A 91,565-nucleotide genomic window follows, 5' to 3' on the forward strand; every position below is an offset into this window, starting at 1 on the left:
TCCCGATCCGCAGCCGCTCCGCGAGCCGCAGCGCGCCCCAGAAGGCGACCGACACGATGAGCGACAGCCACAGCCGCTCCGCCAGCCACACCGGCAGCCGTACGGCGTCGGCCAGCCAGTAGAACGGCAGCATCGGCCACAGATAGCCGGTGTACTGGTCGGAGATCCCGCCGAAGGACCCCTGGTCCTGCCACAGCTGCCCGAGATCGTCGAAGAACCGCCCCGGGTCGACCGTCACACCCAGCTTGGTGTCGAAGGTCTGCCGCCCCGGATGCACCGCCAGCAGCAGCACGAACACCACGGCCCAGAACCCCACCAGCCACCGACGTGACCGCGGGCCCTCCGGCGGGCCCGACATGCGCGCGGTGGAGGGGACGGCGGCCGGAGGAGGGGCCTGGACCGTGGACGTCGTCATGGTGGACACCGCCGGAGGATGAGGAGGAGGTTCCAGGTGGCCACCTCGCGGATACCGGGCGCCTTCACCACGGTCTCGGCGAGGAACGGCCAGTAGCGGGAGCGCGCCGAGACGACCCGTACGTCGTCACGGGCGCGCACCTGCCGCAGGGTGGGGCCGATGTGCACGGCGAACAGGTTCTCGCCGAGGGTGTGCTTCGCGGCCCTGCCGGTACGGCGCCGATAACGGGCCCGCGCCCGCTCGGCGCCCAGATAGTGCCAGGGCGCCCACTCGTGGCCGCCCCACGGGGACAGCCAGTTGGTGAACGACAGATAGATCAGCCCACCGGGCCGCGTCACCCGCACCAGCTCACTGACGAAGGTCTGCGGATCGGCGACATGCTCAAGCACGTTGGAGGAGAAGGTGACGTCCGCGACCCCGTCGTACAACGGCAACAGATACCCGTCGGCGATCACGGCCCCGTCGGGCGGCTTGGCGCCGAGTTCCGTCACGTCGGGTTCGAAGAGGTAGGCGTGGGCACCGCGCCGCCGGAACTCCTCGGTGAAGCAACCGCTGCCACCACCGACGTCGACGACGGTACGACCGGCGACGGGCCCGTCGTAGGCCTCGACCTGATCGACGGAGTCGCGGGCGAGGAGCGAGTAGCAGGCGTCGGGATCGTCCTGCTCATGGAGGAAGGCGCGGAACAGGGCAAGGGATCTACGCAACGAAGGGTCTTTGAGAGCGGTGCCTGTCATGGCGCCCAGCTCCTCACCGCCTCGGAGGCCACCGCGCGGAACTGTCTGACGGTCCGGTCCCAGCGATAGCGCGCCGCGTGCTCCCGGGCAGCCTTGCCCATCAACTCCCGCCGTTCGCCGGACAACGCGAGCGTGCACCAGGCGGCAGCGAAGGAAGACTCCCCTCGTGCCAACACACCCGTCTCCCCGTCCACGACGGAATCCCGAAGTCCAGGCACGTCGAAGGCGATCGTCGGCGTCTCGCGGGTGGCGGCCTCGGTGACGACCAGCCCCCACCCTTCCACCGCCGACGGATGCATCAACATCCACGCCTCGCACAGCAGCCGGTGCTTCTCGGCCTCGGATACATGGCCCCTGAACTCCACTCCAGGACCTGCGAGTTGCTCCAGCCGCTCCCGTTCAGGACCGTCCCCGACGATGACAAGCCGCCCGCCGGTCACGGGACGCACCCGTTCCCACAGCCGCAACAGCAGATCGATCCGCTTGTACTCGACCAGCCGGCCGACGGCGACGAACAACGGCTCCGGCGACCGGTCGGCCCGCGGCCCCGGCTCCTCAACCCCGTTGTGGACGACACGAATACGATCACGCTCCACACCGATCCCGCGGAGCGCCTGCGCGGTGGACGGCGACACGGCCACCAGCAGACTCCGGTGCTGTGCACCGGTAAGCGCCCAGTGTTCGAGTCTTCGGCCGAGCCGCGCGGCCGGGGCCATAGGCCCGCCGAACCGCATCTTCCACAGGTCGGTGTGGACGTGGTTGACCAGGCACAGCGTGGGACCGCGGTGCCAGACGGGCGCGAAGTACGGCATCCCGTTGCAGACCTCGACCAGCAGATCGCAGTCGCCGACCTGACGGGAGAAGGCGGAGCGGGCGCGCAGAAAGTGTCCGAGCTCGCCGCCCGCGGAGACGACCCGGTAGTCGCGGTACGACGCGGGACCGCCGCACAGCAGGGTGACCTGGTGGCCGAGACGGGTGAGGCCGTCGGCGAGCCGGTCGACCAGGAGCTCGGAGCCCCCGGCGGCCGGGTTGCCCAGGTCACGATGGGCGAGGAAAACGATTCGGCGCGGAGGTGGGGGGAGCGCCGAGGGGTGCTGCGATGCCGGGGGGTGCGTGGCGCGCAGCGACGAAGGCACGTGCTGGGGCATGCGTGCTCCAACTCGTCTCAGGGTGCGGAACTTGAAGCGTGGGGCGGTGCTTTACGTTCCTGTGGGGGATTTGAGTGCTTCCTACGAGGGGATTGTGGGCGGACTGTGCTCGGGTGGGGGTGGACAGTTTTCGCCCACCCGTTCCTCATTGCTACTCACGGGGATGACAATTTCCGGGCTTATTAGAGCTGACGTCACGTCACATCGTGAGCGCGGGATCGGGTATATCGGAATTACCGGGATGCCGCCTCCCTCGTACCAACAAAACGGAACCGGCCACCACCAGGACGAACCCGCCCACAGCCGCCCCGATCGGCACCGTCACGCCGATCGCCTTCAGCTGCCCGCTGTCCCGCTTGGCCTGCTTCACGGCGTCCTTCTGCGTCGCCGTGGTGAACGCGATCTTCTCGCTGTCCAGCAGCACCACCGCGTCCTTCTTCGCACCCGGCGCCCGCAGTGTGCGCTTGGGGCCGACCTGGGCGTAGATCACCCGGCCGGTGCGCTGGTCGACGACCAGCTCGATGCCGTGGTTGGAGTACCACTCCTCGGCCAGCACCTGCGGCTGGTTCTTCAGGCCGACGATCGTGCCCGGCACCAGCCGGGTGCCGACCTTCGCCGGGGCGACCGTGCCGGTGAACCGGTAGCCCGTGTACCCCTGGATCTTCTTGGTGTCCCGGTAGGTCAACACGACGGTCGAACCGAGGGAGTTGTCCCACCACTGGTACGAGCGTTTCTGCACGTCGAAGGGGAACTTCAGGTACGCCTCGCCCTCGATGTACGGCTTCTCGCCGCAGCAGTGCACCGGCTTGGTCGTCTTGCGGTTCATCACCCAACGGTGCGGGATGAACTCCAGCGCGTCGTGCGGATCGGCGGCCGGCAGCGACTTGTCGGTGTCGACCGTGGTCGTCACGTCCCAGACGGCGTCGCCGCTGCGCTCGCTGTCCTCGACGTTGCCGCGCACCCGCTGGGTGACGGTGATCTCCTGGTCGGGCACGGTCTCGACCTTGTCGGTGTCGAAGACGCTGCCGGTGCCCTTGTAGACGGCGGTCTGGTCGATGTCGATCGGGTTCACGGCGGCCCGCGGGGTCACGTACCACGCCAGCAGGGGCGCCAGGACCAGCAGGAACGTGCCGAGTCCCAGCAGAATCAGTGAGATCGGTGAGGCTGTACGGCGCATCCGGGCACTCCAGGGGCGTGAGGGTACGGAGTTCGGGCCGCTCTATGGGCCGGGAACCGTAGAGCCGTCTTGACGAGGTGTCAATCTCATGTCGACACTGGGGCGGACCGACAGGGTGGGACGCCGGGGTGGGGACAACCGCCGGAAGAGAGCCACTGAGAGGCTGACCCTGCGATGTCCAGACTGCTCGCCGCCGCTTTGACCGTCGCGGCCGCCGCCGTGCTCGCCGTGGGTGCCGCGCTCGGCATCGTCGCCCTGCTCGACGCCACGCCCGACCAGCCCAACACCCCCTTGATCACGTACGAGCAAGCGGGCCAGGGGAGTTGAGACGTGACGGCCCGCCCGGCAACCGTCAACTCCCGCTCGGCCTGGCTCGACGTACCCCGCCTCCAGGTGCGCCGGTTCGCCGCGATCGCCATGGCCGAGGCGCCCGAACTCGCCGACGAGATCCTGCGCGAGATCCGCCGCGAGTACCCGCATCTGCCCGTCGTTCTCGACGAGTCCGGCGAGCCGATGGCCCTCGTCGGCATCCGCCGCGCCATCGAGGTCTTCGTCCAGCACCTGGAGACCGCCGAGGGCCGCCCCACCGTGCCGCCCGGCGTCTTCCAGGAGTTCGGCCGCGGCGAGGGCCTCGGCGGCCGCAGCCTGGACTCCCTCCAGGCGATCTACCGCATGGGCGTACGGCTCGCCTGGCGCCGCTTCGCCGAGATCGGCCAGCGCGTCGAGATCCCGCCACCCGCGATGTACGAACTCGTCGACGCGGGCTACGAGTATCTCGACGGCCTCGTCGACCAGTCGGTCCGCGGCTACGCGGAAGCGGCGGCCCGCCAGGCCGGCGAGCGCTTACGCCTCCAACGCGGTCTGATGGAACTCCTGTTGGCCGAACGCCCCCGCGGCGGCAACCCCGACGACCTGCTCACCGAACGCGCCGCCCGGATCGGCTGGACCCTCCCCGAGAAGGTCGCCGTCGGCGTCCTGCTGCGCCCGGCCCGCGAGGCCATGGCACCCGCGGTCGGCCAGGGCGTCCTGCTCGACATGGAGTACGAGCAGCCCCGCATGGTCGTCCCCGAACCCGACTGCGCCGGACGCCCCGAACTCCTGCACCGTGCCCTGACCGGCTGGGCCGGCGCCATCGGACCGCCCGTCCCGCTCGCCGACGCGGCGAAGTCGCTGCGCTGGGCGGAGGCGGCGGTGACCCTGATGGAACGCGGACTGCTGCCGGCCGGCGAGGTCCTCCACTGCACGGAACACACCGAGGCCCTGGTCCTCCTCCAACCGGAGGAACTCATCGACGACCTGGCCCTGCGCTGCCTGGCCCCCCTCGCCCACTGCGGCCCCACCCACGGCCGCCGCCTCGCCGAAACCCTGCTGGCCTGGCTGGAGACCCGTGGCGGCGCCCCGGAGGTGGCCGCCCGGCTCGGCGTCCACCCCCAGACGGTCCGCTACCGCCTGCGCCAGATCCGCGAACTCTGGGGCGCCGAGATCGACGACCCGGACCGCCGCTTCGAACTGGAACTGGTCCTGCGGGCCCAGAGGCTGAGAGGCTCGCTGGGTGTGGCGGGCCGTTCCTAGTCCCGTCCCTTGAACTCCACCGGCCCCGCGTTCATCTCGATCGTGCCGTCCGGATGCAGGACCGGGCGGCGCTCGGTCATGCGGCCGCTGTACGCCTCGATGTGGTGGATCGCCGCGCCGTCCGCCGAGGTGAAGTCGACGAGGGCGATGGCCACCCAGTAGCGGGTCTTGGTGTTCTCGAAGAGCGGGACCGTGACGTTCGAACCACGGCCGTCGTCCACGACCACCTGCGCGCCGAAGCTCTTGAAGGACCCGAAGCCGTTGCTGAGGGCGGAGTACGCGCACAGCAGGACGTACCCCTGCTGGTCCGGGCGGACGATCCGGACGGTCTCGCGGCCGGGGACCTTGGAGTCGCCGTCGAGCTGGATGTAGGGAGCCTGCTTCAGCGAGCCGAGGTTCTTGTAGTAGACGACGTCGGCCTTCGGGCCCTTGTCGCCCTTCTCCGGCATCTTCTTCGCGAGGCCGGTCTTCACGATCGTGCCGGGCGCCTCGGACCCGCCCCGCTGCGCCTTCGACGCGGGCACGAAGAGGGCGTACAGATCGAGGTCGGCACCCCGGCGCCGCCGCTGGTCACTGCCGCCGTCCCACTCCAGGGCCACGGTGACCACCAGCTCGCGGTCCTGCTTGTCCAGGCTGATCGCGACCTGGCCGCCCTTGTCGAGGCTGACCTTGCCGAGCGGGGGTTTGACGAGGCTGGTGGGAGCGGCGGCGGGTGCGGGAGCCGGGGGTGTTTTCACGGGCGCCGACGGAGTCTCCGCGGGTTCCTCGGACTCCGACACATCGATCCCGAAGTCCGTCGCCAGCCCCGCCAGCCCCTCCGCGTACCCCTGCCCGATGGCCCGCAGCTTCCAGCCGTCGCCCCGCCGGTACAGCTCCATCAGCAGGACGGCCCGCTCCCCGTCGACCAGGGGCGGCTGCCGGAAGACGACGGGATCGGCACCGTCCTGGACACCCCGCACCTCGACGTCCGCGACCGTGCGGAACGTACGCGACAGGTCGTCCGGGTCGCAGCTCGCGACCAGCACCACCCGGTCCACGTCGGCGGGCAGCGCACCCGGGTCGACGGCGATCCGCTCGGGTGCGCCGGCGTCCGCGGCGAGGTGGCGGACGGCGCCGGACTCGGCGGTGGGCTGGTTGTAGAAGACGAGGTCGGCGTCGGACCTGACCCTGCCGTCCGCGCCGACCAGCAGGGCGCTGAGGTCGACCGGATCGCCCGCGGAGCGCAGTTCGGCGGTCAGCGGCCCCGCCCCGACCGCGGTGTTCCCGCCCTTGAGAAGTTCAGGCACAGCGACTACCCCCACCCCATCGATGTGACGCCACCTTGTCACATCGGAGGTGGCAGGCAAGGGGGTGCGTCGGTGGACGGGCCCGTCCTGATGAACCACCGCGGTCTTGTAGAAGCGGTGCACGGCGTCGTCCGCACTGCGGATGAAGCCGGACTCGGGCGTCCATCAACCCACGTTGAGTAGCGTCTCTGATCAGTTCAGTGATCCCGTGCGCCACGTGGTGTCTGGCGTGCGAGTTTCCCACCGTGGAGGGGTGGCGTGGGCGTGCAGGTGGAAGCCCGCGCCCAGCGCTGCTCCTCGTGACCGATGTCGGCCGGTGGCGAGTGTGCTGATCGTCATCACGCTCTGGTGCCGGTGTGCTGCGCGGGGTAGCCGCGTCCGGCCCGTTGATGCGTGTCCCTCCGGACGCTTGCCCGCCGGGCCTTGCGGCCTGGTGGGGGAGGGTGCCCTGCGTCGCCTGGGCGCGGGGCGTGTGGCACGTGGCCGGGTGGGTCCGGTCTTGGACCGGTCCTTCCGGCTGGGTTCCGGGGAGGCCGGGGTGACCACCGCCCTGGCCTCAAACTTGTCCACGACGGAGCGGATGATCATGGCGCCACTGCCGCGGTCCACCACAGTTCTTGTCTGGTGTGTGAGGCCGCGTGCGGCGATTCGCTGCCATGCCCCGGCGTCGCGGTCGCCCTGGTAACCGCAGGAACTGCAGATGGCCCACTTCCAGCCCGCTGTGGTGGTGTCCGGGGCTTTGCGGTGTCGCAGAGGTACGAGGCACCGCGGGCAGTGCCTCGATGTGTTCTTCGCGGGCACGGCCACGACGGCGACACCGGCCTCGGCAGCAAGGTGACGCATCCGGTTCACGAGCTGCCCGCGCACCGTCTGGGACATGCGGGTGTTGTGGGCGCGGCCCATACCGAGCGCTTCCATGGAGCGGAGGTCTTCGACGTAGATCACCGTGGCTCCGGCGGCGATGGCCTGATCGACGGCCCAGCGTGCGGCGGCCCGGGCCAGAGCGTCGTTGAGGTTCGACCTTTTGTCGCAGACTCGGCGGATCTCGTCCCGCAGGACCTGGTACCGGGTCGTCAGACCGTGCTGTCTGTCGTCCTTGATGAGCCGCTGGTACTGGTCGGCCTTGGCCTGTAGGTGCTCGAAGTGGCGGCGCAGCCGGTGCTGCTTGGCGAGGACACCGGTGGCGCGGAACATCCCCCCGCTGCCGAGGGCAGTGATGGTTTTGTCGCCGTCCAGCTGGACGGCCCCGGCGGACAGAAGGGTGTTCAAGCCCCAGTCCACACCGAGCGCGATCGTGTGACCGGTGCGCTGGGTCTTGCGGACGGGGTGGGTGTATGCGAGATCAGCACGTACCCGCCCGCTGTGGATGCGCAGGGTGGGTAGGTGCAGCACCGCGCTGACAGGGATGGTTGGCGGTAGCACGATGGGGCAGGCCACCCATGTCCAGTCCTTGTACGACCGGGGGTCGGGGCGGGTGGGCAGTTGCAGCCTCAGCAGTGCTCGACCCGGATCGCTCTCGTGCCGTTCAATGGTGGCCTGCTGTCCGTCACACGCCGAGAGCAGCAGCATCCGGGCGGTGCTGGGCGGGCTTTCCAACTCGAAGATGTCTACCGGCAACCGGCCCTGCCTGCGCTCGAAGGCGCTGACCTGCCGGGTCCGGGACCGGATCACACCGGACGGCAGGAACCGGCCGCCGGGCACCGCATCCCGAACCTGATCCCACTCATCTGCGGTGCGCTTGGCCGGATCCGCGGGCCACGTCATGAGGACGCCTGCGGTCAGATCGGCACGCCACTTCACCGACCGCGCAGCCCGTCCGGCCTGCTCCTGTGCCATACGCACGATCCGGTCATTGACCTTGACGCCTTCCGGCGGCGCGACGCTCCAGCCCAGGCGGCGCAGGGCCATCCATGCCTGCGACGGCAGCTTCCTGCTGCCCGCGTCCTCGCCGGAGGCCAGTACGTCGATGTCGGCGGTGTTCCAGTGTCCGGTGGTCAGCTCATCAGCCATACCGGATATCAGGCAGGCGGCCCAGCCGACTCGCTTCGTCAGGGCAGAAGCGGACAGAGGCCCGTCGGTCTCCTCGTCAACTGCGGTGCGCAACAAGCCAGGGGCGCAGGCGGTACGCGAGATCTCGCCTTCGCCGAGCGGCAGCCTTCGGCTCACCCGCGCCCCCTTGTCCGCTCGCGATGCTGTCATCCGATCAACGACACTCCTGTGAAAAGGTCACGCATTCGAATCGCGTGCCCGCGTGCGATCTGAGCGGACCGCAGACCACTGTCGATCCCACAGGAAACCCGTTAGCCTGTGTTCGTTATTCCGATCGCCTGTTGAAATCTCGAACAACGTGAACGATGCTCGACAGGCGCCGAACTCCACAGACACCTCACAGGGAGGGGGCCGAACGTGGGACGTCTCGTACCTGCCGTGACCCGGGCTCTCGACATCCTCGAGCTCTTCCTCGACGGCGACGGCACGCTCTCCGCCCCGGACATAGTGCGCAAGCTCCAGCTGCCGCGCACCACCGTGCACGAGCTGGTCACCACGCTCGCCGCACGGTCGTACATCGTCCCGGTACCGGGTCAGCCGGGACGCTACCGGCTCGGCGTGCGTCCGTACCAGCTCGGCAGCCGCTACGCCGAGCAGCTCGACCTCGCCGCCGAGGGCCAGCAGGTCGCCCGCTCGGTCGCCGAGACCTGCGACGAGACCGTCCACGTGGCCATCCTCGAGGGCACCGACGTCATCTACATCGCGAAGGTCGACTCCACGCACGCGGTGCGCATGGTGTCCGCCGCGGGACGCCGGCTGCCCGCCCACTGCACCTCCGTCGGCAAGATGCTCCTGGCCTCGCTGCCCGAGCCGGAGCTGAGCTCCCGCATCCCGGACAACGCGGACCTGACCGCGATGACTCCGAACAGCATCACCGACCCGGCCGCTCTGCGCGAGGCCCTCGCCGAGATCCGTGAGCGGGGTCTCGCCGTGGAGCGCCGCGAGTCCAACCCGGACGTCTCCTGCGTGGCCGCCCCGGTCCGCGACCGCACCGGCCGGGTCGTGGCCGCGCTGTCGATCTCGGTGCCGATGATCCGCTGGAGCGAGGACCGCCGCGAGGAGCTGGAGCAGCTCGCCGCCAAGGGCGCCGTCGAGCTGTCCGAGCGCCTGGGCCACCGGAGCGTGGGATGACCTCGAAGACGTACGACTACGAGGTCGCCGTCCGCGCCGAGGCGACCCTCGGCGAGGGCCCGACCTGGGACGCGGCGACCGGCCGGCTGCTCTGGCTGGACATCCTGGGCGCCCGCCTGCACACCTACGACCCGGCGACCGGCCACCGCACGGTCCGCGTCACCGACCAGCACGTGGGCGCCGCGAAGCCACGCGCGAACGGCGGCCTGGTCCTCAACCTGCGCGACGGCGTCGCCCTCCTCGACCCCGACGACACCTTCCGCTGGCTCCACCACGAGCCGGTCCCGGGCCGCCGCGCCAACGACGCGGCGATCGCCCCCGACGGCTCCCTCTGGGCCGGCACCATGCGCTACGACGAGGCCCCCGGCGGCGGCACCCTGACCCGCTTCACACCCGACGGCACGGCGGAGACGGTCCTCGACGACGTGGCGGTCAGCAACGGCACGGGCTGGAGCCCGGACGGCCGCCTGATGTACTACATCGACTCCCCGACCCGCCGCGTCGACGTCTTCGACCACGACGCGGGGAAGGTTTCGAACCGCCGCCCCTTCGCCGAGATCGAGGACGGCGCGGGCTTCCCGGACGGCCTCACGGTCGACGCGGACGGCTGCGTGTGGGTGGCCCTGTGGGACGGTGGAGCGGTACGCCGCTATACGCCGGAGGGCAGCCTGGACCGCGTGATCACCCTGCCGACCCCGAGGGTGACGGCGTGCGTGTTCGGGGGGAAGGACTTGACGGACCTGTACATCACGACGGCGAGGGTGGGACTGGAGACTCCACACCCGGTGGCGGGCTCGCTGCTGGTGGTACTGGGCGCAGGGAAGGGATTGCAGCAACCTTCATTCGCCGGGTAACTGCATGTCCCTAAGGGGCGCGGGGAACTGCGCGACCAGCCCCCACCGCCCCGCACCCGACGAACTACCGAAGCCCCGCCGCCTTCAACTCCTCCGCAGTCAAAGGCGGCTCAGCCAAAGTCGCCTTCAACGGCCCCACCAACGCCGCCAACAACACAGACGGCGCCAACAACACCTCCGCCCGCCGCTCAAGGGACGTCACATCAGTGACCCGGCGAGCGATCCGCCCATTCCCCGTGGCCGTGTACATCAGCCGATCCACGTACGCGGCCACGAGCCGGTCCCGCCCCGTGGGCCCCTCCTCCGTCGCCCCGGGATAGAACACGTCCTGCCCGGTAGCGAGGTCCCACGCCGCCCCCACCGGCCGCGCCACCGCCTTCTGCACCCTCCGAGCCAGTGCGACGGCCCCCCACCCGTGCCGCCGTACGACATCCCGAAGGATCACCGCGCTCTGCGCCCCCACGGCCAGCCCATGGCCATAAACCGGGTTGTACGCGGCCAACGCGTCCCCGAGCACCGCGAAGTTGTCGGGCCACGCGGGCATCCGCTCGTAGAAGTACCGCCGGTTGACGGTCGTCCGCGTGAACGCCACGTCGGACAACGGCTCGGCACGGGCGAGGAGTTGGCCGATCAGCGGATGTCGCAACGACTCGCGGGCGAAGCGGACGAAGTCGTCGCCGGAGGCGTTCGCGGAGGTCGGTTCGCCGCCGCGCGTGCCGTTGAGGGTGACGATCCAGCGGCCGTTCTCGATGGGCAGCAGGAAGCCCGCGCGGCCGGGACCGTCACCGCGGGCGTCGGACTGGACGTTGACGACCGGGAAGCCGTCACGGGCCTGCTCGGGGGCGAGGTAGAGCCGGCTCGCGTAGGCCAGCCCGGAGTCGACCTCGCGCTGCTCAGGCGCGGGCAGGCGGAGTTCCGTGAGCCAGCGGGGCGCGCCCGAGCCCCGCCCGCTCGCGTCGACGACCAGCCCGGCGTCGATCGTCCGCTCCCGCCCGTCCCGCCCGCGCACCCGTACCCCGGTGACCGCCTCGGAGGTGCCGACGAGCCCCAACACCTCGGTGCCGTCGAGGAGTTCGACGCGCTCGTCGGTGAGGACCCGTGCCCGGACCGTCGCGTCGAACAGGTCGCGCCCGGCGAGGATGACGTGGTGGGACTCCGGCCAGCGGCGGAACCAGCCGTGCGCCGACAGCACGACCATGTCCGTGGTGACCGGCGCCCGGCGGGCCCCGGCGGCGCGGAGTTCCGCGGTGACGCCGGGGAGGAGCTCCTCCAGCGCGTGCACACCGCCCGACCACAGCATGTGGGCGTGCCGGGCCTGCGGCAGCCCCTTGCGGGGCGCGGGCGCCACGGGCAGTTCGTCGCGCTCCACGACGACGACCCGCTCGGCGAGCCCGGCCAGGGCGGCGGCCACGAGCATGCCGGTGTGCGACCCCCCGAGCACGACGGCGACTCTGGCGGGCGAGGGTCTTTCATTCATGCGCGGACATGCTCTCTGCCGGGACGGCCGCGCGGGCGCGTACCGCCTTGATCTCCTCGGGCTTGCGCAGGACCTGGGACACGGCGTGGATCTCCTGCAGCAGGTAGGTGGTGTCGGGGGCGCTGAGCGGGTCCGGCGAAGTCCGGTGCGGTTCGGCAGCGCCCTGAAGGGCCGTCGCCGCACTTCCGGCGGAGCGCTCGGTGCCGCCGCCGTCGGGGGAGCGCCGCTCGGCCTCCACCGCGTCCAGGATCGTCACGGCCGCCGCGAGGGCCTGGGCGCGGCCGGGCGGGAAGCCGAGGGCGAGGGCGGCGTCGTAGGACCGGGTGCGCAGGTGCTCGTCGAGGCGGCGGGCGAGTTGGAGGAGGGTGTCGCGGATGAACGTCTCGCGGCGGATGAGCCGCATCTCGGGGGTCGCCCGCAGGCCGAGCGGCTCGCGGCTGCCCGCGACGGTCCGCATGAGGCGGGCCAGCGGCGCGAGGCCGCGGTGGCGGCGGCGGACCAGCCAGCGCTCCTGGAGGTACTGGCCGGCGTGCGGCACGATGAAGCCGACCGCGACGAACGTGGCGGCGATGCAGGCGGCCGAGGGCGCCACGTTGGTGTTCAGCCAGTCCAGGTCGTGGCCGGTCCAACGGGCCACCACCGCCGTGAGCTTGGCCGCGCTGAACAGCAGGTTCGTCGCGAAGCCGATCCCGAGGAAGCGCAGCCCCCAGCGCAGCCAGGCGTCGAGGCCGTCGGTGCGGATCCAGTTCCACACCAGCCGGGACGTGATCAGGCTGGCCACGGTGTGCGCGGTCAGGTAGAGGAGGATCAGCTCCCGCATGAACGGCGTCGAGGCGTAGTACGTGTCCAGGTCCCGGATCTGCTCCACGGGCACGTCGGCGAGCGCGAACAGCACCCACAGCGCGGCGACGACGGCCGCGTAGACGGCGACCACCCAGCGGGTCGCGCGGCGCGTCTGGGCGTGGCGTTCGGTACGGCCGTTGCGCCAGTGCACGACCAGCAGCAGCCAGGACGCGCACAGCGCGGTCAGCAGCGAGTACACCCAGGGCGCGGCGATGTTGGGGACGCCGGTGACGCGGTTGGTCCAGGCGATGGTGGAGGGGGCCGCGAAGACGAACACCGCGCAGGCGAACAGCAGCAGGCCGCCGACGGCACGCAGCAGCGGGTCCCGCCACAGCTTGAGGATGCTGGGCAGTTTGATCGCCAGGGCGGCGGTCAGCACGGCCGTGGGCAGCCAGAAGGAGACGTACATCCCGCTGAGGAGGTTCCCCGCGGCCAGGGCGTCGTAAGGGGTGCTCACCGCTCGGTGTCCCGGCGTCCGCGGTAGCCCATGGACCGCTCCAGCGGTTCGAGGTGCTGCCGGCCGCCCTGGCCCGACAGATAGGGCCGGAAGACGGCCGCCAGGCGGTGTCCGAAGTCGTCGGCCTCGGCCTCGTCCGTCTGCCGGGAGCCGTTGCGGGCGGCGACGGTCAGGGCGTCCCTCCAGTCGGGCTCGCCCGCCAGCGCGCGGGCGGCGGCCGGGCCCACCCCGTGCCGGTGGCCGGCGTGCAGATGCCACAACTCATGGCCGAGGATGACCAGTTGCTGCACAGCCTCGGCGCGCTCCTCGACGATGACCAGGTCGAAGTCCTGGAACTCCACCCACAGGCCGGTCACTTCGATCTCGTCGGGAAACCGCTCGAACCGCAGCTCCACGGGCCGCCCGCCCCGGCGGACGCTCATCGCCTCGCACAGCGCCCGGCACACCTCGCGCACCCCGGCCGGCGGCCGCGGCCTGGCCCGCACGGCGGCACCGAGCTCCCCCGCCAGGTCACGCATCGCGGAGCCGGTCCTCGCCCGCCGCAGCGCCGCGGCGATCCGCCCCGCTCTGGTGCGCGCGCCCGCGATGTCCATCGATCCCCCTTCTCACCACCGCACGGCAGTTCGTCCGAGCGTACGCGGCGGGAAGTGTCCACGTCATCGGTTCCGAGGACCGTTCGTACAACTGAGAACCATCGTCCCCGTCCTGAAAATCCTGTCCGGACCATTGACTGGAAAGCGCTTCCTATCTACGGTCCCGTTCGAAGTTACGGGCGCCTTTCGAAATACCGAACAATTGACACGATTCTCCGAACTCTGAAAGTAAGGGCAGGCAATGGGACGACCTGACCTGAATCGCAGGCAACTGCTCACCGCGGCGGGCGGACTCGCCGTCGCGGGCAGCTTCGGCTTCGCGGCGCTCGGGACGGGGGCCGACGCACTGGCCTCCGGCGCGGACACCCGCGTACGGTACTGGAACCTCTTCAGCGGCGGCGACGGCGCCAACATGATCACGATGCTGGACGCCTTCCGCAAGGAACACCCCGACATCGCGGTGAAGGACTCCACTCTCCAGTGGGGCAACCCCTTCTACACCAAGCTCGCCATGGCCGCCGCGGGCAACCGCGCCCCCGAACTCGGCGTCATGCACATGGGCCGCGTCACCGGCTTCTCACCGGGCCGCCTCCTGGACCCCTGGGACGTCGACCTGCTCGCCAAGTACGGCGTACGCGAACAGGACTTCAACCCCGCGCTGTGGAAGCGCGGCGTCATCGACGGCAAGCTCTACGCCCTCCCGCTCGACATCCACGTCCAGCTCTGCTTCTACCGCAAGGACGTGCTGAAGAAGGCCGGCCTGCTCGGCGACGACGGCCGCATGATCCCGGTCGGCTCCACCGCCGAGTGGTTCGACGTGCTGAAGAAGGCCAAGGCGGTCCAGAAGAAGGGCCTTCAGACCATCGGCCTGTGGACCAACGACCAGAACTTCCAGTGGTGGTTCTTCGTCGCCTTCTACACCCAGCTCGGCGGCGAGTGGTTCAACGCCGAGAACACCGAGGTCCTCTTCGCCCCCGACAAGGCCACCCAGGTCCTGGAGTTCCTCCGGCAGCACGTCACCGACGGATACGTCATCCCCGGCGCCCCGACCGGCGAGCAGTTCATCAACGGCGCCCCCTTCACCTGGGAGGGCAACTGGTCCGTGCCGGTCTTCTCCGGCGCCAAGCTCGACTACGGCGCCACCCCGCTGCCGCCCGTCTTCGGCAAACAGGCCACCCACGCCGAGTCGCACGCCTTCGTCCTGCCCCACCAGGCCGGCCGCGGCGGCGCCACCAACGACGGCGCCCACCAACTCGCCGCCTACGTCGTCCAGCACGCCCAGCAGTGGGCGGCAGGCGGCCACATCCCCGCGTACACGCCGACCCTCTCCACGGCCGCCTACAAGAAGCTCACCCCGCAGAACGAGTACGTCAGCGCCATGGACCACCAGGCCACCGAGCCGAAGGTGTGGTTCGCGGGCTCCACCGGCGTCCTCGCCCAGGACCTCGGCCCGGTCGTCGTCTCCTCGACGATGGGCTCCGCCAAGCCCGACAAGGTCGCCCAGACCATGAAGAGCCATCTCACCAAGCTCCTCGCGTCCAAGAACCCGATGGACGGCAGGACCGCCGCGCAGGGAGGTGCGGTCGCATGACGACCAGTGCTCAGAGCGTCGCCGTACCGGCCCGCGCGAGGACCGCGACGGCCACCGCGACCGTCCGCCGCAAGCAGGGCTTCCAGCACGGCGGCTGGTTCATCGCCCCGTTCCTGGTGCTCTTCGCCCTCTTCGTGGTCTGGCCGCTGCTGCGCGGCGTCTGGCTCAGCTTCACGGACGCCAACATCTCCGGCGAGGGCGCGAGCTTCGTCGGCCTCGACAACTACCGCGAGGCCCTCAACGACCAGGCGATGTGGGACGCGCTCGGCCACAGCGCCTACTTCACGCTCCTCGTCGTCCCCTGCATCACGCTCCTGGCCTTCCTCCTCGCGATGCTGGCCCACCACATCGAGCGCGGCAAATGGCTGTGGCGCCTGTGCTTCTTCGCGCCCTTCCTGCTCCCGTCGACGGTCGCCGCGAACATGTGGCAGTGGCTGTTCACCCAGGGCATCGGCCTGTTCAACGAGACCTTCGGCCTCGACACCCCCTGGCTGACGGACAAGTCGTACGCGATGCTCGCCATCGTCATCACCACCCTGTGGTGGACGGTCGGCTTCAGCTTCCTGCTCTACCTCGCCGCCCTCCAGGGCATCCCCGACCACCTCTACGAGGCCGCCAAACTCGACGGCGCCAACGCCTGGCACCGCATGGTCCACATCACGCTGCCGATGCTGCGCAACATCACCGGCCTCGTCATCGCGCTCCAGATCCTGGCCTCGCTCCAACTCTTCGACCAGGCCGTGGTGATGATGGACTTCGGCCCCGGACCCGAGCTCTCCACCCGCTCGTTCGTCCAGTACACCCTCGAACAGGGCTTCACCAGCTACCGCGTGGGCTACGCCTCCGCGATGTCCATCATCTTCTTCGTGATCATCGCGGCCGTCGCCCTCGGCCGGATGGCACTGCTGCGCACCCGTGAGGAGGGCACCCGATGAGCGCCACCCAGGTACGCCTCAAGACCCGCAAGCCCTGGACGCCGAGCCAGATCGTCCTCACCCTGATCGGCGCGGCCGTCTCGATCGTCTTCGTGGCGCCGATCGCCGCCGCCCTGTTCACCTCCCTCAAGTCCGAGGCGGAGGCCGCCGAGATCCCGCCGCACTGGGTGCCGAAGGTGTGGACGACCCAGGCGTGGAAGGCCCTCTGGGAGACCGGCAACGTCAGCAACTGGTTCGTCAACTCGCTGGTTGTCTCGGTGTGCGTGACGACCATCGTGCTGGTGGTCAGCGCCCTCGCCGGATACGGCTTCGCCCGCACGGAGTTCAGGGGCAAGTCCCTGCTCATGGGCGTGGTGATGTCGGGCCTGATGATCTCCCCGGCGGTGCTGGGCGTGCCGCTCTTCACCACGGTCCAGCAGATGGGGATGGTCGACACCTACTGGGGCATGATCCTTCCCCAGTGCGCGCCGGCCGCGATGGTCTACATCCTCTACAAGTTCTTCCAGGGCATCCCGCGCGAACTGGAGGAGGCCGCGTTCATCGACGGCGCGGGCCGCTGGCGGGTCTTCTTCACGATCGTCGTCCCCTTGGCGAGGCCCTCGCTCGCGGCGGTCGGCATCTTCACCTTCATCGCCTCCTGGAACAACTTCCTGTGGCCGTACATGGTGACCAACAACCCCGACCTGATGACCATGCCGAACGGCATCGCGACCGTCATGAACTCCTACGGCATCCAGTGGGCCCAGCTCATGGCCGGCGGCCTGATGGCCGGCCTGCCCCTGATCGTCGTCTTCGTCTTCTTCCAGCGGCAGATCGTGGCGGGCGTCGCCCACACGGGATTGGCGGGCCAGTGACCCTGCGCAGAACGCTCACGGCGGTGGCCGCGGCCACCTTCCTCGCCCTGCTCCCCAACACGGCGCAGGCAGCGGTCAGTTACCCCGACCCCCGCCCCATCACCGGCCAGCAGATCATCCACGACCCGACCGTCATCAAGCTCAAGTCCGGCGGCTACGTGGCCTACTCGACCGGCGGCATCATCGGCGCCCGCCTGTCGAAGGACGGCAAGCAGTGGGACGACGCGGGCAACGCCTTCGCCGAGCCGCCGAGTTGGTGGTACGAGTACAACAACACCGGCGACCCGTGGGCCCCCGACATCTCCTACCGCGCGGGCAAGTACTGGCTGTACTACGCCGTCTCGTCCTGGGGCACCAACCACTCCGCGATAGGCGTTGCGACCTCCGACTCAGGCCTCCCGGGCACCTGGACGGACCACGGCAAGGTCTTCTCCTCCGAGACCACCGACTCCTGGAACGCCATCGACCCGGGCGTCATCAAGGCCGACGGCAGGCTGTGGATGGCGTTCGGCTCGTACTGGACGGGCATCCGCATGGTCGAACTGAACCCGGCGACCGGAAAGGCGATCGAAGGAGCCACGGTCGACCACCTGGCGACCCGCCCCGACCTCCCGTACGCCGTCGAGGGCCCGTACATCGTCAAGCACGGCCGCTACTACTACCTCTTCGCCTCGTACGACGCCTGCTGCGCCGGCGTGAACTCCACCTACAAGATCAAGGTGGGGCGAGCGACGGACGTGGAGGGCCCGTACATCGACAGCACAGGCAAGCCGATGCTGGAGGGAGGCGGCGACCTGCTCCTGGAGGGCCACGGCCGCTACATCGGCACGGGCGGCCAGTCGGTCTTCAAGGACAAGGGCCAGGACTGGCTGGCGTACCACTACTGCGACGCAGAAGATAGTGGCACCCCGAAGCTAGGGCTGAACAAGCTGAGCTGGACAAAGACCGGCTGGCCAAAGGTCTTTTAGGGGCGCGGGGAACTGCGCGACCAGCCCCCACGTACCCGCAGCCAACACACAACCTCGAAAGGCAAGCATGAGCACCGCCCGCTTCACCCTCGACCCCGCCTTCAAGGTCGGCCAGGTCAACCCCCGCCTATTCGGCTCCTTCGTAGAACACCTCGGCCGCTGCGTCTACACCGGCATCTTCGAACCCGGCCACCCCACCGCGGACGCGGCCGGCATCCGCCAGGACGTCCTCGACCTCGTCCGCGAACTCGGCGTCACCGCCATCCGCTACCCCGGCGGCAACTTCGTGTCGGGCTACAAGTGGGAGGACAGCGTCGGCCCGGTGGAGGACCGCCCGCGCCGCCTCGACCTCGCCTGGCGCTCCACGGAGACGAACCGCTTCGGCCTCTCCGAGTACATCGCCTTCCTGAAGAAGGTCGGCCCCCAGGCCGAGCCGATGATGGCCCTCAACCTCGGCACGCGCGGCGTCGCCGAGGCTCTGGAACTCCAGGAGTACGCCAACCACCCGGCCGGCACGGCCCTCGCCGACCTCCGCGCGGCACACGGCGACAAGGAGCCCTTCGGCATCAAGCTCTGGTGCCTCGGCAACGAGATGGACGGTCCCTGGCAGACCGGCCACAAGACGGCGACGGAGTACGGCCGCCTCGCCGCCGAGACGGCCCGCGCGATGCGGCAGATCGACCCGAACGTCGAACTCGTCGCCTGCGGCTCCTCCAGCCAGTCCATGCCGACGTTCGCCGAGTGGGAGGCGACCGTCCTCGCCGAGACGTACGAGCTCGTCGACTACATCTCCCTGCACGCCTACTACCAGCCCGAGAACGGCGACATCGACTCCTTCCTGGCCTCCGCCGTCGACATGGAGTCGTTCATCGAGAACGTGGTCGCCACCGCCGACCACATCGGTGCGAAGCTCAAGTCCAAGAAGAAGATCAACCTCTCCTTCGACGAGTGGAACGTCTGGTACATCTCGGACTGGCACGAGATCGAGAACTCCGACACACGGGACTGGGCCGAGGCCCCCCGGCTGCTGGAGGACAACTACAGCGTCACCGACGCCGTCGTCTTCGGCTCTCTGCTCATCGCCCTGCTCCGGCACGCCGACCGCGTCACCGTCGCCTGCCTCGCCCAGCTCGTCAACGTGATCGCGCCGATCATGACCGAGCCGGGCGGCCCGGCCTGGCGGCAGACGACGTTCTTCCCGTTCGCGCAGGCCGCGCGGTACGGCCGCGGCGAGGTCCTCGACGTACGGGTCGACTCCCCGACGTACACCACCGAGAAGTACGGCGAGACCGACCTGCTGCACGCCACCGCGGTGCGCGCGGAGGACGGCTCGGTCACCGTCTTCGCCGTGAACCGCAGCCGGACGGAGGCGCTGCCCCTCGAAGTCGCCCTGGGCGCGCTGAATGTGACGTCCGTCGTCGAGCACAGCGCCCTCGCCGACGCCGACCCGGACGCCCGCAACACCCTCGCCGAGCCGGAGCGGGTCGCCCCGCACACGGTCGAGGGCACCGCCCTCACGGACGGCACCCTGACCGCCGTACTCGAACCGCTTTCGTGGAACGTGATCCGGCTGGCCTAGAGGGCTATTGCTCGATGTACACCTGCGCGGGCGGGTACGGGGACGACGGTGTCATGCCGACGGCCCAGTACCCGCCCGCTCCGGGTACGGCCGCAAGTGCGTTCACCAGGACGGCACTTGAGGACGTGGGCCCGCGCTCGCTCACCCAACTCCCGCCCTCCCAGCGGAGGTGGTGCGAACGCGTCTGGTCCCAGAAGTCCCAGCCCGCGATGCGGTCGGGGCCGCCGAGCCCGTCGTCGACGATCGCGGAGAGCATGCCCACGGTGAACGGGGCGGTGACGGCCACCCATGAGGTGCCGTCCCAGTGCTTGAGCATGACGCCGGGGGGTTTGCCGGGCGGGCCGCCCACCCCGTAGTCGAAGCCGGTGAGCCAGATGTCGTCGTCGGCGACCGGGAGCAGCCCGGTGACGTACGGCCGCAGGCCTGCCGGCGCGGGCAGTTCGGTCCACTCCTCGTGGTCCCAGCGGGCGACGAGGGCGCTGTCGTACGCCCAGACGTTGCCGTCGCGCGTCACGCGCAGGCCCGCCGGGGCGGTCGTGCTGCCGCTCGGCGGCGGGGGCAGCCACAGCCAGCCGTCCGTGTCACCGCGCAGCAGCACACAGCCGTCGCTGTTGCGGCCGGACAGCCATACGCGGTCGTCGGCGTCCAGCGCCACACCGGTGAGGGCCGTCCCGTAGGCCAGGCGGCCGGCGAAGTCGGCCTCCTGCCAGGTCGTCCCGTCCCAGTGGACGAGCCGGGCGACGCCGCCGGTGTCGGTGCCCACGGCCCACGCGGCGCCGTACGAACCGGCGACGGCGTTCAAGTACCCGCCGGAGAAGCCGAGATGGGTGAGGTCCAGGCGGGTCCAGACGCCGCCGTCCCACACCAGGGCGAGCGGCCTGCCGCGCGTGGAGCCGTTGCGGCCCTCCTCGCCGACGGCCCAGGCGAGGTCGGGACCGGCGGCCGCGACTCCCAGGAGCTGGGCGGCCGTCGCGCAGGCGGGGGCGGGGACCGTCCGCCAGTCGTGCGGGCCGGCGGCGGCTCCGACCGGGGCCGCTCCGGCCGTCCCGCCGCTCGACGAGGTGAGCCCGACGCCGGCCCCCGCCCCGAGTAACCCGCTGATGAATCGCCGTCTTCGCACGAGGTTCTCCCCTCAGACGTTCTCCACCGTCACCCCGCCCGCCGACGCGCCCAGCAGGGTCAGCCGTACGTCCTTGGGGCCCGCCTCCGTCGTGCCGTCCGAAAGGACCGCCAGGGCGAGGGAGTTGCTGCCCCGGGTGCGCAGGATGCCGTTCGGCAGGACGAAGGGGTGCCGGGGGCCGGCGTCGTTGACGTACTGGCCCATGTTCCAGCCGTTGAGGAAGATTTGCACCCGGTAGGCACGCTTCGGATCGTCGTCGAGGGTGAGTCCGATCGAGGCGTCGACGCCGGTGGGGACGGCGAGCCGGAAGCCCGTCCGGTACCAGGTCACTCCCTGGCGGCGGTCGGCGCGCGGCAGCTTGACGCCCTCCCAGTCGTCGGCCTCGTCGAGGTCGGACAGGTGCCAGCCCTCCCGCTCGCCGTAGAGCCCGCCGTTGTTGAGCGGTCCGCGCACCGGATCGGTGGCGCCGGCGCCCTGGAGCCGCCAACTCACCTTCGGGGACGCCCCCTTGAAGCTCACCGACGTCAGTCCGCGGGCCGCCTTGTGGGTGTCGAGGGAGGTGTCGTCCACGTCATGGGCCATCCGCCGCACGAGCACGGACAGTACATGCTCGTCCCGCGTCCGCAGCTTCTCCGGGACGTCGAAGGTGGCCGTGGCGGTCCAGGTGCCCTTGCGGGCGGACCCGGCGTCCGGCACCGGCATCCGGTGCGTGCCGAGCGGCTTGCCGTCCAGCCAGGCCATCAACAGCCCCTGTGTGCCGGTGCTGTAGGCGAGGGAGACGGATGCGAGATCCTCGGCGTCGGTGACGCGGCCCCGGTACCAGACGTCGCCGTAGTGGAAGCCGTAGTCGTCGGCGAAGAGGACGGGCTGCCCGTCGGGGACGGGGGTGGTGCTGAAGGACGTCTTCTTGTCGGCCTTCACCCACGCCGAGTCGTCGAAGTCCGGCTCGGCTTCCGGGTTCTCGGCCCGTCGCCGCCAGTCGTCGAGGGCCGGCAGCGGCACCGGGCCCTGGCCCGGCAGGGGCTTCAGGGCGAGCAGACTGAACGTCGCGCTGATCCGGGAGGCCACCGGCCGCTTGTTCCACGTCACCTGCTCGATGCCGCGCGGCCCCCACACCTCCAGGCCGGTCACCTTGGTGGTGTCGCCGGTGAGATGGACCGTGTCGTCCTTCAGCCGGACGTCCCGCACCAGCGAGGGGCCGTACACCAGCACCGACCCGGACGGCGTCTCGTACGGCCACAGCCGCAGTGCGGTGGTGTCGTCGGCGAACAGCAGCAGCAACGGCCGGTCGGAGCCGCCGTTCTCGACCTTCACGCGGGCCAGCTCGCCGACACCGAGGGGGCAGGTCACCCGCAGCAGGCCACGGTCGTAGATCCACGCCGGTTCGGCGTCGAGCCGGGTCGCCGTCGGCTCCTCCGGGCACTCCACGACGACCTGTGCCATGTCGCCGTACCGCCCCGAGAACACGGCGATGTCCTGCCGCCCGGCGGAGACGAACAGCATGAGCTGGGCGGTGGCGTACTTCAACGTCCGCCCGCCCAGCTTGAGTTGACTGCTGAGCACCTTGGTGTCACCGGCCCGGACGTTGACCGGCACCTCGATCCCGGCGCGTGGCAGCGGGGTGGACACCGCCTTGGCGGAGTCGTTGCGCACGACGTACGTCTGGGAGTCGGTGTCGCGGTTGACCAGGTGCTCCACGCCGAGGCGACCGCCGGGAGAGGCCAAGTCCGTCTTGCGGTCCAGCTTGGCGAAGTCCGGTACGGTCCGCAGCAGTTGGCCGAGCCGGTGGACCGGCGCGAGCGCGGCGGTCGGCTGCCGCCCCTCGCCGAGGGCCGCGCCGCTGTCGTACGCCGTGGTGGAGAGCTGCGGCGCGGGCAGCCAGCCCCAGGACGTCCCGCCGTACGCCATGGCCGGGTGGTGGAGGCCGGTGAGGGGGGACCGCGGCACGGACAGGGGTACGTCGATGCCGTCGGCCCGCACCTTCTGGCGGAGGTGGGAGAGGTAGGCGGCGTCGGGCCCCTTCTCCAGCTCGTACAGCAGGACCGTGCCCTTGCCCTTGGTGTACAGATGCCGGGCGGCGATGGCGTTCACCCGCGTCAGCCACTCGTCCGCGTGCGCCAGATAGGTCGGGTCCGTGGTCCGGGCGCGTCCCTCGGTGGCCGTCAGCCAGCCGGGGAAGCCGCCCGCGTCGATGTCGGCGCCGAGGTGGGGGCCGGGGCGCAGGACGACGTACAGCCCGGTGGCGGCGGCCGTGCGCAGGAAGCGGTCGAGGTCGCGGACGCCCGTGAAGTCGTACGAACCCGGGGCGGGGGAGTGGTAGTTCCAGGCGACCGAGACGGTCACCGCGTTGTAGCCGTGCGCCCGCAGTTTCTCCAGCACGTCCCGCCACAGGGACGGGCTCGGCAGCCGGAACAGATGCATCTCGCCCGGCCACAGCGCGAGGCGCCGGCCGTCGACGAGCAGGGAGTAGCGGTCGTGGCCGACCGTGTGCACGGCACCGTCCGCGACCGGCGGGGCCGGCGGCGGCCCCGTGGGCACGACGCGGGGCCCCGTCCGCGACGGCAGCACACCGCCGCTGCCGGTCAGCGCGAAGCCGAGCGCGGCCGTACCGGCGAGGGTGCTGAAAGTTCGTCTGCTGAGCTCCACGCGAGCGTCGCCTCCTGTTGTGCCTGCGTTTCCCGGGACGCGAGTGAGGGACCATTCTCCATGCCCGGGGCGGCACACCTCACAATGGTCCTCATGAGGATCTCGGCACGGGCGGACTACGCGGTACGAGCGGTACTGGAACTCGCCGTACGACAGGGCGACGGGCCCGTGAAGACTCCCGTGAAGGCGGAGACCATCGCCCTCGCGCAGGACATTCCGCACAAGTTCCTCGAAGGCATCCTCGGTGACCTGCGACGCGGCGGGGTCGTCGACAGCAGGCGCGGCGGCAACGGCGGTTACACGCTGGCCCGGGACGCGGCGGAGATCACGGTGGCCGACGTGATCCGGACGGTCGACGGCCCGATCGTGTCGGTACGGGGCGAACGGCCCACGGGCCTGGCCTACACGGGCTCCGCCCAGCCGCTCCTGCCTCTGTGGATCGCCCTGCGGGCCAACGTGCGCCGCATCCTGGAGGGCGTGACGATCGCGGACATCGCGGCGGACGCGCTGCCGACGCCGGTGCAGCAGCTGGCGGCCGAGCCCGCGGCCTGGGAGAACCCGTAGAGATCGCCGGGCCTTTCCCTGTGAACGTCCTCATCCGGGTCTAAGCCTGTACTCAGTTTGACGCCCTACCGTCGCCTCCCGTTCATCCCTACCTCCCCGGTGGGAAAACCCGGAAACGCAGGAACGACGGACGGGACCTCCCCTATGCGCACGCTGATACTGCTCGCCCTCGCGGGCCTGGGCGCCCAGCTCGTGGACGGCAGCCTCGGCATGGCCTACGGCGTGACCTCGACCACCCTGTTGCTGGCGATGGGTACGAATCCGGCCGCGGCCTCGGCGACGGTCCACCTCGCCGAGATCGGTACGACGCTGATGTCCGGCGCCAGCCACTGGCGCTTCGGCAACGTCGACTGGAAGGTCGTGGCGAAGATCGGGGTCCCCGGCGCGATCGGCTCGTTCCTCGGCGCGACGGCGCTGTCGGCGCTGTCGACGGAGGTGGCGGAGCCGGTGATGTCGCTGATCCTGCTGGGCCTCGGCCTGTACGTCATGTCCCGCTTCACCTTCCGCGGCCTCCCGAAGGACCAGCTCGGCAAGCCGCTGCGGAAGCGGTTCCTGGCACCGCTGGGCCTGGTCGCCGGGTTCCTCGACGCGACGGGCGGAGGCGGCTGGGGCCCGGTGGGCACGCCCGCGTTGCTCGCGAGCGGCCGTATGGAACCCCGCAAGGTGATCGGCTCGATCGACACCAGCGAGTTCCTGGTGGCCCTGGCGGCGAGCCTCGGCTTCCTCTTCTCCCTCGGCTCCCAGGGCCTCGACTGGACCTGGGTCCTCGCCTTCCTCCTAGGCGGCCTGGTCGCCGCCCCGATCGCCGCCTGGCTGGTCCGCCTGGTCCCGCCGCGGGTCCTGGGCTCGGCGGTCGGCGGGGTCATCATCGTCACCAACGTCCGCACGCTGCTGAAGAGCGACTGGATCGGCGCGAGCGGTTCGCTGAGCACGGTGGTGTACGTCGTCCTGTACGCGGTGTGGGCCGCCGCCCTCGCGTACTCGATCCGCGCCTACCGTCAGGAGAGGGCGGCGGAGAGCGAGCACGCGGAGGAGCGGCAGCCTGTCAGCGCATGAGGGGCATGGTCAGTCGCTGTTGACGCCGACGGTGAGTGTGGCGGCGTAGCCGTCGGACACGCTGGAGCCCAGCGCGGTCAGGGTCAGCAGGCCGGAGGACGCGCCGCCGTCGTCGTAGATGGAGTCGTTCTCCAGCAGCGTCTCCTGGGTGGTGTTCTCGGTGTACGGCGAGGTCGCCTGCACCTCGGTGTTGATGTCCTGGTCGAAGAAGAGCTGCCCGGTGTGGATGATCTCGCCGCCGGTGTACGAGTCGTCGGTGAGCGTCACGTCCGTGTGCACCCGCATATGGACGTGGACGGCGCGCGAGACGTAGTGGCCCGGCCAGATGGACGTGATGCTGCACTGTCCGTTCTCGTCGGTCATCTGACCGCCGCGGAGGAAGGTGCCGTTGTCGTCCTCCGTGTGGCCGTTGCCGCCGACGAAGCCGGAGTACTCGCCGAGGTGGTCGCAGTGCCAGATCTCGACGAGGGCGTCGGCGAGAGGCGCGCAGTCGTTGCCGACGTCGACGACGGTGAAGGTGTACTGGACCTCGAAGCCCTCCTTGTCCTCCCGGATGTCCTCGCGGACGAGGGCGCCGTCGAGGGAGTACGGCCCCTCGGTGACCTCGGCGTTCAGGACGCAGACGGTGCTGGTGGCGGAGGCCTCGGTGGAGGCGGAGGCGGTGGTGCCGGTCCCCTTCCCGGGCTTCTTGCCCTTGTTCGACTTGCCGGGGTCGGCGGAGGCGATGCCGGCGACCGCGAGACCGCCGGCCACGGCGACACCGCCGCCGCCGATGAGGACGCGGCGCCGTCGGACGGAGGTGTCCAGGCGGTGCCTGCCGGATTCCTGCTGCTGCTCTTCGAGCTCGTGGGGCTCGGTGTGGTTTCCCGTCATGGCGAGTGAAGTTAGGGGTGTATCTGAAGAAACCCTTTATGTGCGGCTGTGAATGACCTGGGGATGGATTCCTCAACGGCCGTGTATGTCCGCAGAGTTCGGACACTGTGAAGATGCTGTGAAAACCGCATCTGTGAATGGCTTGAGTTCATCCTGTCGGCGGCGCCGGTCTGTCCCTACGGTCCGGGTGGCACGTCAGCCACCCCCCGACTGTTACGGAGAGATCATGACTCGTGGGCTCCTGCTGAGCGGTGCGGTAGCCGCTCTGCTCACCACAGCGACGGCACTACCGGCCCACTCGGCCACCCCGTCCGGCGGTTTCGAGGACCCGCCGCCGGACAAGATCGTCATCAAGGTGGCGACGGTGAACGGCTCGGGCTGCCCCGCCGGGACGACGGCGGTCGCCGTCTCCGAGGACAACACGGCCTTCACGGTGACGTACAGCGACTACCTCGCCCAGGCGGGCGGCGGCTCGGACCCGACGGCGTTCCGCAAGAACTGCCAACTCAACCTCATAGTCCACGTCCCCCAGGGCTTCACGTACGCCATCGCCAGCGCGGACTACCGGGGCTTCGCGGCCCTCCAGTCCGGCGCGACCGGCACCCAGAGAGCCTCGTACTACTTCCAGGGCTCCCCGAACACGGCCTCCCGCTCCCACCCCTTCACCGGCCCCTACAACGACAACTGGCAGGCCACCGACACCACCGACTGGGCCCAACTGGTCTGGGCCCCCTGCGGAGTCCAGCGCAACTTCAACATCAACACGGAACTGAGGGTGACGGCGGGCTCGACGTCCGCGGACAAGGTCAGCTTCATGACGATGGACTCGACGGACGGGGACATCAGCACGGTGTACCACTTGGCGTGGAAGGAGTGTCCGGAGTCCTGACGCCGGCGCAGGCCGTCAGCCGCGCGTGAGGGCCATGGCCAGCAGCATGCCGATGCCCACCACCGCCCAGCAGGCGGTCGCCCCCGCCAGCCGGAGACCGGTCATACCCGGCCGGTCTCCCGCGGCGCGGCGGGACCACAGCGGACGGGGTTCCGACCAGAGGTACGCCGGGAAGCCGAACCCGAAGACCAGCGAGGTGAGTAGCCAGTACCCCGCGCTCGGAGTGCGGAGGCCCTGCCTGAGCACCATGTCCGCGAGCGCGACGACACAGCAGACCGCGACCGGCCGGGCGAAGTGGGGCATGACGAACCAGTACATGACGGGGATGAGGAGGTCGAGAAAGCCCAGGGCGTCCAACGGTTCACCTTCCTCGAAGGCCACGTCGTCGGCCCGCTCGCCCAGCCGTGCCTTGATGTCCGCCGCGAACTGCTCGGTCGTCTGCCGGAGCGGGTCGACGTCGTAGCGGTAGGTGAACGCACGGTCCCCCAGATACCCGGTGGACCAGTAGACCCTCACCTCACCGATGTCCGGGCTGATCACCTGCACGACGGACACGTCCCCGCTCCGCAGGTCCCGCAACAACTCGGGCATGTCGGCTCGCGCCGGGAACAGGGTGGAGCACAGGCCCAGGAACCCGGCCGAGAGCACGACCAACGCCAGCACCCGGAAGAGCAGGTGAGCCAGTGCGCGGCGTCGCTGACAGACCCCTCCGCTCTTGGACGCCATCCCGCCCCCCTCCCGCCCCCGGTGACGTCTCCGCAGACGGTACAGGCCGGAAAGGGGCGAGGCGGCCGCCCCTGCGCGCGTGCAGGAAGCGGCCGCCGTATCGCTCACGTGCAGGCTCAGACCTCCACCCCCAGCGTCAGCGTCCCGGTGTACCCCGACGACGGTGAGCTGCCGATCGCCGTCAGGGTCAGCAGGCCGGACGCCGCGCCGCCGTCGTCATAGATCGAGTCCTGGGCCAGCGTCGTGCGGGTGACCGTGTTCGCCGAGTACGGGGAGAGCGCGCCCACTCTCGCCGTGATCGTCTCGTCGAAGAAGAGCTGGCCGGTGTGGACCTCTGTGCCGCCCGTGAAGGAGCCGTCGGACGTGAGGGTCACGCCCGTGTGGACCTTGACGTGGATGTGGACGCAGCGTCCCCGGTACCAACCCGGGTACACCGTGGTGATGTTGGCGACGCCGCTGGAGTTGGTGAGGACACCGCCCCGCAGGAACGTGCCGTTGTCGGCCTCGTTGTGGCCGTTGTTGCCGACGTAACCGGAGTACTCGCCGAGCGCGTCGGCGTGCCAGATCTCCACGAGGGCGTTGGGGATCGCCGCGCAGGTGTCGTCGTTGACGACGGTGAGCGCCAGCTTCAGCACGAAGCCGGTCTTCGTCTCGCGGATGTCGGAGCGGACGAGCGCGCCGTCCAGGTAGTAGGGGCCTTCGGTCATCTCCTTGGTGAGAGTGCAGACGGCCGCGGCGGCCACGGGGGTGGCGTCGGCCGCGTCGGCTGTGGGGGCTTCGGGCGCGGCGGCGCCCACGGCGACTGCCGCTGCGGTGGCGCCGGTGGCGATCAGAACGGTGCGGCGCCCGACCGGGGTGGGGGTTGCTTCCGAAGTGTCTGTCATGGACACGGCACCGTAGGAACGGATGCTGTCGGAGGGCTGTCAGTTAGGCAAAGTGACGGAGCGTCAAGAGGTGTGCAGGACACGGCCATCGGCGGTCACCGCGAGTCTCTGACCTGGACCTTCGCAGGCGGCTCGACAGGCCGGATGTCGACGATCCTGTCGGCGATCCCGTTTCCCGAGCCCGCGCGCCCGGCCGCCCGCTCCTGCCCGCTCCCGCCTTACGTCAGCCGCGCGCGACGCAATGTCCGAATGCCGCCCAACGAAACCCGCGCCGCGACCGTCTCAGGCCGCGAAGTCGTTGACCGGCCCCGCGATGTCGTCCCCGGTGAGGGGCTGTTGCATGGCGCTGAGCAGGGTCGCCAGGGCGGGCAGGGCGTACTGCTCGTTGACGACCGCCACGCTCACGTACGCCTCGTCCGGGATCAGGACCATCGCCGCCCGGTAGCCGGGCAGCCGCCCGTTCAGATACAGCTGGCCCGACGGGCCCACCGCCCACCCGAGGCCGTACGTCATGGGGTCGTCGGCGCGGGTGCGCGGGCGGCGGATCTCCTCCAGGAGGGCCCGGTCGGCCAGGAGACCCTCGCCCGCCGTCAGCAGCTCCGGCACCGACGACCACAGGCCGCCGCTGGGGCGCCGGGTGCGGGGGTAGGCGAGGGGCGCGGAGTTCGGTCGTACCGTCCCAGCCGGGGACGGCCGACGGAGGGGTGGTGAAGCCCGTCAGGCTCAGGTTCCAGGGGGTGAGGGCGGACTTCCGTAGCGCGTCCTCGTACGTCGTCCCGGTCACCCAGCGCCTTCACCGTCGCCGCGTCCACCGACTCGCGCAGGCCGGACACCTGGCCCAGGAGCTGCTCGACGGTGAGGCCGCGGTCGGCCCGCCAGCCGGGGGCGAGGGCGGGCAACAGGTCGATGGCGGGGGTGGTCGGCGGTACGCCCTTGTCGCGGAGGGGGCGGACCAGGGCCGCGGACGTGAAGACCTTCGTCAGGGAGGCGATACGGAAGCACCGGCCCCTCGTCCACAGGCTTCGCCCAGGAACGCTTCAGGTAGGCCCCCGATCCTCCTCCGTATGCACGGAAACGGACACGACCACAGCCACGGACACGACCACAGCCATGGGCACCGGCCCCGCACCCCCGAAGCCGAGCGCAGCCGCCGCTGGTTCATGAACAAGGCGCTGCTCGCCGGTGGTGTCGCCGCCGTGGCGACCATGACCGGCTGTTCCTCGGGCGGCGACGACACGGCCGCCGCCTCCAGCTCGGCCGCCCCGAACGGCGCCCCCAGCGGCATGCCCTCCGGCGGACCCGGTGGCGGTGGCGGGGGTGGCGGCATGGGTCCCGGCGCCTCCCAGGTGAAGTACGCGGACGTCGTGGGCGTCACCACCGACGGCAAGGTCGTCGACGACCTGTACACGATCCACTCCACCGACGTCTCCACGGACGCCCTGGTGAAGGCGGCCCAGGCGTTCCTGGACGGGCTGTCCGCCAAGGAGCGCAAGTCCTGCACGTTCGACATCGACGCCGATGAATGGACGGCGTGGAGCAATGTCGACGGCTACGACCGCAAGGGCGTCCGCATGGGCGACCTCACGGAAAAGCAGCGGAACCTCGGTTACGCGCTCCTCGGCGAGGCCCTGTCCGCCGACGGTCTCACCCAGACCCGCGGGATCATGAAGCTCAACGCGTTCCTCGGGGACTCCAACGGCGGAAACCAGAAGACCCTGACCGAGGGGCACTACTTCTTCACCTTCATGGGCACCCCGTCGACCACGAAGCCTTGGGGCTTCCAGTACGAGGGCCATCACGTCGCCATCAACTACTTCGTCCTCGGCGACCAGGTCGTGATGACGCCGACGTTCATGGGGTCCGAGCCCACGACGGGGACGTACAAGGGAGAGAAGATCACTCTCTTCCGGCCGGAGACCACCGCCGGTCTCGCCATGATCCGGTCCCTCACCTCCGCCCAGCGCGCCAAGGCCGTCTCCTCGCAGTCCAACGGCAACGAGGACATGAAGGCCGGCGCGGGCCAGGACAACCTCAAGCTCGGATACGAGGGACTCAAGGGCTCCGAACTCACCTCGGCACAGCGCAAGAAGCTGCTCGCGCTGGCGCGGGTGTACATCGGCTACGTCAACGAGGGCCACGCCGAGGTCAGGATGGCCGAGGTGGAGGACCACCTGGACGACACGTACTTCTTCTGGATGGGCGAGACGAAGGACGACTCCGCCTTCTACTACCGGATCCACAGCCCGGTCGTCCTCATCGAGTACGACGCCCAGGCCCCCCTCTTCTACAAGGGGGGCTCCAGCGGCGGAGGTCCGTCCCAGGAGCACATCCACACCATCGTCCGCACACCCAACGGCGGCGACTACGGCATCGATCTGCTCAAGCTCCATCTGGAGATCGACCACTGACGGCAAGTCGGCGGCCGGTACGTCAGTTGGCGGCGCAGGCCTCGTTCCAGCTGCCGTAGGAGCCGCTGACGTAGGAGCCGTCGTCGACGTGGCCGACGCGGAAGTAGAAGCAGGCGTCCTCGTCCATGTCGGTGTCGTAGACGTAGGCGTTGGACAGGTTGTAGCCGGTGTAGCCGCCGGTGTAGTCCACGTGGATCTTGGTGTCGCTGGTGGAGGGGTTGCTGTCCACCGGGTTCGTGTACTGAAGGCGCACGCCCTTGCCGTCCGTGCAGATGTCGATGATCTTGAAGGTGTCGCCGTAGTCGTAGAAGTACGCGGCTCCGCAGGCGTTGCTGGAGTCGGCTGTGTAGATCTGGTCGGCGAAGGACGAGCCCGCCGTTCCGATCACGAGGGCCGCGGCGGCGAGGGTGGGTACGGCGAAGTGTCTGAACCTGGGCATGTCTGAACTCCTTGCGAGGCAAGTGGGGTTGGCGTGGGGGGAGTTCACGTCGTCGACACCGCGTGAACGGACTATGCCCAAGATTCGATCTCTGTACAAGAACGGTTGGACTGTCAACTACCTGTGAGTGCCCGGGCTGTTGACGCGCAAGTGATTCGATTCTACGGTCCGTCCGAATTGACGATCGATGTTCGGTACACCGAACAGCGACTTCCCCCTACACGTCAAGGAGGCCCGTGTGAGCCGCACCTCGCGCGTCCGAACCACCCTCCTCGCCCTCCCCGCAGCCGCTCTCCTCGCGCTGATCCCCTCCACCGCCTCGGCCTACCCCAACCCCGGCACGGTCACCGGCGCCACGGTCATCCACGACCCCACGATGATCCGCACCTCCGCCGGCCGCTACCTCCTCTATGGCACCGGCGGCGGCCTCGGCTACCGGACCTCCACCGACCGGATCGCCTTCACCGCCGGCAGCGACGCCTTCACCACCAAGCCCAGCTGGTGGTCCTCGTACGCCACCGAGGCCTGGGCACCCGACATCTCGTACCACGGCGGCAAGTACCTGATGTACTACGCCGTCTCCACCTTCGGCTCCAACAAGTCAGCGATCGGGCTCGCCGGTTCGACGACCGGTCTTCCCGGCTCCTGGACCGACTACGGCGTCGTCTACACCTCCACCACCTCCAGCGACTACAACGCCATCGACCCGAACCTCTTCGTGGACGACGACGGCAAGTGGTGGCTGTCCTTCGGCAGTTGGTGGACCGGCCTGAAGATGATCCAGATCGACCCGTCGACCGGGAAGCAGCTCTCCTCCAACACCACCCGGTACTCGATCGCGTCCCGCCCCACCGGGACCAAGGCCGTCGAGGCGCCGTACATCGTCAAGCGCAACGGCTACTACTACCTCTTCGCCTCGTACGACACCTGCTGCGCCGGCACGAGTTCGACCTACAAGGTCAAGGTCGGCCGGGCCACCAGCGTCACCGGCCCGTACTACGACAAGAACGGCGTCGCGATGACGAACAACGGCGGCACAGCCGTCCTCGAGTCGCACGGCAGCGTCATCGGCCCCGGCGGACAGTCGATCATGAACGACTCGGACGGCGACCTGATCGTCTACCACTACTACGACGGCAACGACAACGGCACGCCCAAGCTGGGCATCAACCTTCTGAACTGGAGCAGCGGATGGCCCGTCGCCTACTGACCCTGCTGGCCGCGCTGGTCCTCCCTCTCTCCCTGGGGCAGTCGTCCGCCAGCGCGGCCTCGTTCGCCAACCCGATCAAGGCGCAGAAGGGCGCCGACCCCTGGATCTCGTACTACGACGGCAACTACTACATGGTGACGACGAGTTGGACCAACGTCATCACCATGCGCAAGTCGGCCACGCTCGCCGGGCTCGCCACCGCCCCCAACTACCAGGTGTGGACCGGCGACGCGGCCTCGCGCTGCTGCAACATCTGGGCGCCGGAGATCCACTTCCTCAACGGCAAGTGGTACCTGTACTACGTCGCCGGACAGAACATCAGCGACTACAACCCCACCCAGCGCACCCACGTCCTCGAAAGCGCCGGGACGGACCCCACCGGGCCCTACACCTACAAGAACCAGCTCAACTCCGCCTGGATGCTGGACCCGACGGTCGGCACGATCAACGGCCAGCTGTACCTCTTCGGCAGCGCGAGCGGCGGCACGCAGAACCTGGTGGCGGCCAGGATGTCCAACCCGTACACCCTCGCCACCGGCTTCTCGACCATCTCCACGCCGACCTACTCCTGGGAGACGAGCGGCGGCACGGTCAACGAGGGCCCGGAGATCCTCCAGCGGGGCGGCAAGACCTTCCTCGTCTACTCGGCGAGCGGCTGCTGGACCCCCGACTACAAACTCGGCCAGCTCACCCTGACGGGCTCCGACCCTCTCTCCGCCTCCTCCTGGACGAAGAAGTCGACCCCCGTCTTCCAGCGCAACGACTCCGCCGGCGTCTACGGCCCCGGCCACAACGGCTTCTTCACCTCGCCGGACGGCACCGAGAACTGGATCGTCTACCACGCCAACGACTCGTCGTCGGACGGCTGCGACAACGGCCGTACGACCCGGGCCCAGAAGTTCACGTGGAACTCCGACGGCACGCCGAACTTCGGTACGCCGGTCGCGCTGGGGTCCAGCATGACCGGGCCGTCGGGCGAGCCCTCGTCCACCTCGACGACGTACACGATCACGAACCGCAACAGCGGCAAGTGCCTTGACGTCGCCGGGAGTTCGACCGCCGACGGCGCCAACGTCCAGCAGTACACCTGCAACGGCGGCAACAACCAGAAGTGGCGCGTCGAGGACCAGGGCGACGACACGAGCCGGCTGGTGAACGTGGCGACGGGCAAGGTCCTGGACACGGCGGACTGCTCCAGCGCGGACGGCGCCGACCTGCGCCAGTGGTCCTGGCTGAACAACACGTGCCAGCGCTTCCGCTTCGTCGTCACGGACAGCAGCTACGTCCGCATCGTCAACCAGGCCACGGGCAAGGTGGCGGACGTGGCGAACTGCTCCACGGCGGACGCGGCGGACGTCAGGCAGTGGACCTGGCTGAACAACGCGTGCCAGCAGTGGAAGCTGAATCCGGCCTAGGGAGGTTTCCTACGCGCCTGCCGCATTGGGCCAAGCGCCGCCGTTCGGCCACCCCTGAGCCGGCGCCGGCGTCAACCCGTTGGTCCCCCGGACCTGCGCCGCCGTGAGCCCACCCCGAGCGGGTACTCCTGGCGGCGTGGGCCCGGCGGCCGGCACCCCGTACGGCGACTGGGCGGCAGCCGCGGGAGCAACCGGCATCGGCATGGGCTGCGGCTGAGGAGCGACCGGCATGGGCATAGGAGCAGGCATGGGCGCCGCCGGCTGAGGGGGAGCCGCCGCCATGGCCTGCGCGGCCAGCGGCATGCCGGCCCCGTTGCTCATCAGCCGGTCCACGGCCGCCGTACCCGAGCTGTAACTGGTCCCGGTGGCCAGCTCGGGCACGGCGGCTCCCCTCCTGGTCCCGTAGAGCACCTGTTCCAGCGCGGACACCAGGCGACGCACGTCCGTCTGGGGGCGCACCACGAGACGCAGGAAGCGGCTGGACGAGCCGATCTTGTTGCCGCACTCGCGGACCAGGATGCGGTGCTCGGAGAGCAGCCGGTCCCGGACCACGGTGCCTTCGGCGCCCACGGGGAGGCGCACGAAGAGGAAGTTGCCCTGGGAGGGGTAGACGGTGAGGCCGGGGAGCGCGGAGAGCTGGCTCGACATGTCGAGGCGGTCCCGGTAGACCTGTTGGAGGCTCTGCGCGTACTCGGCGCCGTGCTCCTTGAGCATGAACACCACGTACTCGGCGAAGGCGTTGAGGTTCCACTTCGGCAGCATCGAGCGGACCCGGCCGGCGAGCGCCGGGTTGGCGACCATGTAGCCGAAGCGGATGCCGTGCAGCCCGAAGTTCTTGCCGAGCGACCGCAGCACGATCACGTTGGGCCGCAGCATCGCCTCCTGCACCACCGAAGGCTCCGCCTCCGCGTCGGCGAACTCCAGGAAGCTCTCGTCGATGACGACGAGGTCGAGGTCGGCCATCGCGTCCATGAACTGCACGACGGCGTGCTTGTGGAGGAAGCCGCCGTCGGGGTTGTTGGGGTTGCAGATGACGGCGGCGCGGGTGCCGCGGGCCCGTATGAACTCGGCGTACTGCGCGAGGTCGAGGGCGAAGCCGCTGGACTCCTGGAGCGGGAACATGTCGACCCGCTTGCCGGTCTCCATGGGCTGGTCGGTCCAGCGGCCGAAGGTGGGGACGGGGATGGCGAGGGACTCACGGACCAGCAAGTGGTCGATCCACGTGATCAGTTCGGTGGAGCCGTTGCCCATCGCCACGGCCTGCGGCGGGAGTTGGAGGAGGTTGCACAGCTCGGCGGTGATGGTGTCGGCGCTGGACGGGTAGTACGTGATGATGTCGCGGAGGCGGCCGGACATCTCGTCCCACATCCCCGGGGTGGGGAAGTAGGGGTTCACCGGGATACAGAAGTCGATCGGGCCGGCCCCGTCTCCAGCTGCCCGCGTCAGCGCCGCCATGGACGGGCTGTGTGCCGCGGTGCTGCGGAACAGCGAGGTGACGTTCTCGGCCATGGAACCTCCGTATGGGGCGGACCCGTTGGGGACGGCCGGGTCCGTCGTCTTTGGGTGGCCCGCGCGGGGGAGCACGGGCCGCTCATACATACGAGGGCTGGGGTGGCACTGTTCAACCGCTGAGAAATCGGTAAGAACTTGTGCCCCACCTGTGAAGGAGTGTCACGCGGGGAAGGAGTGCACCGTGATCGACCGGTAGATCTCCCCAGGTCGCAGCACGGTCGACGGGAAGTTCTCGTGGTTCGGGGAGTCAGGATAGTGCTGCGTCTCCAGGCACACGGCGTCGCCCTGGCGGTAGGTGCGGCCGGCGGGGCCGACCAGCGTGCCGTCGAGGAAGTTGCCCGAGTAGAACTGCACGCCGGGCTCGGTGGAGGCGATCCGCAGGGTGCGGCCGGACGACGGGTCGCGCAGCGTCGCCACGTGCTCCGGCTCGGCCGTGATCCCCTTCTCCAGCACCCAGTTGTGGTCGTACCCCTTGGCCGCGAGCAGCTGGGGATGCCCGGTGCGCAGGTCCCGGCCGATCGGCTTCGGCTCGCGGAAGTCGAACGGGGTGCCTTCCACCGGTGCCAGTTCGCCGGTCGGGATCAGGCCCGCGTCGGTGGGCGTGAAGTGGGCGGCGGGAAGGGACAGTTCGTGGTCCTCGATCGTGCCGCTGCCCTCGCCGGCGAGGTTCCAGTAGACGTGGTTGGTGAGGTTCACGATCGTGGGCTTGTCGGTGGTGGCCTCGTAGTCGATACGCCAGTCGCCGTCGGCGGTGAGGGTGTACGTCACCTTCGCGGTCAGCGTGCCGGGGTAGCCCATCTCGCCGTCGGGGGACGTGTACGACAGACGCAGGCCGACGTCGGTGCCTCGCTCGAACGGCTCGACGTCCCAGACGACCGTGTCGAAGCCCGCCGCACCGCCGTGCAGGCTGTTCTCGCCGTCGTCCACGGAGAGCTGGTACACCGAGCCGTCCAGCGTGAACCGGCCCCTGCCGATGCGGTTGCCGTACCGGCCGATCAGCGCGCCGAAGTACGGGCTGGACGTGACGTAGTCCTCGATGTGGTCGAAGCCGAGGGAGACGTTCGCGTACCGGCCGTGCCGGTCGGGGACCTCCAGGGACTGCACGATCCCGCCGTACGACAGGACCTTCATACGGGTGCCGCCGTTCTCCAGCGACCAGCGGTGGATCTCGGTGCCGTCGGCGAGCTTGCCGAAGAGTTCCTTCACCGGGTGTCTCCTCCTATGGGAAGGGCCCCGCCTTCCGACGGGGCCCGACCGGTACAACCTGCCTGCTACGAACCGGACTTGCGCTTGTTCCACACGTCGAACCCGACCGCGGCCAGCAGGGCGAGGCCCTTGATGACCTGCTGCCAGTCGGAGCCGACGCTGAGGAGGTTCATGCCGTTGTTGAGAACACCGAGGACGAGACCACCGATGATCGCGCCGAGGACGGTGCCGACACCGCCACTCATCGACGCGCCACCGATGAACGCCGAGGCGATGGCCTCGAGTTCGTAGTTCAGACCGGCCTTCGGGGACGCCGCGTTCAGTCGCGCGGCGATGGCCAGACCCGCGAGGGCCGCGAGCGCGCCCATGTTCAGGAAGACCAGGAAGGTGACCTTCTTGTCCTTCACACCGGACAGCTTCGCCGCCGGCAGGTTGCCGCCGATCGCGTAGATGTGCCGGCCGAAGATCGAGTTGCGCATCAGGTAGCCGTAGCCGACGACCAGGCCGCCCAGGATGAGCAGGACGATCGGGGCACCCTTGTAGCTGGCGAGCAGCATGGTGACGACGAGGATCGCGGCGACGATCGAGACGAGCTTCAGCAGGAAGATGTTCCTGGGCAGCACGTCCAGGGAGAACTCCTGCTGGCGCTTGCGGTCGCGGACCTCCTGGAGGACCACGAAGACGATCAGGGCGAGGCCGAGGAGCAGCGTGATGTTGTGGTAGTTGGTCTCCGGGCCGGTCTCCGGCAGGAAGCCGTTGCCGATCTTCTGCAAGCCGCCCGGGAACGGGCCGAGGGTCTGGCCCTCCAGCAGGATCTCGGTGAAGCCGCGGAAGACCAGCATGCCCGCGAGGGTGACGATGAACGAGGGTATGCCGAGATACGCGATGAGGAAGCCCTGCGCCGCACCCGCACCCGCGCCGACCACCAGGCACAGCACGACCGCGAGCGGCCACGCCACGTCGTGCTGGACCGTCAGTACGGCGGCGAACGCGCCCACGAACGCCGTGACCGAGCCGACCGACAGGTCGATGTGGCCGGCGATGATGACCAGCATCATGCCGATCGCGAGGATCAGGACGTAGCTGTTCTGCAGGACCAGGTTGGAGACGTTGCGCGGCAGCAGCAGGTCGCCGTCGGTCCACACCGCGAAGAGCGCGACGATCAGGCCGAGGGCGATCAGCATGCCGTACTGGCGCATGTTGCGGCGCAGGCCGTCCAGCATCAGCTGCAGCAGGTTCTCGCCGGAGGCCGATCCGCTCTTGCCCGGCGGCGCCGGGGCCGGCGTCTTGGCGGTCACATCCGTGCTCATCGGGTTACCTCTTTGTCCTTGGTCATCTGGCGCATCAGCGATTCCTGCGAGGCCTCGGCACGGGAGAACTCGCCGGTCAGCCGCCCGGCGGCCATCGTGTAGATGCGGTCACACATGCCGAGCAGCTCCGGCAGCTCGGACGAGATGAAGACGACCGCCTTGCCCTGGGCGGCCAGCTGGTCGATGACGGTGTAGATCTCGTACTTGGCACCGACGTCGATGCCTCGGGTGGGTTCGTCCAGGATCAGCACCTCGGGGCCGGCGAAGATCCACTTGCTGAGGACGACCTTCTGCTGGTTGCCGCCGGACAGCTTGCCCACCGGCTCGAAGACGGTCGGCGCCTTGATGTTCATGGACTTGCGGAAGCCCTCGGCGACCTGCCGCTCCTCGTGCTCGTCGACGACCCCGCGCCTGGCGACCTTGTTCAGGGCGCTCAGCGAGATGTTGCGGTTGATGGTGTCGATGAGGTTGAGGCCGTAGTGCTTGCGGTCCTCGGTGACGTAGGCGATGCCGTGGTCGACCGCCTCGGCGACCGACTTGGTGCGGATCTCCTTGCCGTCCTTGAGGACCGTGCCCGCCGCGTGCCGTCCGTAGGAGCGGCCGAACACGCTCATCGCGAGTTCGGTGCGGCCCGCGCCCATCAGGCCCGCGATGCCGACGATCTCGCCGCGCCGGACATGGATCGACACGTCATCGACGACCTTGCGCTGCTGGTCGATCGGGTGGTGCACGGTCCAGTCGCGGATCTCCAGCGCCGGAGCCGCGTCCGACTCGCCCTCGTACGCGGTGCGTTCGGGGAAGCGGTGGTCCAGGTCGCGGCCGACCATGCCGGAGATGATCCGGTCCTCGGTGGTCTCCGCGGACTTCACATCGAGGGTCTCGATGGTCTTGCCGTCGCGGATGATCGTCACCGAGTCCGCGACCTTGCGGATCTCGTTGAGCTTGTGGGAGATGATGATCGAGGTGATGCCCTGCTTCTTCAACTCCAGGATGAGGTCCAGGAGTTTGCCGGAGTCCTCGTCGTTCAGGGCCGCGGTCGGCTCGTCGAGGATGAGCAGCTTCACCTTCTTGGAGAGCGCCTTGGCGATCTCCACCAGCTGCTGCTTGCCGACACCGATGTCGGCGACCCGGGTCTCGGGGTGCTCACTGAGCCCCACCCGGCGCAGCAGCTCGCTCGCGTGCCGCAGGGTCTCGCGCCAGTCGATGAGACCGCGCGAGGCGTGCTCGTTGCCGAGGAAGATGTTCTCCGCGAGGGAGAGGTAGGGCACCAGCGCCAGCTCCTGGTGGATGATGACGATGCCGCGCGCCTCGCTCGCCCGGATGTCCTTGAACTCGCAGACCTCTCCCTCGAAGAGGATCTCGCCCTCGTACGTGCCGTGCGGATGGACGCCGGAGAGCACCTTCATCAAGGTGGACTTGCCGGCGCCGTTCTCACCGCAGATGGCGTGGACCTCGCCCTGCCGGACGGTCAGCGTGACGTCCGAGAGCGCCTTGACGCCGGGAAAGGTCTTGACGATCGAGCGCATTTCCAGGACGGGTCCCGCCATGGTCGTGCCTTCCAATCTCTGTCTGTTGCAGACGACTACAGCCGGGGGCTGATTACTTGAGCTCGCCCTCGGTGTAGTAGCCACCGTCGACCAGGACCTGCTTGTAGTTGGTCTTGTCGACGCTCACCGGCTTGAGCAGGTAGGCGGGGACGACCTTGGAGCCGTTGTCGTAGGTCTTGGTGTCGTTGGTCTCGGGCTTCTTGTCGTTGAGGACCGCGTCCACCATGTTCGCCGCGACCTTGGCGAGCTCACGGGTGTCCTTGTAGACGGTCTGCGTCTGCTCGCCCGCGATGATCGACTTCACGGAGGCCAGCTCGGCGTCCTGACCGGTGAGGACCGGCAGCGGCTTGGCCTTGGTGCCGTAGCCGTCGGACTTCAGCGCCGACAGGATGCCGATGGAGATGCCGTCGTACGGCGAGAGCACCGCGTCGACCCGGCCGGACTTGTAGGAGCCGGTCAGGATGTCGTCCATGCGGCGCTGGGCGGTGGCGCCGTCCCAGCGCAGGGTGGTGACCTTGTTGAGGTCGACCTGGCCGGACTTGACGACGAGCTTCTTGGAGTCGATGTACGGCTTCAGGACGCTCATCGCGCCGTTGAAGAAGTACTTGGTGTTGTTGTCGTCGTTGGAGCCGGCGAACAGCTCGATGTTGAAGGGGCCCTTGCCGGAGGCGAGGCCGAGCTTCTCGACGATGTAGTTGGCCTGGAGCTCGCCGACCTTGGTGTTGTCGAAGGAGGCGTAGTAGTCGACGTTCGGCGTGCCGAGGATCAGGCGGTCGTAGGCGATGACCGGGATGCCCGCGTCCTTGGCCTCCTGGAGGACGTTGTTGAGCGACTTGTTGTCGATCGCGGCGACGATCAGCGCCTTGACGCCCTGGGTGATCAGGTTCTCGATCTGCGAGACCTGCTGGTCGGGCTCGTCCTCGCCGTAGACCAGCTTGGTCTTGTAGCCCAGCTTCTGCAGGTTGGTCTCGACGTTCTTGCCGTCGGCGATCCAGCGCTCCGAGGACTTCGTCGGCATCGCGATGCCGATGGTGCCGCCCTTGGAGTCGCCCTTGCTTTCCGCGCTGCCACCCTCGCTGTCCTGGCCACAGGCGGTCAGGGAAAGGGCGAGGACGGCCGAGGTGGCTATGGCGGAGAGTGCAGCTCTGCGGTTAAGCATGATCATCTTCCTTGATGGTCTAGGGGCCAGGGGCGATCTGCGGTACGAGCGCCTGTCTGGTGGAGCGAGGTGGAGCCGAGAGAAGTTGTGTCGGAGTCTGTTCGACTCCGTCGGCTTCTGTGAAGGGGCGTTGTCCGGAACGTTATGCAGGCGTTTCGAACCGCTTCAGCGCGCCCGGCAGTCGCGAGCCGAGCGGCGCCATGTCGCCGTCCGCTCCGTGCCGTGCGAGCAGGTCCAGGGCGAGCCGTCCGCGCCGCACTCTTTCCTTGGCGGTGGACAGCGTGAGATCGCGCATGTGATGGCCGTAGGGGTAGATCCCCGGGGCCTTCGACAGGCCGAACTTCAGATAGAGCGGGGCGCCGCGCCGGATCAGCTCGGCGACCTCGTACATCCGCACATAGCCGCCCAGATCGTCGGGAGCCTCGATGTACATGTCCATCGGGGCGCCCGACACCCGCCGGATCTCGGTGAGTTGATCGAGCGTCAGATCGCTGGGCACGTTGATCGAGTCGCCGCCGAGGTTCTCGTAGACGGCGTACGCGGCCGGATTGACCGGACCGATCAGCGCCGACACCTTCAGCGTGGTGTCGGCCGGGATGATCCCGGCGGTGCGCGCCCGGTGCAGCGTCCACAGCACGCCCTCGTCGGCGACGAGCAGGCACTTCACGCCCAACTCCGTTGCCCGGACGGCGTCTTCGACACAGCCGGCGACCGCGTCGTGGCCGCGGGCGCGCAGGCCCGCGCCCTTGGAGTCGGTGCGGGTGGAGCCGCCGATGTCCCAGGTGCCGCGCGGGCCGGTGAACAGGCAGAGCTCGATGTCGCGTTCGGCGGTCGCCTCGACCATCTCGGTGATCTCGGCGTCGGTGAGCATCCACACGCCGCTGCCCTGGCTGATCCGGTGGATCGGCACGTCGAGCCGCGAGGACTCCTTGAGGACGACCGAGAGGGCCTCGGGGCCCTCCACGGAGGGCACTTCGGTGCGCCAGCGGCCGCCACCGGGGAAGGTGTGCGGAGAGGCGTCGGCCGGGTCGAGGGCGGGAGCGCCCAGGCCGAGCGCAGCGAGCGCCTGCTCACCGGGTCGTCGGGCCGCGCTGGCGGTGGTCTCGGTCACAAGCTGTCCTTCGTGTTCGATATTTCGGACGTGGATCGCGGCTCTACATGCAACAAGGCTTAGGTCCCAGAACATTGGGTGTACGCCGGTACGAAGTCGTCAGGTACTCCGTACCGGCGTACGGCTCAGGGGGGCGTCACGGCTTGAGGAGGACCTTGCCGACGGTCGGGTCACCGGACCCGACCAGCTCGATGGCCTGCGGGAACTCCTCCAGCGGCAGCTCGTGCGTGACGAGCGGCAGCGGATCGAGCAGCCCGGCCCCGAAGACCCGCACCGTGTGCGCCCAGGCGTCCGGCGGCGCCCCGAACACGGTGTGCACCTCCAGCTGCCGTACGACGAGATCGGTGGGGTCGAGGCCGTCCGCGCCCGGCGCCGGGATGCCCGTCAGGACGAGCCGGCCGCCGCGTCTGAGCAGCGAGGCGGCCGTGTTCGCGGCGGACGCCGACCCGGCGGTCTCGATGACGACGTCGAAGTCGTCGGGGAGCTCCTGGTCGCGGGTGCGGAAGTCGGTGGCGCCGAAGGTCTTGGAGAGCTCGGCGCGGTCCGGGCGGGTGCCCACCACCAGCAGCTCCGAGGGCGAGCCCGCCCGCAGGAACTGCACCGCGAACATCCCGAGCGTGCCCGTGCCCACCACGGCGACCCGCTCACCGGGCCGCGCGTTCGCCTTCAGCGCGGCGGCCGCGATGCACGCGGCCGGCTCCAGGAGCGCCGCCGCCGTCAGGTCGGCGTCGTCCGGCAGGGCGTGCAGCAGCCGGGCCGGCAGGGTGAGGGTGGCGGCCATGGCGCCGGGCTGGGTGAACCCGGTCTCCTCGTAGCCGTCCGTGCACAGCGTCGTCTCGCCCGCGTGGCAGCGGTCGCAGACCTGGCAGTTGCGGAAGCCCTCGCCGACCACCTTGCGGCCGACCAGCGACTCCGGCCCCCCGGAGCCGACGGCCTCGACCGTGCCGGACCACTCGTGGCCCGGCGTGAGCGGGTAACGGACGTACCCCTCGGGCCGGTTGCCCTGGTACACCTCGCGGTCGCTGCCGCAGATGCCGACCGCGTGCACGCGGACCAGGGCCTCGCCGGCACCGGGCTCACGCGGGGTGTGCGCGACGAGCTCGTGCTCGCCGGGCGCCCCGATGACGACCGCGCTGCTCACTGCTCGGTGCCCTTCGGCTTGCGCTGCTCCCAGCCGTCGGCCCACAGGTCGAAGCGGGCCTGCTGCTGCGGGAACTCGGCGGCAGCGTCCACGTCCAGCTCGACACCGAGGCCCGGCTCGTGCGACAGCTCGAAGTAGCCGTCCACGACCTGCGGGGCGCCCTTGACGACCTTCTTGATCTCCGCGTCGGCGAAGTCGTTGAAGTGCTCCAGGATCTTGAAGTTGGGGGCGGTGAAGCCGACCTGGAGGGAGGCGGCGGTGAGCACCGGGCCACCGACGTTGTGCGGGGCGACCAGCATGTAGTGGGTCTCGGCGGTCGCGGCGAGCTTGCGGGTCTCCCAGATGCCGCCGATGTGGCCGACGTCGGGCTGGATGATGTCCACGGCCTGGCTCTCGAAGAGCTCACGGAACTCGATCCGGTCGTGGATGCGCTCACCGGTGGCGACCGGCATGTCGACCTTGGCGGCGACCTTCTCCAGCGCCTTCAGGTTCTCCGGCGGCACCGGCTCCTCCAGCCACGCCGGCTTGAAGGGCGCGAGGTCCTTGGCGAGGCGGACGGCGGTGGCGGGGGAGAAGCGGCCGTGCATCTCCAGCATCAGCTCGGCGTCCGGACCGATGGCGTCCCGGACGGCCTCGATGAGCGAGACGGCGTACAGGCTCTGCTCGTGGTCCAGCTCGAAGTGGCCGGTGCCGAAGGGGTCGATCTTGAGGGCCTTGTAGCCGCGCTCCATGACGCCCTGGGCGGCCTTGTGGTAGGCCTCCGGGGTGCGCTCGGTGGTGTACCAGCCGTTGGCGTACGCCTTGACCTTGTCGGTGACCTTGCCGCCGAGCAGCTGCCAGACCGGGACGCCCAGCGCCTTGCCCTTGATGTCCCAGCAGGCCATCTCGATCACGGCGATGCCGGACATCACGATCTCGCCCGCACGGCCGTAGTCGCCGTACTTCATCCGCTTGACCAGATCCTCGACAGCGAACGGGTCCGACCCGAGAATGTGGTTGGTCTTCGCCTCGTGCAGATAGCCGAGCAGGGCGTCGGTGTGGCCCAGCATGCGGGTCTCGCCGACTCCGGTGAGTCCCTCGTCGGTGTGCACCTGGACGTAGGTCAGGTTGCGCCATGGCGTCCCGACCACGTGCGTGCTGATTCCCGTGATGCGCACGTCAGCTACTCCCTAGGCTCTCAAGCTCGTTGTTCGAAATTTCGGCTCACGTTCGAAATGCTGGCCTGACGGTAAGGACGTCTCGGTCGGGGTGTCAATGGGTCGGAGGGTCGAACGGCGTAACGGTCTTGATGACGTGCACAACCGTCCGGTATCTCAACTCCCGCAGCCTGCTGCGTTATTCAACCGTGACGACTTCCCCGCTGCAGCCCTCTTGACCGCCATGAATTGTTAGCGCTCACAATGTGCCTCGCATTCAACCGATCGCTGACCGCCAGGAGGTGCGGCCGTGAACCACTTAGAGCTCCGGCCGCCCACCATGGCCGATGTGGCACGCCTCGCCGGGGTGTCCCATCAGACCGTCTCCCGCGTTCTGGGTGATCACCCCAACGTGCGGGAGGAGACCCGGGCCAGGGTGCTCCGCGCCATCGAGGAGATGGGTTACCGCCGCAACTCCTCGGCACGGGCCCTGGCCACCCGCCGCACCCGCACCCTGGGTGTGGTCGCCGCCAACACCACGCTCTACGGCCCGGCCAGCACGCTGTTCGCACTGGAGGACGCGGCGCGGGCGGCGGGGTACACCGTCTCGACGGTCAGCCTGCACAAGCTGGCGAAGGAGACCCTCTCCGAGGCGCTCGACCACCTCAGCGAGGGCGGCGTGGAGGGGGTGATCGCCCTCGCCCCGCAGCGCTCGGCGGTCGAGGCCCTCGCCGAACTCCGCCACCCCTTCCCGGTGGTGGTCGTCGGCACCGGCTCCGGCGCCGAGATCCCCAGCGTCAACGTGGACCAGCAGCTCGGCGCCCGGCTCGCCACCGGTCATCTGCTGGCCGCCGGGCACCGCACGGTCTGGCATCTCGCCGGACCCGAGGACTGGCAGGAGGCGGCCGACCGGGTCACCGGCTGGCGGACCACCCTCGAAGCGGCGGGCGTCGAGCCGCCGAAGCCGCTGCGCGGGGACTGGAGTCCACTGTCGGGCTACCGCGCGGGCCAGGAACTGGCCGGCTGGGTGGGCCGCGGACTCACCGCCGTCTTCGTCGCCAACGACCAGATGGCACTGGGGGTGTTGCGGGCCCTGCGGGAAGCGGGCGTGCGCACACCCCAGGACGTCGCGATCGTCGGCTTCGACGACATCCCGGAGTCCGAGTTCTTCGCTCCACCGCTCACCACCGTCCGGCAGGACTTCGCGACGGTCGGCAAGCACAGCATCGCCCTGCTGCTGGACCTCATCGAGGGCCGGGCCCCGTCCGGGACGCCCGGGGTCGCCATCGAACCGCACCTCGTCGTCCGGGCCAGCACCGCTCCCGACTGACATGTACCGACCAGCTAATTCGTACACCAGTGTGACCGATATTTCGAATAATGATCGACAGGCTGGACGCAGTGCAGTCGGTCCCACGAGTACCAGCGGTCCTCCCCGGACCGGCTCTTCAAAGGAGAAGAACATGCTCAACAGAAGGAACTTCCTCACTGCGGCGATCGGCGTGGCGGCGGCCGGCACCCTGGCGGCCTGCGCCAAGGAGGACGACAGCTCCAGCGACTCCGCGGGAAGCGGCGGCGGCAAGAAGATCACCCTCGGCTTCTCGCAGGTCGGCTCCGAGAGCGGCTGGCGCACCGCCAACAGTGAGTCGGTGAAGTCCGCGGCCAAGGAGGCGGGCTACACCCTGAAGTTCTCCGACGCCCAGCAGAAGCAGGAGAACCAGATCTCCGCGATCCGCAACTACATCGCGCAGAAGGTCGACGTCATCGCCTTCTCGCCGGTGGTCGTCACGGGCTGGGACGCCGTCCTCAAGGAGGCCAAGGCCGCGAAGATCCCGGTCGTCCTCACCGACCGCTCCGTCGAGACCTCCGACGACTCCCTGTACGTCACCCTGGTCGGCTCCGACTTCACCGACGAGGGCCGCCGCGCCGCCAAGATCCTCGAGAAGGTCATCGAGAAGGCCGGCCTCAAGGGCAACGTCAAGATCGCCCAGCTGGAGGGCACCACCGGTGCCGCCCCCGCCATCGAGCGCGCCAAGGGCTTCAAGGAGGTCATGGACGCCGAGCACAAGGACGACTGGAAGATCGTCGTCAGCCAGACCGGCGACTTCACCCGCGCCGGCGGCAAGCAGGTCATGGCCGCCTTCCTGCAGTCCAACCCGGACATCAACGTGCTCTTCGCGCACAACGACGACATGGCCATCGGCGCCATCCAGTCCATCGAGGCGGCCGGCAAGAAGCCCGGCAAGGACATCCTCATCGTCTCGATCGACGGCGTGAAGGACGGCTTCGTCGCCATGTCCGAGGGCAAGATCAACGCCATCGTCGAGTGCAACCCGCTGCTCGGCCCCCAGCTGATGGAGGTCGTCAAGACGGTCCACGACGGCGGCACGGTCGAGCGCTGGATCAAGACCAAGGAGGGCGACTTCATGCAGGACCAGGCCAAGGCCGCCCTCCCGACCCGCAAGTACTGACCGACCGCACGCACCGGTGGGGAGCCCCCGGCGGGCCGAGCACACCTCGGCACCGACGGGGCTCCCCGCGGGGGACCGGCGCACCGCAGCCCCGAACTGCCGTGGGCCTGAACCGATTTCATGGAGGAGCGCTGCCATGGCAGAGCCGCAGCCCGTCCTGGAGATGACGGGCATAGTCAAGGAATTTCCGGGGGTAAGGGCTCTGTCGGGCGTCGACTTCCGGCTCTTCCCCGGCGAGATCCACGCCCTGATGGGCGAGAACGGGGCCGGGAAGTCCACCCTGATCAAGGTGCTGACCGGGGTCTACACCCTGGACGGCGGCACCATCACCCTCGACGGCAGGGACGTGCGGATCGGCAGCCCGCTGCAGGCGCAGCACGCCGGCATCAGCACCGTCTACCAGGAGGTCAACCTCTGCCCCAACCTGTCGGTGGCGGAGAACATCTTCATCGGCCGTGAACCCACCCGCGCCGGCCGCATCCAGTGGAAGCGGATGCGCAAGGAAGCCGCGGAGATGGTCGACCGCCTCGGCCTCGACATCGACGTCACCGCGCCGCTGTCCTCGTACCCGCTCGCGGTGCAGCAACTCGTCGCGATCGTACGGTCGGTGGGCCACGGCGACAGCGACGGCTCGGGCTCCGGCACCAAGGTCCTCGTCCTCGACGAGCCGACCTCCAGCCTCGACCGCGACGAGGTCCTCGAACTCTTCCGCCTGATGCGGCGGTTGCGCGACGAGGGCGTGGCGATCCTCTTCGTCTCGCACTTCCTCGACCAGATCTACGAGATCTGCGACCGCATGACGGTCCTGCGCAACGGCACCCTCGTCGGCGAGCACCTGGTCCGCGACCTCGACCAGGTCCAGCTCATCGAGCTGATGATCGGCAAGGCCCTGGACCAGCTGGAGGAGCTGCACGACCACCAACTCCACGCGGACGTCGGCGAGTCGCTCCTCACCGCGGAGGGCCTCGGCCGCACCGGCGGCATCGAACCCTTCGACCTCGACATCAAGAAGGGCGAAGTCGTCGGCCTCGCGGGCCTGTTGGGCTCCGGCCGTACCGAACTGGCCAGGCTCCTCTTCGGCGCCGACCAGCCCGACGCCGGCAAGGTCACCATCGGCGGCAAGCAGGTCTCGATGAGCGCCCCCAACGACGCCATCGGCGCCGGCGTCGCGTTCTGCTCCGAGAACCGCAAGACCGAGGGCCTCGTCCCCGACCTCACCGTCCGCGAGAACATCATCCTCGCCCTCCAGGCGGCCCGCGGCTGGACCCGCCCCATCCCCACCGCCCAGCGCGACGAACTCGTCGCCAAGTACATCAAGGCCCTCGACATCCGCCCCGCCAACCCCGAAGCCCGCGTAGGCCAGTTGAGCGGCGGCAACCAGCAGAAGGTGCTCCTCGCCCGCTGGCTCATCACCCAGCCCAAGCTGCTGATCCTCGACGAGCCCACCCGCGGCATCGACATCGGCGCCAAGACCGAGATCCAGAAACTGGTGGTCTCCCTCTCCGAGGACGGCATGTCCGTCCTCTACATCGCGGCCGAACTGGAGGAGGTCCTCCGCCTCAGCCACACCATCGGTGTCCTGCGCGACCGCAAGCTGGTCGCCCGGCTCACCAACGGCCCGGAAATCACCCCCAGCAAGATCCTCGAGACCATCGCCAGCGGCGAGCAGAGCGGAGAACAGCAGTGACCACCACCACCCGCTGGCGAGCACTGACACGCCACAACCTCTTCTGGCCGGTCGCGGTCCTGGTGGCGCTGCTGCTCGTCAACATCCCCTTCACCCCCGACTTCTTCGCCATCCACATGACGGACGGCCACCTCTACGGCAGCCTCGTCTCGATCGTCCTGTTCGGCTCGCCCCTGATCCTGGTGGCGGTCGGCATGACCCTGGTCATCGCCACCGGCGGCATCGACCTCTCGGTCGGCGCGGTCGTCGCCATCACCGGCGCCCTGACCTGCTCCTACATCAGCGACCAGAAGGACCAGGACGCCCTGGCCGGAGTCCTGCTGGCGATGGGCCTCGGCCTTCTGGCGGCCGTCGTCTGCGGCCTGTGGAACGGCTTCCTGGTCGCGCGGATGGGCATCCAGCCGATCATCGCGACCCTCATCATCATGGTCGCGGGCCGCGGTGTCGCCCAGCTGATCACCGACGGCCAGATCATCACCATCAACAGCGAGCCGTACAAGCTGATCGGCGGCGGCTACTGGCTGACCCTGCCGTTCTCCATCTTCGTGGTCGCCGCGGTCGTCGCCGTCACCGTCGCCCTCACCCGCCGCACCGCCCTCGGCCTGCTCGTCGAGTCGGTCGGCGGCAACGCCGAGGCCAGCCGCCTGGTGGGCATCCGCTCGATGCGCATCAAGATCATGGTGTACGTCTTCTGCGCCCTGTGCGCCGGCATCGCGGGCCTGATGATCAGCTCCAACACCTCGGCCGCCGACGGCAACAACGCCGGCCTGTGGATCGAACTCGACGCCATCCTCGCGGTCGTCATCGGCGGTACGTCCCTGCTCGGCGGCCGCTTCTCCATCGGCGGCACGGTGGTCGGCGCCCTCGTCATCCAGACCCTCACCACCACGATCTACACGATCGGCGTCCCCACCCAGACCAACCTGGTCTTCAAGGCCGCCGTCGTCATCGTCGTCTGCCTGCTCCAGTCCCCGAAGTTCCGCGCCAAGGTCTTCGGCGCCCGCGCGAAGACCACGGCCCCGGCGACGCCGGCCGCGGCCCCCGCCGAGCCCGCTCCCAAGATGGAGGTGTCGTGATGAGTACGACCACCCAGAGCCCCACGACACCCGACAAGGTCGAAGGCGGTACGCCGTCCAAGGCGGCGCGCCTGCTGAGCGACCGCCGACTGCCCGTCCTGGTCACGGCCGCCCTGTTCCTCGCGATGTACATCGCCGGACTCAGCCGCTACCAGAACTACGGCTTCGGCGACTCGCAGGTCTTCCTCAACCTCTTCATCGACAACGGCTACTTGCTGGTCGCCGCGGTCGGCGCCACCTTCGTCATCCTTTCCGGCGGCATCGACCTGTCCGTGGGCTCGGTGATCGGCTTCACCACCATGCTCACAGCGTGGCTGGTCCAGGACGTAGGCCTGCCCCTGCTGGTCGTGATCCCCATATCCCTGGGCGTGGGCGCGTTCGGCGGCTTCCTCATGGGCTATGTGATCCACAACTTCGAGATCCAGCCCTTCATCGTGACCCTCGCAGGCCTCTTCCTCTTCCGCGGCCTGTGCCTGGTCATCAGCAAGGAGTCGATCGCCATCAACGACTCCGCGGTGAGCAGCCTCGCCGAGACCCGGGTGTCCCTGGGCCTGGGCGACCTGTCGATCGGCGCCCTGGTCGCCCTCGTCGTCCTTGCGGCCGCCTTCTACATCCTTCACTACACCCGCTTCGGCCGCCGGATCTACGCCATCGGCGGCAACGAGCAGTCGGCCCTCCTCATGGGTCTCCCGCTCGGCGGCACGAAGATCGCGGTCTACACGATGAGCGGCTTCTGCTCTGCACTCGCCGGCCTGCTCTTCATGCTCTACATCCAGTCCGGCGACCCGCTGCACGCGGTCGGCATGGAACTCGACGCGATCGCCGCCGTGGTCATCGGCGGGACGCTGCTGACGGGTGGCTCGGGTTATGTGTTGGGCACGCTGTTCGGTGTCCTGGTGCTCGGCCTGATCAAGAGCATCATCCAGTTCGAGGGCACGCTCAGCTCCTGGTGGACGAAGATCGCCACCGGTGTGCTGCTCTGCGCGTTCATCCTGATCCAGCGCGTGATGACGACCCGCAAGAAAGCCTGAACAGCCCGGAAGGAAACCGGTTTCGGCGAGTTGGGGACGGATGGGCGGATCCTCCTCAACTCGCCCCACCGGAACGGCCAGTTCCCACACAACCTTCACAGCTGCCTCTAGGAACGCTCCCCACAAGGAACTTAATCTTCCCGCGTCATGGACTACTGCCTCCCGTGCCGACGGCACCTCAACGGCGCCCTCGCCTGCCCGGGGTGCGGTACCTCAGTCGAAGAACTCCGCGCGTACGCCGCCCAGCCCCGCGTCCCCGCCCAGCAGCAGCCGCATCAGGCGCAGGACCAGCAGGTGCAGCAGCTGCAAACGCAGCAGATGCAGGCCCAGCAGTACGTGCCGCAGCAGGCGGGTGGCGGGGCGTACCAGTCGTACGACGGTGGCTACGCGGACGCGTACGGGAGCGGTCCCGAGGCCGTCGCGTACGGCGACACCGCCACGGTCGCCGAGACCGCGGAGAGTCACGAGGGGTCGTACGAAGAGCCCCACGAGCGGCCCGAGGAGACGCCCGAGGTCGTGATCGGCGGCCGCGCGGCACGACGCCGCGCCCAGGGACGCCGCGGACGGGCCGTACCGCAGGAGGAGCCGGAGGAGTACGACGACTCCGAGGACCCCGAGTACGACGACGAGTACGACGAGGCTGCCGATGCCGAGGGCGGCGGCAGCCGGCGTGACCGCAAGGCCGCGGCACACCGCCGCAGACGCCGCCGGGTCCTCCTGGTCGCCGCGGGCTTCGTGCTGGCCGCCGGTGGACTGAGCCTCGCCGAGCTCGGCATGGACGCCCCGGGTTCGAACTCCACGCCGGCCGCGGCGGGCGACGAGTTGGCCGAGGGCGCGGCGTCGGCGGAGGCGAGCACACCGGCCGAGCCGCTGGACGACACGAACGGCACCGTCCCCTCTGCCTCGGCCTCCGCGGACGCCTCCGCGTCACCCTCGGCCTCGGCGTCGAAGGACGACAAGGACAAGGACGACAAGGACAAGGACGCCCAGTCCGCGACCGCCACGGCCCCGGTCGTCCCGCCCACGAACGCGCCGACGACCCCGGCCGCCTCCGCGACCCCGACCGCCGACCCGACGACGAGCCGGCCGACCGCGCAGCCGTCCCCCAGTGAGACGGAGTGCGAGCGGTTCCTGTGGTGGTGCACCTGAGGGGTGGGGTGGGGCTGAGCAACTAGTTCGCTGCGCCCAGGAGTTGCGGCTGGGGGCTGGGCCAGGCGTTGCGCCCAGGAGTTGCGGCTGGGGGCTGGGCCAGGCGCTGAGCCTAGGAGTTCAGCATCCGGCGCAGCAGGTCCCGCAGCGACTCCCGCTCCTCGTCCGACAGCCCGGCCAGCGGCTCGCGGGCGAAGCGCAGTTCCTCGCGCAGGCTCCGGGCCACCTCCCGGCCCTCGTCCGTCACCGCCGCCACCTTCACCCGCCGGTCCGCCGGGTCCGGTCGCCGCTCCACGAGCCCTCGCGTCTCCAGCCGGTCCACGATCCCGGTGACGTTCGACGGCTCGCACTTCAGCTTCTGCGCCAGCTTCCGCATGGGCAGCGGCTCCAGCGACAGCAGGCTGAGCAGCCGGGCCTGGGCGCCGGTGAGCGCGTGGTCGCCGGCGGCCTCCTCGTAGTCCTCGTAGAAGCGCGCCACGACGTCACCGATCAGCTCGACGACTTCCATGGTCAGCGCGTCGGGGCGACGGGTCTTGGGTGGAGTGGCCATGGCTCAAGACTACCCCCATTACTTGACAACCTGAAATATTCAGGCGCATGGTTGTTTCAGGTACTGAAGTAAATTTCGAAAGGGTCCGTCATGATCAACCGCGAGTGGCACCTGCTCAGCCGTCCCGTCGGCTGGCCGAAGCCCGAGGACTTCGCCCTGGTCGAGGCCGAGGTGAAGCAGCCGGGTGAGGGTCAGGTGCTGGTGCGGAACAAGTACCTGTCGGTGGACCCGTACATGCGCGGCCGGATGTCGGCCGCCAAGTCGTACGTCGCCCCCTTCGAGCTCGGCAAGGTCATGCAGGGCGGCGCGGTCGGCGAGGTCATCGCCTCCGGCGCCGAGGGCATCGCCGTCGGTGACCACGTCCTGCACTTCGGCGGCTGGCGCGAGTACGCCACCTTCGACGCCACGCAGGCCGTCAAGGTCGACCCCGACGCCGCGCCCCTCTCCACCTACCTCGGCGTCCTCGGCATGACCGGCCTCACCGCCTACGCCGGCCTGCTGCGCACCGCCGCCTTCAAGGAGGGTGACTCGGTCTTCGTCTCCGGCGCCGCGGGTGCCGTGGGCAGCCAGGTCGGCCAGATCGCCAAGCTCAAGGGCGCCTCCCGGGTCATCGGCTCGGCCGGCTCCGACGAGAAGGTCAAGCTGCTGGTGGAGGAGTACGGGTTCGACGCGGCGTTCAACTACAAGAACGGGCCGGTGAGCGAGCAGCTGCGGGCCGCTGCGCCGGACGGGGTCGACGTCTACTTCGACAACGTGGGTGGTGACCATCTGGAGGCGGCGATCGGTTCGCTGAACCAGGGCGGCCGGATCGCGATCTGCGGCATGATCTCGGTCTACAACAACACCGAGCCGGCTCCTGGTCCGAGGAACCTCGCTCGTCTGATCCAGACCCGCGGCCGTATCGAGGGCCTGCTGGTCGGCGACCACTACGACCTCCAGCCGCAGTTCGTCTCCGAGGTCGGCCCGTGGGTGGCGTCCGGCGCGCTCAAGTACCGCGAGACGGTCGTCGAGGGCATCGAGAACAACCTGGAGGCGTTCCTCGGGGTTCTGCGCGGCGACAACACCGGGAAGATGATCGTCAAGCTGTAGGGCTGTAGGGCTGTCGGGCTGTTGGGCTGTTGGGCTGTAGGGCTTCCGGGGCGTTTTCGGCATGCGGTAACTTCTTTCCGAAACCGTCGTCGATCGTGGGCGCGAGTCGCGGCGGAACGAGGAGGAGACCCACCGCATGTCCATCCAGCAGTCCGACGTCCTGTACACCGCCGTCGCCACCGCCGAGAACGGCCGCGACGGCCGCGTCGCCACCGACGACGGCCGCCTCGACGTCGTCGTGAACCCGCCGAAGGAAATGGGCGGCAACGGCGAGGGCACCAACCCCGAGCAGCTCTTCGCCGCCGGGTACAGCGCCTGCTTCCAGGGCGCGCTGGGAGTCGTCGCCCGCCAGACCAAGGCCGACATCAGCGGCTCGACGGTCACCGCGAAGGTGGGGATCGGGAAGAACGACGACGGGTTCGGGATCATCGTGGAGATCTCGGCGCACATTCCGAATGTGGACGCTGCTACGGGGCGGGCGCTGTTGGAGCAGGCTCATCAGGTTTGCCCTTACTCGAAGGCGACGCGGGGGAACATCACGGTGACCCTGGTCTGAGGTTGCTCGTTGTGTGCGAGAGGGCCGTACCCGTGGACGTCGGGTACGGCCCTCTTGTGCGAGGTGCGCTTAGTAGGCGCCTCCCACAGTTGGCGTGCTGAATGTCTGGGTCGGTCGCCTACGGGGCGCTCTCAGCCGGTGTCGAGAGCGCGATCGTGCTCGGCCCTTCGGGCCTCCGCGCGTTCGCACTCTCGACACCGGCGCGCCCCTTCGGCTCCCTCCCGGCCGGTGGCCCGCAGAGAGTGGGACTTGGTGGGCCTGTGCTGTGGGTTTTGGGGTTCAGTTGGCCAGCGCTGCTGTGTGTATCGCCCTTACCAGAGCGTTGTTCTCTGGGGCTGCTCCGCCTGGGAAGGCGAGCCTGCGGCGGGTGTAGCCGTAGGCCAGGCCGCTGCGGGGGTCGGCGAAGCCCTGGGAGCCTGCTGCGCCGCTGTGGCCGAAGGCGCCGGCGCCCAGGAAGGGGTGCCAGGTGTCGGCCGTGGCCTGGAAGCCCAGGCCGTAGGAGCGGTGGGCGCGGGCGATCAGGTCGTAGCCGATGGAGTGGATCTGGCCGACCTCGGCGATCGTGTCCGGCTTGAGGAGGGGTGGGCGGTCGTTGAGTTCGCTGATCGCCGCCGCGTACATGCCGGCGATGCCGCGGGCCGCGGCCACTCCGCCCGCGGAGGCCGGGCCCTTGGCGCGTACTTCGCGGGAGTTGGCGAAGTCCACCAGGTCGGTTGGGTCCGGGACGTGGGCGTTGAACGCGATCGAAGCCAGGGTGTGCGGGCCTTGGGGCGACGCGTCGATCAGGGACTGCTGTTCGGGGGTGGGGAGCATCGGCTGGATCGGGCGGTAGCGGGGCTCCTGGGAGGCGGGGAGGCCCAGGTGGAAGTCGAGGGAGTACGGGGCGCGGACTCGTTCCTCCCACAGGTCCTGGATCGTGCGGCCCGTGGCGCGGCGGACCACCTCGCCGGTCAGGGCGCCTATGACCAGTGCGTGGTAGCCGAAGGCCGTGCCGGGGCGCCAGAACGGGCGCTGGTCGGCGAGGCGTTCGGCGATCGCGCGGTCGTCGGCCATCTCGGCCCGGCTGAAGCCGGCGTCCAGGCCGACCAGGCCCGCCCGGTGCGCGAGCAGGTCGCGGAGGGTGAGCCCGCCCTTGCCCTCGGCCCCGAACTCCGGCCAGTAGTACGTCACTTTGCGGTCGAGTTCCAGCGTGCCGTCCTGGACCAGGAGCGCCACGACCAGGTGCGCGGCGCCCTTCGTCGAGGAGAAGACGGCGTGGAGGGAGTCGGCCTCGTTGCCGTCACCGGTCCACAGGTCGACGACCCTGCGACCGTGGACGTAGGCGCACAATTGGCCCTCGTAGTCGGGGCGTTCACCGGCCACGAACGCGGCGAACTCCTCGCGCACCGCCTCGAAGCCGTCGGCGACGGTGCCGTGGATCTCCTGCGTCATCCGCTCTCCTTGACTGCTGCCATGCTGAACAATGCCCGTGCCACCTGCGGGAATTCTCCCTTCGGGTGGTCCCGGAAGAGAGGCTCGGTGCCGAAGAGGACCGCCTGCGGACCGCTGATCACCGACGGTTGTCCGGCCGCGGCGGTCGGTCCGGCGGTGCCGTCCTCCAACGGGCGCCAGTGCCCGGAGACCAAGGGGTTGCCGGTCGCGTACGACTGCTCCACGCGGACCCCCGGCCCGAGGTCGGTGAACCAGACGGGCGCGTACACGAAACCGTAACCCGGGGTGCCGGTGGTGATCGGTCCCGCGTTCACCATGCGGACCACCCCGTTCGCGTCCCCGTTGCCCTCGACGGGCTTCGCGGCCAGGAGGCCGGTGGCCGCGCTCAGTTCGGCCCCCGTGATCCCTCGTCCGACCAGGCCATGACCGGCGGTGGGAGAGAGGAATGCGTCGAGGGCTGTGCGGGCCGTTGCCGTCAGCTCGCCGTACTCCAATCCCGTCGACACCATCAGCACATCCGTCGCCGACCAGTCGAACCCCGCGTTGAGGGCCGCCGTCGACACCGGCGTGACCTCGAAGTTCATCTCGCGCAGGGCGAAGAGCTCGCCCGGGGTGACCGCGGCGGCCACGCGCGTGCGGTGGAGGGGGGTGGCGCCTGTGAGGCGGGTGGCGTCGAAGGTGACGTTGTAGGTGCCGGCGGTGGTTGTTGCCTTCGGACGGGCCGACGCCGGGACGATCGCGGTGCCGCCGTCCGCCGTGGCCCGTACCGGAACGCCTTGCTGGAGGAGGGAGTTGACGGCCGCGATCGCCGCCGGGTCGTCGAGCCGCAGGCTCAGATCGCCGCGCGGGGCGACCCGGCCGACGGTCGTGGCCTCCTGTACGGCTCGCAGCGGGAGGCCCGTGAGCCTCCCCGTCGGCACGGCTGTCACCTCGGCGCCCCACAGGCGGCCCAGGCTCCAGCCCGAGATGTCGTACATCACCGACACCTTGTCGCTGATGTCCCGGCCGTCCGCCAACAGGACGTTCGCGAGGCCGCGTTTGGGCTGGTGCATGTCGACGACGTACGAGCCCTTCGGGTAGGTGCGGCCGGACAGGCGGATGGGCTTGGTGGCGCGGGTGACTCGGACGTCGTTGGCCAGGAGGTGGTTCACGAGGCGGGCGGCGGCCGTCTTGCCGGACGGGATCACGTACGCCCGGGGGAAGGTGGTGGTGTAGACGTCCTCCGGGCCGATCCCGGGGACGCCCGGCACGGTCTCCGAGGACACCGGCACCTGCGCGGCCCCTGCCGCCCCGCGCCGGAAGACCTCGATCTGGTCGGTGATGAGTGAAGTCCGGCGCGCCTGTACGAAGTCGAGCGTGGCTCGGATCGCGGCGCCTGCCACGGCCGTGTTGACGGTCGAGCGGCGGCGGAGTTCTTCGACCGGGAGGCTGGTGTAGGCCGAGTTGTTCACCTGGAGCGGGATCTCGACCGTGTGCGCGGCGACCGTGCCGTGGAAGGCCGCGTACTGCGGGGTGAAGATCGGCGGCCAGTCGTCCCAGCCCTCCTGCTGGTCCCGGAACGGGATCTGGGCCGGTTCCACGCCGTCCTTCGCGGGCATGTAGCCGAGGCCGTTGACGGCGGCCTCCATGCCGAGGGCGTTGGCGTAGGTGTTCTTCAGGAAGAGGTCGTACTCGTAGTTCTCGCCGTGCGGGGGAGTGGTGGGCTCGATGAGGGTGCCGTTGACGTATCCGTGCAGGTCGAGCATCACAGCCGGCTGCTTGTCGATCTCGATCTGTCGCATCGCGCGCGTCTCCGGCTGGGAGGCGGTGACGAAGTCCCGGTTCAGGTCGAAGCCGTTGGCGTTCGCGCGGGTTCCGGCGATACGGCCGTCGGGGTTGGCGGTGATGTTGAAGTACAGGCGTGAGTGGGCGAGGAGGTCCGCCGTGCGCTTGTCCTTGGCGGTGGCGAGCTGCTCGATGAGCTTGAGGGAGGCGTCGGTGCCCTCCCACTCGTTGCCGTGGATGTTGTTGTTGAAGAAGACGGGGGCTTTGTAACTCGCTCTGATTTCGGCTGACTTGGCGGCCGTCGCCGGGGCGTTCTCGATGAGCGCCCGCATCCGTTCCTGGGCGCGGGCCTGGCGGTCGGACTCCGGGGCGGTGACGGTGACCAGGTAGAGGCGGTGCCCGCCCGCCGACTTCCCGGTCACCTCGACGCTCACCCGGTCACCGAGGGCCTGGAGCGCGTTCAGCTTCGGGGCGATCGCGTGGTACGGGGTGAGGCCCAGCTTGATGGACTTGTCGGCGGGGTTCTCGGGGTCGGGGGAGAGCACCTGCTCGCGCGGATAGCCCGTGATCGGGTTGCTGGTGGGGGCGGCGGTGTCGAGGGCGCGCGCGGCGGCGCTCGCCGGGGCCTGGGCGGCGCGCTGGTCGAGGGCGGGCTCGTGGCGGGTGGGGGCGGGCTCGGGGTCCGCGCCCGCCGGGTGCGGGGTGAGGAGCAGGGACCCCGCCGTGGTCAGGGCGAGGGTGGCGATCAGTACGGGTCTCGCAGGGGCGGTTCTCGTGGTGCGCACGGGTCGTACCTCCTCCGGGAGCTTCCTGAGATCGGTACGGCGACATGTACCTGTTCGACTCAACCGGAACAAGAGGGAGTTGGTGTCACGGATGCCCCGGATGGCGCATCTCGGGGGACTCGGACGGGGCATGCTGAGGGCGAACGAGCCGAGGACGAGGAGAGCCACCCATGGCAACCATCCCTTCGCTCCCCAGCAGGGACGACGTGCTGCGCATGGCCCGCAGCACGACGGACATCACCGGCCAACTCCTGGACACCGCGGGCAACATCACCAGGATCGCGATCAACACCTTCGACCCCAGAGACGGTTCGGGCCAGGAGGTGCTCCGGGTCCTGCGGCAGACCACCGCCGAACTGGCCGAGGCCAGCGCGTCGCCCCAGGCGCAGGAGGCGTTCTACCGCATCGTCGACACTCTGACCCGCCTCGGCACGAGCGGCGCACCCCTGGCCGTGCACCCCGTCAGCCAGCCGGCTCAGGCCCTGCTCACGGCGCTCGGCGACAGTCTGCTGCCGGTGCTGGACGCGGTGGAGCCGGCGGTGGAGGAGTTCGCCACGGCACTGGGCGACCTCGTGGAGGCCATGTCCCCGCTGCTCCCCGCCGCGGCGGGCCTCGCGGCCGGCACCCTCCTCGCCCTCACTCCGCTGATCCGCTCGGCGGCGGAGGTCCTGCGGGACTCGTCCCCCGAACTCCGCCGCATCGCCGACGCGTTGACGGCCGCCCTGGCCCCGCTGATGCCGCTCCAGGTGGCCCTGGCGGAACGCGCGGCCGGAGCGGGCGCGGGCGTCGTCCGAGCCTCCCTCCAGCCCCTCGCCGACCTCACGGAGGCGGCAGCCGCGACGACCAAGGCGGCCGGGCCGGTGCTGGTCGCGGGCGAGGAGCTGCTGGTGGCGGGTCTGGAACACCTCCAGCCGGTCCTGCTGGCCGGCGCCTCCCGCGCGGGGCGGGTGGCCCGGGCGGCGGCGATACGGGTCTCCGCGGCGGTGAGTCCGGCTGCGGAACCGGGGGTGATGGTGTCGGTGGCGGCCGTCTGATCAGAAGGGGGGTTCGGTGGACCAGGGGTCGTCGGGGTCGGTCGCCTTGTTGCCCCACCCGCCGGGTACGACGACTGGCTTGGGCTCGGGCTCGGACAGGAGCGTCACGGCGTCCTCGATGCGCCCCTGCATGATGCGGATCTCGGCCAGCCGCATGCCCGTACGGTCGCTCGCCTCCAGCACCTCCGCCGCCTCGTCGAGCCGCCCCTGCTCCGTCAGCAGCTCCGCCAGCTCGTCCGCCATGTACCAGACGTCGGCTTCGGGATGGGCCCGCAGCTCGGCGAGGGCCGCCTCCTGACGTCCGCACCCGGCAAGGAGTCGTACCCGCCAAAGGAAGAGGTCCGCTGGCATGCCGCCGTTCTCGCGCGCAATGTCGTCGATGATCGCGAGCCCTTCCTCGGCCCGCCCCCGCTCGATCAGCAGGGTGCACAGCTCAGGGAGAATGCACTCGTCGTCGGCGCACCCCTGCAACGTCTCGATCGCCTCGTCGAACCGGCCGGCGGCCTTCAGCAGCTCGGCCCGCTTCCACACGGCGTTCCGCCCCCATTGCGCCTCGACGAACGGCTGGAGCACCTCCAAGCCCTCGTCCAGCAGCCCGCGCTCAACCAACAGGTCGGCGAGGCGGAAGGCGGCGTGGGAGCCTCCGTCTCCCGCCACGAACTCCCGCAGCTCGCCATCCCGCCCGTACCGGGCCAGCAGGTCGGCGAGCTGCTCCACGACGTTCACGTACGTGACGTTGTCCCGCCGCGCGAACGACCGCAGCAGCTCCACCGCCTCGTCGACCCGCCCCTGCCGCTCCAGGACCTTCGCCCGTCGGCCCGCCAGGGCCGCGTCGTCCTGACAGCGGCCACGGCACTCCCGCCCCGGATCGGGGAGCAACGCCAGCACCTCGTCGTCCCGCCCGCCGCCCCCGGCCAGCTCGGCGAGCGCGTCGGCCAGATACCAGTCCTCGACGCCAGGCGCCAGCAGCGCGATCACCTCGTCGACCCGCCCCTGCGCGGCCCGCAGTTCCGCCAGCCGTCGTACCGCGAGCCGTTCCCCGCCCTCCGCGTGCGGCCGTACGAGCGCGACCGCGTCGTCGAGCCGGCCCCACTCCTCCAGCAGCTCGGAGACGGCGTCCGCCGCACCCCACCACCCTGTGTCGACGTACGGCCGCAACAAGGCCAGGGCGTCCTCGGCGGCGAGCAGCTTCGCCACGCGCCGCGCGCACAGCCAGTCACCCGCCTCGGCCTGCCGCCGCACCACGTCCAGGTGCCCGCGTTCGATGAGGAGGTCGGCGATGGCGGTCGGTATCCAGCCCTTGTAGGTCCTGGCCCGCAGGGAAAGTTCGGTGGCGTCCACGACCGCGAACCCTAACCCGCCCGCCCGATAGAGTTCGGCCATGCGCGATCTTGGGGCGGGGTTCAAGTACCTCCTGAAGGGCCAGCGGTGGGTGGCCCGGCACGGCAAGCAGTACGAGTTCGGGCTGATTCCGGGACTTATCACCCTCGTTCTCTACGGGGCGGCCCTGGTGTCGCTCGCGATCTGGGGTGACGACTTCGTCGCCTGGGCGACACCGTTCGCCGACGACTGGTCGAGCCCTTGGCTCGGCCTCTTCCGTGGCTTCCTCACCGTCGTGCTGTGGGCGCTCGCCCTGGCCCTCGCGGTGCTCACCTTCACCGCGGTCACGCTGCTCATAGGTCAGCCCTTCTACGAGAGCCTGTCGGAGAAGGTCGACCGTGACGTCTCCCCGGACGGCTCCGCCCCCGAGTCGAACCTCCCGCTCTGGCGGGAGCTGTGGATCTCGGCGCGGGACAGCCTGCGGATTCTCTTCCGTGCCCTGCTGTGGGGCGTCCTGCTCTTCGCCCTCGGCTTCATCCCGTTCGTCGGGCAGACGGTCGTCCCCGTCCTCGGCTTCTTCGTGACCGGCTTCTTCCTCACCGAGGAACTCGTAGCCGTCGCGATGCAGCGCCGTGGCGTCGAACTCCGCGACCGGCTCGCCCTGTTGCGCTCCCGCAAGACCCTGGTCTGGGGCTTCGGCACGCCTCTGGGCCTGGCCTTCCTGGTCCCGTTCGTCGCGGTGTTCCTGATGCCGGGCGCGGTCGCGGGCGCCACCCTCATGGCCCGCGAACTGCTGGGTGAGGAGACACTGGACGACTCCGACGACGTGGAGGAAATCACCTCATGACCGAGATATTCGCCGTCGCCGTCATCACCGTCCTGGCCGTCATCGCCCCCGGCGCCGACTTCGCCATGGTCGTCCGCAACAGCTACCTCCACGGCCGCCGCACCGGCCTCCTCGCCGCGACCGGCGTCGCCGCCGGCGTCCTGGTCCACGTCACGTACACGATGCTCGGCGTGGGCCTGCTGATCGCCTCCTCCACCTTCCTGTTCACGATCATCAAGCTGGTCGGCGCGGCCTACCTCGTCTACATCGGCGTCCGCACCTTCCGTGCCCGAGGCGAGGTCGAGGTCGACCTGGAGACGAAGTCGGACCTCACGCCCCTCCAGGCCCTGCGCTCCGGGTTCCTCACCAACGTCCTCAACCCCAAGACGACCCTGTTCGTCGTCTCGACCTTCGCCCAGGTCGTCAGCCCCGGCACCCCGGTCTACCAGCAGGTGGGCTACGGCCTGTTCATGTCGCTGGCCCACCTGCTGTGGTTCGGCGTCGTCGCGGTCTTCTTCTCGCACGACCGGATGCGCACCCTGATGCTGCGCGGCCAGAAGGTCCTCAACAAGGTGATCGGCTCGGTCCTGGCCGGCCTCGGCGTCAGCCTCGCGTTCGCTCCGTCGCACTGACGGCGACCGTCAGGATCGCCCGCACCTGCGCGATGATGTCGAGCCGGTTAGCCACGAACTCCGGGTCGGTCACCTCGGTCGTGTTCCCGGCCCCGAACTGGAGCACGGGCGTGTGCACATGCCCACCCGGCAGCCGGTCGTGCAGCCCCAGCCGGTCCCGCAACAGCGTGGCGCGATAGGCGATCTCGTTGGACAGATAGTTCCCGCCGCCCCCGGCCCGGGCCGTCGACCCCTCCGTCGGCCCGTCCGGGCGGACGACGGGGTCCGTCCCTCCAGCAGGTATCTCGGTCACGCTGGTGTTGTCGTAGACGGGGAACCGGCCGGTGGTCGCGGCCACAATCGCCTTGTACGGCAAGGTGGTCGTCGTCCACTGCGGCTGCGAGGCCGGATCGGCGACCGGCACGGTCTCCGTCCGGCTCACGTTCTCGTTGTCCGGGAACCCGCCCCGCCAGGCCCCGTTGGTCCGCTCGACGTCGAACCGCCCGACGCGCCCCTGACTGACGGTCGTGAACAGGTCGACCTTCCTCAGATAGGGCCGAAGTGTCCGCTCGACGGTCCCGTCCGCGAAGTCCTGCCACCGCACCGGGAACATGGCGGTCTCCACCCGGGCGGGCCCGTCCGCCGTCTGGATCACCGTCCCGTCGAGGGCGAGTGCGGTGGCCCCGGACGGGTTGGAGATCCGGATGTCCCGGTCGAGCGTGAACGGATCGAAGCCGGTGACGAGGACGCGCTTGTGGGGGCCCTTGGGATAGTGGATGTCGGTCTGCCCGCGCGAGGTCCGCTCCAACTGGTCGAGCAGCGCGGCCCGTTGGGCGTCGCTGAGCCCGAACGCCGGCTCCCATCCCCGCACCTCCCTGGTCATCCCCAACCGCGCCCAGTACAGCGGCCGATCGTCGTCCCGGCTCAGATCCCCACCGGCGGGCCCACGCCCCTGCGCCCGGTCGACGGCCCGCTTCCAGAGGGCCGACCCCTCGCGTACGACGACCCGCCGGGCCTGCGCGTAGGAGCGCGCCGCCCCGAGGGCCTCGGCGAACTCCGGTGCCACGTCATCGAATCCGGACCGCGCAAGAATCTCCTGCGGCACCGCGTTGCCGAGCCGCTGCTCCTCGACGGTGGCGGTGGTGGCCTGGGCGGGGTGCGGGGTGGCGGTGAGCCCGGCCACCAGGGCGAATCCGAGGACACCGATCCGAACACGTAGGGAAGTCACGGGAGTTCAGCCTCCGTATGGTGTGGGGGGAGTGGCTAGAAGTATTGCGTGACAGAAGTGGTCTACGCCACGGGGCGCGACTTGAAGGGTGCCGGTGCGCCAACGCCGTTAAGGGGCGCGGGGAACTGCGCGACCAGCCCCCACCGGCCCGCAGATTCGTCACCACCCCATCCGCGAAGCCTCCCGCAACGCCACCACAAACGCCTCCACCACCGGCGCCACCACCCGCCCCCGCACCGTCGCCGCATACACAGCCCGCGCCGACCCCCCGTCATCCAACACCGGCACCAGCGCGACATCCGCCCGCACCGACCCCGCCGCCAGCGCCGGCACCAACGCCACCCCCAGCCCCGCCGCCACATACCCCTGCTTGGCCGTCCACTCGGCGACGACATGCGAAACCCGTGGCCGAAACCCCTCCCGCAGGGCCGCATCCAGCAACGTCCCCTCCGGACGCGCGCTCCCCGAGATCCACTCCGCGTCGGCGAACCGCCCGAGCCGCACCAGCCCTCCACCCGCCAGCGGATGCCCGGCGGGGACGGCGACGTACAGGGACTCGTCAAGGAGATGGTGAAGGTCGTACGACTCCAGCGGCGGACGCCCCGTCGTCGAGACGACCGCCAGATCCAGATGCCCGGCGGCCAGCCGCTCCAGGAGCCTCGGTGTGAGCCCCTCCTCCCGGGCGACGCGCACCTCCGGATGCCGGGCCCGGAACACGGCCAGCGCCTGCGGCACCAGCGCCGCGTCGGCCGTCGCGAACGCCCCGAACCGCAGCCGCCCGCCCGCGAGTTCCCGCAGGGACGCCAACTCGCGCCCGGCCCCGCGCAGCGCCTCGGCGACGGTCTCCGCGTACGGCACGAGCACCCGGCCGGCCTCCGTGAGCCGTACGCCGCGCGGCAGCCGGTCGAAGAGCGGGGCACCGCCCAGCGCCGCCTCCAGTGAGGAGATCTGCCGGGACACCGCGGACTGGGTCCAGCCGAGGTTCCGCGCGGCGACGGTGAAGGACCCCTGCCGGGCCACCTCCAGGAACGCCCGCAGCCAGACGGTCGAGAGGTCGAGCGCCTCGAATTCATGCGAGTTCGGCATGGCAGCCATGCTAGACATTCGCTTGTCGCATCTGTCAGGCGCCGCATAGCGTCGTCGTCATGGAGCACATCGCATTCCTGGGCCTCGGACACATGGGCGCCCCCATGGCTCGCCGACTCCTCGCCGCCGGCCACCCGTTGACCGTCTGGAACCGCACCGCCGAGAAGGCCGCGCCCCTCGTCGCCGAGGGAGCCGTCGCGGCCGCGTCGCCCGCCGACGCCGTACGGGACGCCGACGTCGTGATCACCATGCTCGCCGGGCCAGAGGCGCTGGAGGCGGTCACGGGGGCCATCTCACCAGCCTTGCGCCCCGGCACTCACTGGATCGACATGTCCACCGTCGGGCCCGAAGCCGTACGGCGCCTCGACCGGTTCACCGGGGTCTCCGTCGTCGACGCCCCGGTCATGGGCAGCACCGACAAGGCCGCCGCGGGCACGCTCGGCATCCTCGCGGGCGGTGACACGGCCCGCGTCGAGCACGTCCTCGCGCATCTCGGCACCGTCACCCGCACCGGGCCGCTCGGCTCCGGCGCCGCGCTCAAGCTCGTCGTCAACTCGGCCGTCATCGGCGGGATCGCGGTCGTCGCCGAGGCGCTGCGGCTCGCCGACGCCCTCGGCCTGGACGGCGAGACGGCCCGCGCGGCCCTCGCCAACAGTCCTCTCGGGGGAGCCGTGGCCCGTGCCTTCGCGGAGGGCGTCCACTTCGACACGGCGCTCGCGGTCAAGGACCTCGCCCTGGCCACGCAGGCCGCCGAACTGCCCGTGACCGAGGCCGCGTTGACCCACTACCGGCGGGTCGCCGAACCCGGCACCGACATCTCCGTGGCCGCCGCCCGCATCCGTACCACCCTCAGCTGAAGGAACCCCGTGAAGATCACCCTCGACAACCCGGCCTCCGCGCCCCAGCCCCTGAGCCCCTACTACTCCCAGGTCGCCCGCGTCGAACAGGCCGACGGCAGCGCCCTGTTGTTCCTCTCCGGCCAGATAGCCGAGGGCGACACCCTCGCCGAGCAGAGCCGGGGCGTCTTCGAGACCATCGAGGCGCTGCTGAAGGCGCACGGCGCCACGCTCGCCGATGTCGTCAACATCCGGACCTATCTGACGGACATCGGCCGCCTCGCCGAATACGGCGCCGTACGACGGGAGTTCCTCACCGGCACCCCGCCCACCAGCATGACCTTCGAGGTGCCGCGGCTCTTCAAGGAGGAGGCGCAGATCGAGGTGGAGGTCGTCGCCGCGGTCAGTGCGGGTTCTCGCCCAGCAGCGTGAGGAAGTCCCGGAAGGCGCCCGGCATGTCCACCGACTCGGGGTCCAGCAGCCACTGGTACTGAAGTCCGTCCATCACGGCCACCAGCAGCGGTGCCGTGCGCTCGGGGGTGAGTCCGTTCGGCAACTGGTCCCCGTACTCGGCGCGCAGCACCGCCGCCATGTTTTCGCGCACCTTCGCATAGCGCTCGGTGAAGTAGCCGCGCGCCGGGTGCCCTTCGGTGACGCTCTCGCCGAGCAGCGCCGAGAAGGTCTGGATGATGCCGGGCCGCATCGCGTTGTACTCCACCAGCGAGACGAGCAGATCGACCCGCCACTGGGTGTCCGGCACCGCGTCCCACTGGTCCCGCTCGGTGAGTACGGCGACGAGCAGCGCGTCCTTGGTCGGGAAGTAGTGCAGCAGCCCCTGCTGGGTCAGGCCGACCCGCTCGGCGACCGCGGCCAGGCTTGCCCCCCGGTAACCGCGCTCGGCGATCACCTCCAGCGCTGCCCGCACGATCTCCGCGCGTCGCTCCTCGCTCCTGACCCTGGCGTTCATGAGCTCACCGTACGGCATGACCGTATGCCAAATGTAACGTAGAGATAACGAAACCTACCGGTCTACAGGTAACGGGTGCACGATGGGAGAACCGCGGGCCGCCGCACAGGCCCTCGCGGACCGCACAGCCCCGAAACCAGGAGGACCCAATGGCGGGCGCCCACTCCACCACCCCGGCCGACCACGCCCGCGAGGCCGCCGTCGAGGCCGCCCTTGGCAAGCTCGACCTGGACGCCAAGGCCCGGCTGCTGTCCGGCCAGGACATGTGGACGCTGCCCGCCCTGCCCGAGATCGGCCTCGAGTCCCTCGTCATGTCCGACGGCCCGATCGGCGTCCGCGGCGTGCGCTGGACCGCCGACGACCCGTCGATCGCGCTGCCCTCGCCGACCGCCCTCGGCGCCACCTGGGACCCCGAACTCGCCCGCCGCGCAGGCGTCCTGCTCGCCCAGGAGGCCCGCCGCAAGGGCGTCCACGTGCTGCTCGCCCCGACCGTCAACCTGCACCGCTCCCCGCTCGGCGGCCGCCACTTCGAGGCCTACAGCGAGGACCCGTACCTGACCGGTCTGATCGGCGCGGGCTATGTGAACGGCGTCCAGTCCGGCGGCGTCGGCACCACCGTCAAGCACTTCGTCGCCAACGACGCCGAGACCGACCGCTTCACCGTCGACAACGTCGTCTCCGAACGGGCCCTGCGCGAGCTGTATCTGCGGCCCTTCGAGCTCATCGTCGAGAACGCCCACCCCTGGGGCATCATGACCGCCTACAACCAGGTCAACGGCGTCACCATGACCGAGCACCACCACCTGGTGAACGGCATCGCGCGCGGCGAGTGGGGCTTCGACGGCTACAACGTCTCCGACTGGATGGCCGCCCGCTCCACCAAGGGCGCCATCGAGGGCGGCCTCGACGTCGCCATGCCGGGCCCGCAGACCGTCTACGGCCCCGCGCTCGCCCAGGCCGTGCGGGACGGCGAGGTCGACGAGGCCAAGGTCGACGCCGCCGTCCGCAACGTCCTGCGCCTGGCCGCCCGCGTCGGCGCCCTGGCGGACACCGAACCCGTCGTCACCGAACTCCCCGACACCGTCGACGGCCAGGCGCTGGCCCGCGAGATCGCCCGCCGCGCCTTCGTCCTGGTGCGCAACCAGGGCGCCCTGCCGCTGAAGCCCGGCAGCGTCGCCCTCATCGGCGCCGCCGCCCGCGACGCCCGTGTCCTCGGCGGCGGCTCCGCCACCGTCTTCCCGTCCCGGATCGTCTCCCCGCTCGACGGCCTCACCGCCGCCGTCCCCGACCTGACGTACGCCGTCGGCGCCGACCCGAACACCGAACTCGCCGTCGCCGACAAGGGCTTCACCCTGCGCGCCGTCTGCCGGGACGCCGACGGCCAGGTCATCGGCACCGGCTCCGCGCCCAACGGCCAGATCCAGTGGATGGGCAGCGACCTCCCCGACGGCGTCACGCACGACGCCCTCCACACCATCGAGCTCACCGGCACCTTCACCCCGCGCGACAGCGGCACCCACACCTTCGGCATCAAGGGCGTCGGCGCCTTCACCCTCACCGTCGACGGCACCACGTACTTCGACACCGTCCAGCCGCCCGGCGACACCAGCGACCCCTTCGAGGCCTTCTTCGGCTCCCCGGTGCCCCGCGCCGAGGTCGAACTCACCGCGGGCGAACCGGTCGAGGTCTCCCTCACCCACGTCTTCCACCTCCCCGAGGACCTCCCCTTCGCGGTCATCGCCTTCGCCCTCGCCAACCAAGAGCCGCAGCGCGACCCCGACGAACTGATCGCGGAGGCCGTGGCGGCCGCCCGGGACGCCGACACGGCCGTCGTCGTGGTCGCCACCACCGACCGCGTCGAGTCCGAGGGCTTCGACCGCAAGGACCTGAACCTCCCCGGCCGCCAGGACGACCTGGTCCGCGCCGTCGCCGCCGCCAACCCGAACACCGTCGTGGTCGTCAACTCCGGCTCCCCGGTCGAACTGCCGTGGCGCGACGACGTCGCCGCCGTCCTGCTCAGCTGGTTCCCCGGCCAGGAGGGCGGCGCGGCCCTCGCCGACGTCCTCACCGGCGCCCACGAGCCCGGCGGCCGCCTCCCCACCACCTGGGGCTCCCTGGACGCCGCCCCGGTCACCAAGGTCACCCCGCAGGAGGGCCGGCTCCCCTACACCGAGGACGTCTTCATCGGCTACCGCGCCTGGGCCAAGGAGGGCCGCACCCCCTCGTACCCCTTCGGCCACGGCCTCGGCTACACCGACTGGGCCTACGAATCCGTCGAGGTCACCGGTACGACCGTCAAGGTCCGCGTCCGCAACACCGGCGAGCGTGCCGGCCGTGAAGTCGTCCAGGTCTACCTCGCGCCCGCCGAGCCGGGAGACCGCCCGGAGCGCGCCCTCGCCGGCTTCGCCGGGGTCGAGGCGGCCCCCGGCGAGACCGCCGAGGTCACGGTCGAGATCCCCCGCCGGGCCTTCGAGACCTGGAACGAGGAGGAGGGGGCGTGGTCGTTTGTGAAGGGTTCGTACGAGATCCAGGTCGGCCGCTCGATCACGGACCACCGCCTCACCGAGACGATTAACGTCTGATCCGGGACAAGTCTCCCCATGAGCAGCCCCGGCCCGGGACCTGACACCCGGGCCGGGGCAAATGCTTTCCCGGCGACGTCAGCGCGTGCCGAACGCGTACACCGTCTCCGAGCGGAACACCTCGCCGGGGCGCAGCACCGTGCTCGGGAACTCGGGGTGGTTGGGGGAGTCGGGGAAGTGCTGGGTCTCCAGCGCCACGCCGTCGCAGGGGGCGAAGGGCTCGGGCAGATGGTCGGCGGTGTACAGCTGCAGGCCCGGCTCGGTGGTCGAGACGGTCAGTACGCGGCCGGAGGAGGGATCGTGCAGCTCGGCGACCTCGACGGGGGTGTCCGTCACGCCCTTGTCGAGCACGAAGTTGTGGTCGTAGCCCGACCCGGTCTTGCGCCCCTCCCGGAAGTCGAACCGCCCGCCCGTCACGTCCTCCAGCACCCCGGTCGGGATCAGCTCCGCGTCCACCGGCGTGTACCGGGAGGCGGCCAGCCGCAGCTCATGACCGCCCGCGTTCCCGGACCCGGCCAGGTTGAAGTAGCTGTGGTTGGTGAAGTTGACGACGGTCGGCGCGTCCGTCGTCGCCTCGTAGGCGATCCGCAGCGCCCCGTCGGCGTCCAGCGCGTAGGTCACCGAGACGTCGAGCCGCCCCGGGAACCCCTCCTCGCCGTGCGGACTGACCCGCGACAGCCGCAGCCCGTGCTCGCCGGCGGGCTCCACGTCCCACACCCGCTTGTCGAAGCCGCGCTCACCGCCGTGCAGCGAGTTGGGCGCGCCGTTGGGGGCGAGCGCGTACGTCACCCCGTCCAGCGGGAAGCGGCCACCGGCGATCCGGTTCGCGAACCGGCCGATCAGGGCGCCGAAGTAGGGCCCGGTGTGCGTGAGATAGCCGTCCAGCTCCGCGAACCCCAGCACCACGTCCTGGACGCGCCCGTCCCGGTCCGGCACCTCCACCGACTGCACGATCCCGCCGTACGACAACACCCGCACCCGCACACCGGCCCGCTCCAGCGTCCAGCGGTGAACCGGGGTGCCGTCGGGAAGTGTGCCGAAGAGTTCGTTCATGTGCGGAACTTTAGGTCACGCGGCGGGAGCGGTGATTTTCCGGTAGGCGATCTCGGCCAGACGCGCCTGGCCGTTCACACTCGGGTGGAACCAGTCCCAGTGGCTCAACTGGTCGGTCCCGAACCGGTACGCGTAGACCGCGCCGCCGTCGAAACGGCACCGCTTGTCCTTCGCGCACACCGTCTCCAGCACCTCGTTGTACGCCTCCACCCGGTCCTGCACGGTGTCGCGCCGCTCGGTCGCCGCCGCGGCCAGATCGTCGGGGTCGCCCAGCATGGACGGGCATATCCCCAGCTTCCACACCTGCTTGCCCAGCGGATTGGTCCGCCCCTGCGACCACAGCCGCTTGAGATCAGGCACGCTCGCCACATACACCTGCGCCTTCGGCGCCGCCGCCCGCAGCGTGTCCATCGCCTCCTCGAACTGCGCCCGGAAGTCCGCCACCGACGTCATCGCCGCGGCCGAGTCCCGGCACGCGTCATTGGCCCCCGCCATCACCGTCACCAACTCCGGCTTCCGCGTCGCCGCCTGCGCCATCTGCCCGGCGAGATCGGCCATCCGTGCCCCGGTCACCGCGTAGTTCCAGCTGGACGACGCCGCCTTCGCCCGCCCCAGCAGGCGTACGGCCAGACTGTCGACCTCGGTGTCGCTGCCGGTCGCCCACGACGCCTCCGTGCAGTCCTTGAGCAGCGAACAGGCGTCGAAACCCCGGGTGATGGAGTCACCGACCGCGGCGAGGGACGCCGGACTGCGGTCCCACAGTGGCGTCGGCGACGGGGACGGCTTCACTCTCTGCGCCGCGGTGCCGGACGGCTCCGACGCGTTGCCACCGACGGCATCGCACCCCGCGACGCCCAGAACACCCGCCGTCACGACGGCGAGAACGGCACGCGCACCACGGCTACGCATCCCCTGGTGACCCCCTCGGTCGACATGCAGTCCCTTGCGAAATTCGTCCCCCTCCATGACAACGCACGGGAGTTCCCGACCATGCCCCGGGAACCCCGAACCCCCCGTACTAGCGTCCTGCCGGGTGAATGGCGGGCGTTTCCCGGCACCGGGACCGACGGTACGTCACACTCCTTGCGCCGCCGCACGGTAGCCTCGCCATCAACGTGGCTGCCGCCACCGCCACTCATCTCGTCCGCACAATGGTCCCGCTCTGCCCGGAGGTCCCGGTGACGACACGTGGAGTCCTGTACGTGCACTCCGCTCCGCGCGCGCTGTGCCCGCACGTCGAGTGGGCCGTCGCCGGAGTGCTCGGCACGCGCGTCAACCTCGACTGGATCCGGCAGCCCGCGGCCCCCGGCACCTGGCGCTCGGAGTTCTCCTGGCAGGGCCAGCCGGGCACCGCGTCCAAGCTCGCGTCGGCCCTCAGAGGCTGGCACCTGCTCCGCTTCGAGGTGACCGCCGAGCCCTGCCCCACGGCCGAGGGCGAGCGCTACAGCTGCACCCCCGACCTCGGCATCTTCCACGCCGTCACCGGCATCCACGGCGACATCCTCATCCCCGAGGACCGGCTGCGCGCCGCCCTGACCCGCTCCCAGCAGGGCGAGACGGACCTGGAGGCCGAGATCGCCAAACTCCTGGGCAAGCCGTGGGACGACGAGTTGGAGCCGTTCCGGTACGCGGGAGAGGGAGCACCGGTGCGCTGGCTGCACCAGGTGGTCTAGCAATCGTGGACACGCCGAAGGGCCCCCACCGGCCGGTGGGGGCCCTTCAGTTACGTACGAACGCTTCTCAGAACGTTTCTCACACGGTGCGGAACGCCAGCACCACGTTGTGCCCGCCGAAGCCGAACGAGTCGTTCAGCGCGGCGATACGGCCCTCCACGGGCAGCTTGCGCGCCTCACCGCGGACGACGTCGGCGTTGGCCTCCGCCTCCGGGTCGAGGTTCTCGACGTTGATGGTCGGCGGCGCCACCCGGTGGTACAGGGCGAGGATCGCGGCGACGGACTCCACACCACCGGCACCACCGAGGAGGTGGCCCGTCATGGACTTCGTCGCGGACACCGCGAAGTGGTCGGTGTCGTCGCCGAACACCTTGCGCAGCGCCTTCAGCTCGGCCACGTCACCGGCCGGCGTCGAGGTGGCGTGCGCGTTGACGTGCACGATCTCCGCCGGGTCCAGGTCGCTGTTGTCCAGCAGGTTCTGCAGGGCGTGGGCGATGCCCCGGCCCTCCGGCTCCGGCTGCACGATGTCGTGGCTGTCGGCGGAGATGCCCTGCCCCACGGCCTCGGCGTACACGCGGGCACCGCGCTTGGCGGCGTGCTCCGCGGACTCCAGGACGATGACACCGGCACCCTCGCCGAGCACGAAGCCGTCGCGCGCGGTGTCGTAAGGACGCGAGGCGCCCTGCGGGTTCTCGTTGTTCTTGGACATCGCCATCATGTTGCCGAACGCGGCGATCGGCAGCGGGTGGATCGCCGCCTCCGTGCCACCCGCGACGACGACGTCGGCGCGGCCCGTGCGGATCATCTCGATGGCGTAGCCGATGGCCTCCGCGCCCGAGGCGCAGGCCGACACCGGGGTGTGCACACCGGCGCGGGCGCCGACGAGCAGACCGACGTTGGCCGAGGGGCCGTTCGGCATGAGCATGGGGACGGTGTGCGGGGAGACGCGGCGGACGCCCTTCTCCTTCAGCACGTCGTACTGGTCGAGCAGCGTCGTGACGCCACCGATGCCGGAGGCGATGACGGCCCCCAGACGGTCGGGGTCCACGGCGGGGTCCTCGCCGGCCTTGGCCTCGAACCCGGCGTCCGCCCACGCCTCCTTGGCCGCGACCAGCGCGAACTGCGCCGAGCGGTCGAGGCGGCGAGCCTGCGGCCGGGGGATGACCTCGGTCGGCTCCACGGCGACGGGCGCCGCGATACGGACGGCCTGGTCGGCCGCCCACTCCTGCTCCAGGGGCTTCACACCGGACTTGCCGGCGATCAGACCCTCCCAGGTAGAGGCTGCGTCGCCACCCAGCGGTGTGGTTGCGCCGATACCGGTGACGACCACGGTGCGATTGGTCGGGCTCACGGGAAATCTTTCTCCAAGTATCACGAGGATTCAGCGGCGCCACCGCCGGGTGGCGGGGCCTTGGCAGCCGGGCCTAAGGGGTGGCTCAGGCCTGGTGCTTGAGGATGTAGTCGGTCGCGTCGCCGACCGTCTTGAGGTTCTTGACGTCCTCGTCCGGGATCTTGACGTCGAAGCGCTCTTCGGCGGCGACGACGACCTCGACCATGGACAGCGAGTCGACGTCCAGGTCGTCGGTGAAGGACTTGTCCAGCTGGACGTCCTCGACCGGGATGCCGGCGATCTCGTTCACGATGTCGGCGAGACCGGCGACGATCTCTTCCTGAGTGGCGGCCATGTGAGGCGCTCCTTCTTCTTGATCCAGAGGGTGTGGCAGGTGGTGCTTCCCGCACCGGACCGTGTGATCCGGCACGGAGTGCCTAGGGGAGGGTAACGACAGTGGCGGCGTAGACGAGACCCGCCCCGAAGCCGATGACGAGCGCGGTGTCGCCGCTCTTGGCCTCGCCGGTCGCCAGGAGCCGCTCCATCGCGAGCGGGATCGAGGCGGCCGAGGTGTTGCCGGTGGTGCGAACGTCACGGGCGACCGTGACGGACTCCGGCAGCTTGAGTGTCTTCACCATCGAGTCGATGATCCGCTCGTTGGCCTGGTGGGGAATGAAGACATCCAGGTCGTCCGCGGTGATGCCGGCGACGTCCAGCGCCTCCTTGGCGACCTTCGCCATCTCGAAGACGGCCCAGCGGAACACCGCCTGGCCCTCCTGCGTGATGGCGGGGAACTTGGCGACCTCGCCGGAACGGTAGTCCGTCCACGGCACGGTCTGCTTGATCGTCTCGGACTTGTCGCCCTCGGAACCCCACACCGTCGGGCCGATGGCCGGCTCCTTGGAGGGGCCCACGACGACCGCGCCGGCACCGTCACCGAACAGGAAGGCCGTCGCACGGTCCTCCAGGTCGGTCAGGTCGCTCAGCCGCTCCACGCCGATGACGAGCACGTACTCCGCCGAGCCCTCGACGATCATGCCTTTGGCGAGGGTCAGGCCGTAGCCGAAGCCCGCGCAGCCGGCGGAGATGTCGAACGCGGCGGCCTTGTTCGTGCCCAGCTTGTCGGCGATCTCCGTCGCCACGGCCGGGGTCTGCTTGAAGTGCGAGACCGTCGAGACGATCACGCCGCCGATCTGCTCGGCGGAGATCCCGGCGTCCGCGATGGCCTTGCCGGACGCCTCGATCGACATCGCGGCGACGGTCTCCTCGTCGTTCGCCCAGTGCCGGGTCTCGATGCCGGAGCGCGAACGGATCCACTCGTCGGACGAGTCGATCGTCTCGAGGATCACCTCGTTGGGCACGACCCGGGTCGGGCGGTAGCCGCCCACGCCCATGATCCGCGCGTACGGGGCGCCCTTGCTGGGCTTGATCTTCGACATTGCTCGTTGGCTCCTTTTCAGGCGCTCTGCTCGGCGATGAGCTCGCGAGCGGCGTCGAGGTCGTCGGGGGTCTTGAGCGCCAGGGTCTTCACGCCCGGCAGGGCACGCTTGGCGAGCCCGGTGAGGGTGCCGCCCGGGCACACCTCGACGAGCGCGGTGACGCCGAGCTCCTTGAACGTCTCCATGCACAGGTCCCAGCGGACCGGGTTGGCGACCTGGCCGACCAGCCGCTCCAGCACCTCGGCGCCGGTGGCGACGGTCCGCCCGTCCTTGTTGGAGACGTAGGTGACCTTCGGGTCGGCGGGCGCGAGCTCCTTGGCGGCCTCGGCCAGGGCGTCGACCGCCGGGCCCATGTGGTGCGTGTGGAACGCGCCGGCCACCTGAAGGGCCACGACCCGGCGCACGCCCTCGGGCTTGTCCGCCTCCAGCGCCGCGAGCTGCTCCTTGGTGCCGGCGGCCACGATCTGACCGGCGCCGTTGACGTTCGCCGGCGTCAGCCCGAGCTTCTCCAGGTGCGGAACCGTCACCTCGGGGTCGCCGCCGAGCAGCGCCGACATCCCGGTCTCGGTGATCGCGGCGGCCTCGGCCATCGCCAGACCGCGCTTGCGTACGAGGGTGAGGGCGGCGGTGTCGTCGAGGACACCGGCGAAGGCGGCGGCGGTGATCTCACCGACACTGTGCCCGGCGACGGCACCCGGGGCGACGCTGCCGATGTCACCCAGTGCCGCGGCGGACAGAATCCCGGCCGCGACCAGCAGCGGCTGCGCCACCGAGGTGTCACGGATGGCGTCCGCGTCGGCCTGTGTGCCGTAGTGGGCAAGGTCCAGCCCGATGGCGTCCGACCACGCGGCGACGCGGTCGGCGGCACCGGGGAGTTCGAGCCAAGGAGTCAGGAAGCCGGGCGTCTGGGCGCCCTGGCCGGGAGCGACGAGTACGAGCACTCTCACACTCTCTCTTGTGGACGGCCACGGCCGCCCGTGGGGACAGGGACGAAGAACACGAGGGGGTTTTGTGGGCCCCCGACAAAAGCCTAGAGCTGGAGATCGCCGTCGGCCAGACGCCCCAGGATCAGCGCGATCCGCAACGTGAACGCCGAACGTACATCCGAGGGCGACCAGCCGGTGACGTCAGTCACACGTCGAAGCCGGTAGCGCACGGTGTTGGGATGGACGAAGAGCATCCGGGCCGCGCCTTCGAGACTGCTCGCCTGTTCGAGATAGACGGAGAGCGTCTCCAGCAGCGCCGACCCGGCCTCCTCGAGCGGTCTGTAGATCTCCTCCACCAACTGCTCGCGGGCGCTGGGGTCACCGGCGATGGCACGCTCCGGAAGCAGATCGTCCGCCAGCACCGGACGCGGGGCGTCCTGCCAGGCGGAACACGCCTTCAGCCCCGCCGCGGCGGCCTGCGCGGACCGGGTCGCGGCCAGCAGATCGGGTACGACGGGCCCGGCGACCACCGGCCCCGCCGCATACGGCCCGATCAGCGACTTGGCGACCCCGATCGGATTGTCGCTGCCGCCCGCGATGACGACGAGCCGGTCGCCGAGCACCCCGGTGAGCACCTGGAGCTTGGCGTGCCGGGCGGCCCGCCGGATGGCCTCGACGGTCAGCTCGGAGTCCCCGTCGGGGGCGGTGCCGAGGACGACACACACATGCTCGGGAGCGTTCCACCCGAGAGCGGCGGCCCGGGAGACAGCCCCCTCGTCGGCTTCCCCGCTGAGCACGGCATTGACGACGAGCGACTCGAGCCGGGCGTCCCAGGCACCCCGTGCCTCCGCGGCCTGGGCGTACACCTGGGCGGTGGCGAAGGCGATCTCGCGGGCGTACACGAGAAGGGCCTCACGCAGGATGGACTCGTCACCGGGCGCCGCGACCTCGTCGATCGCGGACTCCATGACCTCGATGGTGGTCCGCACCATCTCGACGGTCTGCCGCAGCGTGATGGCCCGGGTCAGCTCGCGGGGAGCGGTGCCGAAGACGTCGGTGGAGATGGCCTGCGGAGCGTCGGGATGCCGGAACCACTCGGTGAAGGCGGCGATACCGGCCTGCGCGACCAGCCCGATCCAGGAACGGTTCTCCGGGGGCATGGCCCGGTACCACGGCAGTGTCTCGTCCATACGCGCGATGGCCTGCGCGGCGAGAGACCCGGACGACTTCTCCAGCCTCTTCAGGGTCGCGGAGTGCGGATGGACGACGGATGCGGCGGCTGCGGTGTTGCCGGTTTCGGGTTCGGGCACGGGACAAGACTGCCTTATCCGGACGGGAGCATGCGCTGGCGGGGTCCGGGACGGGGTCTACGGTGGGCTTTGTGATGGATGTGCGACGCGCCGACGAGCGCTACCCGGGGGGCGATCAGGCGGCCGGGATCGACTCCCGTCACGCCTTTTCCTTCGGGGCCCACTACGACCCCGACAATCTGCGCTTCGGCGCGATGATCGCCTGCAACGAGGAGCGGCTCGCGCCTGGTGCCGGGTTCGATGAGCATCCGCACAGTCACACCGAGATCGTGACCTGGGTGGTGGAGGGCGAGCTCACGCATCGGGACACGGCGGGGCACGAGACGAAGGTGTGCGCCGGGGACGTGCAGCGGCTGAGTTCCGCCGGGGGCGTCCGGCATGTGGAGCGCAACGACGGGGACCGGCCCCTGACCTTCCTTCAGATGTGGCTGGCCCCGCAGGAGCCGGGCGGCGACCCCGCCTACGAGATCGTCCGCGGCATCGCCGACTCCACCCCGTACGCCGTCCCGGAGGCCGCCGCGATGCTCCACGTACGGCGCCTCGCGGCGGGGGAGCGGACGGCGGTGCCGGACGGGGCGCACGTGTACGTCCATGTCGTACGCGGTGAAGTCCGGCTGGCCGGCGAGGCGTTGGGGCCCGGCGACGCGGCCCGGATCACCGACGCCGAGGACATGGACGCCGTGGCGGTGACGCGGGCCGAGCTGCTGCTGTGGGAGATGGCCTAGCGGCCGCGGAGTTCGGCGAGCACCGCGTCGGTGAACGGCGGCCACGCCTCCACCGCCCACGGCCCGAACGCCCGGTCCGTCAGCGCCACGCAGGCCGCGCCCGCGTCCGGGTCGATCCACAGGAACGTACCGGACTGACCGAAGTGCCCGAAGGTGCGCGGCGAGGAGGAACTCCCCGTCCAGTGAGGGGACTTGGAGTCGCGGATCTCGAAGCCGAGGCCCCAGTCGTTGGGGTTCTGGTGGCCGTAGCCCGGCAGGACGCCCTTCGTGCCCGGGTACTGGACCGTCATCGCGTCGGCGACCGTGCGCGGGTCGAGCAGGCGCGGTGCCTGGACCTCGGCGGCGAACCGGACGAGATCCCCGACCGTCGACACACCGTCCTTGGCCGGCGAGCCCTCCAGCGAGGTCGACGCCATGCCCAGCGGCTCCAGGACCGCCTGGCGCAGGTACTCGGCGAAGGGGATGTCCGTCGCCTTCGCGATGTGGTCGCCGAGCTGCTCGAACCCGGCGTTGGAGTACAGCCGGCGCTCACCGGGAGGCGCGGTCACCCTGTGCTCGTCGAAGGCCAGCCCCGAGGTGTGGGCGAGCAGATGCCGGACCGTCGCCCCGGCGGGCCCCGCCGGCTCGTCGAGCTCGATCGCGCCCTCCTCGTACGCGACGAGCGCCGCGTACGCCGCGAGCGGCTTGGTGACCGAGGCCAGCGGGAAGCGCCGGTCGACGGGCCCGTGGGTACCGAGGACCGAACCGTCGGCCCGTACGACACCCGCCGCGGCGGTGGGAACCGGCCAGTTCTCGATCAGCGCGAGGCTCTTCAGCGACATGCCGTCGAGACTAAGCGCTCACAGGCTCAGCTCCAGCAACGGGTCCGGCTTGGGCAGGAAGCCCAGGGAGTCGTACAGCGTCCTGGCCTCGGTGGACGCGGTGAGCTGGACACGGCGGACACCGCGCTCACGGAACCACTCCAGCAGCGCGGTCATGCCGGCCCGCGCGTACCCCCGCCGCCGGGCGTCCGGGTCGGTGGCGACACTGAAGACGAACCCGACGACACCGTGCGGGTTGCCCGCCTTGCCGATCCGGTACTCCACCGTCCCGCACACCAGCGCGGCCAGCGCCTCGGGCCGCTCGGGGTGGTCGACGACGAACGCGGCGAAGTCCCCGTCCGCCTCCGCCAGCCGGGACTCCAGCACCGGCAGCGATTCCGTGTGCCACTCTGTGGACGGGTCGGCGTCGGTCATCGAGTCGATCATCACCTGGCGCAGCCGCAGCACTTCCTGGGCATCCTCGGGCTCAGCACGTCGTACGAGACTCATGTCCCGCACGCTAGCCACCGCGCCCCGTCCCGTCCTGCGGATTTCTTACCTGTTCCGCTTGCTTGGAGTGCACTCCAAGGTTTTAGCGTGGGGGTCATGACGGTGATGGAGACCACCCCGGGCACCAGGACCGACAGCTGTGCCGCCCCGCCGCACCCGCACCGGCGCCCCGAGGGCCAGGACAGCTACACGATCAGCGAAGTCGTCGCCTTTACCGGACTGTCCGCGCACACCCTGCGCTGGTACGAGCGCATCGGCCTGATGCCGCACATCGACCGCTCGCACACCGGCCAGCGCCGGTACAGCAACCGCGACCTGGACTGGCTCGACCTCGTCGGCAAGCTCCGGCTCACCGGCATGCCGGTCGCCGACATGGTGCGGTACGCGGAACTGGTGCGCGAGGGCGACCACACGTTCACCGAACGGTACGAGCTCCTGGAGACGACCCGGCGGGACGTCCTGTCCCGGATCGCGGAACTCCAGGACACCCTCGCCGTTCTCGACCGGAAGATCAGCTTCTACGCCGACGCCGGTCGTGCCTACGAAACGGAGAAAGCCGGATGACCGACCGCACGATCCCCACCGCACGACTGGGCGCCGACGGCCCCGAGGTGGGAGTACAGGGCCTCGGCTGCATGGGCATGAGCTTCGCCTACGGCCCCGCCGACGCGGGCGAGTCGCGCGCCACCCTGGAACGCGCCCTGGAACTGGGCGTCACCCTCTACGACACGGCGGACGCCTACGGCGCCGGGGAGAACGAGAAGTTCCTCTCCCCGTTCTTCAAGGCCCACCGCGACGAGGTCGTGATCGCCACCAAGTTCGCCCTGGCGGTCCCGCCGGACGACCCGACCCGGCGCATCATCCGCAACGACCCGCCCTACATCCGCCAGGCCGTCGAGTCCAGCCTCAAGCGTCTCGACGTCGACGTCATCGACCTCTACTACATGCACCGGCGCGATGTGAACGTGCCGATCGAGGAGACGGTCGGCGTCATGGCCGACCTGGTCCGCGAGGGCAAGGTCAAGCACCTGGGCCTGAGCGAGGTCACCGGCGCCGAACTGCGGGCGGCCCAGGGCGTCCACCCCATCGCCGCGGTCCAGTCGGAGTGGTCCCTGTTCAGCCGGGACATCGAGACGGGCGTGGTCCCGACCGCCCGCGACCTCGGCGTCACCCTGGTCCCCTATTCCCCGCTCGGCCGCGGCTTCCTCACCGGCTCCTTCGCCAACGCCGACAAGGACCTCACCGCCGACGACTTCCGCCGCCAGCAGCCCCGCTTCACAGGCGAGAACGCGGCATCGAACGTGGCCCTACTGGAACCGATCCGCACGGTGGCCGAGGCTCACGGGGTGTCCTTGGGCCAGGTAGCCCTGGCCTGGGTCCAGCAACAGACCAAGGTCCACGCCCTCCCGGTGATCCCGATCCCGGGCACGAGGAAGGCAAGCAGGGTGGAGGAGAACGTAGCGGCGGTGACCATCGAACTGACGGCGGAGGAACTGACCCTGCTGGAACCGATCGCAGGAAAGGTCGCGGGCGATCGCTACGCCGATATGACGTTCACTTCTGCGGGACGTGAGTAAAGAGGCTTTTGGCTTTTAGGGGCGCGGGGAACTGCGCGACCAGCCACGAACCACCCGCACCCGACGAACTACCTCACAACTCAGCCAACAACTCCGCCTTCTTCATAGAGAACTCCTCATCAGTCACCAACCCAGCCTGATGCAGCTCTCCAAGATGGCGAATCCGCTCAGCAATATCCGCAGGGTCCCGGCGCGGCGCAGCCGGGACCACCGCGGCCGGCCCTCTCTCCCGCACCGCCGCCAACACCGCCGCAGCGAACGGCAACGACTCATGAACCGGCCCATACCCCAGCCCGAAAACCACCGCCGCCGGATCCTGATCAGCCTGCGCAGGCGACGCCACGTCACTCCGTAGCAGCCGTAGATGCCCCTCGAACACCTCCGGCGACCGCCACTCCACCCCACTCAGCTGGGACACGGCGAAACTCTGGTCGCCCGCCTTCCACTTCGCCGACGACGCGCCCGTCCAGAACCACCGGAAGAACACGGTCTTCCCGTCGAAGGACGCCTTCCCGTCGTACGCCTTGAAGGACAACGGCACCTCGGGCGCCGGCACCAGAAACCGTTCCGCCGGTCCGTCCTGCGCGGGCAGCGACGCCCGCAGCTCGTCGGCGTAGTACTCGGCGAGCGTCTCGCGCTCGGCGGGCAGCACCAGCCGATACGGATCGCACCCTTCCTTCAGCTGCCCGGCCGCCGCCTCCATGAGAGGGTCCGCGCCCGGTCTGAGCTCGGCGCGCAGGACGACCGTGCCGCGCTTGCCGGGGGTGAGGGTCACCCCGGACAGGGCCCGCAGCGGAATCCGGCGCTCCCCCAGGGACTGGAAGAGCTTGGGTGTTCGAATACCGCGTTCGTAGCGGATGAGCACAGAGTCGGACTCGAACTCCCAGGCGGCATGAAATCCGGCCAGTACGTCACCCATGCGGCTCATCGTATGCGGCACGAGCTCCTCCGTCGCCTCCCTGCGCAGACCGCAATTCCTGCGCCTCTACGCGCGTCCGTCCGTCGTGGTGCCGGACAAACCCGCCCGGCACGCCTTGTCGTTGTCGGAGCAGTGCACCGAGCGGTATGCGCCGACGCCGATCTCGGCGAAGTTCAGCAGGCTCTCGGTACCCGGCTCGAAATAGCCGCTGTGCCCCTTCGCGTCCGCCGCCGACAGCACCCGGGCCCCGAACGCGGAGGACACCGGATCGGCTCCATGACCCAGACCGCCGAGCTCCAGGTACGGCACGTCCTGGATCCAGTCGTCCGCGTCCCGCATCGCCCACACCTGCGCCGAGGTGTGCAGATGGGAGGCCTTCTCGACCCGCATCCCGGGGCTGCCGGCCACCGCTATGTCGGCCACCCGCCCCGGGAGTTCGCGTGCGGCGACCCCGCAGACCACGGAGCCGTAGCTGTGGCAGAACAGGGAGACGGGGGCGCTGCCGGGCAACGCGCGCACCAGCGCGTTCAGCCGGATCGCCCCCTCGGCGGCCCGTACGCCGGTCGCCGAGTCGAGGCCGAGGCCGCCGGGCGCGGTGTAGTCGGCCCAGGCGATCACGGCCGTACGCGTCGAGGGGCTCGCCGCCTTCTCGGCCGCGTACAGGGACTTGGCCATGCCGACCGGGGCCGAGTACTTGCGGTAGGTGCGCTGGAAGGTGAGCAGGTCGGTGTCGACGCCGGGGACGACGACCGAGATCCGCTCCGCCTTGGTCAGGCTGCCGAAGACCTCGGCGACCCGGCCCGAGCCCTCCGGGTCGAAGGCGAGGATGTGCCGCTTGTCGCTCATCAGCGACTCGTAGCGGTGCATACGACGGCCCGCGTCGCGTTGCCCGTCCGGGGACAGGCGGCTGTCGTGCATGCGTTTCAGCTCGGTCTTGCGGGCCTGGCCGAGCGCGATGCGGTTGGCGCGGTAGCGCAGCTCGACGGGGGCGCCGTTCATGTTGCCGACCGCGAGCGGGTAGCGGTGGGCGAGCCTGGCGCGCTGCTGAGCGGTGAGCGAGGCGAAGAAGACGGCGAGCCGGGCGGGGGAGGCGTCCGGGTCGGGGAGGTCGTGTCCTGCGATGCGACCGTGCTCCCAGGCGCTGAGCGACGCCTGGAGCGGGGTGGTGGCTCGGTGGCCCTTGAGCGCGGTCCACCCGGTGGTCGCCAGCATCACGAACACCACGGCCAGCGCGAGCAGTGCGCGCCAGACGTTCAGTTGGGGAGAGGTGTCGAAGGAAGTCACTGGGAGGACACACTAGGAGAACGAGACGGTCTCGCGTTAACCGAGTGACGGGGATCACGTTTCGGCTGTCGTGACGATGACCTCAGTTTGTTCGCCAGTCGCCCGTGAGCGCCGGGCCCACCTGTTCGAGATACGAGACGGTGAGCGACCGCATCGCGTCCAGACCGAAGTCCGCGCCGGTGCTCCACTGCCGCTCGGTCACCCGCATCACACCGCTGAAGACGGCCACAACGAGCCGTGGCCGCAGGTCCGCCTCCACGTCGAGCCCCTCGCGCTCGGCGATCACCCGCGCGAGCGCCTCCTCGATCTCCATGGAGCGCCGCAGATGGGCCGCGAGCAGCACCGGCGTCGACTCGATCACCTGGTACATCCGCAGGTACAGCTCGACCGGTACGACGGACTCGATGACGTCGTTCAGCGAGTCCCAGCCCTCCACGACCGCCTGCCGCAGGGCCTCCATCGGCGCCTCGTGCGGCGGCCGGGCGCGCACCGCGTCGACGAAGTGCGCCACCGCCAGCTCCACCACGGCGAGGGCGGCCTCCTCCTTGTTGGCGAAGTAGCGGAAGAAGGTGCGCTGCGAGACGTCGACGGCGGCGACGACGTCGTCGACGGTCGTCCGCTCGTACCCGCGCGTGGTGAACAGTTCGAGGGCGGCTCGCAGCAGGGCCTCACGGGTGCGCTGCTTCTTGCGTTCGCGCAGGTTTTCCATGCTGTGTCAGTTACCGACTTGTGAATTGCTTTGTCAATTGTCAGTGGCTGTCATTAGCCTCGGAGCATGACTAGTCAGACCACGCTCGACAAGACGGGGCCGGGGGACGAGGCGTCGGCCTCCCCGTCGGGCCCGGCACCGGCCGCCGGGCTGCGCGGCCACCCCTGGTTCACCCTCATAACCGTGGCCGTCGGCGTCATGATGGTCGCCCTCGACGGCACCATCGTGGCCATCGCCAACCCGGCCATCCAGAAGGACCTCGGCGCCACCTTCGCCCAGGTGCAGTGGATCACCAACGGGTACTTCCTGGCCCTCGCGGTCTCCCTGATCACCGCGGGCAAGCTCGGTGACCGCTTCGGCCACCGCCAGACCTTCCTCATCGGCGTCGTCGGCTTCGCCGCCGCGTCCGGGGCGATCGGGCTGTCCAGCAGCATCGGCGCGGTCGTCACCTTCCGCGTCTTCCAGGGCCTCTTCGGCGCGCTGCTGATGCCGGCCGCGCTCGGCCTGCTGCGGGCGACCTTCCCGGCCGAGAAGCTCAACATGGCCATCGGCATCTGGGGCATGGTCATCGGCGCCTCCACGGCGGGCGGCCCGATCCTCGGCGGTGTCCTCGTCGAGCATGTCAACTGGCAGTCGGTGTTCTTCATCAACGTGCCGGTGGGCATCATCGCCCTCGTCCTCGGCGGGCTGATCCTCCTCGACCACCGTGCCGAGAACGCCCCGCGCTCCTTCGACCTGCTCGGCATCGCGCTGCTGTCGGGCGCGATGTTCTGCCTGGTCTGGGCCCTCATCAAGGCTCCGACGTGGGGCTGGGGCGACGGCAGGACGTGGGCGTTCATAGCCGGGTCGGTCCTGCTCTTCGCGCTCTTCGCCTTCTGGGAGACCCGGGTGAAGGAGCCGCTGATCCCGCTGGGCCTGTTCCGCTCGGTCGCCCTCTCCGCGGGCGTGGTCCTGATGGTCCTGATGGCCATCGCCTTCATGGGCGGCCTGTTCTTCGTGACGTTCTACCTCCAGAACGTGCACGGCATGAGCCCGATCGACGCCGGTCTGCACCTCCTGCCGCTCACCGGCATGATGATCGTCGGCTCGCCGCTGGCGGGCGTGATGATCACCAAGCTCGGCCCGCGCATCCCGCTGGCCGGCGGCATGGCCGCCACCGCGCTCGCGATGTACGGCATGTCGACGCTGGAGACGGACACCGGCAGCGCGGTGATGTCCCTCTGGTTCGCCCTGCTGGGACTGGGCCTCGCCCCGGTCATGGTCGGCGCGACCGAGGTCATCGTCGGCAACGCGCCGCTGGAGCTGTCCGGTGTCGCCGGTGGTCTCCAGCAGGCCGCGATGCAGATCGGCGGCAGCCTCGGTACGGCGGTGCTCGGTGCCGTGATGGCGTCCAAGGTCGACAGCGACCTCGCGGGCAACTGGAAGGCCGCGGGGCTGCCGGAGCTCACGGCGGCTCAGCAGGCGCAGGCCTCCGAGGCCGTCCAGGTGGGCGTGCCGCCGATCGCCAAGGGCACGCCGGAGGCGATCGCCGCGAAGATCACCGACGTCGCGCACGACACGTTCATCTCGGGCATGAGCCTGGCGTCGCTGGTCGCCGCGGGCGTGGCCGCCGTCGCGATCTTCGTGGCACTGCTGACGAAGCGGGGCGCGAACGCGGAGGCGGGCGCGGGGGTAGGCCACATCTGACGGATTCATCTGAGGGAAATTCAAAGGGACTTCCCTCATCAGAGTGAAGACGCTAAAGATTCCTCGCTCCCGGCACGCACCGCACGTCACAGTAGGTGAAGCCCTCCGGTACGGCATGTTCCTCAGGCAAGTGCGGGACGGGTGACCGGCGTTGCGGCGCGCTGCCGGAGGGGGGCGGCGCGCCGCAAGTCCGGAGGATTAAGAAGACCACCGGGGGTACTCGCCCGTCATCGAACCCAACTTGCCTAGGGGTTCTGGGAGTTGTTGATGATGGCGGGCTTCGGACACGGAACGCGCAGGTACCCCCGCTCACGTGGCCGGACGTGGTCACGGACCGGGCCGGATCGCGCGACGCTCGGAATCATCGGAGTCATCTGCGCGGTCGCCGGTTTCTTCGTGCTGGGGATCATCCTCGGCCCGATAGCGATCGTCTGCGGCTGGCTCGCAATGGGCCGCACCTGGTCGCGCTCACGCCCGGTGACGGCCCTGGTCGCCTTCGTACTGGGCGCCCTGGACACGCTCCTGGCCATCATCTGGCTGGCAGGAGCGGCCTCCCCGGGGAACGGCATGTTCTAGCCGGGGAAGTGAGGGAGGGACCCCCGGCATGATGGGCCGGGGGCCCGCCCCTGCGCGACGCCTCCCGCCCCACGCCGCCCGGACGTGGTCGCGGACCGGGCCGGATCGCGCGACGCTCGGAATCATCGCCGGGGGTCTGGGGGCGTCCCCCAGAGAGGCAGTATCTGCGCGGTCGCCGGTTTCTTCGTGCTGGGGATCATCCTCGGCCCGGTCGCGATCGTCTGCGGCTGGCTGGCAATGGGCCGCACCTGGTCGCGCTCGCGCCCGACCCGGTTCGCCTCGGACTGCGTCAGCTGTCTGAGCCGCCTGCGTGCCGTCCCGCCTGGCTGCGGGCAGGCGTGCCGCTGGGGCGGCACGGGTGGGCGCAGCGGCACCCCGCACGCGCGGGTGAGCGGAACGCCCCTCTCGCCGCGCCCGGTCACTTCTCGAGGCGCGTGCCCTGCAGTTCAGCCACCTGCGCGCGCAGCGCCCGTACCTCTTCCGTCAGTGCCACGATCGCCTCCGTCTGGCGGCGTTCCTCCACGTCGTCCTTCTCGAAGCGGGCGATGAACCACGCGGCGATGTTCGCGGTGACGACACCGAGGAGCGCGATGCCGGACAGCATCAGGCCGACCGCGATCATCCGGCCCAGGCCGGTCGTCGGGGCGTGGTCGCCGTACCCCACCGTCGTCATCGTCGTGAACGACCACCACACCGCGTCACCCAGCGTCCGGATGTTCCCGTCCGGCGAGTCCCGTTCCACGGACAGGACCGCCAGGGACCCGAACATCAGCAGCCCGACCACCGCCCCCGCGACATACGTCGTCAGCCGGATCTGCGAGGCCATCCGCGCCCTGCGCTGCACCAGCAGCAGCGTCGCGACGAGCCGCAGCAACCGCAGCGGCTGGAGAAGAGGCAGGACCACCGCCCCCAGGTCGAGCCAGTGTCGTCGTACGAACTCCCGACGATCCCGCGCGACCGACAGCCGTACGACGTAGTCGACGGCGAACGCCCCCCACACCACCCACTCGACGCCCGTGCACACGGCCGTCAGCTCATGGCCGGCCGAGTCGTCCACGATCGGCACGGCATAGGCGACGGCGAACAGCACCGCGAGCGCCATCAGGGGCCGCTGGGTCAGGTGTTCCCAACGGACCTGCGCCGATTCTTCCTTCATGACCGCATCGTAAAGAAGAGGTAAGGGGAGGGAGGACGTGGGAAGGGCGGGGAGGCCCTCGGCCCCACCGCCCTTCAGTGCACCACCGTGCGTGCTACTACGCGTCTCCGCCCGCCGCACCCGGGTCGGCCGCCGCCACGTCCAGGAGCTGGTACCGGTCGATCGCCTGCTTCAGTGCCGACCGGTCGACCTTGCCCTCCTTCGCCAGCTCGGTCAGCACGCCCACCACGATCGACTGCGCGTCGATGTGGAAGAAGCGGCGGGCCGCGCCCCGGGTGTCCGCGAAGCCGAACCCGTCCGCACCCAGCGACTGGTACGTGCCCGGCACCCACCGCGCGATCTGGTCCGGCACCGCCCGCATCCAGTCGGACACGGCCACGAACGGCCCCTGCGCACCCGACAGCTTCTGCGTCACGTACGGCACCCGCTGCTCCTCCTCGGGGTGCAGCAGGTTGTGCCGCTCGACGTCGACCGCCTCGCGCCGCAGCTCGTTCCAGGAGGTCGCCGACCAGACGTCCGCCTTGACGTTCCACTCCTCGGCCAGGATCTTCTGCGCCTCGATCGCCCACGGCACCGCGACACCGGACGCGATGATCTGCGCCGGGATCGAGCCCGAAGTGCCCTCGCCGATCCGGTGGATGCCCTTGAGGATGCCCTCGACGTCCACGTTCTCCGGCTCCGCCGGGTGCTGGATCGGCTCGTTGTAGACGGTCAGGTAGTAGAAGACGTCCTCACCGGGCTTGCCGTCCGCGGTCGGCCCGTACATCCGGCGCAGACCGTCCTGCACGATGTGCGCGATCTCGTACGAGTAAGCCGGGTCGTACGCCACACAGCCGGGGTTGGTGGAGGCCAGGAGCTGCGAGTGGCCGTCCGCGTGCTGGAGACCCTCACCGGTCAGCGTCGTACGGCCCGCGGTCGCACCCAGCACGAAACCGCGCGCCAGCTGGTCGGACATCTGCCAGAACTGGTCGCCGGTGCGCTGGAAACCGAACATCGAGTAGAAGACGTAGACCGGGATCAGCGGCTCGCCGTGCGTCGCGTACGCCGAGCCCGCCGCGATCAGCGACGCCGTGCAGCCGGCCTCCGAGATGCCGTCGTGCAGCATCTGACCCGTCGGCGACTCCTTGTAGGCGAGGAGCAGATCGCGGTCGACCGACTCGTACTGCTGGCCCAGCGGGTTGTAGATCTTCGCACTCGGGAAGAACGAGTCCATGCCGAACGTGCGGTACTCGTCCGGCGCGATCAGTACGAACCGCTTGCCGAGTTCCTTGTCCCGCATGAGGTCCTTGAGGAGCCGGACGAAGGCCATCGTCGTCGCGATGGACTGCTGACCCGAACCCTTCTTCACGGTCGCGTACGTCTTGTCGTCCGGCAGTGCGAGCGGCTTGGCGCGCACCACGCGCGTGGGGACGTAACCGCCGAGGCCCTTGCGGCGGTCGTGCATGTACTGGATCTCCTCCGAGTTCCGGCCCGGGTGGAAGTACGGCGGCGCGCCGGACTCCAGCTCCTTGTCGGAGATCGGCAGGTGCAGCCGGTCGCGGAAGCCCTTGAGGTCGTCGACCGTCAGCTTCTTCATCTGGTGGGTCGCGTTGCGGCCCTCGAAGTTCGGGCCCAGCGTCCAGCCCTTGATCGTCTTGGCGAGGATCACCGTCGGCTGGCCCTTGTGCGCCTTGGCCGCCGAGAACGCCGCGAAGATCTTCTTGTGGTCGTGACCGCCGCGGCCCAGGTGCAGGATCTGGTCGTCGGTCATGTTCTCGACCATCGCGCGCAGCCGGTGGTCGTCCCCGAAGAAGTGCTCGCGGATGTACGCGCCGGACTCGGTGGCGTACGTCTGGTACTGGCCGTCCGGCGTGGTGTTCATCCGGTTGACCAGCACCCCGTCGCGGTCCTGGGCCAGCAGCGGGTCCCAGGAGCGGTCCCAGACCAGCTTGATGACGTTCCAGCCGGCGCCGCGGAAGACCGACTCCAGCTCCTGGATGACCTTGCCGTTGCCGCGCACCGGCCCGTCCAGGCGCTGGAGGTTGCAGTTGACGACGAAGGTCAGGTTGTCCAGGCCCTCACGGGCGGCGATGGTCAGCTGGCCGAGCGACTCCGGCTCGTCCATCTCGCCGTCGCCGAGGAACGCCCACACATGCGACTTCGAGGTGTCCGCGATCCCGCGCGCGTGCATGTACCGGTTCATCCGCGCCTGGAAGATCGCGCCGATCGGGCCGAGACCCATCGACACGGTCGGGAACTCCCAGAAGTCCGGCATGAGGCGCGGGTGCGGGTACGAGGACAGGCCGTACGGCGCCTTCGACTTCTCCTGGCGGAACGCGTCGAGGTTCTCCTCGCTGAGGCGGTCCAGCAGGTACGCGCGCGCGTAGATGCCCGGGGAGGCGTGGCCCTGGAAGAAGACCTGGTCGCCGCCGTCGCCCTCGTCCTTGCCGCGGAAGAAGTGGTTGAAGCCCACGTCGTACAGCGAGGCCGAGGAGGCGAAGGTGGCGATGTGGCCGCCGACGCCGATGCCGGGCCGCTGGGCCCTGGACACCATCACGGCGGCGTTCCACCGGGTCGCGTTGAGGATCTTGCGCTCGATCTCCTCGTTGCCCGGGAAGAACGGCTCGCTCTTGGTGGGGATCGTGTTGACGTAGTCCGTGCTGCGCATCTCGGGCACGGCCACGCGCTTCTCGCGGGCCCGCTCGATCAGCCGCAGCATCAGATAGCGGGCCCGCTCCCGGCCGCGCTCGTCGACGGCGGCGTCGAGGGAGTCGAGCCACTCCTGGGTTTCCTCGGGGTCGAAGTCAGGAACCTGACTCGGAAGGCCGCCAATGATGATCGGGTTGCGATCGGATCCGGAAGCCACGCTGTTCCTTACCTGTCAGAGGGCCGTATTTCTGTATGTCTGCACCGCTCCCCATCGTGTACCTCGGGGCGCCAAACGTCATCTCTACCGTGGGGTAACCAGAGGCGCGTACCCAGGTATGGTTCCCAAACGCACATAGAGGGCAGAAACGTGTGGCGTGCGTCACCGTGGAGCCATGATGATGTGCCTGGAGTTGCGGTGACACGTTCCGGAACGTCACCGTTTCGGCGGTCTGAACGGCCGGGTACTTGCGCGATCCGCCCCGCCCGTGTGGACTACGGCCAATGCTTCGCGCACGCGCGTGGCTGAGTTATTCCCGAAGACATGATCAGGAGGCAACCCGTGAGCGCGACCGCGGACCACGCGGAGGAGCGGACGAACCCTGCCGCAAGGCTGGGGTTCCAGCCCGAGCAGGTGGTCCAGGAGATCGGCTACGACGACGACGTCGACCAGGAGCTCCGCGAGGCCATTGAAGAAGTCATCGGCGGCGAGCTGATGGACGAGGAGTACGACGACGTCGCCGACGCCGTGGTGCTGTGGTTCCGCGACGAGGACGGCGACCTCACCGACGTACTGGTGGACGCCACCACGTACATCGAGGAGGGTGGCTCGATCCTGCTGCTGACGCCGAAGACCGGCCGCGACGGCTACGTCGAGCCCAGCGACATCTCCGAAGCCGCGACGACGGCGGGGCTCTCCGCCTCCAAGAGCGTCAGCGTCGGCAAGGACTGGAGCGGCAGCCGTCTGGTGACCCCGAAGGGCGCCAAGTCGAAGCGGTGACCTCCGTCCGGTAGTACCGGTAGTACCGGACGGGCTGAGCCACGCTGTGTGCTCGGCCCGTCCGTCGGCCTGTCGTGATCGCTGCGTAGGGTGGGTCTCACCCGAACAGTCCCACCGAAAGGGATTCACGACGATGGCGATCCAGGTCGGCGAAAAGGCCCCCGACTTCGAGCTCAAGGACAACCACGGCGCGACCGTGAAGCTGTCGGACTTCCGCGGCAGCAAGAACGTCGTCCTGCTCTTCTACCCCTTCGCCTTCACCGGGGTGTGCACCGGCGAGCTCTGCGAGCTGCGCGACAACCTGCCGCAGTTCTCCGACCGCGACACCCAGCTGCTCGCCGTCTCCAACGACTCCATCCACACCCTGCGCGTCTTCGCCGAGCAGGAGGGCCTGGAGTACCCGCTGCTGAGCGACTTCTGGCCGCACGGCGAGGTCTCGCGCGCGTACGGCGTCTTCGCCGAGGACAAGGGCTGCGCGGTGCGCGGCACGTTCGTCATCGACAAGGACGGCGTGGTCCGCTGGACCGTCGTCAACGCGCTGCCCGACGCCCGTGACCTGAACGAGTACGTGAAGGCCCTCGACGCCATCTGAGTCGGGGACACCCTGTGATTGTTCGGTTCCAAGGCCTGCGAGTCACGGGAACCCGTCACTAGGATCGACTCGTTGATCCGGTACCAAACGCATGGCGGGGCTCCCCGCCCCTGGACACCAATGGAGGACTCGTGGGAGTCAGCCTCAGCAAGGGCGGCAACGTATCGCTGACCAAGGAGGCCCCCGGCCTGACCGCGGTCATCGTCGGTCTGGGGTGGGACGTCCGCACCACGACCGGCACGGACTTCGACCTCGACGCCAGCGCGCTGCTGCTGAACAACTCCGGCAAGGTCAGCAGCGACGCCAACTTCGTCTTCTTCAACAACCTCAAGAGCCCCGACGGCTCGGTCGAGCACACCGGCGACAACATCACCGGTGAGGGCGAGGGCGACGACGAGCAGATCAAGGTCAACCTCGCGGCCGTCCCGGCCGACATCGAGAAGATCGTGTTCCCGGTCTCGATCTACGACGCCGAGAACCGCCAGCAGTCCTTCGGCCAGGTCCGCAACGCGTTCATCCGCGTCGTGAACCAGGCGGGCGAGGCGGAGATCGCCCGTTACGACCTCTCCGAGGACGCCTCCACCGAGACCGCCATGGTCTTCGGCGAGCTGTACCGGCACGGTGCGGAGTGGAAGTTCCGCGCCATCGGCCAGGGCTACGCCTCGGGCCTGCGTGGTATCGCGCAGGACTTCGGCGTCAACGTCTGACGTCGGCAATGTTCCACGGCTGAGTCGTGACCTTCCGGGACACGACATTGCCGGATCCGGCGCCGTACGGTTTGCGTGCGGCGCCGGACGCGCACGACAACAAAAAAGGCACACGGGGAGGGACCAGCATCATGGGCGTCACGCTCGCCAAGGGGGGCAACGTCTCCCTGTCCAAGGCCGCACCCAACCTCACGCAGGTGATGGTCGGGCTCGGCTGGGACGCACGCTCCACCACCGGAGCCGACTTCGACCTCGACGCGAGCGCGCTGATGTGCGCCGGGGGACGGGTCATGGGTGACGAGTGGTTCATCTTCTACAACCAGCTCAAGAGCCCGGACGGCTCGGTGGAGCACACCGGCGACAACCTCACCGGTGAGGGCGACGGCGACGACGAGTCGATCCTGATCGACCTCTCCAAGGTCCCCGCCGGGTGCGACAAGATCGTCTTTCCGGTCTCGATCCACATGGCCGACGAGCGCGGCCAGACCTTCGGCCAGGTCAGCAACGCTTTCATCCGCGTGGTGAACCAGGCCGACGGCCAGGAACTCGCCCGCTACGACCTCTCCGAGGACGCCTCCACCGAGACCGCGATGATCTTCGGCGAGGTCTACCGCTACGGCGGCGAGTGGAAGTTCCGGGCCGTCGGGCAGGGGTACGCGTCCGGCCTGCGGGGCATCGCCCTGGACTTCGGGGTCAACGTCTCATAACGCGTTATGAGCAAAAGCCGGTCCCCAGTGGGCAGCGAAGGGGTCGGGACTAGACTTCGGCTTCAAAGTCTTCGTAAAGCCGAGTACGGCGCGGGGGAGACCCGTACACAAGGATTGGGTAGCCAGTGGTTCTGAAAACCTTCGGCTGGTCGTTCGCGATCACC

General features: G+C 69.8%; 84 protein-coding genes and 2 pseudogenes (1 of these 86 only partly in view). 40 read left to right on the forward strand and 46 right to left on the reverse strand.

What is annotated here, in order from left to right:
• From IQ210_RS03735 to IQ210_RS03750, 4 genes are all read right to left on the reverse strand, one after another.
• Nucleotides 1–415 carry the start of an alpha-(1->3)-arabinofuranosyltransferase domain-containing protein gene (locus IQ210_RS03735; RefSeq protein ID WP_194077113.1) on the reverse strand. It extends 3,752 nt beyond the left edge of the window, so only the first 415 of its 4,167 coding nucleotides appear in the window; its start codon is at nucleotides 413–415; its stop codon lies beyond the left edge, outside the window.
• Nucleotides 412–1,152, reverse strand: coding sequence for a class I SAM-dependent methyltransferase (locus IQ210_RS03740; protein WP_194076843.1), 741 nt, complete (start codon nucleotides 1,150–1,152; stop codon nucleotides 412–414). The genes IQ210_RS03735 and IQ210_RS03740 overlap by 4 nt, the downstream gene beginning before the upstream one ends.
• Nucleotides 1,149–2,300, reverse strand: coding sequence for a glycosyltransferase family 4 protein (locus IQ210_RS03745; protein WP_194076845.1), 1,152 nt, complete (start codon nucleotides 2,298–2,300; stop codon nucleotides 1,149–1,151). The genes IQ210_RS03740 and IQ210_RS03745 overlap by 4 nt, the downstream gene beginning before the upstream one ends.
• Nucleotides 2,301–2,499: 199 nt before the next feature.
• Nucleotides 2,500–3,477 carry a DUF3068 domain-containing protein gene (locus tag IQ210_RS03750; protein WP_194076847.1) on the reverse strand — a complete coding sequence of 326 codons (978 nt, stop codon included), beginning with the start codon at nucleotides 3,475–3,477 and terminating at the stop codon, nucleotides 2,500–2,502.
• 174 nt (nucleotides 3,478–3,651) lie between these two features.
• On the opposite strand from IQ210_RS03750, the gene IQ210_RS03755 reads away from it, so the two are divergent.
• Nucleotides 3,652–3,804 (forward strand): hypothetical protein, encoded by a 153-nt coding sequence (locus IQ210_RS03755; RefSeq protein WP_169807999.1) that lies wholly within the window; start codon nucleotides 3,652–3,654, stop codon nucleotides 3,802–3,804.
• A gap of 3 nt (nucleotides 3,805–3,807) precedes the next feature.
• Complete coding sequence (locus tag IQ210_RS03760; protein ID WP_194076849.1) at nucleotides 3,808–5,049, forward strand: helix-turn-helix domain-containing protein; 1,242 nt, start codon at nucleotides 3,808–3,810, stop codon at nucleotides 5,047–5,049.
• Here IQ210_RS03760 and IQ210_RS03765 read toward each other — a convergent pair.
• Together IQ210_RS03765 and IQ210_RS03770 are read right to left on the reverse strand one after the other, a co-directional pair.
• Entirely contained in the window at nucleotides 5,046–6,335 is a 1,290-nt protein-coding gene (locus tag IQ210_RS03765) for a TerD family protein (RefSeq protein WP_256784825.1), read from the reverse strand. The genes IQ210_RS03760 and IQ210_RS03765 overlap by 4 nt on opposite strands.
• 192 nt (nucleotides 6,336–6,527) lie before the next feature.
• Nucleotides 6,528–8,501 (reverse strand): zinc ribbon domain-containing protein, encoded by a 1,974-nt coding sequence (locus IQ210_RS03770; RefSeq protein WP_194076851.1) that lies wholly within the window; start codon nucleotides 8,499–8,501, stop codon nucleotides 6,528–6,530.
• A gap of 240 nt (nucleotides 8,502–8,741) precedes the next feature.
• Between IQ210_RS03770 and IQ210_RS03775 the strand changes: the two genes are divergently transcribed.
• Both IQ210_RS03775 and IQ210_RS03780 read left to right on the forward strand, forming a co-directional pair.
• Nucleotides 8,742–9,515 carry an IclR family transcriptional regulator gene (locus IQ210_RS03775; protein ID WP_194076853.1) on the forward strand — a complete coding sequence of 258 codons (774 nt, stop codon included), beginning with the start codon at nucleotides 8,742–8,744 and terminating at the stop codon, nucleotides 9,513–9,515.
• Nucleotides 9,512–10,369 carry an SMP-30/gluconolactonase/LRE family protein gene (locus tag IQ210_RS03780; RefSeq protein ID WP_194076855.1) on the forward strand — a complete coding sequence of 286 codons (858 nt, stop codon included), beginning with the start codon at nucleotides 9,512–9,514 and terminating at the stop codon, nucleotides 10,367–10,369. The genes IQ210_RS03775 and IQ210_RS03780 overlap by 4 nt, the downstream gene beginning before the upstream one ends.
• Nucleotides 10,370–10,433: 64 nt before the next feature.
• Here IQ210_RS03780 and IQ210_RS03785 read toward each other — a convergent pair whose 3' ends face one another.
• The 3 genes from IQ210_RS03785 to IQ210_RS03795 are packed head-to-tail and all read right to left on the reverse strand — an operon-like array spanning nucleotide 10,434 to nucleotide 13,739.
• The gene (locus IQ210_RS03785) at nucleotides 10,434–11,846 is read right to left on the reverse strand and encodes an NAD(P)/FAD-dependent oxidoreductase (RefSeq protein WP_194076857.1); all 1,413 of its coding nucleotides are present in this window, start codon (nucleotides 11,844–11,846) and stop codon (nucleotides 10,434–10,436) included.
• Nucleotides 11,839–13,098 carry an MAB_1171c family putative transporter gene (locus IQ210_RS03790; protein ID WP_194077117.1) on the reverse strand — a complete coding sequence of 420 codons (1,260 nt, stop codon included), beginning with the start codon at nucleotides 13,096–13,098 and terminating at the stop codon, nucleotides 11,839–11,841. The genes IQ210_RS03785 and IQ210_RS03790 overlap by 8 nt, the downstream gene beginning before the upstream one ends.
• Nucleotides 13,099–13,142: 44 nt before the next feature.
• Entirely contained in the window at nucleotides 13,143–13,739 is a 597-nt protein-coding gene (locus IQ210_RS03795; RefSeq protein WP_194076859.1) for a toxin-antitoxin system, toxin component family protein, read from the reverse strand.
• 241 nt (nucleotides 13,740–13,980) lie between these two features.
• Between IQ210_RS03795 and IQ210_RS03800 the strand changes: the two genes are divergently transcribed.
• The 5 genes from IQ210_RS03800 (at nucleotide 13,981) to arfA (ending at nucleotide 19,666) form a co-directional block, all read left to right on the forward strand.
• Nucleotides 13,981–15,330: an extracellular solute-binding protein gene (locus tag IQ210_RS03800; RefSeq protein WP_194076870.1), complete on the forward strand. Its 1,350-nt coding sequence runs from the start codon at nucleotides 13,981–13,983 to the stop codon at nucleotides 15,328–15,330.
• On the forward strand, nucleotides 15,327–16,265 hold the full coding sequence (locus IQ210_RS03805; protein ID WP_194076872.1) for a carbohydrate ABC transporter permease: 939 nt from the start codon (nucleotides 15,327–15,329) through the stop codon (nucleotides 16,263–16,265). Before IQ210_RS03800 ends, IQ210_RS03805 begins: the two co-directional genes overlap by 4 nt.
• Nucleotides 16,262–17,119, forward strand: coding sequence for a carbohydrate ABC transporter permease (locus IQ210_RS03810; protein ID WP_194076874.1), 858 nt, complete (start codon nucleotides 16,262–16,264; stop codon nucleotides 17,117–17,119). The genes IQ210_RS03805 and IQ210_RS03810 overlap by 4 nt, the downstream gene beginning before the upstream one ends.
• On the forward strand, nucleotides 17,116–18,087 hold the full coding sequence (locus IQ210_RS03815; protein ID WP_194076876.1) for an arabinan endo-1,5-alpha-L-arabinosidase: 972 nt from the start codon (nucleotides 17,116–17,118) through the stop codon (nucleotides 18,085–18,087). The genes IQ210_RS03810 and IQ210_RS03815 overlap by 4 nt, the downstream gene beginning before the upstream one ends.
• Before the next feature lie 67 nt (nucleotides 18,088–18,154).
• Entirely contained in the window at nucleotides 18,155–19,666 is a 1,512-nt protein-coding gene (arfA, locus tag IQ210_RS03820; protein ID WP_194076878.1) for an arabinosylfuranosidase ArfA, read from the forward strand.
• 4 nt (nucleotides 19,667–19,670) lie between these two features.
• Here the strand turns inward: arfA and IQ210_RS03825 are convergent, their stop codons facing one another.
• On the reverse strand, nucleotides 19,671–20,786 hold the full coding sequence (locus IQ210_RS03825) for a hypothetical protein (protein WP_194076880.1): 1,116 nt from the start codon (nucleotides 20,784–20,786) through the stop codon (nucleotides 19,671–19,673).
• A 12-nt stretch (nucleotides 20,787–20,798) separates the two neighbouring features.
• Nucleotides 20,799–23,432, reverse strand: a complete 2,634-nt coding sequence (locus IQ210_RS03830) for a beta-galactosidase (RefSeq protein WP_194076882.1) — start codon at nucleotides 23,430–23,432, stop codon at nucleotides 20,799–20,801.
• A gap of 93 nt (nucleotides 23,433–23,525) precedes the next feature.
• Here IQ210_RS03830 and IQ210_RS03835 point away from each other — a divergent pair, with 93 nt between their 5' ends.
• A complete protein-coding gene (locus tag IQ210_RS03835) occupies nucleotides 23,526–23,996 on the forward strand; it encodes an RrF2 family transcriptional regulator (RefSeq protein WP_194076884.1) in 471 nt (156 codons plus the stop codon).
• 144 nt (nucleotides 23,997–24,140) lie between these two features.
• Nucleotides 24,141–25,052 carry a sulfite exporter TauE/SafE family protein gene (locus IQ210_RS03840; RefSeq protein WP_194076886.1) on the forward strand — a complete coding sequence of 304 codons (912 nt, stop codon included), beginning with the start codon at nucleotides 24,141–24,143 and terminating at the stop codon, nucleotides 25,050–25,052.
• 9 nt (nucleotides 25,053–25,061) lie between these two features.
• Here IQ210_RS03840 and IQ210_RS03845 read toward each other — a convergent pair whose 3' ends face one another.
• Entirely contained in the window at nucleotides 25,062–25,925 is an 864-nt protein-coding gene (locus IQ210_RS03845; RefSeq protein ID WP_194076888.1) for an intradiol ring-cleavage dioxygenase, read from the reverse strand.
• Nucleotides 25,926–26,151: 226 nt separating this feature from the next.
• Between IQ210_RS03845 and IQ210_RS03850 the strand changes: the two genes are divergently transcribed.
• Nucleotides 26,152–26,814: a DUF4360 domain-containing protein gene (locus tag IQ210_RS03850; protein ID WP_194076890.1), complete on the forward strand. Its 663-nt coding sequence runs from the start codon at nucleotides 26,152–26,154 to the stop codon at nucleotides 26,812–26,814.
• Nucleotides 26,815–26,829: 15 nt separating this feature from the next.
• Here IQ210_RS03850 and IQ210_RS03855 read toward each other — a convergent pair whose 3' ends face one another.
• From IQ210_RS03855 to IQ210_RS48435, 4 genes and pseudogenes are all read right to left on the reverse strand, one after another.
• Nucleotides 26,830–27,540: a hypothetical protein gene (locus tag IQ210_RS03855; protein ID WP_194076893.1), complete on the reverse strand. Its 711-nt coding sequence runs from the start codon at nucleotides 27,538–27,540 to the stop codon at nucleotides 26,830–26,832.
• A 116-nt stretch (nucleotides 27,541–27,656) separates the two neighbouring features.
• Nucleotides 27,657–28,424, reverse strand: coding sequence for an intradiol ring-cleavage dioxygenase (locus IQ210_RS03860; protein WP_194076895.1), 768 nt, complete (start codon nucleotides 28,422–28,424; stop codon nucleotides 27,657–27,659).
• A 282-nt stretch (nucleotides 28,425–28,706) separates the two neighbouring features.
• A pseudogene (locus IQ210_RS03865) lies at nucleotides 28,707–29,087 on the reverse strand (hypothetical protein); the annotation flags it as partial.
• A complete protein-coding gene (locus IQ210_RS48435) occupies nucleotides 29,015–29,443 on the reverse strand; it encodes a serine hydrolase (protein ID WP_194077119.1) in 429 nt (142 codons plus the stop codon). The gene IQ210_RS48435 and the pseudogene IQ210_RS03865, both read right to left, overlap by 73 nt.
• Before the next feature lie 45 nt (nucleotides 29,444–29,488).
• Here IQ210_RS48435 and IQ210_RS03875 point away from each other — a divergent pair, with 45 nt between their 5' ends.
• On the forward strand, nucleotides 29,489–30,832 hold the full coding sequence (locus IQ210_RS03875; RefSeq protein WP_228046736.1) for a DUF3500 domain-containing protein: 1,344 nt from the start codon (nucleotides 29,489–29,491) through the stop codon (nucleotides 30,830–30,832).
• A gap of 22 nt (nucleotides 30,833–30,854) precedes the next feature.
• Here the strand turns inward: IQ210_RS03875 and IQ210_RS03880 are convergent, their stop codons facing one another.
• Nucleotides 30,855–31,271, reverse strand: coding sequence for a hypothetical protein (locus IQ210_RS03880; protein WP_194076897.1), 417 nt, complete (start codon nucleotides 31,269–31,271; stop codon nucleotides 30,855–30,857).
• 238 nt (nucleotides 31,272–31,509) lie between these two features.
• Here IQ210_RS03880 and IQ210_RS03885 point away from each other — a divergent pair, with 238 nt between their 5' ends.
• Nucleotides 31,510–32,481 (forward strand): arabinan endo-1,5-alpha-L-arabinosidase, encoded by a 972-nt coding sequence (locus IQ210_RS03885; protein ID WP_194076899.1) that lies wholly within the window; start codon nucleotides 31,510–31,512, stop codon nucleotides 32,479–32,481.
• Complete coding sequence (locus tag IQ210_RS03890; protein WP_194076902.1) at nucleotides 32,463–33,896, forward strand: family 43 glycosylhydrolase; 1,434 nt, start codon at nucleotides 32,463–32,465, stop codon at nucleotides 33,894–33,896. The genes IQ210_RS03885 and IQ210_RS03890 overlap by 19 nt, the downstream gene beginning before the upstream one ends.
• A 9-nt stretch (nucleotides 33,897–33,905) precedes the next feature.
• Here IQ210_RS03890 and IQ210_RS03895 read toward each other — a convergent pair whose 3' ends face one another.
• The 8 genes from IQ210_RS03895 to IQ210_RS03930 form a co-directional block, all read right to left on the reverse strand.
• Nucleotides 33,906–35,405 (reverse strand): pyridoxal phosphate-dependent aminotransferase, encoded by a 1,500-nt coding sequence (locus IQ210_RS03895; RefSeq protein ID WP_194076904.1) that lies wholly within the window; start codon nucleotides 35,403–35,405, stop codon nucleotides 33,906–33,908.
• Between the two features lie 162 nt (nucleotides 35,406–35,567).
• Nucleotides 35,568–36,671, reverse strand: coding sequence for an aldose epimerase family protein (locus IQ210_RS03900; protein ID WP_228047005.1), 1,104 nt, complete (start codon nucleotides 36,669–36,671; stop codon nucleotides 35,568–35,570).
• 8 nt (nucleotides 36,672–36,679) lie between these two features.
• Nucleotides 36,680–37,924 (reverse strand): multiple monosaccharide ABC transporter permease, encoded by a 1,245-nt coding sequence (gene mmsB, locus IQ210_RS03905; RefSeq protein ID WP_194076909.1) that lies wholly within the window; start codon nucleotides 37,922–37,924, stop codon nucleotides 36,680–36,682.
• Nucleotides 37,921–39,471, reverse strand: a complete 1,551-nt coding sequence (mmsA, locus tag IQ210_RS03910; RefSeq protein WP_194076911.1) for a multiple monosaccharide ABC transporter ATP-binding protein — start codon at nucleotides 39,469–39,471, stop codon at nucleotides 37,921–37,923. The genes mmsB and mmsA overlap by 4 nt, the downstream gene beginning before the upstream one ends.
• A gap of 52 nt (nucleotides 39,472–39,523) precedes the next feature.
• Nucleotides 39,524–40,636 (reverse strand): multiple monosaccharide ABC transporter substrate-binding protein, encoded by a 1,113-nt coding sequence (gene chvE / locus IQ210_RS03915; protein ID WP_228046741.1) that lies wholly within the window; start codon nucleotides 40,634–40,636, stop codon nucleotides 39,524–39,526.
• A gap of 136 nt (nucleotides 40,637–40,772) precedes the next feature.
• A complete protein-coding gene (locus IQ210_RS03920) occupies nucleotides 40,773–41,741 on the reverse strand; it encodes a glycosyltransferase family protein (protein WP_194076915.1) in 969 nt (322 codons plus the stop codon).
• Between the two features lie 136 nt (nucleotides 41,742–41,877).
• Nucleotides 41,878–42,882 (reverse strand): zinc-dependent alcohol dehydrogenase, encoded by a 1,005-nt coding sequence (locus IQ210_RS03925; RefSeq protein WP_194076917.1) that lies wholly within the window; start codon nucleotides 42,880–42,882, stop codon nucleotides 41,878–41,880.
• On the reverse strand, nucleotides 42,879–44,039 hold the full coding sequence (locus IQ210_RS03930; protein WP_194076919.1) for a mandelate racemase/muconate lactonizing enzyme family protein: 1,161 nt from the start codon (nucleotides 44,037–44,039) through the stop codon (nucleotides 42,879–42,881). The genes IQ210_RS03925 and IQ210_RS03930 overlap by 4 nt, the downstream gene beginning before the upstream one ends.
• A gap of 289 nt (nucleotides 44,040–44,328) precedes the next feature.
• Here IQ210_RS03930 and IQ210_RS03935 point away from each other — a divergent pair, with 289 nt between their 5' ends.
• From IQ210_RS03935 to IQ210_RS03960, 7 genes and pseudogenes are all read left to right on the forward strand, one after another.
• Entirely contained in the window at nucleotides 44,329–45,348 is a 1,020-nt protein-coding gene (locus IQ210_RS03935) for a LacI family DNA-binding transcriptional regulator (RefSeq protein ID WP_194076921.1), read from the forward strand.
• A 133-nt stretch (nucleotides 45,349–45,481) separates the two neighbouring features.
• Nucleotides 45,482–46,489 carry an ABC transporter substrate-binding protein gene (locus tag IQ210_RS03940; protein ID WP_194076923.1) on the forward strand — a complete coding sequence of 336 codons (1,008 nt, stop codon included), beginning with the start codon at nucleotides 45,482–45,484 and terminating at the stop codon, nucleotides 46,487–46,489.
• A gap of 136 nt (nucleotides 46,490–46,625) precedes the next feature.
• Entirely contained in the window at nucleotides 46,626–48,176 is a 1,551-nt protein-coding gene (locus IQ210_RS03945; protein ID WP_194076925.1) for a sugar ABC transporter ATP-binding protein, read from the forward strand.
• Nucleotides 48,173–49,252, forward strand: a complete 1,080-nt coding sequence (locus IQ210_RS03950) for an ABC transporter permease (protein WP_194076928.1) — start codon at nucleotides 48,173–48,175, stop codon at nucleotides 49,250–49,252. Before IQ210_RS03945 ends, IQ210_RS03950 begins: the two co-directional genes overlap by 4 nt.
• Entirely contained in the window at nucleotides 49,252–50,283 is a 1,032-nt protein-coding gene (gene yjfF, locus IQ210_RS03955) for a galactofuranose ABC transporter, permease protein YjfF (RefSeq protein ID WP_194076929.1), read from the forward strand. The genes IQ210_RS03950 and yjfF overlap by 1 nt, the downstream gene beginning before the upstream one ends.
• Nucleotides 50,284–50,430: 147 nt before the next feature.
• A pseudogene (locus tag IQ210_RS48620) lies at nucleotides 50,431–50,490 on the forward strand (hypothetical protein); the annotation flags it as partial.
• A gap of 87 nt (nucleotides 50,491–50,577) precedes the next feature.
• The gene (locus tag IQ210_RS03960) at nucleotides 50,578–51,432 is read left to right on the forward strand and encodes an SCO2400 family protein (protein WP_194076930.1); all 855 of its coding nucleotides are present in this window, start codon (nucleotides 50,578–50,580) and stop codon (nucleotides 51,430–51,432) included.
• A gap of 112 nt (nucleotides 51,433–51,544) precedes the next feature.
• On the opposite strand, the gene IQ210_RS03965 is transcribed toward IQ210_RS03960, so the two are convergent.
• On the reverse strand, nucleotides 51,545–51,982 hold the full coding sequence (locus IQ210_RS03965; RefSeq protein WP_194076931.1) for a MarR family winged helix-turn-helix transcriptional regulator: 438 nt from the start codon (nucleotides 51,980–51,982) through the stop codon (nucleotides 51,545–51,547).
• A gap of 90 nt (nucleotides 51,983–52,072) precedes the next feature.
• Between IQ210_RS03965 and IQ210_RS03970 the strand changes: the two genes are divergently transcribed.
• Nucleotides 52,073–53,071 (forward strand): NADP-dependent oxidoreductase, encoded by a 999-nt coding sequence (locus IQ210_RS03970; RefSeq protein ID WP_194076933.1) that lies wholly within the window; start codon nucleotides 52,073–52,075, stop codon nucleotides 53,069–53,071.
• Nucleotides 53,072–53,207: 136 nt separating this feature from the next.
• Nucleotides 53,208–53,627 carry an organic hydroperoxide resistance protein gene (locus IQ210_RS03975; protein WP_194076935.1) on the forward strand — a complete coding sequence of 140 codons (420 nt, stop codon included), beginning with the start codon at nucleotides 53,208–53,210 and terminating at the stop codon, nucleotides 53,625–53,627.
• Between the two features lie 279 nt (nucleotides 53,628–53,906).
• Here the strand turns inward: IQ210_RS03975 and IQ210_RS03980 are convergent, their stop codons facing one another.
• Nucleotides 53,907–55,058 (reverse strand): serine hydrolase domain-containing protein, encoded by a 1,152-nt coding sequence (locus tag IQ210_RS03980; RefSeq protein ID WP_194076937.1) that lies wholly within the window; start codon nucleotides 55,056–55,058, stop codon nucleotides 53,907–53,909.
• On the reverse strand, nucleotides 55,055–57,607 hold the full coding sequence (locus IQ210_RS03985) for a M14 family zinc carboxypeptidase (protein WP_194076939.1): 2,553 nt from the start codon (nucleotides 57,605–57,607) through the stop codon (nucleotides 55,055–55,057). Before IQ210_RS03985 ends, IQ210_RS03980 begins: the two co-directional genes overlap by 4 nt.
• Nucleotides 57,608–57,777: 170 nt before the next feature.
• On the opposite strand from IQ210_RS03985, the gene IQ210_RS03990 reads away from it, so the two are divergent.
• On the forward strand, nucleotides 57,778–58,641 hold the full coding sequence (locus IQ210_RS03990; protein WP_194076941.1) for a hypothetical protein: 864 nt from the start codon (nucleotides 57,778–57,780) through the stop codon (nucleotides 58,639–58,641).
• On the opposite strand, the gene IQ210_RS03995 is transcribed toward IQ210_RS03990, so the two are convergent.
• Nucleotides 58,642–60,024: a hypothetical protein gene (locus IQ210_RS03995; RefSeq protein WP_228046747.1), complete on the reverse strand. Its 1,383-nt coding sequence runs from the start codon at nucleotides 60,022–60,024 to the stop codon at nucleotides 58,642–58,644.
• Between IQ210_RS03995 and IQ210_RS04000 the strand changes: the two genes are divergently transcribed.
• The gene (locus tag IQ210_RS04000; RefSeq protein ID WP_194076945.1) at nucleotides 60,023–60,808 is read left to right on the forward strand and encodes an EI24 domain-containing protein; all 786 of its coding nucleotides are present in this window, start codon (nucleotides 60,023–60,025) and stop codon (nucleotides 60,806–60,808) included. The two genes, IQ210_RS03995 and IQ210_RS04000, sit on opposite strands and share 2 nt — an antisense overlap.
• Nucleotides 60,805–61,419, forward strand: coding sequence for a LysE family translocator (locus IQ210_RS04005; RefSeq protein WP_194076947.1), 615 nt, complete (start codon nucleotides 60,805–60,807; stop codon nucleotides 61,417–61,419). The genes IQ210_RS04000 and IQ210_RS04005 overlap by 4 nt, the downstream gene beginning before the upstream one ends.
• On the opposite strand, the gene IQ210_RS04010 is transcribed toward IQ210_RS04005, so the two are convergent.
• Nucleotides 61,391–62,626, reverse strand: a complete 1,236-nt coding sequence (locus IQ210_RS04010; protein ID WP_194076949.1) for a pyroglutamyl-peptidase I family protein — start codon at nucleotides 62,624–62,626, stop codon at nucleotides 61,391–61,393. The two genes, IQ210_RS04005 and IQ210_RS04010, sit on opposite strands and share 29 nt — an antisense overlap.
• Nucleotides 62,627–62,785: 159 nt before the next feature.
• Entirely contained in the window at nucleotides 62,786–63,721 is a 936-nt protein-coding gene (locus IQ210_RS04015; RefSeq protein ID WP_407699678.1) for a LysR family transcriptional regulator, read from the reverse strand.
• A 50-nt stretch (nucleotides 63,722–63,771) separates the two neighbouring features.
• On the opposite strand from IQ210_RS04015, the gene IQ210_RS04020 reads away from it, so the two are divergent.
• Nucleotides 63,772–64,569 carry an NAD(P)-dependent oxidoreductase gene (locus IQ210_RS04020; protein WP_194076953.1) on the forward strand — a complete coding sequence of 266 codons (798 nt, stop codon included), beginning with the start codon at nucleotides 63,772–63,774 and terminating at the stop codon, nucleotides 64,567–64,569.
• A 9-nt stretch (nucleotides 64,570–64,578) separates the two neighbouring features.
• Nucleotides 64,579–64,980: a RidA family protein gene (locus IQ210_RS04025; protein WP_194076955.1), complete on the forward strand. Its 402-nt coding sequence runs from the start codon at nucleotides 64,579–64,581 to the stop codon at nucleotides 64,978–64,980.
• On the opposite strand, the gene IQ210_RS04030 is transcribed toward IQ210_RS04025, so the two are convergent.
• Complete coding sequence (locus tag IQ210_RS04030; RefSeq protein WP_194076957.1) at nucleotides 64,952–65,533, reverse strand: TetR/AcrR family transcriptional regulator; 582 nt, start codon at nucleotides 65,531–65,533, stop codon at nucleotides 64,952–64,954. The two genes, IQ210_RS04025 and IQ210_RS04030, sit on opposite strands and share 29 nt — an antisense overlap.
• A gap of 131 nt (nucleotides 65,534–65,664) precedes the next feature.
• Here IQ210_RS04030 and IQ210_RS04035 point away from each other — a divergent pair, with 131 nt between their 5' ends.
• Nucleotides 65,665–68,097 (forward strand): beta-glucosidase, encoded by a 2,433-nt coding sequence (locus tag IQ210_RS04035; RefSeq protein WP_194076959.1) that lies wholly within the window; start codon nucleotides 65,665–65,667, stop codon nucleotides 68,095–68,097.
• Nucleotides 68,098–68,175: 78 nt separating this feature from the next.
• Here IQ210_RS04035 and IQ210_RS04040 read toward each other — a convergent pair whose 3' ends face one another.
• Complete coding sequence (locus tag IQ210_RS04040) at nucleotides 68,176–69,150, reverse strand: aldose epimerase family protein (protein ID WP_194076961.1); 975 nt, start codon at nucleotides 69,148–69,150, stop codon at nucleotides 68,176–68,178.
• Nucleotides 69,151–69,165: 15 nt separating this feature from the next.
• Nucleotides 69,166–70,059 carry an SGNH/GDSL hydrolase family protein gene (locus IQ210_RS04045; protein ID WP_194076963.1) on the reverse strand — a complete coding sequence of 298 codons (894 nt, stop codon included), beginning with the start codon at nucleotides 70,057–70,059 and terminating at the stop codon, nucleotides 69,166–69,168.
• Between the two features lie 269 nt (nucleotides 70,060–70,328).
• On the opposite strand from IQ210_RS04045, the gene IQ210_RS04050 reads away from it, so the two are divergent.
• A complete protein-coding gene (locus IQ210_RS04050; RefSeq protein WP_059192193.1) occupies nucleotides 70,329–70,823 on the forward strand; it encodes a DUF3145 domain-containing protein in 495 nt (164 codons plus the stop codon).
• A gap of 79 nt (nucleotides 70,824–70,902) precedes the next feature.
• Here the strand turns inward: IQ210_RS04050 and IQ210_RS04055 are convergent, their stop codons facing one another.
• From IQ210_RS04055 to fasR, 5 genes are all read right to left on the reverse strand, one after another.
• Nucleotides 70,903–72,174 (reverse strand): beta-ketoacyl-[acyl-carrier-protein] synthase family protein, encoded by a 1,272-nt coding sequence (locus IQ210_RS04055; RefSeq protein ID WP_194076966.1) that lies wholly within the window; start codon nucleotides 72,172–72,174, stop codon nucleotides 70,903–70,905.
• An 85-nt stretch (nucleotides 72,175–72,259) separates the two neighbouring features.
• Nucleotides 72,260–72,508, reverse strand: coding sequence for an acyl carrier protein (locus IQ210_RS04060; protein WP_015660680.1), 249 nt, complete (start codon nucleotides 72,506–72,508; stop codon nucleotides 72,260–72,262).
• Nucleotides 72,509–72,590: 82 nt separating this feature from the next.
• Nucleotides 72,591–73,592 carry a ketoacyl-ACP synthase III gene (locus IQ210_RS04065; protein ID WP_194076968.1) on the reverse strand — a complete coding sequence of 334 codons (1,002 nt, stop codon included), beginning with the start codon at nucleotides 73,590–73,592 and terminating at the stop codon, nucleotides 72,591–72,593.
• A gap of 17 nt (nucleotides 73,593–73,609) precedes the next feature.
• A complete protein-coding gene (locus tag IQ210_RS04070) occupies nucleotides 73,610–74,533 on the reverse strand; it encodes an ACP S-malonyltransferase (protein ID WP_194076970.1) in 924 nt (307 codons plus the stop codon).
• Nucleotides 74,534–74,622: 89 nt separating this feature from the next.
• Nucleotides 74,623–75,828, reverse strand: coding sequence for a fatty acid biosynthesis transcriptional regulator FasR (gene fasR, locus IQ210_RS04075; RefSeq protein WP_194076972.1), 1,206 nt, complete (start codon nucleotides 75,826–75,828; stop codon nucleotides 74,623–74,625).
• A gap of 74 nt (nucleotides 75,829–75,902) precedes the next feature.
• Here fasR and IQ210_RS04080 point away from each other — a divergent pair, with 74 nt between their 5' ends.
• Nucleotides 75,903–76,553 (forward strand): pirin family protein, encoded by a 651-nt coding sequence (locus tag IQ210_RS04080; protein ID WP_194076974.1) that lies wholly within the window; start codon nucleotides 75,903–75,905, stop codon nucleotides 76,551–76,553.
• Here IQ210_RS04080 and IQ210_RS04085 read toward each other — a convergent pair.
• Nucleotides 76,550–77,374 (reverse strand): serine hydrolase domain-containing protein, encoded by an 825-nt coding sequence (locus IQ210_RS04085; RefSeq protein ID WP_194076975.1) that lies wholly within the window; start codon nucleotides 77,372–77,374, stop codon nucleotides 76,550–76,552. The genes IQ210_RS04080 and IQ210_RS04085 overlap by 4 nt on opposite strands.
• Before the next feature lie 18 nt (nucleotides 77,375–77,392).
• On the reverse strand, nucleotides 77,393–77,863 hold the full coding sequence (locus tag IQ210_RS04090; protein WP_194076976.1) for a GNAT family N-acetyltransferase: 471 nt from the start codon (nucleotides 77,861–77,863) through the stop codon (nucleotides 77,393–77,395).
• 96 nt (nucleotides 77,864–77,959) lie between these two features.
• On the opposite strand from IQ210_RS04090, the gene IQ210_RS04095 reads away from it, so the two are divergent.
• Together IQ210_RS04095 and IQ210_RS04100 are read left to right on the forward strand one after the other, a co-directional pair.
• Nucleotides 77,960–78,427, forward strand: coding sequence for a MerR family transcriptional regulator (locus IQ210_RS04095; protein WP_194076978.1), 468 nt, complete (start codon nucleotides 77,960–77,962; stop codon nucleotides 78,425–78,427).
• A complete protein-coding gene (locus tag IQ210_RS04100; RefSeq protein WP_194076979.1) occupies nucleotides 78,424–79,440 on the forward strand; it encodes an aldo/keto reductase in 1,017 nt (338 codons plus the stop codon). Before IQ210_RS04095 ends, IQ210_RS04100 begins: the two co-directional genes overlap by 4 nt.
• A 73-nt stretch (nucleotides 79,441–79,513) precedes the next feature.
• On the opposite strand, the gene IQ210_RS04105 is transcribed toward IQ210_RS04100, so the two are convergent.
• The 3 genes from IQ210_RS04105 to IQ210_RS04115 all read right to left on the reverse strand — a co-directional run bounded on the left by IQ210_RS04105 (nucleotide 79,514) and on the right by IQ210_RS04115 (nucleotide 82,352).
• On the reverse strand, nucleotides 79,514–80,368 hold the full coding sequence (locus tag IQ210_RS04105) for a DUF4429 domain-containing protein (RefSeq protein WP_194077123.1): 855 nt from the start codon (nucleotides 80,366–80,368) through the stop codon (nucleotides 79,514–79,516).
• Between the two features lie 57 nt (nucleotides 80,369–80,425).
• Nucleotides 80,426–81,643 carry an alpha/beta hydrolase gene (locus IQ210_RS04110; RefSeq protein ID WP_194076980.1) on the reverse strand — a complete coding sequence of 406 codons (1,218 nt, stop codon included), beginning with the start codon at nucleotides 81,641–81,643 and terminating at the stop codon, nucleotides 80,426–80,428.
• A gap of 82 nt (nucleotides 81,644–81,725) precedes the next feature.
• On the reverse strand, nucleotides 81,726–82,352 hold the full coding sequence (locus IQ210_RS04115; protein ID WP_194076981.1) for a TetR family transcriptional regulator: 627 nt from the start codon (nucleotides 82,350–82,352) through the stop codon (nucleotides 81,726–81,728).
• A 66-nt stretch (nucleotides 82,353–82,418) separates the two neighbouring features.
• On the opposite strand from IQ210_RS04115, the gene IQ210_RS04120 reads away from it, so the two are divergent.
• Nucleotides 82,419–84,038, forward strand: a complete 1,620-nt coding sequence (locus IQ210_RS04120; protein WP_194076982.1) for a DHA2 family efflux MFS transporter permease subunit — start codon at nucleotides 82,419–82,421, stop codon at nucleotides 84,036–84,038.
• A 267-nt stretch (nucleotides 84,039–84,305) separates the two neighbouring features.
• Complete coding sequence (locus tag IQ210_RS04125; RefSeq protein ID WP_194076983.1) at nucleotides 84,306–84,614, forward strand: small hydrophobic protein; 309 nt, start codon at nucleotides 84,306–84,308, stop codon at nucleotides 84,612–84,614.
• Nucleotides 84,615–85,032: 418 nt separating this feature from the next.
• Here the strand turns inward: IQ210_RS04125 and IQ210_RS04130 are convergent, their stop codons facing one another.
• Nucleotides 85,033–85,770: a potassium channel family protein gene (locus IQ210_RS04130; RefSeq protein WP_194076984.1), complete on the reverse strand. Its 738-nt coding sequence runs from the start codon at nucleotides 85,768–85,770 to the stop codon at nucleotides 85,033–85,035.
• A gap of 97 nt (nucleotides 85,771–85,867) precedes the next feature.
• Nucleotides 85,868–88,615, reverse strand: coding sequence for a pyruvate dehydrogenase (acetyl-transferring), homodimeric type (gene aceE, locus IQ210_RS04135; RefSeq protein ID WP_194076985.1), 2,748 nt, complete (start codon nucleotides 88,613–88,615; stop codon nucleotides 85,868–85,870).
• 342 nt (nucleotides 88,616–88,957) lie between these two features.
• On the opposite strand from aceE, the gene IQ210_RS04140 reads away from it, so the two are divergent.
• The 4 genes from IQ210_RS04140 (at nucleotide 88,958) to IQ210_RS04155 (ending at nucleotide 91,401) form a co-directional block, all read left to right on the forward strand.
• On the forward strand, nucleotides 88,958–89,395 hold the full coding sequence (locus tag IQ210_RS04140) for a DUF3052 domain-containing protein (protein WP_059191515.1): 438 nt from the start codon (nucleotides 88,958–88,960) through the stop codon (nucleotides 89,393–89,395).
• Between the two features lie 133 nt (nucleotides 89,396–89,528).
• On the forward strand, nucleotides 89,529–89,987 hold the full coding sequence (locus IQ210_RS04145; RefSeq protein WP_194076986.1) for a peroxiredoxin: 459 nt from the start codon (nucleotides 89,529–89,531) through the stop codon (nucleotides 89,985–89,987).
• A 131-nt stretch (nucleotides 89,988–90,118) separates the two neighbouring features.
• The gene (locus IQ210_RS04150; RefSeq protein WP_194076989.1) at nucleotides 90,119–90,694 is read left to right on the forward strand and encodes a calcium homeostasis/redox stress adaptation protein; all 576 of its coding nucleotides are present in this window, start codon (nucleotides 90,119–90,121) and stop codon (nucleotides 90,692–90,694) included.
• Nucleotides 90,695–90,825: 131 nt separating this feature from the next.
• Nucleotides 90,826–91,401: a TerD family protein gene (locus IQ210_RS04155; RefSeq protein WP_194076990.1), complete on the forward strand. Its 576-nt coding sequence runs from the start codon at nucleotides 90,826–90,828 to the stop codon at nucleotides 91,399–91,401.
• Nucleotides 91,402–91,565: the final 164 nt, after the last annotated feature.

It is taken from the genome of Streptomyces justiciae, assembly GCF_015163075.1.
In the GTDB taxonomy this organism is placed as follows: Bacteria; Actinomycetota; Actinomycetes; order Streptomycetales; family Streptomycetaceae; genus Streptomyces; species Streptomyces justiciae.

Coding starts and splice junctions, on each gene's coding strand:
- IQ210_RS03740 (WP_194076843.1), bottom strand. CDS start 1,152: ATGACAGGCACCGCTCTCAAAGACCCTTCGTTGCGTAGATCCCTTGCC.
- IQ210_RS03745 (WP_194076845.1), bottom strand. CDS start 2,300: ATGCCCCAGCACGTGCCTTCGTCGCTGCGCGCCACGCACCCCCCGGCA.
- IQ210_RS03750 (WP_194076847.1), bottom strand. CDS start 3,477: ATGCGCCGTACAGCCTCACCGATCTCACTGATTCTGCTGGGACTCGGC.
- IQ210_RS03755 (WP_169807999.1), top strand. CDS start 3,652: ATGTCCAGACTGCTCGCCGCCGCTTTGACCGTCGCGGCCGCCGCCGTG.
- IQ210_RS03780 (WP_194076855.1), top strand. CDS start 9,512: ATGACCTCGAAGACGTACGACTACGAGGTCGCCGTCCGCGCCGAGGCG.
- IQ210_RS03785 (WP_194076857.1), bottom strand. CDS start 11,846: ATGAATGAAAGACCCTCGCCCGCCAGAGTCGCCGTCGTGCTCGGGGGG.
- IQ210_RS03790 (WP_194077117.1), bottom strand. CDS start 13,098: ATGTACGTCTCCTTCTGGCTGCCCACGGCCGTGCTGACCGCCGCCCTG.
- IQ210_RS03795 (WP_194076859.1), bottom strand. CDS start 13,739: ATGGACATCGCGGGCGCGCGCACCAGAGCGGGGCGGATCGCCGCGGCG.
- IQ210_RS03800 (WP_194076870.1), top strand. CDS start 13,981: ATGGGACGACCTGACCTGAATCGCAGGCAACTGCTCACCGCGGCGGGC.
- IQ210_RS03805 (WP_194076872.1), top strand. CDS start 15,327: ATGACGACCAGTGCTCAGAGCGTCGCCGTACCGGCCCGCGCGAGGACC.
- IQ210_RS03810 (WP_194076874.1), top strand. CDS start 16,262: ATGAGCGCCACCCAGGTACGCCTCAAGACCCGCAAGCCCTGGACGCCG.
- arfA (WP_194076878.1), top strand. CDS start 18,155: ATGAGCACCGCCCGCTTCACCCTCGACCCCGCCTTCAAGGTCGGCCAG.
- IQ210_RS03835 (WP_194076884.1), top strand. CDS start 23,526: ATGAGGATCTCGGCACGGGCGGACTACGCGGTACGAGCGGTACTGGAA.
- IQ210_RS03840 (WP_194076886.1), top strand. CDS start 24,141: ATGCGCACGCTGATACTGCTCGCCCTCGCGGGCCTGGGCGCCCAGCTC.
- IQ210_RS03845 (WP_194076888.1), bottom strand. CDS start 25,925: ATGACGGGAAACCACACCGAGCCCCACGAGCTCGAAGAGCAGCAGCAG.
- IQ210_RS03850 (WP_194076890.1), top strand. CDS start 26,152: ATGACTCGTGGGCTCCTGCTGAGCGGTGCGGTAGCCGCTCTGCTCACC.
- IQ210_RS03855 (WP_194076893.1), bottom strand. CDS start 27,540: ATGGCGTCCAAGAGCGGAGGGGTCTGTCAGCGACGCCGCGCACTGGCT.
- IQ210_RS03860 (WP_194076895.1), bottom strand. CDS start 28,424: ATGACAGACACTTCGGAAGCAACCCCCACCCCGGTCGGGCGCCGCACC.
- IQ210_RS03875 (WP_228046736.1), top strand. CDS start 29,489: ATGCACGGAAACGGACACGACCACAGCCACGGACACGACCACAGCCAT.
- IQ210_RS03880 (WP_194076897.1), bottom strand. CDS start 31,271: ATGCCCAGGTTCAGACACTTCGCCGTACCCACCCTCGCCGCCGCGGCC.
- IQ210_RS03890 (WP_194076902.1), top strand. CDS start 32,463: ATGGCCCGTCGCCTACTGACCCTGCTGGCCGCGCTGGTCCTCCCTCTC.
- IQ210_RS03895 (WP_194076904.1), bottom strand. CDS start 35,405: ATGGCCGAGAACGTCACCTCGCTGTTCCGCAGCACCGCGGCACACAGC.
- mmsB (WP_194076909.1), bottom strand. CDS start 37,924: ATGAGCACGGATGTGACCGCCAAGACGCCGGCCCCGGCGCCGCCGGGC.
- mmsA (WP_194076911.1), bottom strand. CDS start 39,471: ATGGCGGGACCCGTCCTGGAAATGCGCTCGATCGTCAAGACCTTTCCC.
- chvE (WP_228046741.1), bottom strand. CDS start 40,636: ATGATCATGCTTAACCGCAGAGCTGCACTCTCCGCCATAGCCACCTCG.
- IQ210_RS03940 (WP_194076923.1), top strand. CDS start 45,482: ATGCTCAACAGAAGGAACTTCCTCACTGCGGCGATCGGCGTGGCGGCG.
- IQ210_RS03945 (WP_194076925.1), top strand. CDS start 46,626: ATGGCAGAGCCGCAGCCCGTCCTGGAGATGACGGGCATAGTCAAGGAA.
- yjfF (WP_194076929.1), top strand. CDS start 49,252: ATGAGTACGACCACCCAGAGCCCCACGACACCCGACAAGGTCGAAGGC.
- IQ210_RS03965 (WP_194076931.1), bottom strand. CDS start 51,982: ATGGCCACTCCACCCAAGACCCGTCGCCCCGACGCGCTGACCATGGAA.
- IQ210_RS03970 (WP_194076933.1), top strand. CDS start 52,073: ATGATCAACCGCGAGTGGCACCTGCTCAGCCGTCCCGTCGGCTGGCCG.
- IQ210_RS03975 (WP_194076935.1), top strand. CDS start 53,208: ATGTCCATCCAGCAGTCCGACGTCCTGTACACCGCCGTCGCCACCGCC.
- IQ210_RS03980 (WP_194076937.1), bottom strand. CDS start 55,058: ATGACGCAGGAGATCCACGGCACCGTCGCCGACGGCTTCGAGGCGGTG.
- IQ210_RS03990 (WP_194076941.1), top strand. CDS start 57,778: ATGGCAACCATCCCTTCGCTCCCCAGCAGGGACGACGTGCTGCGCATG.
- IQ210_RS04000 (WP_194076945.1), top strand. CDS start 60,023: ATGCGCGATCTTGGGGCGGGGTTCAAGTACCTCCTGAAGGGCCAGCGG.
- IQ210_RS03995 (WP_228046747.1), bottom strand. CDS start 60,024: ATGGCCGAACTCTATCGGGCGGGCGGGTTAGGGTTCGCGGTCGTGGAC.
- IQ210_RS04005 (WP_194076947.1), top strand. CDS start 60,805: ATGACCGAGATATTCGCCGTCGCCGTCATCACCGTCCTGGCCGTCATC.
- IQ210_RS04015 (WP_407699678.1), bottom strand. CDS start 63,721: ATGGCTGCCATGCCGAACTCGCATGAATTCGAGGCGCTCGACCTCTCG.
- IQ210_RS04020 (WP_194076953.1), top strand. CDS start 63,772: ATGGAGCACATCGCATTCCTGGGCCTCGGACACATGGGCGCCCCCATG.
- IQ210_RS04030 (WP_194076957.1), bottom strand. CDS start 65,533: ATGCCGTACGGTGAGCTCATGAACGCCAGGGTCAGGAGCGAGGAGCGA.
- IQ210_RS04035 (WP_194076959.1), top strand. CDS start 65,665: ATGGCGGGCGCCCACTCCACCACCCCGGCCGACCACGCCCGCGAGGCC.
- IQ210_RS04040 (WP_194076961.1), bottom strand. CDS start 69,150: ATGAACGAACTCTTCGGCACACTTCCCGACGGCACCCCGGTTCACCGC.
- IQ210_RS04045 (WP_194076963.1), bottom strand. CDS start 70,059: ATGCGTAGCCGTGGTGCGCGTGCCGTTCTCGCCGTCGTGACGGCGGGT.
- IQ210_RS04060 (WP_015660680.1), bottom strand. CDS start 72,508: ATGGCCGCCACTCAGGAAGAGATCGTCGCCGGTCTCGCCGACATCGTG.
- IQ210_RS04065 (WP_194076968.1), bottom strand. CDS start 73,592: ATGTCGAAGATCAAGCCCAGCAAGGGCGCCCCGTACGCGCGGATCATG.
- IQ210_RS04080 (WP_194076974.1), top strand. CDS start 75,903: ATGGATGTGCGACGCGCCGACGAGCGCTACCCGGGGGGCGATCAGGCG.
- IQ210_RS04085 (WP_194076975.1), bottom strand. CDS start 77,374: ATGTCGCTGAAGAGCCTCGCGCTGATCGAGAACTGGCCGGTTCCCACC.
- IQ210_RS04090 (WP_194076976.1), bottom strand. CDS start 77,863: ATGAGTCTCGTACGACGTGCTGAGCCCGAGGATGCCCAGGAAGTGCTG.
- IQ210_RS04095 (WP_194076978.1), top strand. CDS start 77,960: ATGACGGTGATGGAGACCACCCCGGGCACCAGGACCGACAGCTGTGCC.
- IQ210_RS04100 (WP_194076979.1), top strand. CDS start 78,424: ATGACCGACCGCACGATCCCCACCGCACGACTGGGCGCCGACGGCCCC.
- IQ210_RS04105 (WP_194077123.1), bottom strand. CDS start 80,368: ATGAGCCGCATGGGTGACGTACTGGCCGGATTTCATGCCGCCTGGGAG.
- IQ210_RS04115 (WP_194076981.1), bottom strand. CDS start 82,352: ATGGAAAACCTGCGCGAACGCAAGAAGCAGCGCACCCGTGAGGCCCTG.
- IQ210_RS04120 (WP_194076982.1), top strand. CDS start 82,419: ATGACTAGTCAGACCACGCTCGACAAGACGGGGCCGGGGGACGAGGCG.
- IQ210_RS04125 (WP_194076983.1), top strand. CDS start 84,306: ATGATGGCGGGCTTCGGACACGGAACGCGCAGGTACCCCCGCTCACGT.
- IQ210_RS04130 (WP_194076984.1), bottom strand. CDS start 85,770: ATGAAGGAAGAATCGGCGCAGGTCCGTTGGGAACACCTGACCCAGCGG.
- IQ210_RS04145 (WP_194076986.1), top strand. CDS start 89,529: ATGGCGATCCAGGTCGGCGAAAAGGCCCCCGACTTCGAGCTCAAGGAC.
- IQ210_RS04155 (WP_194076990.1), top strand. CDS start 90,826: ATGGGCGTCACGCTCGCCAAGGGGGGCAACGTCTCCCTGTCCAAGGCC.